This window comes from Paenibacillus sp. MER 180 (assembly GCF_023713665.1).
Lineage (GTDB): Bacteria > Bacillota > Bacilli > Paenibacillales > Paenibacillaceae > Paenibacillus_B > Paenibacillus_B suaedae.
Genome location: NZ_JAMAVT010000004.1, coordinates 1 through 115,343, shown reverse-complemented (window position 1 = coordinate 115,343; position 115,343 = coordinate 1). Strand labels below are relative to the sequence as shown.

The window sequence follows — 115,343 nt, the reverse complement described above, 5'->3', positions numbered from 1 at the left end:
CGTGAAATTGATACGCAATCTGATAAATATTATGATATCGTGCACGATTCGCTGCATATCAAAATTGACGAGCTTGTTCGCACCAATTCTATGCCGGCTAAGGAAAAAGTACATGAACAAATTGATCTGCAAGCTAACAAGTATGGTGAGCAAATTCGGGAGAATATGCATAAAGAAATTGATCGTGCATATGAGGCAAACTTGAACAATGTACTGGCGAAGATCAGCAAGGAGCTTGATGATTCGATAACGAAGATGGAGCCTGCAGCTCGAGCCAAGATGCATACCATCATCGATAATGAGTACAGCAAGCTCGACAGCACGATTCGTTCTTCCATTCATCGCTATATTGATGAGAAGGTCGATGCCATCTTTGACGGCGCAATTCAGCGTGGCAAGGATGAGATGAACAAGATCCACGAGGATTTGAAAATACTTGAGGAGAAGCTTAAGCCCTTTGAAGAACAGATTCCGCCTGCTATGAAACCGCAGTGGGATGAGTTGAAGAAGAAGCTAGGGGATGTTCGTGCGAAGGTTGAGGATCGGCTGAACGGCGAGAATCTGTTGGCGCTCAAGAGTAAGGTGAAGCAGGATCTAACGGAGCTTGCGGATAGAGAGCTGAGCAAGGTGGGAAGTTCGCTTGTGAAGAAGCTGCACGAGGCAGCGGATCAGAAGTTCGATGAAGTCTTCCCACAGATACGCTCCATGGCGAACCGCATGGTAATTGCGAAGGCGAATGAATTGGCTCCTCAACTGCGAGACAAGGCGCATGAGCTTGCAGAAAATATGTATCAGCAGAAGTCGAAGCAGCTAGTCGATACGCTGCATACGCTTGTTGATGAGAAATGGAAGGAATACGAGCCGAAAGTCGTGAACGGCATTCATCATAAAGTAAATGATGAGTTGAACCGATTGGCGCCAGAGATTACGAAGAAGCTGCATAAGGCTGCAGACGACAAAGTAAATGCGATGGAGCCTATGGCGCGTGATATGCTGCATAATTTGGCGGATATGAAGCTGAATGAAGCAGCCAGTCATGTTCAGAAGGTTATGTTCCAGAAGATGAGTGATGTGCTGAATCAGGTAGAGAAGGCCAAGGCCTCGATTAACGACGGATTTGCGATGCTTTTAGATGGTCAGAAGCGACTGCAAGATGGAGGCGCAGAGCTGCGCGACAAGCTGAGAGAAGGTGCAGAGAAGGCGATGCAGCACCCGACCGATAAAACGTATGAGATGATCTCATCTCCGGTAGGCAGTGACAAGCTGGATAATCATGACGTCACAACGTATGGCGTTGGTATGGCCCCGTATTTCTTGTCGCTTGGATTCTTCGTGGGTGCACTTATGTTCTCCATGGTCTATCCGTTGAAACAAACAAGCGGGAGGCCTCCATCTGGTATGGCTTGGATGGTAAGTAAATTTGGCTTTATGACAGTCGAGAGCATTCTGCAAGTGATCATCTGCGGTACAGTTGTACTGACGGTCATTAATCTGCCTGTAACCAATATACCGATGTTCTTCCTTGTATGCTTGACTACGAGCTTAACCTTCTTTGCCTTGATCCAATTTTTCATTACGACGTTTGGCAATGTAGGCCGGTTTATCATTATTATTTTGCTCGTGCTGCAGTTGTCTTCAACGGCAGGAACGTTCCCAATTGAGCTGACACCGCCATTTTTCCAAATGCTTCATCCATGGCTTCCGATGACGTACACAATACGGGCTTTCCGCGGCGTTATCTCACTAGGTGATATGGGCTATGTATGGATGAACCTCGGATTTCTGTCGGTGTACATTGGACTCGCACTGGCAGCAAGCGGCTTGTCGTTCCAGATGTTCTATCGCAAGCTAGTGAAAAAGGAGAGAGCAGATTCATCCGCAGTGATTGCGGGATAAGGCTGTGTATTCCCTCGTATGCTTAGCTAACAAGCTGGTATCTGAATCGTCAGATGCCAGCTTGTTTATTTTGCAGTTACCTATAAATATATGGTAAACTAAGCACAGAATACAACAGTTCGGGATATAGGGGTGTAACAGATGGATGGCCATGATGCGACGCTAACGAAGCACGAACAATTGCTGCAGCATATTGAAAGTTTGAAGCCGGGGACGAAAATATCGGTTCGTAAGCTGGCGAAGGAAATGGGCGTTAGTGAGGGAACCGCCTATCGTGCCGTGAAGGAAGCAGAGAGCATCGGGATCGTAGTCACGAAGGAACGTATTGGCACGGTTCGGGTAGAGAAGAAGCCACGCAATATGTCCGAACAGCTGACATTCGGTGAAGTTGTTGATATTTTAGGCGGTCATGTTCTTGGCGGAAGCCGCGGTCTGATGAAGACACTGAACAAATACGTCATCGGCGCGATGAAGCTGGATGCCATGGCTCGTTATATTGATGCAGGGAGCTTGCTCATTGTCGGGAACCGCGAGGATGCTCATCGTCTTGCGCTTCAGCATGGAGCAGGTGTACTTATAACGGGTGGATTCGGAACAAGCCGAGAGGTGAAGCTGCTGGCCGATGCGCTGGACTTGCCAATTATCTCTTCGAAGTACGATACATTTACGGTCGGCTCTATGATCAACCGCGCGCTGTTCGACCGGTTAATTAAGAAGAAGATTATGATCGTTGAAGACATCGTTACAGCGAAAGACAAAATGATTGTGCTGCGTCCATCCAGCACAGTAGGCGACTTCCAACGACTGCGTGATGAGACAAGTCATACTCGCTTCCCCGTCGTAGACGAGTGGTATAGGGTTATTGGTATGATTACATACAAGGATGTACTGGGGGCTGAACCAGACACGAGCATTGATAAGCTCTATACGCGGAGTCCGATCACGGCTACGCTGCAGACGACGCTCGCTTCGGCAGCGCATACGATGGTGTGGGAGGGCGTTGAACTGCTCCCGATCGTCGATCGCAACCGCAAGCTCATTGCTGTAGTGACCAGACGGCAGGTGCTGCAGGCGATGCGTGATGCCCGCAAGGAGCCGCATCTCGGGGAGACGTTCGATGACCTGATATGGAATGGGTTCGAGGAAGAGCGGGACGATAAGGGGCAGCTCTATTTCCGTGGTGTCATCACACCGCAGATGGTGAATGGATTCGGTTCTGTATCGGAGGGCATCTTATCCACCGTTATGACGCAGGCCGCTTTGCGGGCGGTGAAGGACGTTCGCAGCTACGATCACGTTATGGAGAATATGACAACTTATTACGTCCGCCCGCTTCAAATCGAGGATATCGTTACGCTGCATCCGGAATTTATCGAGATGAGCCGCAAATTTTGCAAGCTGGAACTGTCCATCCGCCACGGAGAGCATCTCGTCGCCAAAGCAATGATGACCGCACAGTCGATCGATCACGACTAGCGCACAGCTATGCACCGCAGTAGGGACTTAATGTTTCGGAGAGAGAATGTATGTCTAGTTGTCTAATCCAAATGAATACGCAAAGAGCAACTGGGACTTAGATATATGGATAGGGATACTTCACGAAGAGCAAATAAATGGGATTGCCTCTGCTGCTGTAACGCGGCATATGAGAGGCAATCCCATTTTGTTGATGAGGCGATTATTTTTTACCTGCGGAATAAATGGCTTGATAATGGCTGTGATTGCGCAGCCCAGCGAACAAATTGAATAATCCGATTACGAGCAGTACAGCTCCTACAATGACTCTAACTGTCGATGCTGTGAACATGAAAATTTGGATCGTTGCGATGAGCAGCAGCATAATTCCCATACACATATTCATTCTAGCCGCATACAAGCCACGAAGCGCTGTGGCCTGCTCACGTCTTGAACGAAAACTGTAATACACAGACATTCCTGAAGTCACACAAATCAGGATAATGAGCACCCATTGGATAGTTTCCATCGATTAAGCAACTCTCCTTCTTTGACAATATGGAAACGACTACAATCTAAACTCCTTTATATTACCATATTCCAGGGGGCTGTCCTACAAGATTTAGTGGCTGCCTAAGCGAGCGATGATTCCCTTAAGGGGATGTTGGTACATAAGTATGTACATCAATCCACACATGAAGCACTCCTTCGGTGACGAGCATTGTTCGGAGCTGAACCGTGTAGTCCTTGTCATTCACGTCGGGATATATTTTACGGGACAATAGCCCTTCCACAAGCTTACTGTATTCATCAATTTTGAACACGTTGCGTCCCTTCAATACGGCTAAGTCCTTGAGCAAACGCCGTCGCAGCTCCATTTCATCTGCTTGCGGGATGCTAGTGTCGTTCTGCTGTTTGTAGATGTGCAGGTCGATGCTTTTAATAATGGTTTTCCGATTTTTGTAGCGAAGCAAGTCTTCCGTTTCAGCCTTGTAATGGGCAAGGCGATCGCGCAGATCAATATTGATCATCATGACCTCATTAAATTGACGCAAATAGACCGCATGGTAGATTCCCGCACCGATGACGCTGCCGACAATGATGAGTGCGAGATTGCTGAGCCATAATGGGGTTTTACGCTGGCGCATCGTGCAAGCTCCTTCCTTCCCTTGACTAATTACGCGATGTTATGCGCGACTCCGGCGTAAGAAGTGGTTGATGGGAATGAGAATGAAATTGGTGGCGTATTGCGTTATACGCGATCCCGGCAAATCCAGTGAATGAGCTCTGTGCTGAGGTGAGCTCCCAAGAATGATACGAAAATGAAGATAAGCTGCTTAAATACTGGATTCAAGTTGCCCATCCAGAAGTTGCTCTCGATGACTCGGATCGGGTCGATCGTTCCACCTACAGCAGCTACGACTGCCCATATTTTAAGATGCTCCGCAATATGGCGCATCGTATCAGAAGGGGGTTGAAGAGCGATGACGGACCCTATGCCCGCCAGTATGGCACCTCCGAGCACAATGCCGAAGGCGATGAAGAAATCGAGAAGTGCTTTCGAGAGAAATGAACCCATCGTAACGCCCCTTTTCACATAGAATTACCCTTTGTACATGTATAGGACTTGCTGGCGGAATTATGATACAATAAGAGACGAAAATATGTTCGTATAACATGGCAGGTTGAAGGAGTGAATGGTATGGATCAGTTCGTGCATTTGCACGTGCATAGTGAATACAGCTTGCTCGACGGAGCAGCGCGTATTGAAGCGCTTGCTGCACGAGCAGCCGCATGCGGAATGAAGGCGCTAGCCCTCACGGATCATGGGGTGATGTACGGAATCATTCCTTTCTATAAAGCATGTATGTCGCATGGCATTAAGCCCATTATTGGCGTGGAAGCGTATGTAACGACAGGAGCGCTCCAGGAGAAGGTATCGCGCAAGGAACAGCCTATTTATCATTTCATATTGCTGGCGAAGAATGAGCAGGGATATCGCAACTTGATGAAGATTTGCTCCGTAGGGCACTTGGAGGGATTTCATTATAAGCCTCGTGTAGATATGGATACGCTCCGCAAATACGCAGATGGGATAATCGCGCTAAGCGCCTGTCTTGGCGGCGAGGTGTCGCAGCATGTGCTTCACGGCAATGAAGAGGCAGCGCGCAGCGCGGTTGAACGATATAAGGATATTTTCCGTGATGGATTTTATATTGAGCTTCAGGACCATGGCCTTCCAGAACAGAAGAAGGTTAACATTGGCCTTATAGCTTTAAGTGAGCAGACGGGCGTTCCGCTCGTTGCAACGAATGATGTGCACTATTTGCAGCAGGAAGATGCAGCGATGCAGGATGTCCTTATTTGCATAGGTACGGGGAAGTCGGTTGAGGATGAGGGGCGGATGCGCATGCATACCGACCAGATGTACTTTAAGTCGCAGGAAGAGATGACGGCATTGTTCCGTCATGTCCCGGAAGCGGTTGCGAATACGGCTCGTATTGCGGAGCAGTGCAATGTGACGCTGGACTTCGGAGGGCATGTCCTTCCCGCCTATCATCCGCTCCCTGAAGGCATGAATGCAGGACAGTATGTGCGACAATTGTGCGAAGAGGGGCTGGCGAGCCGCTATCAAGGACTGCCGGAATGGCAGGATGAAGCCTTCCAGCGAGAGGCGAGAGAGAGGCTTGTCTATGAGCTGAATACGATTGAGAATATGGGATTCTCTGATTACTTCCTCATCGTGTGGGATTTCATTCGCTTCTCGCATGAACAAGGCATTATGACTGGTCCCGGACGGGGCTCGTCAGCGGGTAGTCTTGTGGCGTACTGCTTGCGGATTACGAATGTCGATCCGCTCAAGTATCATTTATTGTTCGAGCGATTTTTGAATCCGGAACGGGTGACGATGCCTGATATCGATATTGACTTCAACGATGAGCGGCGTGATGAGGTTATTGCTTATGTTGCGAATAAGTATGGCCATGACCGCGTGGCGCAGATTATTACGTTCGGTACGATGGCTGCGCGGGCAGCGGTGCGGGATGTCGGCAGGGCATTGAATGTGCCTTATAACGATACGGATCGGGTAGCGAAGCTGATTCCGAATCAACTCGGAGTCACGCTTGAGAAGGCATTGCGGGCAAGCAGCGAGCTAAGCAGTTGGAGAGAACGTGATTCGCGCATACGCGAGCTTATTGATATGGCATCTAAGGTAGAAGGCATGCCGCGCCACGCATCAACCCATGCAGCAGGTGTTGTCATCAGTGAGGAGCCGTTAACGCATTATGTCCCCCTGCAGGCAGGAACCGAGAATATTGCTCTCACCCAATACTCGATGGAAAATTTAGAATCGATCGGCTTGCTGAAGATGGATTTCCTCGGCTTGCGAACATTGTCGATTATTGAACGAACCTTAGAATGGGTCAATCTTCGCGGCGATGAACCGCTTGATCTAGGCATGATTGATGATGCGGATGAGGCGACCTATGAACTGTTGTGCCGAGGGGATACGACAGGGTTGTTTCAGCTTGAATCAGCCGGCGTACGGCGTGTTCTGCGAGAACTGAAGCCATCTGTATTTGAAGATATCGTATCCGTGCTTGCGTTGTATCGTCCGGGTCCAATGGAGTTCATCCCGAACTATATTCATAGCAAGCATGGGTTGAAAGCTGTCGAATATCCCCATCCCGATCTGAAGCCGATCCTGCAGGATACGTACGGGATTATTGTGTATCAAGAGCAGATTATGCATATCGCCTCCAGAATGGCAGGCTTCTCTCTTGGAGAAGCGGATCTGCTGCGGCGCGCGGTCTCGAAGAAGAAGCGGGAAGTGCTTGATCAAGAGCGGCGTCATTTCGTAGAAGGCAGTCTGAATCAAGGGTATACGGAAGTGGAAGCAAATCGGGTGTACGATATGATCGTTCGCTTCGCTGATTATGGATTCCCACGGGCTCACGCAGCTGCATACGGCGTGCTAGCCTTCCAAACTGCCTATTTGAAGGCTCACTATCCGACAGAATTTATGGCGTCCATGCTGACAGCGAATATGGGAAGCCATCGGAAGATTGCAGAGTACATTGAGGATTGTCGAAGAATAGGCATAACGGTATCGCCTCCGGATGTTAATGAAAGCTATGTTCGCTTTACGCCCGTTGATGGCGCAATTCGCTTCGGCCTTGGCGCGATTAAGAATGTGGGTACGCTTGCGATAGAAAGCATATTGAAACAGCGGAAGGAAAAGCCATTTGCAGATTTGCTCGATTTCTGTCAGCGAGTTGATCTTCGGGTGTGCAATCGCAGAGTCATTGAATCGCTTATTCAAGCGGGGGCATTCGATTCACTTCCAGGTCATCGGGCACAGCTATTGGCCATGCTGGATGAGGCCTTGGATGCGGCTGCGAAATGGCGTAAGGAAAGAGAGGATCTTCAAATTCAATTGTTCGGCTTCGTCGAAGTAAACAATTGGACGATCGATTATCCGAATATACCGCCGTTCGCTATGGCAGAGCAGCTGGAGCTGGAGCGCGAGCTGCTTGGATTATACTTATCCGGTCATCCGCTGGATGACCATGCGCAGCTGCTGGAGTCCTCCGAGACGGATCGGCTTGTTGATTTGCATGAGGTACCGGACGAGAGTGAGTGTACCGTTGCTGGGATGGTCGTGTCGCTTCGAACGATAATGACGAAGAAGGGCAAGCCGATGGCATTCATTGAAATTGAGGATCGGATCGAGCGGGCTGAAGTGGTGCTGTTCCCCGAAGTGTGGCGCCGATCAGAACCGTTGATTGGGAAGGGAGCATTGATTGCGCTGCGGGCGAAGGTGCAGCGTCAGGATGAAGGCTATAAGCTGCTTGCTGACGAGGTTGTACCGCTTGAGCCCCATGCGATTGCTGCGTTGACGAAGCGTGCTGCCCATCGCAGACGCTCCTCTGAGACGCGTGGTGGGCAAGCTTCTCAGTCGCGCATGGCCGGCGAACAACCGTCTGGACGAAGCCCGAATCAACGAGAGGCGGCGCTCAACCTACAACGTGGTGCCGAAGCGGCCGCCGGCATGAACCGAGATGCGGGCAGCATGTCTGCGGATAGGACGGATAGGAGTTCATCTGCAGCTCGTATGCGGAACACAGCACAGGGTGGGGGAACCGAAGCTCCTGCCTCCAGAACGAGTGGGCGCCCACCACAGCGACAGCGAGTATATATTAAGATTACAGCCGATCATGAGCGGCCAGACCTGCTTCAACAGCTGAAGGAACTCTTGAAGTCGCAGCCAGGGCCGCTGCCGACTGTATTGTTCTATGAGCGCGAACAGCAATTGCGGGCGCTTAGCGAGGCATATTCGCTGAAGCCGTCACCGGATCTGTTCAAGCGGATCGAATCAATGTTCGGTGCTGGAACCGTACGCGTCAAATAACAAATGTCAGGGATCGAATCTCCTCCCGCAAGTAGCACAATTCCTTATCATCCCGCATAGAGTGGTCATACGCCCTATTCACGGGTAGGTGAAGTTGAAGGGGCGAAGGGAGGGGACGCCATGACATTCAATATGGCGGAACAATGGCTTGTTAAGCGCGGCGTATCACTTGAATCCATCGCGGAGATTGTGCTCCATCTTCAGCAGCCATACAATGCAGCGTTGACGCTGGAGGATTGTCTGGACAGCGTACGAGCCGTAACACGCAAGCGCGAAGTTCAATACACGCTCATTACAGGCATTGCATTGGATTTGCTTGCCGAGCAGAAGCTGCTGCCGGAGCCGCTTCAAGCGATTATGGAGACGGATGAATCCTTGTATGGTGTTGATGAGACACTTGCACTTGGCATTACGAGTGTATATGGAATGATTGGCCTCACGAGCTTCGGATACTTGGATAAGGCCAAGCTTGGCATCATTCATCAGCTCAATTCGGATCGTACGCGAATTCATGTTTTTCTAGATGATATTGTAGCTGGATTAGCTGCTGCTGCGTCAGCTAGAATTGCCCATCACGACAAGCGTGCTCAGCAGTATGGCGAGGGTGGAGCCTGCAAGCTTGACGATATGAATGCAAATTCTTAAAGAATACGAATAGCCGAGATAGGATAAGGCTTGGCGCTGGTTCATCATTGCTTATTGGGCAGTGCATTGCAGCAAGTCTGTTGGAATTTGTTGCGATGAAATTGACAATTATGATATCATAATGGCATTATATGAGCCGTTTCTGGAACGTTAGGGGGGTCAATCGCGCGTGTGGACTGTTATCTACATCGCACCGACTGCCAATTTAGCAGATAAGATTCAGCGCAAGCTGACCGAGGAAGGATTCCTTATTCAGATCCGTCCAATCCATCTGTCTAAACAACAGTTTGAAATTCTAGTGCCTTCCGGAGAAGTTGAAGAGGTTCAGGAAGTGCTTAATTCGATCTTGCATGCATGATGCGGCTGATGAATGACGATGTTATCGTTCAAACAGCCGATTTTTGTTGTCTATGGTTAGGACAATCTCTAGTTTGAAGAAATAGGATGATGTCCTGTATTTCAACTGGAGAAATCACGCCTAAAGAGGTGTATCGGGTGTTTAAAGACTTATTTCAAAAGAAAAAGTACGCAACGGTGCCGTCCGGATCTGTACACGATGACCGTCCCAAACGCGAAATACCCGAAGGTTTGATGAATAAATGTCCAAAATGTGGCTCGATTCAATATCATAAAGAGCTGGAGAAAAACCTGAAGGTATGTACGCAATGCGGGCATCATATGCGCTTGAATGCAAGGGAGCGCATTGAGATGACTTTGGATGAAGGCCGATTTTTTGAATATGATGCGGATATCGTATCCGCAGATCCGCTTGCTTTTCCAGAATATAAGGACAAGCTGGAACAGCAAAGAGCGAAATCCGGCATGGATGAAGCTGTTATTACGGGCGAGGGGACAATTGGAGGATTTCCGGTTGTCGTAGCTGTGATGAGCTTCGATTTCTTCACTGGCAGCATGGGTTCGGCAACAGGAGAAAAAATTACACGAGCTATTGAAACTGCTATGCAGAAACAATATCCGTTAGTCATCTTCTCTACATCTGGCGGCGCAAGAATGCAGGAGAGCATCTTGAGTCTGATGCAGATGGCCAAGACAAGTGCAGCGCTTGGGAAATTCCATGAAGCAGGCGGGTTCTATATTTCGGTATTCACGGATCCGACTATGGGTGGAGTGTCTGCAAGCTTCGCTATGCTTGGCGACATCATTATAGCTGAGCCTGGGGCAAGAGTAGGCTTTGCTGGCCGTCTCGTAATCGAGCAGACGATTCGTCAGAAGCTTCCGGAAGAATTCCAAACGGCTGAATTCAATCAGAAGCATGGACAAATCGATCTGGTCGTGCAGCGCAAGGACATGAAGTCCACGTTGGCGAAACTTATCGATCTGCATACGGTGAAAGGGGATGTAGCTCATGGCGAATGAACTGCCGTTCGAGCAACCTTTGGTGGAGTTGAAGCAGAAGATTGCTGAATTAAAACGGTTCGGCGACGAGAAGCAAATTGACTTTACTGAAGAAATCGCCCGGTTGGAGGAGCGTTACGCCAAGCTAGCGGCAGAGATCTATGCTAGCATCTCCCCATCGCAGAAAATGCACTTGGCGAGACACCAACAGCGACCAACCACACTGGATTTTGTCCAGCATATATTCACTGATTTCATTGAGCTTCATGGTGACCGACTGTTCGGCAACGATCTTGCTATTGTGGGCGGATTGGCGCGACTGAACGGGGTGCCGGTAACGGTAATCGGACATCAGCGGGGCAAGGATACTAAGGACAACATTGCAAGATTCTTCGGCAGCCCGCATCCAGAAGGCTTCCGTAAGGCGCTTAGGCTCATGCATCAAGCGGACAAGTTCGGTCGTCCGATCATTACATTCATCGATACGAAGGGTGCATACCCAGGCAATACAGCTGAGGAACGAGGACAATCGGAAGCTATTGCACGCAATTTGCGGGATATGGCCATGTTCGGCGTGCCAATAATTTGCGTCGTCATCGGTGAAGGTGGAAGCGGCGGCGCGCTCGCGCTCGGCGTAGGCAACCGAGTTCTTATGTTGGAGAATGCAATCTATTCATGCATTTCCCCGAACGGTGCTGCATCTATCCTCTGGAAGGATGCGTCCAAAGCCGACCAAGCAGCAGAAGCGATGAAGATTACAGCTTCTGACCTGAAGGAACTCAATGTTATCGAGGAGATCATTCCAGAGCCTCAAGGCGGTGCGCATAAGGATGTTGAAGCGGCCTCTGCTAACATGAAAGATGCGCTCTGGCGTCATCTGACCGAGCTGATGGGGATGTCCCCAGAGCAGCTTCGCGAAGATAGATATGACAAATTTCGCAATATTGGCGAGTTCGGCATTCTGCAGCACGGATAAGTTCAGTGGCGTCTGTGTCCTGAATCCCGCGTCCTGACTGGGATGACACGGTTTTCATGAGTCAATTGACTTAAAACATCGTTCACTGGTAAAACTTATAAATATGATTATCTTCATATACAAATTTTATTGAGTATAGTAAATTAGATAGTTGAGAGCCTTGTTTTTAGCAATACAATATAGAGATACAGAGAGACACACATAATTGGAGGAAGCCCATATGCGTAAAACAAAAATCGTCTGTACTATCGGTCCTTCCAGCGAATCTTTAGAGAACACTAAAAAATTGATCATGGCTGGCATGAACGTTGCTCGTCTCAATTTTTCACATGGTGATTTTGAAGAGCATGGCAACCGAATCAAAAACATTCGTCAAGCATCCCAAGAGTTGAACAAAACGGTTGCAATTCTCCTTGATACGAAAGGCCCTGAAATTCGTACAGGTAAGCTTGCTGTTGACTCCGTTGACCTCGTTGAAGACGAGTTCATCACATTGACAACAGAAGAAATCCTTGGCGATAAAGACCGCATCTCCGTAACTTACGAGAACTTGCCTCGTGACGTTGAAGTCGGTTCCACTATCTTGATCGATGACGGCCTCGTTGGTTTGACGGTTGTTGAGATTCAAGGTACAGAAATCAAATGTAAAATCGTTAACGGCGGCACAATCAAGAGCAAAAAAGGCGTTAACGTTCCTGGTGTGAAAATTTCCTTGCCAGGTATTACAGAAAAAGACGCGAACGACATCCGCTTCGGTATCGAGCAAGGCGTTGATTTCATCGCTGCTTCATTCGTTCGTAAAGAGCAAGACGTTTTGGAAATTCGTGAATTGCTTGAGAAGCACAATGCAACTCATATCCAAATCATTTCCAAAATCGAAAACCAAGAAGGCGTAGACAACCTGGATGCAATCCTGGAAGCGTCTGACGGCTTGATGGTTGCTCGTGGTGACCTTGGCGTTGAGATTCCAGCTGAAGAAGTTCCACTCGTTCAGAAGCGTATGATCGAGAAGTGCAACTTGGCTGGCAAGCCAGTTATCACAGCTACACAAATGCTTGATTCCATGCAACGCAACCCACGTCCTACACGTGCGGAAGCAAGTGACGTAGCAAACGCAATCTTCGACGGTACGGATGCAATCATGTTGTCCGGTGAAACAGCTGCTGGTAAATACCCAGTTGAATCCGTATTGACAATGTCCCGTATCGCTGAAAAAGCTGAATCTGCGCTTGAATACCGTGAAATCTTGGTAAAACAAAGCTCGAGACAGCAAGCTACAGTTACTGATGCAATCAGCCAAGCAGTTGCTAACACAGCTCTTGATCTGGATGCAAAAGCAATCATCAGCTCTACACAAACAGGCTACACAGCGCGTATGGTTTCCAAATACCGTCCGAAAGCTCCAATCATCGCTGTGACTCCTTCTGAGCAAGTGATGCGTGGTTTGTCCTTGACTTGGGGTGTTACTCCAGTTAAAGTCGATCAAGCTACTTCTACAGACGAAATGTTTGACGTTGCTGTTGCAGGCGGCGTGAAGACAGGCATCGTTGCAGAAGGCGACTTGGTTGTAATCACAGCTGGTGTTCCTACAAGCTGTGCAGGTTCTACAAACCTTGTTAAAGTAAGCCAAATCGGACAAGGCCGTTGCTAATAAGAATAGGCCTATCCAATTGAATATAGAAGCAATACCAGACAAGAGCAATGGTTGAACCATTGCTCTTGCTGTATTTGTGAACGTACCCTCGAATGCGCTACAATGGAGGAGGAAAGAAGATGTATCATGACGCTAGGGAAGAAGATCAATCGGTATGGTTTGGTTATCCGCTGCGCGTTCGCTATCAAGAGACAGATCGAATGAATGTCGTATTCCACGGCAACTATGTGACGTGGTTCGAAGTCGGAAGAACGGAATGGATTCGAGCTCTCGGTATGAACTATCGGGATCTTGAAGCAAGAGGGCTGCTGCTCCCTGTGGTCGATTTGCAGGTGAAGTTCAAGCGTCCCGCATACTATGATGATCGAGTGATGGTATATACGCGCTTGATGCAGCTGTCGCCTCTCCGGTTGACATTTGAGTCACAAGTATGCAGGATAGAGGGCGGTACAGACACAGGCCTGCCTGAAGCAGGCTGGGTCTCTAAGCCATCCGGCAAGCTGCTCGTGGAAGGAACAACTACTCTTGCTTGGCTGAATGCGGATTGGCGGCCTATTCGTCTTGAGCGGGAAGCGGAAGATGTATGGTCATTGCTGGAGCGAATGCGCCCGACCTCTTAATTCATCTTCATATGAAGGATGTTGATTTCTCCATTTCAAGAGATGGATGGGAATGATTCTACTTAGAATGTCATCCATGAGAGTTGCATGATTGTAATGCAAGATGCAATGCATAAGTCATTATGCAAGGGAGGGAATGGTTCTTGAATCCGATGGTATGGGTACTCATTACTCTGACATTAATTCCTGCACTGGAAGTGTACGGTTTCGTACTGATGAGCAACTGGGTAGGGGGCTGGAATACGTTCCTGTTGATATTGCTTACCGGGGTTATCGGAGCAGTAATTGCGCGCTACGAAGGGAATCAAGTGTTGGCAGAAGCTCAGAAGCAGATGCAGGCAGGGCAAATTCCAGGACGTTCTGCGGTAGAAGGCCTATGTATTCTTGCAGGAGGAATCTTACTGCTTACACCGGGATTCTTTACGGATATTATTGGCTTCGCACTTGTATTTCCGCTGACTAGACCGATCTATAGGCACTATCTGCTTAAGTGGTTGGAGAAAAAGATGAAGGACGGAAATTTTATTTATTTCCGCCGTTTCTAATCTTGAAATATACACGCCCGCTGTATGGTGAAGAACCATGTGGCGGGCGTTTTTGTGTACATTTGAACAGTGCGTTTTTTATTTTCTGCCGCTGATAATATACGTCTGTAAATCCAGAAAGACATTTGCTCGCTTCATGGCAGACAGCAGAACGAGGGAGACGGGACCGACAATAAGTCCGAGGAAGCCGAACAACTGCATGCCGACGAACATGGCAATTAACATGAGGAGCGGATCAAGACCGACTGTTGACGCCAGTACCTTCGGCTCCATAATCTGCCTCGTGAGCAGGACGATGGCATATACGATAAGTAAGCCAATGCCAAGCGAACCTTGGTCAACGGCAAAGCAGTATACAATCCATGGAATCATGACAGCACCGACACCAAGGTACGGCAGCAAATCGATAATGCCGACGAGAAGGCCTAAGGTGATTGCATAATCCACGCGCAGAACAATGAGTCCTGTTGTAATGATGAACATCGTAATGGAAATCAGAAATAACTGGGCTCGCAAGTAACCGAATAGGGCCTGCTTCAGATCGCCCCAGATCGTTCGCATGGATTGATTAATGGAGGCAGGCATGGCACGTGCAGGGATGCCCATCCAACGCGACCAGTCCTTGCTTATGAAGAAGGCGGATAAGAGAATGATGATTGAAATGGACGCCACATTTGGAAGGCTGGACAAGAGACGGACGATCGCATCCAGAAAAGAGGTGATGAAGTTGGTGATCACTGTCGTTATCTTTTCTGCAGTGCTCGATAAGTTACTGTTGATCGAGCCTTGAAGATTTGGATTATCTTTGTATAAGGAGCCAAGCGTTTCAAGAAATGTGCGAACCTTATCATTTTCGAACAGCTGAATAAAGAATTCCCTCCATAGACGGAGAAAATGATCCATAGAATTGGACAGATTATAAACCTCTCTCACCACACGCGTAACTACCGCTGCCGCAACCGTTAGCATCGACGTAATGAACAGGGTCAAGCATATCGTAACACTTAGCCAGCGCGGCATACGGAACTGTTCTGACATCCACTCAACAACGGGATTGAGCATTAGAGCGATCAGCCAGGCAATGAGAAACGGATAGAGCAGGGGGACTAATAGATAGCAGGATAAGAGTATAAGTATACCAACGGTCAATACCCACCCTCCGCGAAGAATACGCTTGATGATGTGCTGCTCCATGATCTCAATCACCTCCATGAATCCTACTGTAAATCCTCGGTTTCCCAGCACGTCCGATCTGGGAGGACGACCCTCTCTATATGCTATGCGCCATACCCAATTTCCTTGATTTTTTCTTTTTATCCTCAATGATTTCAAGGAGTTTAAAAAACGTTTATACCTCTGATAAAGCATTTCTATCCATATTTTTCAACTGAAACCGTTCACATTTCCGACATTATCCATTATCATCTTAATAGGAAAACTTGCCTTTTTTTCCGGGGCGGAATACTTCGAAACACATCGAGATAACACAGGGAAAAGAAAGATGGGATGGTATTAGGTTACATATGCAAAGGAGAGAGGGCAGATGACAGCAACGAAAGGTTTGGAAGGCATAGTTGCAACGACTTCTTCTATTAGCTCAATCATCGATGGTGTGCTAACATACCGCGGTTATAATATCGACGATTTGGCCGATCATTCGACATTCGAAGAAGTTGTTCATTTATTGTGGTTCGGCAAGCTGCCAAATCAAGAGGAACTTTCGGAGTTACGCACTCGTCTGGAGAAGAGCGCTGCAATTCCTTCAGCCGTTGTTGAACAAATGAAATTGTATCCGTCAGACGCGAATACGATGGCTGTTCTCCGTACTGCGATTTCTGCATTGGCTTTATATGATGAACAAGCGAATGACACGGGGCATGACGCTAATGTACATAAAGCCATTGCGCTGCAAGCACAGCTACCAACTGTGGTCGCGGCTTTTGCACGCGTTCGTGCAGGGAAGGAGCCGATTTCTCCGAAACCGGGTCATTCCATCGCTTATAATTTCCTATATATGTTAACTGGCGAAGAGCCTTCCGATAGCGCTGTATCGGCTATGGACAAGGCGCTTGTCCTTCATGCGGATCATGAACTGAACGCCTCTACATTCGCTGCCCGGGTTACGGTTGCCACCTTGTCGGATATGTATTCCGGTGTTGTATCGGCAATCGGCGCACTGAAGGGGCCGCTGCATGGCGGAGCCAATGAAGCGGTTATGGTGATGCTGGAGGAGATTGCTGACCTTGATCGTGTTGATGATTATATTCAGTCCAAGCTTGACAACAAGGAGAAGATTATGGGCTTCGGGCACCGTGTATATAAGAACGGGGATCCTCGGGCGAAGCATCTGCAGAAGATGTCCCATGAGCTTGGAGAAGCGTGTCAAGATATGAAGCTGTATGATATGTCTACACGCATTGAGTCTCTTGTTACTGGACAGAAGGGACTGAAGCCGAACGTTGACTTCTATTCAGCATCTGTCTATACCATGCTGGGCATTCCGAGAGACTTGTTCACGCCTATCTTTGCAATCAGCCGCGTATCCGGCTGGACAGCGCATATTTTGGAGCAGTTGGACAATAACCGTATCATTCGCCCGCGTGCAGAGTATACAGGCCCATCCAGTCAGTTATTTATCCCGATTCAAGAACGGTAATTATCAACTCAATTGAGATAAATGTAGAAGTTTTTGAAAACATAGGTTGTCTTACAAATTGACGGGTTGCTACAATAGAAGAGTAGCTCCCGTTAGCTGTTTGTGTGACAATGAAATTGAAGGAGGAACATCTGTGATTCAATTGGACAAATTTGCACCACCAACCGAAGGCGAGAAAATTAAGATTGAGGATGGCAAGCTTCAAGTTCCTGTTCATCCAATTATCCCGTTCATTGAAGGGGATGGCACAGGTCGTGATATTTGGCGCGCATCCAAGCGTGTATTGGATGCAGCTGTTGAGAAGGCATACAACGGCGAACGCAAACTTGCATGGTATGAAGTATTCGCTGGCGAGAAGGCATTCAATGAATACGGTGAATGGCTGCCGAATGATACGCTGGAAGCCATTCGCGAGTACATTGTAGCGATTAAAGGTCCATTGACGACGCCAATCGGCGGCGGCATTCGCTCCCTGAACGTTGCACTTCGCCAAGAGCTTGATCTGTACGTGTGCTTGCGTCCAGTACGTTATTTTGATGGTGTTCCTTCTCCTGTTAAGCATCCTGAGCTGGTTGATATGGTTATTTTCCGTGAGAATACGGAGGACATCTACGCTGGCATCGAGTATGCTTCCGGATCGGAAGACGTGAAGAAAGTGATTCAATTCCTCCAAGAAGAAATGGGAGTGAAGAAGATCCGCTTCCCTGAGACATCAGGTATCGGTATTAAGCCTGTATCCTCCGATGGCTCCAAGCGTCTTGTCCGTGCTGCGATCGAATATGCGATCAAGCATAACCGCAAGAGCGTGACGATCGTACACAAGGGGAACATTATGAAGTTCACCGAGGGTGCGTTCAAGAACTGGGGCTATGAAGTGGCGGAGCAAGAATTCGCAGAGCACACATTCACTTGGGGACAATATGACCGCATCAAAGAGGCTGAAGGCACGGAAGCGGCTAACAAGGCGCAAGCAGAAGCTGAAGCGGCTGGCAAGGTCATCATTAAGGATGCAATTGCAGATATCGCATTGCAGCAAGTATTGACTCGTCCGAAGGAATTCGATGTCATCGCGACATTGAACTTGAACGGCGACTATTTGTCTGATGCATTGGCTGCTCAAGTTGGCGGCATCGGCATCGCACCTGGAGCGAACATCAACTATGTGACAGGACATGCGATCTTCGAAGCAACGCACGGAACTGCTCCGAAATATGCAGATAAAGACGTAGTAAACCCAGGTTCTGTTATTCTGTCTGGTGTTATGATGCTTGAGCATCTTGGCTGGCAGGAAGCTGCAGACCTCATCTATAAAGGCATGGCAAACGCCATCAACAGCAAGACTGTCACTTATGATTTCGCGCGTCTGATGGAAAACGCGACAGAAGTAAAATGCTCGGAGTTTGCTGACCACATCATCAATCATTTGAACTAGGAGGTCGAATCCGAATGGCTATTCGACGCAACAAGATCACAGTCGTTGGTGCTGGTTTCACTGGAGCGACAACTGCTCTTATGTTGGCTCAGAAAGAACTTGGAGATGTTGTATTAGTAGATATTCCTCAGTTGGAGAATCCGACGAAGGGCAAGGCGCTTGATATGTTGGAGGCTGGCCCGGTTCAAGGCTTTGACAGCCGAATTACAGGAACATCGAACTATGAAGACACGCAAGATTCCGATATCGTCATCATTACAGCAGGGATAGCTCGCAAGCCTGGTATGAGCCGTGATGATTTGGTGACTACGAACGCGAGCATTGTGAAGTCGGTATGTGAGAATGTGAAGGCTTATTGCCCGAATGCCTACGTGATTATTTTGAGTAATCCGGTAGATGCAATGACATTTGCTGCTTTTGAAGCACTTGGATTCCCTAAAAATCGCGTAATCGGCCAATCCGGCGTTCTGGATTCCGCTCGCTACTGTACATTCATTGCAGAAGAGTTGAACGTATCCGTAGAAGATGTGCGCGGCGTCGTGCTTGGAGGTCATGGGGATGATATGGTACCGCTCGTTCGTTATACGAGCGCAGGCGGAGTACCGATTGAGAGCCTCATTCCACAAGAACGCATTGCAGAAATTGTACAGCGTACACGTGTAGGCGGCGGTGAAATTGTCAATTTGCTTGGCAACGGAAGTGCTTACTACGCACCAGCTGCTTCCATCGTGCAAATGGCGGAAGCCATTTTGAAAGACAAAAAACGGATTCTCCCGGTCATCGCATACCTCGAAGGGGAATACGGTTATGACGCTTTATTTATGGGCGTACTGGCTGTACTCGGTGGAGATGGTATAGAGAAAGTGATCGAGATCGAACTGACGCCAGAAGAGAAGGCTGCACTGGATAAGTCGGCCGAATCCGTCCGCAACGTTATTCAAGTGGTCGCTGGAGAACGTGTATAATGCAATGATTCCATTATTTATGAACATTGTGACAAATCTCATAGAAATATCAAGAAAGGCATCGAAAATTTCGGTGTCTTTCTTTGTGTTAGTAAGTAAATTTTAGTATAATGGAACGAAGATTGAACCATATCATGTCTATGGAGGGAATGTATTTCATGTACAGTGCCTTTAGTCTTTTGCACATTTTAGGTGCAGTAGCAATGGGGTTCTATGCCATTGTTCCATTTATCGTAGGGAAATTAAACAAGCTGTCTACAGCAGGACAAGAGGGGCTGCTCGTGGGCGTGGGAACGGCGAATCGTCTGGGACAGTATTTCTTAATCGTTCAGTTCATTACAGGCGGTTATCTCATGAGCCAAGCGAAGTACAGTGTACTCTGGATGGTATTGACAACGGTTGTCTTTCTAGCGATTGCTGCATTTAGCGGCATCATGGGCAAGCAAATTAAGCTTGCGGCGCAGTCCGCAAAAAGCGGTAAAGCGGATGAAGCAGCTACAGGCAAGGTTCGCACTTTCAGTACGCTTATCTTCGTATTATTCATCGTCATTGTGCTTCTGATGGTTTATAGCTATAAGTTCATTACGGTAACGACAGGATAATAGATTCGCCCGGTCAGACTTACGTCTAGCCGGGCGATTTTTTTGTTTTTTTGTTTGAATCACCTGATGAATGGTCTAAGATCGTTTACGCGTACTTATCCAACCTTAGTCAATGAGCGATACAGTCTGATCGTCTTCTTTACTGAAAAAGGAGCCGGTCATAATATAGCGCCATACATCCCGGAACACATGAGCTTTCTGCAACGCAGTAAGCACGACGAGGGCGAGGATCCCAATAATGATGCCGGGTACGCCAAACAGCTTCAAACCACCATAAAGAAAAATGAGAAGCAGAAGCGGATTCAGTCCAATGCTGTCCCCGTATACTTTCGGTTCAAAGGCGTGCCGAGTAACGAGAATGATAGGCCACATAATGAGCAGTCCTGTTCCTAAAAATACATTTCCTTCAACATAGGCGAATACAGCCCATGGCACAACGATAGCAGGGATGCCGACTAATGGGATCAGGTCTACAATGCCGCCAATAAGGGCGATGGTGAATGCATATTCTACTCCTAGTACAAGCAAGCCAAGAAAGAAGACAAATGCGGTAATACTGGAGAGAATAATATGGCCTTTAATATAGCCGAACACGGCGTTCTGCAAATCACTTGTCACGACGCCAAGAGAGCGGCGTACCCGTTCAGGAATGAGTGCGTTGCCTTTGGATGAAATCGTGTTCCACTGTTTGCTGATTAAGAATGTAGCTACCAAGACAATGACTGTGATAACCGCAAGCTTAGGCAGGAATAAGACGGTAGCTTTCAAGAAATGAAACAAGTAGGCGACAATTAACGTGCCTCCGCTAGCAATCGTTCCTGTGTATTTTGACAGCGATGATTTCAAATCTGCAAAATTGAATGTATCATTCATGTCGGTGAGAAAATGCTGGAACTCCGCAGAATAGAAATAGGCTTCAGCCTGTATTCTCCAGTCCACAATCTGATTCTGTACGATCCCCATAATATGCCATGATTCGGAAATGATCTTCGTCGTGAATAGGTACAGAATTCCTGCGATGATGGCTGCGAAAAGCAGTAGGGCCGTCATCACGGCAAATCCACGGCGGAACTTCCAACGCTTCTCCAAAAAACGAACGATTGGATTCATCATGTATGCAAGCAGCCAGGCAATCAGAAACGGGCAAATGATCGAAAAACCGAAATAGAATACCGCTGTAAACGCAGCAATGATCAGTAGCACCCATGTTGCTCGGAAGATGCGGTGAACGAGAGTAGGATTAAAAATAGGCATTCATGACTTCCTTTCTATGAAATCAATCTGTGGTGTTGGTATTTCCATTATTGTAACAAACACATGAATTCATACTCGACTTCACATATGTGTCTATGACATCAGCTCTTAGGTATGCTCTTCTTCATCCGATAGAGATATTTCATCCAAAGTCATGTTGAAGCTCGGAGCGAGCGTAGTCAGGAAATATTGTACCTCGGGCATATTCAGCTGCTTCAGCTTCTGTTCCGTCTGGCGCTTGGCGACTTCGAACTCGCGATTGCCTGCAGCTAGCTCACTGATGCATTTAACGTAGGCATCCAGTAGATCGGCTGCCTTCACATAACTCCGCAACTCATGATCTCCTTGCGGATCTATGAGGGGCGTGTAGATGCTTTGCAGTTCGGGAGGAATCATGCCGACTAAGCGTTCGGCGGCCAACTGTTCAATTTCACGGAAATTGTTCAGCAGTCGGCTGTTGTGGTGCTTGACAGGAGTAGGAATGTCGCCTGTAAATACTTCGGTAGCATCATGAAATAAGGCCAATGCTACAGCTTGCCCGGTGTCTATTTGCTTATGGAACACCTCATTAGCAATCGTGCACAGCATATGGGTAGTCATAGCAACATGGAAGGTATGCTCCGCAACATTCTCTTTGTCTGTATTTCGCATGAGACTCCAGCGTTCGATATGCTTGAGCCGGTACATATAGGCGAGAAAATGATGGGGTTTGGTTGTTGAATTCTCAGTTGTACTCATAGGTTCCTTCCTTTCAGGGGATATCTAGACGCTCTACAATTGCAGCAATCAGTTGACTGCGGATTGTCGCAGGATATAGGCGTGGAAAATGCTTCGATTAGGTGCACGCCTTGTGATATTATAATAGCATTGGAACTCATTTGACGAAATTGTAACAAAGACTACTTCCCGTTGCTTCCGAGATCTGCATCAAGAACACTCATTTCCCGGGATGATTAGAGATGAGAGGAGCAAGTTCATGATGACATCATTTTTGCAGAGTGTGTACGATTTAATTGTAGAAACGTCTACAAATTTGCCAGGGGATGTAAGACGCGCGATTCAAGAGGCACAGGCACAAGAGGATGCTGCAACGCGTTCCGGCTTGTCCTTGAGCACAATCGCTCGGAACATCACCATGGCTGAGAAAAATGTGTCGCCGATATGTCAGGACACAGGCATGCCAACCTTTATTGTACATACACCCATTGGAGCGAATCAAATCCAAATGAAGAAAGACATTCGCGAAGCGATTAGCCGCGCAACGAAAGAGGGCAAGCTTCGTACGAATTCTGTTGATTCCTTAACAGGAGCGAACAGCGGAGATAACTTAGGACCGGGCACGCCGGTCATCCACTTCGAGCAATGGGAACGTGAAGATATTGAAGTGAAGCTGATTCTCAAGGGTGGCGGATGTGAGAATAAGAACATTCAATACAGCCTCCCTGCGGAATTGGAAGGGCTCGGCAAGGCAGGCCGTGATCTGGACGGCATTCGCAAGTGTATCCTGCATGCTGTCTATCAGGCTCAAGGGCAGGGCTGCAGTGCAGGCTTCATCGGTGTTGGTATCGGTGGCGACCGAACGACTGGATACGAGCTTGCGAAGCATCAACTGTTCCGCAAGGCAGATGATGTCAATCCCCATTCTGATTTGGCACAGCTGGAGCAATATATTATGGAGAAAGCTAACGAACTCGGGATTGGAACGATGGGCTTCGGCGGTGAGGTCACCCTGCTCGGATGTAAAATTGGCGTGATGAACCGTCTTCCAGCAAGCTTCTTCGTATCTGTTGCGTACAACTGCTGGGCATTCCGTCGTCAGGGCGTGATTATCGACAGCAATTCGGGAGCTATCCGCGAATGGATATATGAGCGCGGAACAGAGGTTGCTATGGCAGCTTCACAGGAATCAGAGAACTCAGGACAAGTCGCAGCTGCCTCTGAGCAAGGAGGGAGTCGTCAAGTTGTGCTGACAACTCCAATTACGGAAGAAGCGATTCGTTCCTTGCGTGTGGGCGATGTTGTCATTATAAATGGGGAGATGCATACTGGCCGTGACGCCCTTCATAAGTACTTGATGGATCATGATGCTCCGGTTGATTTGAATGGGGCTGTTATCTACCACTGCGGTCCTGTCATGCTGAAGGATGAGGAAGGCTGGCATGTCAAGGCTGCTGGTCCGACGACGAGTATTCGCGAAGAGCCTTACCAAGGTGATATTATGAAGAAATTCGGCATCCGTGCTGTTATCGGCAAAGGCGGGATGGGAGCGAAGACTCTGGCTGCCTTGCAGGAGCATGGCGGGGTGTACTTGAATGCAATTGGCGGTGCTGCGCAATATTATGCAGAGTGCATCAAGCGTGTAAATGGCGTTGACTATATGGAATTTGGTATTCCAGAAGCGATGTGGCATTTGGACGTAGAAGGATTTGCAGCAATTGTTACGATGGATTCCCATGGGAACAGCTTGCATGCAGATGTGGATCGGAGTTCGCTTGAGAAGCTGTCTCAGTTCAAGGATCCGGTATTCTAATGAATCGAAAAATAAAGTTCGATCGTAATATCGGTCTGATCGTGAACGATTGGTTCGAACGGTATATGTACTTGCTTATCCCCAGCTGCTTGGTGCTGGGGGTTCTTTGTAGTGAGCCGTTGCTTCCGTTCGTGCCCTACGTTCCGTGGATGTTCGGACTTGTTACTTTCGTTATGGGGCTAGGATGTGGACGCCGTGATGTGATGGGAGCCTTTCGGCAGCCGGTTCTATTCGCGGCCGTATTCATTCTGACGCATATCATCTCACCGATCGCAGCCTATGGGATAGGCACGCTTCTGTTCGGTGGAGGATCATCTTATACGGCTGGACTCGTTCTGTTCACGATTATCCCGTTAGGGATATCTTCTGTGCTGTGGGTGGAGATGGCGAGAGAATCTGTCCCTCTGATGTTGGCTCTAGTGGTCATGGACTCACTGCTTAGCCCCATCGTTGTTCCCGCATCGCTGTCTGCGATGTTCGGGGCTACCATTGCATTCGATGTATGGGCGATGCTGCTTGATTTGCTGTGGATTATTGTGGTTCCAACCGCAGCAGGCATTTGCATATATGAATGGTCAGGAGGCAAGGCTAAGGCATCTGCTGCGCCCGTGCTTCTGCCTGCATCGAAGGCTGCATTTGTTAGTGTTGTACTCTTGAATGCAGCAGCGATTGGCCCCTATGTGCGGGCATGGGGGAGTGAGGCAATAGGGCTGTTCTTCGTCGTGCTGCTGCTCGTTGCCGTCTGTTATGCACTAGGCTGGGGATTGAGCTTTATGTTCAAGCGCAGCGGCACTGCGATGCAGGGGACATTAGGCTTCGCTTCAGGGATGCGCAATATCTCTCTTGGTCTAGTGCTAGCGATGAGGTACTTCGGACCGGAAACAGCCGTTGCTGTTGTACTCGCCATATTAATTCAGCAGCCAGCTGCCACCGTGTATCACGCAATTTTACAAAAGATTAATAAACTTTCTGCTGGTCAAACGGAAAAGGGATAAGTAGGATTAATACGTAGACAGTAACAACAATGAATTGAAGCAGAGAGAAGGAGTAGAACCATGTCACGTTTTCGCACAAGGTTGACCTTTGTGTTTGTCTTGCTTATCGGTATTTCAGTGCTAACAGCGGGCATTTATATGGCATCTACATTCAAGACGAGTCATATTCGGCAGCTTGAGCAAAATATGTCCCGGGAAATTATGCTCATCGAACAGACCTTGGTCTGGAAGCAGGGCAACCGCTTCGAAGAGCTTGCCAGCTACTACACAGACTGGGCTCGCAAGCTTCATGATAGTGCTGATGCAAGGGTTACGTTCATACTGAAAGATGGAACCGTTGTCGGAGATTCTGACCGTCCAGTAGCTGAGTTGGATAATCACTTGGACAGAGAGGAGATCGCTGCTGCGAAGAAGGATGGACTAGGCTCCAAAATTCGCTATAGCGATACCCTTCGGCAAAATATGCTGTATGTTGCTAGTCCTGTTCATACTCCAGACTTCGATGGCTACGTACGCTTAGCGATGAGTCTGGCAGATGTAGAGAGCAGTGTACGAGAGTTGTGGGCTTATCTGTCGATTGGGCTCGCTTTATTGTTCCTTGTCGCAGCTATTGTCAGCTATCGAATAGCGTATAACATGACACGGCCAATTGAGAATATGACCCGCGTCGCGATGCGTATCGCGCAGATGGACTATCGGGCACGAACTCAATCTGTCGGGAAAGATGAGATCGGGCAGCTGGGCTCTGCGATTAATGCGATGGCTGATAGTCTGCAGGTTCAAATGTCGGAAATTCGCGAGAAGGAAAGCCGCCTTCAGGCAGTGCTTGAACATATGATTAATGGCATTGTTATGGTTGATGCTCAGGGCCAAGTTGGTCTGTTGAATCGCAAGGCGGAGCATATATTGGGCATTAAGAGCAGCGAGTGGATCGGACGTACCTTCGAGGATGTTCGAGCGCCACATGAGATGCAGCAAATGACTGCAGAGGTGCTGGAACGCAAAGTAGCGAGTCATGATGAAATTACACTGTACTATCCAGAAGAGCGTCTGCTTGATGTGAGTGTAGTACCCGTTTACTTCACAGACAATGAATGGGCAGGTGTACTGCTTGTCATGCAGGATGTATCTACAATTCGGCGTCTTGAACGAATGAGAAGTGAATTCGTGGCCAATGTGTCCCATGAATTGAAGACACCGATTGCTGCGGTGAAGGGATTCGCGGAGACCTTAATGAATGGCGCGATGAATGACCCAGAGATAGCAACGTCGTTCCTGCAGATCATCCATGATGAGAGTGAGCGATTGAATCGCCTAATCGGCGATATATTGGAGCTGTCTAAGATAGAGTCGAAGCGGGTGCCGCTGCAATATTCCCCGGTTCAGGTCGATCTGTTCTTGGAGAAGACGGTGGAGATGCTCCAGAAGGAAGCTGACAAGAAGCGAATAGATGTTCTTCTGAGTACAGAACAAGATATGTATGTAGAGGCTGACGAGGATCGCTTCCGTCAAATTGTACTGAATCTCTTGTCGAATGCGATTAATTACACGCCAGAAGGCGGTCATGTAAAAATTGTAGCAATGCCGATTGAACATAGCGAGAACGGGGAAGCAGAGTGGATTCGTCTGACTATATCCGATACTGGCATCGGCATTCCGAAGAAGGATTTGCCGCGCATATTTGAACGGTTCTATCGTGTTGATAAGGCACGGTCTCGCAGTTCCGGAGGAACTGGCCTAGGCTTGTCCATCGTGAAGCATCTTGTTGATGCTCATCATGGATTAATTCGCGTAGACAGTGAACTTGGGGTGGGTACGACGTTCACGATCGAGTTGCCAGTCGTGCAAGATATTCAGATGCTATCGAATAGTGTAAAGTAGGCCACGCGATGAGATCGTCTGCCTTTCATTAATTTTCAACATTTTCAAAAAATGCTTGGTCAACATCACATGATATATGTTACGATAATGTTGAGAAACGATGAAGAAAGACGATTACGTATAATCGATTCGACTTTCGGAGGAAGATTATGTCAGAGATTAAAGTATTGGTAGTTGAAGATGAACCGACACTGGCGCGACTGCTGTCCTACAACCTGACTTTGGAAGGGTATGAGACAACGGTTGTCGATCATGGGACTCAGGGCTTGCAGATGGCGCTCCATCGCAAATTTGATCTTATCGTTTTAGATATTATGCTTCCGGGAATGAACGGTTTCGAAATATTGTCGCGAGTAAGACAGGCAGGGATTCGTACCCCAGTGATTGTTCTAACTGCTCGAAATGCGGAGGAAGAGGTCGTACAAGGTCTGAAGTGTGGTGCTGATGACTATATTACGAAGCCTTTCGGTGTTGCAGAGCTGTTGGCAAGAGTGGGAGCGGTGCTAAGACGGACATCGAGTGACGGAACCGGATTGACATTGTCCGAAGAGTCTGATGACAAGATGATTGCACTTGGCGATCTGCGGATTTATCCAGAGAAGTATGAGGTTACGCTTCATAATGATCTCATTCCACTGCGGCCTAAGGAATTTGAAGTATTGTTATATTTAGTACAGCGCCCTGGAACCGTAGTAACAAGAGATGACCTGATGAACGCCGTATGGGGGTTTGACTATATTGGCGGACAGCGGACAGTAGATGTGCATGTCAGCTCTCTTCGCAAGAAGCTGGAGATGAATCAACAATCTGTGCAGATTGATTCGATTCGTGGCGTGGGCTACAAGCTTGTCGTTCATAAGAAGCAGGGTGTGCTTCCATCTTAGGTTGCATGAAAATTAGAATATGGAATTTTTAATATAGTAGGGCTGTCCCGTCACATCCGATGTGATTATGGGGCAGCCCTATTTTTCTTTTGTTGATCTAATCAACCATCCAGTATTTACATTATCAATAATATAGATTATTATTAACCTATGTTATAAGTAACCTAATGAGGTGTTTTTCGATGTCGATCAAATATGCCATTCTGGGGCTTCTGAGCTGGAAGCCGGCTTCCGGATATGAATTGAAGAAGATTTTTGAGGACTCATCAGCGATGTATTGGTCCGGCAATAACAATCAAATCTATAAGTCGCTTGTTCAGCTATTGGATGATGGCCTAGTCACTAACGAAATCAAGCATCAGGAAAGTTCTCCATCCAAAAAAATTTACAGCATTACAGATGAGGGAATGCTCCGATTAAAAGAATGGGTGCTTGAGGAACCTGAACTTCCCGAGCTTAAGAATACATTCCTTATCCAATTGGCATGGGCAGACCAACTAGACGACGAGGAATTAGATGATCTGCTGGATCGGTATGAGGACAGGATCAACATGCAGCTAGTCTATCAGCAAGAAAAAATGAATCGTGGACTCCAAGAGCCGAATCGAAATGAGCGGGAAGCCTTTTTGTGGAATAAAATTTCTGAGAATCTACTGTCCAGCTACCTCAATGAACTGAAATGGGTGCAGGGAATTCGCATGGAGCTTAAGGGAAGAAAACAAATGAAGGAGAGAATGACTATGAACTATAAACTCGTCGAAAGCGAAACGAAGCCATATATCGAATTGCTTACAAACGACACGCCGCTAAGTACGGAGCAGGATGCTGTGGATTTGATTGCATTGTGCAAGGAACATGATGTTGAGCTGCTTCTGGTACACGGGGAAGCTCTTGCGGGGGAGTTCTTCAGTCTTAGAACGGGCGTAGCGGGAAGAATGATTCAAAAGTTTACGAACTACCATGTGAAGACAGCTGTCATCATTCCCGATCCATCGTTAAATAGAGGCCGCTTTAAGGAAATGGTGGGGGAATCCAATCGCAGCAATCATTTCGGGGTTTTTGAAACGCGAGCAGATGCAGAGAGCTGGCTTATTCAGTAACGGTTAATCGACGGTAAGAGAAAGTAAGAGAAACGAATATGTAATTTCCAGAATGGCGGGGATGTAAGTCGCGATTTTGACGAGGCCTCGCTGTATACGATACCTTGTATCGTACGGCATGATGAAGCAACGCCTAAAGAGCAGGATGTTCGAAGGCTGTTTTCTTGTAGTGGATCACTACATAGGAGACAGCTTTTTATATTGAACGAAGTCTAAGTGCAGATGAGAAGAGATTCCTTTAGGGGAAATTTAGGTTGAAATTGGTGAGCCATGCAGCAAATATTTTACTTCAACATGCGAAGAGACGCTGATTCCGATTGTCTTCCTCATAATTTTGCATGACATCAAACATTGTATGAAACTCAATTTCATTAATAAACAGGCTGTTGAGAAGGTCTCAACAGCTATTTTTTTTATTTATTGAACCTGCAGTGATTGAGGGGGATTTCTCCAAAAAACTTCTTCGTTTCAAGTGAAATTTGTCACTTAAAGAGTTGACGGCCAATCACAATTATGTTTCCTAAAATTCATAAAATAGTACATTCAGGAAAATTAGGATATTATTATATAAAATCCTATAAAGAACAGGGGGAGATTGTTTGATTAATAGGGACGTGTTAGTAAATTCAAAAAGGAGAGGTGAAGTATGAAATATGCAATTTCATTTATTTTAATAGTTTTTTTGACGATTTCCTTTTCTAGTGTTAATACTTTTGCATCGGTTTACAATTATGATGCGAATGGAAACATAACAAAAATTATGAACGATGAAACGGAAATCTCGTATGAGTCAGATCAGAACGGAAATATGACGGGGAGAAGTGTCTCCAAGAAAGTGTACAATAGTGTAATTGCAAACGGGAATTTTAAAGAAGTAGATACCGCGGGGAATGCAAAGGGCTGGGAGCTTATGACCGTCAGTAATGCACCTTCCACTTTTAGTATTAAAAAAATCGACTCGAGAAATCATCAGCAAATCCAAGCTTCTAATATGACTGCTGGTAGCATAATTGGCATAAAACAAACGTTTTCTATTCCATATATTTATGATAAATACGTTGGGATGAAAAGTTCCATGAAGATCGATCAATTGCAAAATGCCGAGGTAGTGATGGCTTTAGATTTTATAGATGATACGGGCAAGATTATTAAAAGGGTTACGAAAAAGAGCACGTTAACGGGCGATTTTTTTTACACAATGAGTGAGGGAATAGGTGGTGTTCCTTTTAATACAAAAAAGGCAGTCATTCAATTATTCATTCAAGCAACGGGAAATAATGCTGCTGGATCAATAACGATTAAAGGTGTTGATGTTACTTATGATTTCAATTACTACTTCAACATGCTGATGAATCATGATTTTCAAGGAGAAATCAACTTAACAGAAGTTGGGAGGATATTTGATTACTGGCAATATGCTGGTGATGCAAATCGTTATAGTTTCTCAGAAAGTAGGTTTGAAAGAGGAAAAAGGAGACAAATTATATTTTTTAGCGGAATTGGTAGCAAAGAAATATACCTAACGCAAAATATATTGCTAGACGATTCAATGAACTTTCAATTAAGGGGGATATTGAAACGAACTTTATCTACAGTATCACATTTACGCATTTCGTTTTTTAATCAAGACGGTATTTTGTTGGGGACAAGTACTTCTTCATCTGATAGTCCTACGGATATTACCTTATCAAGCAGGGGGAGCATTCCGAAGGGTGCGGTTTATGCAACTATTTATGCAGGAGCGCGCTTTGAAAGTAGCAGTAATGGAAGTAACGGAATGGTTGAGATTGATGATGTAGCGTTTGAGTATAGTACAGAACCGCAGGCATTATGGAATTCATTGCTTGCCTTATTTGGTCATAATAGCGAAGTAGCATTAGGATGGAAAAAAGTAAATGACGGCGATCAGAAAGCAAGAGTCTTTGAAAAACATTATAGTGGCAGAGGGCAAAAAATAAACGCACAGACAGGGAGATGGGGAAGGTATGGAATCTCGCAAAATGTACAGATAGGCGATGTTACTAAAAAAAGCAAATTCTTATTAACCGGCGAGATTTCGGTTTTCCATAGTTCTAATGCTAGATTAGAAATTGTGGTCTCCCTTCCTTATAGTTCTGGTAAGAGGGTGTTTAGCGAAGCTTATATACTAACTTCAGGTGAAAAGAAATCTATTCGCATTGAAGGGGAAAAAATGCTGGGTGTAGCAGAAGCGGAAATCTCAGCTAGCTTAGTCCCAATGAATTCTAACGAAACATGGAATTCAAGTATTTTGGTTCATTATTTACGGTTTAATCCTGATTATAAGCCTTCATGATCCAGAAAAACGAGACTTCCTTATCGCATAAGCACGGAATGATAATTGAATGGAGGGATTGCCTTGAGAAGATGGTTATTACAAATTCTCGTATGTATATTATTCATTACTAGTGTGCCCCTTGCGTCTGCGAAAGAAACTTTTTCATCTGAAATCTCGATTAATAAGACTGAACCAACGGTAACCTCCAGCGTGTATGCCCCTCAAGTGACCTTCACAGATATTGACTCAGATGAACTAATCACGATTACTTCTGTTACCGAAACCTTTAACGTAACCAGAGATTGGGTGATGAAGGAGTTATTCAAAGGCTACGAGCTTCATCAAATCTACCAAGGATTGAAGGCGAAGCAGCTAGGAAATGACTATGAACAATACATGAATCATACCTATCCGAAGCCTGCTCCAGATCCGCTTATCACTCATCAGGAACAAGTGCAGAGCGTATCAGAGACTGTATATAAGGTAAGTGTGACAGAGCAAGTATATGCCAAGAAGGAATATTCGGTAGTGGATTCGGTGTATGGAGTGCAGATGCTCTCTGACCGAGAGCCTTATGATAAAATCGCTTTGCGCAATAAACCGCTTCGATTGGATCAAGCCCCTTACTCCGTCGGAGCCGTTAGTGACCATATCTCGCCTGTGGACGGCTCCTTGCGCGTGGAAGTAACGGATTTGGTTATGCCGGGACCGAACGGCTTGGACTTTGCACTGCGGAGAATTTATGACAGTTCCTTGGCAAAAGACGATATTTATGTGAATGAGTATGGGAGAAATAGAACGCAGGAAACCAAGGAAGAAGAGAGATTCCGTCTTGGCAAGGGGTGGGTCTGGGATGTTTCATACATTAAAACGATAAATGATCATGATTACATCTATATTTCAGGTGCTGGTACCTATGCATTGGAAAATGACCGATTAATCGGGTATCCCCTAGGGGATTTAGACTTTCAAAAATCGAACAGATTATTGCAATCCGACGAGAGGGCTTCTTATGAGCTTCTTAATAAAACGACGGGAATCAAACAATATTTTAATCATATTGGCGAACTCATCTTGATCGAGGACAAGGACAGCAACTGGATTCAATTCTCGTATAAATATCAATCCGATCTGGGAAGAGTTCTGTATAGCATCCAAAGCCGGACCAGTGATCACCGTAATATGAACGAAATGAATATTTCCTATAACGCAGACAATACGATTACCATTCAAACTGGAGATCGAAGAGTGATTTATAAGAAGGAAAGAGTTAGTAAAATAAAGAACGATTATCTGCATAGGGAGCAAGATATCTTAACGGAAGTAATTGATCCACTTGGTCGCTCGACGAAGTATGACTATGGCGTATGGAACATCCTGCAATTTAATTTGGTCAGATCTTATGAAAATCTCCCTAAATATTCGAATGAACGTAGAATATACTGGGGAGAGAACGAGATGATTGCGCTTGGTGTCATTGAACATCCGACCAAGGCTATCACGGAATTTGGATTCGAAGGCACGATTGAGCGAAAGATCGGTGACTTTGCAGTAGAGAATGCGGTTCGCTATAAATCCCGCAGGAATTATTATAGCTCGCCGAGATACACCAGGAAAAATGAGTTGACTCTAAGATACACAAGGGATATGAATAACGAGCAAGATAGAGATGGGATTGGGGATGGCGGAAAGTACATCGAGCAGAATTTCGAATTTTCTGTAGACGTGTACGATAAATTCAAAACGACGACCTATACGTACGAAAAGCAATTTGTAGCGTACGATGCGCCTTCGGCAATTTATAACACAAAAACGGAAGTTCGAGATGAAAAGACAAATAACCGTCAGGTGTTCCGTTATGAATTTGATAGAGAACGAAAAAATCCGAATCCAACCCGTATCGAGGAGACACATTATCGAGGGGGTTACGCATCTGCCCCTCGCGTTACGACGCGGGAGTATGATTACTGGGGGCAATTGACCTCGGAAACGAATCCGCTCGGTTTCACAAGCCGTTATGAGTACACCGACGTATTGCCTAACAAGCTCTTCGTCATGACGAAGAGCAGCGTACCGATAGACAGGTATATGACCTTACTCTCTGAATACGAGTACGAGACAGTTCGTGGAAAGTTAAAGCAGGCCGTCTCCAAAGACGGCAGTGGAAATATCGTTCAGCAGTTGAATTATGAGTATGATGATGTGGGAAACCCGGTCAAGATTCGGATTAAGGGAGATACGGATGACACTGTCATCTACCAAGAATTCAGCCCTAAGTTCAAAGGTATGTATCTAAGTGGACAGATTGTTGGAGTAAAGAACGTAGAGGGCAGAAGTGAACTCGTGGAAAGCCGCATGGAATATATTCCGGAAAGCGGGCTTCCGACAAAATATACAGACGGAAATGGCAACACTACTTCTTATACTTATGACAAACTGGGAAGAATTACGGCTGAAATCAATCCAGATGGAACAAAGACGACAGTCGTTTACGATGATCAGGCTAATAAGATGTTCATTACCGATCCGAACGGACTGCAAATCGAGAAGCATTTCGATCCGCTCGGCAATCTGATTGCCGAAACCAATGGACGAGGCATTGCCCAGCACACATATGACGAGAACGGCCGGCTTGTCCGTAAAGGGAATTTTAACGGTACGGAGATACAATACGAATATGATGCCTGGAATAGGGTCATAAAGGAAAATTTCCTTCATGGCGCGAATCGCATTGTATATGACGATGCAGTCAACACAAAAACGACCTATGATGGGGCGAATAATGGTATTCGGGAAACGTACGACAAAATGAATCGGCTCATCATGAAAGAAGAAATTAAGCCATCAGGCCAACAGCTTCTATTGAATCGCTACGAATATGACTATGCAGGAAACGTTAGGTTTGTATACGATGGCAACGGTAAGATGACAGTTTATATATATGACGTATTGGGGCGTGTAATCGCTGTTCAGGATGCTGGAGGGATGACGACTAGCTATCGGTATAATTTGTCGGGGGATTTAGTCGAAATCAGGTTTCCAGACGGAAATACAGTACAGAAGCGGTATGATAACATCGGGCGCTTGCTAGAGCAAACTGATCCGAACAAGCAAAGTAAACGCTTCTATTACGACGGAAACGGCAATGTAATCAAAAGCATCGATCGGAAAGGACAAGTTCAACAACATGAATATAACAACCGAAATCTCCTAACGGCTAATGTTGCTCCGAACGAGAGAATATCGTACAGCTATGACGCATCGGGTAAACGGATAGCGATGACAGATCAAACGGGAACAACGAGCTATTCGTACTATCCATCGGGCGAACTGGCAACCATTTCGTATCCGGATAAGACGGTGCTTTCATTCGATTACGATAAGCGAGGAATGCGCAAGGAGCAGGCTTTTGCTTCAGGTACCTACCGCTTGGCAAGTCAGACAGAGCGAGATTTCTTGCTTCCTGCTCCCAGGAACATAAAAATAGTGGACGGAACTGGAGGAGAACTGGCCCGATTCGATTATTCGTATGATAATTCCTATAATCGGATTATGGAATTGAAGTCATCGCATGGATTGAATATAAGCTATTCCTATGACGGATTGAACATGGTTGGCATTCAGCAGAAGCAAGGTGAGGCACTTTTTTGGAAATATGCGTACACCTACGACAATAATCGTAATATCATCGGAATTAATGACTATGGAGCACTTTCTCAATTCACTTATGACTCGTTGAACCGAATTGAGACATCGAGTGGCTATAATGAAGTATATACGTATGATCAACGGAACAATCGCAGCACCTTATTTAGCAATCGGGTACCGAACGTCAAGGGCGTCAGTTATGCCTACGATAGCCGCAACCGCTTGACCCAAGTAACGACGGAAGACGGCAAAGTCGTCAATTACCGCTATAATGGGGACAACTTGATGGTAGAACGTACTGAAGGAGGCATAACGACCCGTTACTACTATGATGATCGGGCGAAGATTGTTGCTGAAGGCAAGGTCGAAGCGAACGGCAGCGTCACGATTACGGCATCGTACATTCATGATGATTTCGGCAAACTGCTGGCTAGTCATGTTTCGGGACAAAGCGGTTTGCTATACTATGTATCCAACGGACACGGTGACATTACCGAAATACGCGATGCTCAAGGAAATGTGCTGAACCAATACACATATGACATTTGGGGAAACTCACTGTATCAAATGGAGCGAGTACCGAACATTTTCCGTTACTCGGGCGAATACTGGGATGAGACAACGAATCTGCAATATTTGCGCGCAAGATGGTATGATCCAAGTATCGGGCGGTTTATTAATGAGGATACGTATGAAGGGGATATCAAGGATCCGCTAAGTTTGAACTTGTATACGTATGTGGAGAATAATCCGTTGACGAAGGTCGATCCGAGCGGAAACAGTGCTACTAATTTATGTATGTACTCGCTCGAGTTCAACTGCTTCTCAGCTGGAACGAAAGTGCAGACGGATGAAGGACTGAAGCCGATTGAAGAAATCCAGGTGGGAGATAAAGTCCAGACACGGGATGAAGAAACCGGGGAGACTGCATACAATCTGGTCGAAGAGTTGTTCCAAAGAGAAACAGATGAAACGTATCATGTAAGCGTCAACGGAACCACGATCGTAACAACGGCGGAGCATCCATTCTGGGTATCGGGCGAAGGCTGGGTGGCAGCGCGAGATTTGAAGAAAGGAGATATGCTGGTAGACCTCGACGAAAATGAAGTGCCGATCGAGGAGATCGAAATCAAAAAAGAGCGAACGACGGTATATAATTTTAGAGTACAGAGCGTACACAATTATTTCGTCACGGATTTAAAAATCTGGACGCATAATTGCGGAGGATCATATGGTGGAATGTCCGGAGCGCGGTTATCTTCTTCCTCAAATGGCGCTAGAGTTGGAGGCGTAGGGGGAGGCTATTCGCGTCCAGCGAATGTGAGCCGTGGCACGACCGGCATCCGAATAGAAGTATCGAAAAAAGGCGCAGACCAATTCTATAAGTCCGTCATGGATAAGGGCATTAAGGGGACGGGTAATGTATCGAAAATAATTAATTCAAATAGCCCGAATGATTACCTTAACGCAGCATTAAAAAGACAAAACTTAAATAAAGCTCCAAATAGTTTTAAAGAAAAGTGGTCTGAAGCGGGTTATGATTTTGAAGTTCGGGCACATCCTGCGGACCCTCGTTATGATAAGACAGGGAGTATTTATAGGGTAGCCAGAAGGCAACAGGGAACAATCCCAGGTACTAATCAAGGTTACGGATGGGAGTATCTTGGTAGTGATGGAAAATGGTATCATACAAGCATTTTGAAAGCTGGTAATGATGCTGCAGCAAAGGCTACTCATATACAATTAAAGTAGGTGCATAAAGATGGATCTAGCAGAGGTAGGACGAGTTGTCCGAGAAATTAATGATTATATAAAAAGAGGCCTGTGGTTTGATTTTGAAATAAAGCAATATCAAGATGGAGAGATTTCATTATATGGCGGTTTAAGCCTTAGCTATCCAGATGTTGAAATCAAGTTTAAGGAGGTATTTTTCGTATCTCTTCCAATGATGTGGAAGACGGACACAAAAGATACAATCTTAACAGTGCTTGAAGGTGAGGCTGAAAGAGAGATTAGTGAAAAGTTTCAAGTTGAGTATTTACATTATATTTTTAAATTTACGCCTGAAGATTATCCAAGTAATTTTGGATGTTTAATTGCGGCGAAGGAAATATCATATAGTATCCTAACAGAATAACAAAATCATTCAAAGTTAACTGTCTCACTTGGGCACTACTTTATGATAGTAGTAGATACAATTGTACAATAACTACCCCCAATGAAATTTAGAAGTGTTGTGTAAAAATATAGACAGTTTACTTCTTAATAGTGCCTGTTCAAAATGTACCCTCTATGGGTATAAAAAATAAAAATGCACCTATGCGAAAAATGGTAAAATGGAAGTACTCCTACAACCATTAACCTACGCGAGGTGCATTTTTATGGACTTGCAGCTTGAACTGATGCCCTGCCACTACTATAACACACTCGGATTTGATGCGGAACTTATTGATTATATCGATCATGGCGATGATTCGATTGTGCTGGAGACATTGGCTCCTCTACAAGGATGGCGGGCGTCCTCCGATAGATCCAAGAGTCTGCTTTCGGATGCATTATTTGTACTTTACCCGCCCGGAGATCTCCTCGTTTCGTGAACTGGAAAGTCAACTGAAAGAACCGAAAAATCAGGCATGGCGGAATTTCATCGGTGTTCCGAACATCGAAAAGGTGCCGACTCACAGTTCGCTGAGCAACTTTCGGGCGAAGGTCAGCTCTGAATTGTTCTATGCAATTCTGTTTGACCTCATCGCTCAGGCCTTACAGTTGAAGAATTCCAAGCGAGGGGTCTGTCCTAAATGAGGTGCAGGAAGCACGACAGTTGTCATCTGTGATCTTTTCGCACAATTCTCCCATTCACTTCCAATCCTGGGCTTCTGATCAGCCCGTTCCCTTGTTCTCTTCAAGCAGATTTAACACTTTGGACAGGCTCTAAAGGGGATATAAAAAATGCAGTTGGTCCCAGAAATATTCTTCAATGGCAGAAGGAAATTAGCCGAATGGCGAAAAATCAGGGATTTGAGACCCTTAACATTCAGGGTATGCGAGTTTCAGGCTCTACTTCTGCTAATCCTGGGAAGATTGTAGACTATACCATTGATTTAAAGAAACTGAAATGAGGCAAGAGTAATGAATAATTTAGTTGAATATTTCTCCAATGAAGAAATTGATGAAATTGAAGTTTTATTTGATGGAACTGAGGCAATGATTGTTGATGGAAGTGAAATAATATGTTTCAGGGTTTTGCTCGATATAATCCAAGAGAAAAATACAATTGCAGATGTAACTAGAACTGAACTACTAACATCATACGCTCAATTAAAGGGGCTTAAAGAGACGTTTGCTTCTTTTGGTTTCGTAGATACAACTGTTTTAGAGAGCATCGTCAATAAATCTAAGGACTTATTTAGATATGAATTAAAGAAACGTCAGACGTAAGTAATATCGGATTAACCCCATAAATTTGGACACATAGACACTAATTCTAGCTTATTCATTCATTTTCGTTTAGACTCGAACCATTTTAATTGGAATCGCTTCCACCTGATTCTGGCTGTAAAATTTCTCTGGCGCCATATCCCTAATACTGGAATGAATCCTGCGTTCATTATAGAACCGTATGAATTCGGACACCACTTGATAGGCTTCACCATAAGTTTGAAATTCGTATTTATTCAAACAATCATCTTGCAAGATTCGATGAAAAGACTCAATAGGGGCATTCATATTCGGTGTTCTAGGCGGTATTCTTTCATGCTCCTCCATACCAAAGTCGATACATGCTTCCTCAAAAGTGCTTGATACGAACTGTGGGCCGTTGTCTGAGCGAATTACTGGCACCGTCTGAGAGCCAAATAATTGGCGTTTAAACAAAGCGGCTTGTATGGTACGCACTACGTCTTTGGCTTCACATCGAAGGCCAATATGATAGGCTACAATTGCACGATCATAGACGTCAATAATGGATTGTATGAAGAAAAATCGCTGTTCACCTGCTATATAACCGTACTTTATATCGGTTTCAAACAGTTGATTAGAATTCGTTATTGTTCGATTTGAAGCAATCTTTTTCGGAAATCGAACTCGTTTCTGCCGTTGTGGCTTTAGGATCCCCAGTTCCTTACACAGTCGATATACTTTCTTCTTGTTTATACATAGCCTGTGCTGTTCTCGCAATGCTACCGTCAATTTACGGTAACCATAATTGGCTCCATCGCTAGCGATAAGATTCATCAGCCATTCTTTAATCTGTTCATCGGATATCGTGCTTCCATTTGTAAGCTGCGAAAATCCAGGTGCTGGGCGTCCCTCACTCACTAATTTACTGCGTAATTGTGCTTTCTTATGATAGTAATAACTTGAGCGTGGAATGTTAGCTAGTCGCAGAATGAGCTGGACGCTATACCCTTGTTCAATATAGAAATCGGCTACTTCAATTTTTTCAGCAAGTGAGGGTTTTTCTTTTTTATAAGATCACGGAGAATCGCGATCTCCAACGCTTGTTCTCCAAGCAATTTTTTCAACTGATCATTTTCTTCAGCTATTGCTTTGGAGTCGAACTCCGGGATTTGTTCCATTTGAACATCACCGAATTTGCCATCGCGATATTCATTAATCCAACGATGGAGCATATTCGTTGCTATTTCATAGCGGCGAGCAACCGCCGCTTTATTTCCAGTCTCCAGTGCTTCTTTCACCAATTGTAATTTGAAGTTTGTTGAATGTTTCGTTCGTTTCATTTCATCATCCCCTGTCAACTATTAGTGTAATTCATATACACTCTTAGTGTCCAAGATCATTAAGGGGCTTATGAGATATGATTGTTTTAATTGGCCTTTAGTCTATCGTTCATTTTGTTAGTGGAGTCACTAAAAATTTTTATAAGCTATTGTACAATTCTAGGTTAAGAATCGTACAATACAAACACTAAACATCTTGACAAACACTTGATAAACTTTCAAAAGCTCTTTCCAACTTGAATTAGGGACTGACCCCAAAACGTGAGACAAATCAAAACACCTTCAAGAGAAACACCCTTTACCGTAAGATAAGGGAGACAAACTTGGAGGTGTTTTTGCGTTGACAACTAGAGTGAGCTACCCGGTGGAAGTAAAATTGAAAGCAATCGAAATGAGATTAGCTGTTATTCCTGTGAAAGAAGTAATGAACGAACTAAACATCAAAAATGTGACTCAGTTAAAAGTCTGGATGAAATGGTTATCGGGAAGGTGAACTCCATCCCTGGAGCAGCCAGTAGGTAAGCAATACAGCTACGGCAAAGGCCCAAAATGTCTATCAGTGAAAGGAGAGAATCGTTTTCTTAAGCAGCAGTTAGAGGTTCTAAAAAGTACAAGGAGTTGGAAAGGAGGTGTCACCTGAAGTAGTCATCGCTTGGGTTGAGTCCATTCGAGGAGAAATAAGTATTACACAGGCCTGTGCGTGGTTAGGGATCTCCCGAGCTAATTAATATCGTTGGAAATTGTCTGGCAGAGCTGAACGCGTAGATAATGTCGTCGAGAAAATTCGTGAGCTCTGTACGGAAAATAAATTCCGTTATGGGTACCGAAAGATCACGCCACTGCTTCGAATGGAACAGCAGATTATTCACAAACGTGTACAGCGAATAATGCAACATGAAGGGTTACAATGCCGAGTTAAAGTGAAGAAACGCAAACCTACTGGACAGCCAGTGTCGCGGAACACTTGTTAAAGCGACAATTTCAAGCAATTGCTCCGATGCAAAAACTGGTGACTAATATTACGTATTTGCCTTACGGCGGAAAAACACTATACTTATCAAGCATTTTAGACTTGTATAACGGAGAGGTCGTGGCATACAGTATAGCAGACAAGCAAGACACTTCTTTTGTTCTTGATACGCTGAATCAGCTTCCGGTACGTTCAGTATGATGCTTCACAGCGATCAAGGAAGTGTATACACGTCTCAGGTTTATCAAGAAGCAATAAAAGCAAAAGGCATTACCATGAGCATGTCCCGTAAGAATCCAACCCTCATCAACGTCGTAGCTAAGCTTGAGTATATGTATGTATCGAATAATCCGTTAATGTACGTGGATCCAAGTGGTAATTTCCAAGCTCTAGCAGGATGTTCCATGCTGTGCTTCTCAGCGAGTACAAAGATAAAAACAACTGAAGGGTACGAAGCCATCGAGGATATTCAAGTTGGGGATATCGTACAAACCAAGGATGAAGAAACTGGGGAAGTAGGATATCCTCCCGAAGAGGAATTGATTCAACGCGTCACAGACGAAATCTATCCGGTAACAATGTGAATGGAACAACGATTACAACGACGGCGGAACATCCTTTCTAGGTAACGGAAAAGGAGGATAGGTAAAGGCCAGAGACTTAAAAGAAGGGGACAAGCTACTCTCGTCCAGCGAATGTGAGCCGTGGAACGACCGGCATCCGAATAGAAGTATCGAAAAAAAGCGCAGACCAATTCTATAAGTCCGTCATGGATAAGGCATTTAAGCCTAAGGGGACGGGAAATCTTATTGATTCAAGTCCAATAAAGATCCCTGGTAATGCTGTTAAGGTAGAACAGGCTAAGAATGGGTATGATCAAATAAAATATAATTGGTCTGATGGAACTTATAAGTATGAAGCACGTTGGCATACAAGAACTCCTGGTGCACCTGCAGATCAAGGGAATACTTGGGTTGTTACAAGAACAACTCCAGGAAGCCAAACAACAAGAAAGCAACAACATATTTTGACGAGCGATAATCAATGGACAGCTATGAAACAGTGGCAGGATGCGGTAAGTGTGAGACAAAATGGAGTAGCGACGCATGAACAACAAGCGCTCTTAGGTTCAGGTCATTGGTCAGCTCCATAAGTATCGGAGGTGTCAAATGGAAATAATTAAAGACTTTTATACTGGATTTGAGGGTGAACCGGAGATCATCTTCTATTTCGAGAATTCCGAGAATCAAAAAGTTCAGCTTAAGGCTTGGATTGGTTATTTTGATTCAATTATGGCAGCTATACAACCTAATGAAAACGGGTGGAGTGGGCTCTCATATTACTATCATACGGATACCGCTTGGTTTGAAGAGTCGCCATGGAGAATACCTGATTTAGGCGATGCGTTGAACAATCTTCAAAGTGCCAATAAAACAGAATTAGATCAAGAGACACTAACTGTCTATCAAAGCATATTTGAACTATTTCATGAAGCGCAATCCATAGATGGAGAAGTATGGATTGCGTATGACTAAGCCTTGTTGATTACGAAAGACCTTGATTGGTTTCGTGCCTTTCAAGGTTTTTTTCTTTGGTGGGGCTACCTAATGTCGATTTAGCCCATCATTCAACCGATAACACATATAGCCCATGTAATACCCGTATGAAGAATTCGTCACTTCGTTTGTTAAAAGCACCTATCTCAGCAGACTAAGACGGATGTAATAATTGCGGTTTACTTTCTGTTAGCAGGATCGTACAATACACTCAACAAACCAAACACTAAACTACTTTCAACCACTTAATAAACTTTCAAATGCTCTTTCCAACTTGAACTATGAGTAGGAATGGGCTTTTTTGCATGCCCAAATTCAAAAGGGGAAAGGAAAATGGCAAAACAGGCACAGGAAGTAGAGGAGACATTGGGTTTAATTGCTCAGGCACAAGCAGAGTATGAGAGGATAATGGAGGAAGTAAGAGGATACTGTCAGAAAGCACGAGAGTTACGGCAACAGACGGACGAGTTGAGATGCTCTGGCAGTACCAATCCACAAGAACCAACAGAGATAAGCAAGCTAATGGAACAGGCTGACTATTTTAAGCATCTAGCAGTTCAGAAGGACGGACACCCAAGACTGGAAATTCTTCGCCACATAGATAGCTTGGCATGAGAAGCTTCCAGATTGCGAGAGACTGTCCAGCACAACGAAAAGTGTTAGCCCGTCAACATATAGAACTGGAAGAAACAGAACGTGAAGCTGTGCTAATGGTACAACGAGCAAAGGAACAAATACAGGAAACGGAACAGCTATTGGAATCCCAACGAGCAAAACTGGAAAAATTGGAGGGGAACGGAGTTGAGTAGGAAGTTGATAAAAGGATTTGAACCACAAGAAGAGATTATTGAGTTGGCAAACGAGTATGGATTTATTGAGACACGACCTCAAGCTAGTTTGTTTTTGTTGAGACCCATATGATACGTACAATCTACGGCAGCAGAACCCTACAAAGCGATCAGGTACCGAACATCAAGGGAGCCAGCTATGCATACGATAGCCGCAACCGCCTGACCCAAGTGACGACGGAAGACGGAAAAGCCGTCAGTTACCGCTACAACGGCGACAACCTGTTGGTGGAACGCACCGAGGGCGGCGTAACGACTCGTTACTACTATGACGATAGAGCGAAGATAGTAGCAGAAGGAAAAGTAGAATTTTATAGAACTATCAAAATTCGTGAAGTTCTTATCAAAAAGTCGGTTCTCAGAGCGTTTTAAATCGATTTTTATTTTATGAGATGAGAGACACCACATAAAAATTAAAGTTTCGAAAAGTCCAAGGGACTTTCTCGACACTCTGACTTAACTTTGTTAAGCAACAAATGTTTATGAAAGCCTCCCCAAGTAATGGAGAAGAGTATTACAATTATTATCAATTAGGATTAGGAATACTATCATTAGGAATGACTGCGAAAAGCCTTGCAACACAAAGTGGAACAGTAATTAATAATGCTAATGGTTCTTATAAATTATCAAAAAACGGAGTTAATGTCGGATATACTGTAGTGGAAGGAAATATCAGTAAAATGAACATTTCTTACTACACTAGTAATGGGCATGTATACAAAACAGTTCAAGTTAATACTGCATTGTTAGCTAGTGGGGTAGCAGATATTTCTCAATCCATAACTAACATGTACTTCACTACGAAAGGCATGCTTCCATACTAAATTAAAGGTGGGATTTCGATTAGTAAAAGGTTAAAATATTTCTTGCCATTCTATTTAATAGGATATCTAATATCTATTGCTGGAACGGGCATTCCAACTTGGAGTTACTTAATTCCAATAAAATTAGTTGCTGTTTGTTTGATGCTAGTTGGAGGAAATGGCGTATATTATATTGCGGAAGAGAAGCAGCTTATGCTCGTAGCTTTTTTTCGTACGCTTAAATACATTTTGATTTCATTTGTTTTGTTGTTTATTTTTGCTATTATACAAAATGTATTAAAACAGTATTCAGTGGATCTAACACCCTTCATAGGAATGTAGCAAAGCAAAACGTAAGCGTTTTTTTGTCTAGAATGTTGATGAAAAAGGGAGGAAGTAAATCAACTGGATCAAAAGGTGATGAAATTTTTTATGCGTCATAGTGGGGAAATTGCCCCTGCTTCATTGGTTCAGTATTCGGTGCTTTATGTTAAACTGATATACTTTCCAAGTAGTTCACTCCGATATGATGTATGGAGGAGATGGTAGCGTCAAGAATTTTGTGTAAATGAAAATATCCATCTCTTGTAGAAGACTGTATTAGTCTCTAATGCTGAACATAGCTTGGAGTTCAGCACGTGCTCGGTCAAAGCCAGTATGGCATCGAGTAGCAAACCGCTGGTTGTAGCTCTCGAACTGCGATACCAGAAACTTCTCTAGTGACTCTTCATGTGGAAATTGCTCTTTTCGCTTTGTATACTTCTTAATTTGTTTGTTAAACGACTCAATGAGATTGGTTGAATAGATGCTTTTCCAAATTGGCTTTGGAAAGCTATAGAACGTAAAGATGTATGGGTTCTCTCGCAGAGATTTAATTACCTTGGGATAAACAGCTTTCCACTTATCACAAAAAGTCTCTAGAGCAGCTTTCCCAGACTGCTCGTCTTCTGCTCGATATACTGCTTTGAAGTCGTCACAGATGCTTGCTCGATCAGACACACGTACCTTATGAGCAATATTACGTGCTACATGTACGCAGCATGATTGGTATTTTGCCTTTGGATATACTTGCTCAATTGCTGTCACGATGCCCTTTAATCCGTCGGAGATGAACAACAAGACTTCTTCTACACCACGCTCCTTCACGTCCACTAACAGCTCATTCCATACATAGGCCGATTCGGTTGGAGCAATGGTATACGATAATACTTCCTTAGAACCATCTTCACGAATACCGACTGCAATATACACGGCCTCTTTGGAGACCGTTTCACGTCTAACTGCAATATAGGTAGCGTCGATGTAGACGCAAACATACCGCTTGGCTAGTGCACGTTTTGCAAAGAATTCGACTTGCTGGGCCATTGCCTTTGTCATATTCGATACCGTCTGTGGGGTGTAGTGATGACCATACATTTTCTCGATAAGATCAGCGATTTCCGTCATCGTTACGCCCTTTTGGAACATGTAGATGACAAACGATTCGAGCGTGTCGTTGGAACGTTTATAGGGAGCCACGGTCTGCTGCTTAAACTCTCCATTACGGTCTCGTGGGATCTGAAGCCGCAGGTCTCCATATTCGGTATGAAGTGTACGTATGTATCCGCCGTTACGAGAGTTTCCAGAATTCACTCCAATACGGTCATATTTTTCATAGTCCAAGAAGGCGGTTAATTCCGTTTCTAACAAGCGATTCATAGCTGCCTCAAGATGACTGCGAAAAACTTCAGTCACATCCTGTTTTGTGACTAGAGCTTGAACCAAATCTGATGTAAAATGATTCATAAGGAAGACCTCTTTTCTATGGATTGTAGTGTGGTAGCTCAATTCTACAAGAAAAGGTCTTCCTTTTTGCTATTTATCTATTTACACAAGATATTTTACGCTCTCATGGAGATGTACGAAATGTAAAGAGTTTATGGTTTAAGGGAATAAAGTTATATATATTAAGATATGCTATTGAAGATGATTATTATTAATCATGATGGTTTTTCACTAGACCACATGCGAGTGTAACAACTCCATGTGGTTTTCTTTTTTCTTGAATGCAAACCCCACCCAGTGCGGCGGAGCATCCATTCTGGGTAACGGAAAAAGGAGGATAGGTAGAGGCCAGAGAATTAAATGAAGGGGACAAGCAGCTACTCTCGTCCAGCTATTGTGAGCTAAGGAATGACCGGTATCCGAATAGAAGTTTCGAAAAAAGCGTAGATCAATTCTATATTTCTGCCATGGAAAAGGTATTTAAGCTTAAGGGGACAGGTAAAACTGGTGCAGATAATATTACTACTGCACCGAAGCTAAATAATCAACTTCTGAATGAAGTGGCTGGTTCTACCTTCACAAAAAATGGTACTCTAAAACCAGAAGTCCAAGTGGGAATTCCCAAGTTCATTACTATCAAAACTGATAACAATATAAGAGCAGAGCATGGATTACGCCTGAGAGGAGCTTATTAGGGTTTTATTTTTTAAGTAATAATTCAAAAGAAGATACTGATGATGTAATAACGAAAATTGCTATATACCCTACTTCAGTACTTGATGAAACATATTTGTTTGTATTAAAACGAAGTGAAATAATCGAAGTTTCATTAGGTGTACGGAAATATCAAACTATTGATTCGGATTTTTTCATGAATGAAGTAATAGATACGAAGAAAAAGAAACTAACTTTTGAAGAATCTGAAGCTCTGCTCGATGTATTAGATAGAATTGCAGAAAAGAGAGATACTTCCAAAAAGAAAATCGTTATGGATGGGTGGGATGTTTCTATCTACTACAAAGATAAAATGATAGATTTGAATTATACTGGTAATGAATATGTGGATTTAGATACATTAATTAACCAACTTATTAAATTGTCTCCGATTTCCGTAGATCTGCATGGTTGGTCTTAACACGTTTATTTTTTAGTTAACTATCGAGATAGAGTTGATGAAAAAATATTTCAACCGGCGTTAGTGAAGCTACGATGAAAAATGTTATACATCAGATTTCAACTGGAAAACTGAAAGATATTTGACATTGCAGGAGTTCTCAGGGGGGGTAAAAGTGGATTTTGAAAAGCATAAACAAGAAATAATTCAGTTAAGTGAATCGCTAGGCTTAAAACTGGATTATTTAAAGGGCGTTGATTGTTTTTTTCCGTTCTTTACAAAGATTGAGGAAGATTCTTCAGTAATAATAATAAAATTAGATGGCGAAAGAGAGGAAAATAAATACACCCTACTGATTTTAGGTAAAATGCTTGGACAAGGTGAATATATAAGGGCAGAGACATCTGACCTTGAAGGGGGATTAAGTTTTATTATCGTTGAATATGCTAAAAGGACGTGGAATTGGTCACCATAAATCAGAAACAATTAAAACAAAGTGCAATAAAACAAAGCGTCTCAATTATTAAATAAAATTGATGGTTTGACCTTGAGGATGGAGATTCTCAAGGTCTTTACTTTTACCCCACTCAGTACCGAATGAATCGGGTGGCTTATCCCAAAAGAGGCTAACCCTGATTAACCCCCTATGATATTTTTTTATATGGTGGACTGTCAACACTAAACTAGACAACTTTCTTAAGGGTCAATTTTTTGTAACCAACTGGGCTCATATAGCCTAGTGTTCCATGAATTCGGTGTTTATGGTACCCGTTCACATAATCATTAACTCCAGTTTCTGCTGAAGGCTATTTGTATTTCTCTTTGATCAAATTAACAAAAATGGAAAGTGGATGGGGAAAAATGTGGAAAGTGGATGGTTACAATTGAATTCTTAAGTGTTAATTTGTAATTAAATAATTATTTGCACTTAAATAATTATAAATAATTACAAAAGGAGAGTTTTATTATGGGAAATTATCCTAAATACCGCGCAGCGGCTGTCCAGGCTGCACCTATTTACTTGGATTTAGATGCAACAGTTGAAAAATCTTGCAAATTGATTGCTGAAGCAGCATCTAATGATGCAAAATTAGTTGCTTTTCCCGAAGCTTTTCTTCCCGGTTATCCTTGGTTTGCATTTATTGGTCATCCAGAATATACAAGAAAATTCTATCATGATCTCTACAAAAATGCAGTTGAGATTCCTAGCTTAGCTATTCAAAAAATAAGTGAAGCAGCTAGAAAACACGAAACTTACGTATGTATTTCTTGTAGTGAAAAAGATGGTGGATCTTTATATTTAACTCAACTATGGTTTAATCCCAAGGGGGACTTGATTGGAAAACATCGAAAGATGAGAGCGTCTGTTGCTGAAAGACTTATATGGGGAGACGGAAGTGGAAGCTTGATGCCCGTATTTAAAACGGAGCTTGGTAATTTGGGTGGACTGATGTGTTGGGAACACCAGGTTCCTTTAAATCTGCTTGCAATGAATTCACAAAATGAACAAGTACATGTAGCCTCCTGGCCAGGATACTTTGATGATGAAATCTCAAGCCGATACTATGCTATTTCAACTCAAACCTTTGTTTTAATGACATCATCTATCTATTCGGAAGAAATGAAAAGTATGATTTGTTTAACACCTGAACAAAAAGAATACTTCGATACATTCAAGAGCGGACATACTTGTATTTATGGACCTGATGGAGAACCAATTAGCGATATGATTCCTGCAGAAACAGAAGGAATCGCTTATGCTGATATAGATATAGAAAAAATAATTGATTATAAATATTACATCGATCCTGCTGGTCACTATTCTAACCAAAGCTTAAGTATGAATTTTAATCAAAATCCGACACCTGTTGTTCGTAAGTTTGGAGATAACGAGACTAAGAAAATGACTTATGAGGAAATCAATCTACAGATTGGCAGTCGAAACTTTTCAGGTGAAAATGCTTCCTTTTAATTTTGTCACACTCCCAAAGCAAAGAAGAGCACTAATCTAATAAAGTGAGATGACATGAAAGCGTCTTGAACATCCGTCAGATAATGTTCAAGACGCTTCTATTTTCATGCACGTGGCATGGGCAAAAGGGCATGTGGTTATAAATCTCATAACTTTCTGATCGGCCCATTCATCAGCTGTGGCAGACCAGACAAAAAGTATTATGAAAATACGTAAAACCCGGCATCTGAACGACGCCGGGTTGGCATTATGCTATTTTTCGAAATTACTTTGTGATTTTTTCAAAGACAGGCATGATCGCAATTGGCGGAAGCGCAGAAACACCGCTTGGTAATACACATTTTATTTGTCGCCACTGGAACTGACAAATTCGGTGAATATTGATTGATCCTGTTTGTCCATAGCCGAGACTGAAATGTTGTTCGAAGCGGATTCATCCGCATGAGCAAGAGCAAGTATTGCTCCGGTCGCAAATCTTAAACCTAATGAGAGAGTGAGTACTGCAATTACCAAATTATTTTTCGTGATTATGTTTTGCAATCCTCCTTTTATATTTTTATAGAGGATTTTTTCATGCATTTCTTTTGATGCTCCAGTATGTAAATGTCTAGAAGCTGGCTGATTTGGACGAAGCAGCTAATAGCCTACGCCGGACTGAATCCGAGTGTATATAGCTCACGGAAATTTACAGCTAGTAGCAACCGGATAACGAAGAGGGGCTCAAAGAGTCTACGTAGACCGTTGTTTCTTGCTGTACAATGTGGACTTCGCAAGGAAGTAATGAACGGTTAGTAACGTACTATGAACGAAAAAAGAAAGAATGCAAGCCTTACAAGGTAACGGTGATCGCTTGCTGGGTGCAAATATGTTTTCTAAACACGAAACGGGCTTTAGAAGCAATTCTAGAGCTCGTTTTCTCTGACAGCTTAGTTTTTCATGAAGAAAGTGAACTTTTGCAGGGATCTCTATAAGTGTCTTTTTGACGATAAGATTTATCGAATTTTCCTAAATAAAGAAAAAGGAGATTAAAGGAAAATCGTGATAAGGTTGTAACAGGAAGCGGCCATTAAGTGAGAGCGTTCAACGTGAAACGGAATGGGGATAAACTTTTTATTGCTGTTTTTCTAGCTTCATATGGGCTCCAGAATGAGATAGGTGTATAAACTCAAATTCCAATCTGTTGAGTTTTGAAAATTGATTTGGAATGAGAGTTATTATACAGACATTTAAAAAGAGGGAGGTGAAAACAATGGAAGTCGTTTATGGAAAAGATGAGAAAGAACATAAGCCATATATTATTAATGTAGAAGATCAGGAAGGAAATAACTTATTTGGTGTTGGCGTTCTCACTGGTGTGCAAGAACTAAGGATGGAGGGTGACACATACTGCTGTACAACCTGCTGTGGACAAGGAGGGGGAGCTGCACAGGCTAAAAAAATCAAGTTGTAAGGAAAGTTAGAGGCTGTAATCTTATACAGCCTCTAAGAAATAAGTTAAGGATAGTATAAAGGTAAGAAACTTTGAATAAGGGGTGAATAGTAATAAAATGTATACAGTTGGAAACTTCATTTATCATGAATTGCCAAGCGGGGATGTCGTTGTGCAAAATCAAGCTGGTATAGTGATGATTAATAATGAGGAAATGAAGGATTGGATTAAAATTCTTGACACAAAGACAAACACTGATCTTTCTGAGGAGGAAATCAGACAACACTTTAGCGAATACTGTGATCAATCAATAGAATTTTTGCTAAGATATAAAATTATTCAACACAAGATACAATATAGCTTTAATGTATCTACTGTTCATTTTTTTACAAATAATAGAGCTGTTGCACATAATATGAAGCAGCATATGAGCAACTATTTATCGGATTTTGATATCGATTTTTCTATAGTCGATTCTCCATTAGGAGCTAAAAATTCGAATCTTCTTAATATTATATTTTTAAATCCCTATGATAAAAAACTGGCAACAGAAATTGTATCCGAAACGAAAAAGAACGGGAACTTGTTGTTGATGACATATACATATAATAATAGCTTTTACATTGATTCGCTATATTATTGTAAATGGAAGAAGCCCTGTCACCTATGTCACATGGGTCACATTGAATCTCAATTACGGACCAGCCAGTTCGGGGAACTTACTTATCAAAATTTGATAGATCTGCTTTATAATCAAGAACCCAACTTTAAAGTAGAAACTTCACTCAATGTGATTGATATCTATTCTATTGTAACGATGATTTTTAACTATTTAGACAGGTTGATATTCCGTTCAAAAGGAAATGTCTTATTTTCTAATGAAGCACTGGAAGATATCAATTATTCGGTCATGTATGACTTGCAAACCAAAAAGATGGCTAAAGATATTAGTATCCACTGGGAGTTGTGTGATTGTTATGAATAAGTACGTTATCACCAATCAAAGTGACTATTGGGATTTAATGCTTTATAAAATTATGGACAATCATTCGTTCAATGATGTAATGAAATTTCATCAGAGTTCAACAATAGTTAAAAACGGTAGTAGCATTTCTCCATATAATCAGGAGATACTTCTATGGCTCAATCAGGTCGAGAATACAGACATTACACCTAACTTTTTTGAATTAGAAGTGAATCTACCTCCCGTGACAAAGATTAATCATCAAGGAAGCATCAGGAGTTTTAAGCTTAATGAACCGCTTGGTTTATCCCTTCTGAGTCAAATTCTTCATTTATCATTTGGTCGAAGTGCTGAATCTACATCCAAACGTTATCCCTCTGGCGGAGGCCTTTACTCTGTTTTCCCAGTTTTGGTTATTTTAGAGGTCGATAATTTGGATTATCCGCGAGGGTCATATATTTATGACAATAAGAATAATTCTATAAAATTAATAAAACAATGGAGCGATGAGGATTTTGAAACCTTAATAGGAACAATAAACTCGTGGGAAAGAAGGATGTATTCAAATTATTTTATTGCATATGCCATCGATATTCCAAGAGCAATAGCCAAATACAAAAGAAGAGGGTACAGACATGCATTAATAGAGGTCGGAACAATGGCTCAATCTTTACGTGAGTCAATATTGGATTTAAATCAATCTTTAGGGGACTTTTGTTGGTCCGGATTTGATGATAATGCATTAACGTACCTGTTAGGCTTAAATCCAAGGATATGCCCTGTAGCTTTAATACAGTGGTTTGGAAGGATGAGTTAATCATACTGTACATACTGAGAAATCAGTTGAAGTTTAATATACCGGAGAACAGATTTATCAACGGTAAAGATTATAAATCCTTTTTGTATCTCGGTAGTATCATCAGAAATCAATATATCAGTCCAACAGGCTGTAATGCTATAAGTGAAACGAAACGATTATCTTTATATAAAACATTTTCGGAATCTTTGGAAAGAAAATCATTAATGGCAGGGGGGAATCCACTTATAGGTAATATGGTGCCTACCTTTGAACTGATTAGTAGGCAACCCTCATGTTTACCCTTTGAACGAACCATCTATAGATCAGATAAAATGCAAGCTATCGATACTACTGGGACGGCTGCTCATTACGATTCATCTATTGCAGTTACAAAAGCTATTTTAGAATTACTCGAAAAAAATGCGTTATTTACTTTTTGGTATGGAAAAATAGGAAGCATAATTCCTAATACCTTGTTTCAGGATAACCTATATTATAAGAAATTATATTTGGAAGATTGTAAAGTAATGATCTTCAAAAATGACGTTTTCGCTCCAATTATAGTAATTATAAGTATTGTGGTAAAGAATAATATTATCATTTCTAGTGGTGTGGCGGCATCATGTAACTTTGAAGAGTCTTTAAATCACTCGATTAGAGAGGCGTACCTGTTGAAATGGCAGTTGCGGAGAACTGATATTTATGAAGATGGAATCAATAGTAAAAGCATGAATGAAAGAGCCCTTGAGCATCTGTCTTCGTTTTCAATTACTGATTGTACAATTTCTCCTTCTTCGGATACAATATATACAAAAATTGCCGAATATTTACCAGAGTGGATTGATAATTTACATGTGATTTTTTTGAAAAACACTACGTTTCCTTTCTTGAATTGTGTGAAAGTTTATTCATCAAATTTGTATAATCATATTCCTATTAAGCGACTTATTAATTTGGATTGTGATATTAATAAACATGTTACTAAATTGACAATTAGTAATTTAGAGTCTTATCCAGAATGTTTGGTCATATAAGGAGGTGTACTGTGCTAGTAAAAAACTATAAAAAAGGAAATCCTTTTATTGGCGATTTGTGGGTTGTAGATCAGTCAATATTTTTAAATAATACGAAGCAAGTATTTGTTCGTTCAAGTAATAATTCGGAAGCCAATGGTCATAACGCGCACTTTCGATTTAAGCAAGTATTGAAATCTGCAATCGGAGAATGGATTGAACGTCAATCAGTATCTCACGATCCTTACAAAAAAACAAATTATTTATCAGCCTTTCATTTGATTACAGGACAAGAATATAAGATACAAAAAAACAAAGTCATTTTTAAAAGTGAAGAGAATTTCACTGACTCTTGCGGGTTAGCATCACACATCAATTCTATTGACGCAGTAAACTCGGCATTTTTAGAATTCTTTGAGAGGCAAAGCCTGATTTACAATTGGATTACGAAGTCGGCGGGACAGTGGGTTTGTACGGAGACAATAACGAATAAAGAAGTGCATTTTTTGATTGGTAAGTTAAAAGGTTTTGTTGATGAGCTGTTTATTTTCGATATATCTCTTCATAAGGAGATACCGGTTATATTAGTTCTTGGCATTGGCGGGTATTATAAAACAATAGGTTTGAAGGCTGGATTTCGATTTGATGATGCTGTCAAGGGGGCACTTGAAGAGGCGATCCAAACTTTTGGGCGTAAGTGGACAAAAGCGAATGTAAATATGTATGAAGAGTACGTCGTAAACGGAAATGATGGACTTTATAAGGGTAATTATAATCGAATATCTCCTAAAAAGATGAAAGAGGAGTACTCTTATTTATGGGGGAGGCAAAGCCTAAACATAAAATTAATAGAGGAACCCAGACAGACAAAAAAGGTTTCCGAGATTATAAAAACCGTTTCAGAAGACTTATCGCTCTCACCTTATGGAGTATATATCCCTACATTTTATAATGGTTTTTCTTCAAAAATTATTAAGGTTTTCTCTCCAACAGGTTATCCACACATGTATCCAGAAAAATTTACGGAAGAAGAATCAAGGCTAAGATTTAATAAAGATCAATCACAATTTCCAAATCGAAATCGAATGATTCCATTTCCGTAAAGGAATCGTTGGGAGGTAATTATGGAAACATTCAGATTCGGCAATGGTGTTCGTCTTATTATAGATAACATGCCCAGCTCAACCAGCGTTTCTATAGGTTTTTTTCTGAAAATGGGTTCTAAGTATGAGAATAAATCAAATAGCGGTATTTCTCATATTATTGAGCATTTGTTGATAAAACAAGAAAAAGATGGTATCACGGTTGTGGAATTGTTAGAAGACACTGGCGTATCCATAAATGCATTTACCACAAAAGAGTATCTATGTGTTTACTCTAAGTGCTTACCTGAATATTGCACTCGGGTAACAAACATTTTATTGGATATTTTACTTAATCCACAATTTATAGATGTACAACTTGAAACGGAGAAAAAAGTTATACAAAGTGAAATAGCCAGATATCAAGATAATTTCTACGAAACGGTTCAGTCAAATTTAATACGAACTATGTTCAATGACCATCCACTTTCGATGGATATTTTAGGTAGTGAAGACAATATAAAAGGGATTACAACAGCTGATTTGGAACAATACTATGATGGTCATTTTTCTACCGAAGAAATGGTAATCTCAATCTCAGGCAAAGTAATTGGCGGTATGCAAGACGAGAAAATAAAAAATATTATAAGTAATATTAGAAAAAAAACAAAAAATAATAAACGTTCGATTCCAGAACTTATCATCACGTCAGCTGAGGAAATCACTTACAGGCGGACATATCAAAACTTTTTTTGCTTCGGTTACCCGACAATTTCTTATTTACATAAGGACATTGTGAAATTATTGACTCTTGTCCAAATACTCGGGGTAGGCTCTAGGTCCGTATTAGCAAAAAAAATGCGTGGCGAAGAGGGATTAGTATATTCATTACATGCGAGCGCTGTTTTATATAAAGAAGGGGGTGTATTACTGTTTAAACTTTCAAGTCCATTCAAGAATGGCATGGATAGAATCCTTAGCGTTTTTAAAAGTACAATATACCATGTGGTTCAGAAAGGTATACCTGACGGTGATTTCTTGAGAGCAATCAATACAATAAAGAGTCATATGATATTCAGTTCGGAAAATAATCAGTACCGAATGCTAGAATCGGGTAAGCGCTTACTACTAGGCATAGAAACAGAAAAACACTTGGATGTATTTGATTTTGATAAATCCTTCGCATTATTTGAAGAATTAACAGTCGAAAACCTGAATGCTTTTGCAAATAACCAACTCCACGATGAGCCTTCTTACTCTATACTCCTATCGAATTGAAGAGAAGGAAGTGAAATCATGTTCAAAAAAATTTATGGATTTACGGTCTTGAATTTAAAAATCCTCTTGTCAGAGAAGGTTGTTTTCCTGTGGGCGGTGGCACTTCCTGTAGTTGTTACGCTTTTTTTTCAAAAAAGTACCACGGACAGCCTATCTATTCATGATAGCAAGATTTGGTATATGAAGTGGTTCTGGTGCTATATTATCATTGCATCGTTTGTAAATGGAATCGGATTACAGCTTGCCCGAATGCGCGAATATGGGCTGTTAAAGACGTACATCTTAATCTCCGGGAGTAAATCTCCATTTGTTATCGCTACTTTTTTGACTCAGATCATATTTAGTCTGCTTAGTCTTTCGCTTTATAATTTAATTGTTGGACTTTATTTCAATGTATTTTCTTTTGATCTCGTTGCTCAATCTTTTTTATTAATATGCATAAGCATCCCTTTCGGACTTTTTACTCTTTTTCTAACTGTACTTCCGCTCAAAATAGGCAATCTTGGTACCGTAATTAATATCATTTTATACCCATTATTTATTTTGGCCTTTAAAGATGAGCATGTATCCTCGATTTGGAACCTAATAAATCCGTTTAGCTTTGTATATCAAATGAATAAGGCTATTAGCTTTGGTACGATTCATTTTTCGCTAATAGCAGTTGGTTTCCTCTATTTACTCGTTGGTGCGCTATCGTTCAAAAAAATGAACCTTATCTCGTATGTACAAAGATAAGGACGGCAGGAGGAATGGTATGAAGGCAGAACATATTACCTTTACATACAAGAAAGCAAAAAGGGTTTTGTTTGAGGATGTCAGTTTTCGATTGCATCCGGATAAAATTAATGTATTAGTCGGTCCGAATGGGGCGGGAAAAACAACATTGTTTGACTGTATCTCCGGCATTTTGCGTCCGCAATCAGGCAATATGGATTTTCCCGGGATGGACGATATTTTATACGTTACACAATCGGTTTTTTTCTCTCCAGAATTGAAAGGGAAGGATTTCCTGAAGTTTATTAAGCGGATCGGTTATCAACGGGCAAACTCCAACCCCTTGGATTACTTTATGTCTGATGATGAGAGGGAAAGAGATTTATTACTAAAGCTGTGGGATCTGAAAATCGGGAAAATGTCGGTTGGCGAGCGGAAATGGTTGTTTATTATGATGCTTACACAAATCGAGCGGGAATTATATTTGTTGGATGAACCGACGAGCGGAGTCGATCCGACGTCAAGGAAAAGGATTTTCAATCTAGTTAATAACTTGGTAGCACAGAAAAAGGCAGTGGTGATTTCCACTCACCAATTGAACGAACTGTTGCATCTTGATTGCCACATGATCCTTCTTCATAAAGGGAAAATTTGCTATGAAGGGGATATTGACAAATGGTTGGAAATGCATGATACCGACGACCCGGATCAAGCATTCGATTTAGCTACATCTTTGTAAAGCATTAATAGCATAGAATTTGAGAAGCCCAAGAGGATCCTTATGGTAGGGATCCTTTTTTTATTGTTGGAAAAGTTTTATTTTGTAAATTTTCCTAAAATTAAGATCAAGTGATTGGAGGAAATTCGTGATAAATTTGCACCAGAAGCAATTATTCTAATGAAGTTATCAAATGATTAGGGAGGGGCGATTATTGTGTCTCTACTCTTTTGGGACGAATCCGAATATTTGATATGCAAAATAGAAACCATTCGGCAGCAAATGGTGCAAGCAGCAGAAAAAAAGAGCCTCGTTGATGAAACGGTTGTGAAGTTAAGCCAAGAATTGGACATTTACCTTGTGAAGTATCAGAAATCTAAACTATCAAAAAACAAAAAATCTATATAAAGGAATGTTGAGTGGTGCAAAAAATTCGGATATATTCAATTCCACTTACAAGTAGTGTCGACATTTATAACCTGTAATTTTAGCATGTTTGCGCTCATCATATCTCTTAGTAATGGTTAATTTCTAATTAGAACCGGATTGTGAGAAAGGCGAAGCCGTGCTTCGCCCTTTTTTATTGCAAGCAAGGTAAGGCTCACATGCAGCTACCAATAACGCGATCCGTCCCAGCGAAAATGACTGAGCATTTCCTCATCGATAACCAGTCCGATGCCGGATCCATCTGGAATGTCAACGACTCCTTGGTGAACACGATTTAGTACCAATTCTGTAAACGGATTGTCCATCATATCCCATTCGATTGGTTCAATCGCTTCGTTAGCGTTCATTTTGCTCCAGGAAGGTAAGCATGCGTGGGCCAATAAAACGTATCACCGGGCTATTGTCCATCGAAGCGCGAATGGTCGCGGTGCACGCAAGCTTCAGTATATAGCGATACGAATCGATTCCGCCAAGATGAAGCGGGTCAGGCTGTTGTTTGAAGAGGATTGTCTACCTGTCAAAGGCTGTGTGAAATAGGGGAGATGAAATATGAATCGGCTAGACGAAATCTCCTGCCTACGGTTGGCGTTGAAGATCCTCTGTATGCGGATTTTCAATTTAATGCTATCTTTTCGGATAGGAAGGATGGATTGCAAATCTATCATATTGAACCGATTCTCTTTTTAGCTCTTTTCATGTTTTCCATTTGAAATTCCAGTATATAAATATCCAGTTGTTGGCTTATCCGAACTACATTTTCATCAGTGAGATTTTCGTTTTTATTTGCAAGATTAATTAATTCTTGCCTAAGCCTATTAATTTTATTTTGATTGATGCATTCGTTTTCAATATCATTAACTCTTGTATATTGTAATGCGCTTTCCAGAAATTCAGATATTCCTTTATGGAGATCACCAACTGAAATGAAATATTCGGCTCGGTGATAATAATATTCGGCTAACTGTGAAATTACATTGGGGTTATCTGTGATAATGGTTTGTGGATTAATTGGATATGTAAGCAGTTTTTTTGCTTCATCGAACCGGTTGCCGCGCAAATATAATTTCATTAACTGATTGATTGCTAGAAGTGAATCCTCCTGGCTGCATGTTTTCAGAAAGTTCTTAAGCAGTTCGATAGCTACTTCGGAGTCTCCTCTTCTGGCGTTTAATGATGCTTTCATAAGCAATGAATATGCTTTGATGTGTGGGTAGTCATATTTTTCATACTTCTGTGAGTAATATTCGGACTTGTCGAAATCCTCAAGATAGAAATAAGAATCGCGTAATATGCCAAGCGCATTGATGTAGTACCAATTGTCTGCATCTGCTTCTTGGAGTACATGAAGGCAGAAATCAATGCTCTCTCGATATAAAAATAAATTAAATGCATGAACACCAAATTTGTAATACAGAACGATTCTTTCTTCACAACTTAGAAAGTGGGCATATTCCACAATATATTTGCGGCTAGTATACACTGAACGGAGCTGGGAGAAGTCATCCCTTTCGATGAGGTACACCTGAAAAAGCCCTTTTGCCAGAAACGGTATAATACCGTGGTCACGCGAATAATCAATGATCAATTGATACAAGGCTAACCGAATTTCCTTGCGTTCTACGGTGGCTGTGAATTCATATAGACGTTCGACTAAGGAGTGACTTTCGTCGCTGGGCGATGCCAAGAATTTGGCACCTACTTTTCGCGTCAGCTCGGCAGAGCCTAAATGCTCAATCACCTCCTGCATTACATGTAGCAGGGTATCTGCTCTTTTATCAATGCTTATGTACAGTTCGATAACCGCATCCAACGGTATGTGTAAGGCTTTGGCAAGGGGACGAATCGTCGTATATTCCGGCCTTTTGACGTTTTCGTTTTCGATTTTGGATATTGTTCCTATATGGATGCCCGAAGATTCCGCTAATTGCGCTAAAGTCATTCCTCTATTGCGCCTATAACTATGTATTAATTCACCGATGGACGATACCTGTGTCATCCAGTATGCACCTACTCTCATTTTCAATCGTATTTACCTATATATTACCATTATCTTTGTCGAATGGAGATAAGCGGAAATTTTTCATGATTTAGTGAAATGCAATGTTTTTCTAGACGCACAAGGTTCAATTATGAAAGAAAACGAGCCTCCGAGCAACTCGGACACGCCCCTCTCAAATTAACCAACAGCGAGAAGTATTCCGCTCGATGGTGATAATATTCAGCTAGTTGTGAAATTGTGTTGGGATTATTGTCAATGATGTGTTGTGGGTCGATGGGGTAGGAAAGTAAATCTTTGGCTTCTTGTAATCGATGCTCCTGCAAATAAATAATCATTAATTGATTCAAAGCTAACAGAGCTGTGTTCTGATCACACGTTTCTAACAAAGAAGTGAGTTGGGCTATCGCCAAATCTGTATTTCCTCTCTTGGCATGAAGCTGTGCTTTGATCAGTAACGTATTTTCTTTGATGTAAGGGCCATCATACTGTGAGTAGAGGTGAGTGTAATATTCAGAATTGTCGTAATCCCCGATTTGAAAGTACGCCCCCCGCAATATACCAAGAGCATGAACGTAGTATTGATTGTCAGGCTCAGCTTCCTGAATCACATGATGGGCAAGCTCGATGCTCTGTGGATACAGATATAAATTATATGCATGAATCCCTAGCTTGTAGTAGAACATGATGCGATCTTCTGCACTCAAAAAATGCGCGTACATCTCGATATGTTTGTAACAGTCGTATACATCTCGAAGCCGAGCAAAATCGTCCCGTTCTATTAAGTACACCTGTAAAAGTCCTCTTGCCAGAAACGGCATAATACCGTGGTCGCGTGAGTAGTCAGCGATCAATTGATACAAGGCCAAGCGAATTTCCTTGTGTTCCACGGTAGCTGTGAAACCATATAGACGTTCGACTAAGGAGTGGCTGTCATCGCTGGGTGATGCCAGGAATTTGGCGCCTACTTTTCGCGTCATCTCTGCGGAGCCTAAATGCTGAATCACATCCTGCATTACATGCAGGAGGGTATCTGCCCTTTTGTCAGAGCTTATGTACAGTTCGATAATCGTATCCAACGGTATGTGTAAGGCTTCGGCAAGCGGACGGAGCGTCGTATATTCCGGCCTTTTGACGTATTCGTTTTCAATTTTGGATATTGTGCCTATATGGATGCCCGAAGATTCCGCTAATTGCGTTAAAGTCAAGCCGCTATTGCGCCTATAACTATGTATTAACTCACCGATGGACAATATCTTTGCCAACTTGTATGCACCTACTCTCATTTTCAATCATATCTCCCTATATTTTACCATGCATTTTGTTGAATGGGGATGTTTGGTTTTCTTGGGTAAGATCAAAAGTTAATATAATGTCGATTGTAGGGTAACTAATCAATTCCATTAACAAAAAAGAACCTTGCCAGTACGGTGGCAAGGTTCTCCATGGATGATGCGAGAGACAGCAATCTAAATATCATCCTCATTCATGTCTCGTGAGCCCCAATAAAATAGGGCAATGACGAAAGCAATAACAATAATGAATGGGGCATAAAAGATTAAAAATTGATTCATCTGCTCTGTGCTCCTTTATATTTAACATAGCACTGCACGACATACATATCTGCCGCTTCATCCGCTGCATGCATTGCATGAATTGCCTTCTGATTCTCTTAGATGTGCTTCTTGCCCGACCGTCCACCTATGCCATTCTTGATCCCCTTCACATAGTTCGCGTCGAACAGGAACAAGCGAAGGAGCAGGAAGAGGGAAGGCAGCAGAATGAGCAGTCCAAGGACGAATACAACGATCAGCGCATAGGCCATAGCCGGATTCGTGACATGCTCATAGACATTGATGTATGGGTAGAGCACATAAGGCAAATGTGCCGATCCGTATCCGAACCAAGCGAACCCGAATTGTAAGATGACACATAGAAACGCTAAGCCATAACGGCGTCTTCTCCATACATAATAGACGGCGATGACGAAGAACAGGAAGGACAGAACGAACATCCATGCCCGATCCACCATATTGTTGAAGTGCTCCGCATTATGACCCTGAATGGCGTAGAATACGAACAAGCTGGCTAGAATGGTGGGCGCGGACCACATCAGGGCGTATTTGCGCACAATGTTGAGTGCCCCTTCATCCTCAGCTTTGGATGCATAGTACGTCAGGAACATGGCGGAAATGTACAACACGCTGACCAGGGCGAGCACGATAACTGAATAGGGATAGATGTTAGTGAACAGGCTCAGGAACTGGAATGAAATGCTGCCGTCAGCCCCCTCCGAGATATACCCTCCTTCAGAAATCGCGAGCACGGTGGACAGCGCAGCGGGAATAAGCCATCCACTGACTCCATATAGAAACAGGTAGATCCGATTACTCTTAATCCCATATGTGCTAAAGGCATAGTACGATCCTCGTATGGCAAGCAGAATGAGCGCTAGACTGCCTGGGACGAGCAGTGCTGTTCCATAGTAGTACGCGGAATCTGGGAAGAACCCAACCAAGCCGATATAGAAGAAGACTAAGAACACATTCGTTACTTCCCAGACAGGGGACAAGTAGCGCTCAATCACCTTATGGATAATATGGCGCTTGCCCGTTACCGAGCTGACATAACTGAAGAATCCTGCCCCGAAGTCGATGGACGCAACAAGCAAATAGCCGAACAGGAAGATCCATAGAACGGTGATGCCGACTAATTCGTAACTCATTTCTTCCCTCCTCCTTCCCAGCCAAGTGCCTTAATTTCGTCTTCAGCAGGGTTGTGCTTGAACATGCGAATGAGCACCCGAATGGCTGTCACTGTAATGACAAGATAGAGCAGCGTGAACAGCCACAGCATTGTATCCACGTGATTGGATGTTGTTGCGCCCTCGGCTACGGTCATGACTTTCCATAGAATCCAAGGCTGCCGTCCAATCTCAGCGAACATCCATCCGAATTCGATAGCCAACACAGAGAGCGGAGCGCCAAGCACAACGGCTCTAAGCAGTAGTCGATTATGCGGCTTTTTCAGACTTTGCCGGCGATTGCGCATGAACCAGATGACATACCATAGGGACACGACTGTTAGATACATGCCGATAAACACCATGGAGTCGAAGAAGTAGTGGGATGCCTTAAGCGGAGGTCTCTCCTCCACGGGCACTTCGTTCAATCCCTTCACGACAGTATCGGGGGTGCCGCCTGCTAATATGCTCAAGGCAAATGGGATACGAAATCCGTATTTCACCTCATTATTTTCGGTAAGAATGCCGCCGAAGACGAGCTCAGCATGGGACTTCGTCTCGAAGTGCCATTCTGCTGCCGCCAGCTTCTCGGGCTGATATTCATGCAAATACTTGCCTGAGAAGTCGCCGATGACGGCTGTTGCGACAGAGAAGAGCAGGGCGGTCACCATCGACATGCGGAGCGCTTTTTTGTAATACGCGTGAGTGCGGCCGCGCAGCAGAGACATCGCTGAGATGGCTGCCATAATGAAGGCACAAGTCACATAGGCGGTTGCGAGCACATGTCCAACTTTCGTCGGCATGGCTGGATTAAACATCGCTACGATGGGTTCAATATTCGTCATTTTCCCGTTCACCAGATCAAATCCGCGTGGAGCATTCATAAAGCCGTTAACGGCCGTAATGAAGAAGGCAGAGGCTGAGGAGCCTATAGCGACCGGAACAAGCAGAAGAAAATGATAGATGCGATTCGGGAAGCGATCCCAGGTGTATAAATAGATGCCAAGAAAGATGGCTTCCACAAAGAACGCGAATGTCTCCATGAATAAAGGCAAAGCGATAGCCTGTCCTGCAACCCTCATAAAGTTCGGCCACAACAAGCTCAATTGTAGACCGATGCATGTCCCTGTTACGACGCCTACAGCTACAGTAACCGTGAACCCGCGAGCCCAGCGGCGTGCCATAAGCAGATAATAAGAGTCGCCTCGCTTAATGCCGATCCATTCCGCAAGTGCAATCATTAACGGCATGCCGACACCAATAGTGGCGTATACGATATGTACGAACAGTGTTAGCCCGGTAAGTATGCGGCTGAAAATAACCGGATCATAGGTGAGCATGTGAGGTCAACACTCCTTCAAATATAAGTTCCGATCGTTCAGAATAGCCTTCGCAAGAAGGACAGCAGCATGATCGCGCCAACAACAAAGCAGACGACGATAAGCATTTTTTCTTGCTTTCTTATTTTTTCAATATGGTTGTTATCAGATCCCATTCATAGTCCCTCCCTTTTATCCCGAGAGAACGATCCCCGAAAAATAGGTTTGCCCTTGAAAAAGCTCCTAGTGAAATGATGCCCGTTTTTTCGATGTCTATGATGAAATCGTGAAAGTTAGTCTTATCAAGATATGAAAATGAGGAAAAGTCGATTTACAAAATCTTAAAACACGCAATATGGCAGCATTAACATTACCGTGCTACATTGGGACTAAAGACTGATAACAGGACTAGAGTAGGAGTGGGAGCTTATGACGATGTTGCTAACGAAGATGGAAGCAAGACGAGAGGAAGCGAATCGACAATCCATAATGAAGAGAGAGTATGAGGATCTCATTCATTTCGCACCGATTATTCTTGCCAGCACCACCATTGAAGAAGCGGATCATCGATTTCGAGAGGATGGCTCGCTGCGCTGCCTTGTCATAGGAAATGAACATTCTGAACCGATTGGCATTGTGATGCGGGAGAGATTCCATGAAAAAATGAGCAAGCGGTTCTCTCCTGCACTTTATTACGAAAAACCAATTTTACGCGTAATGGATAATGAGGCACTCATTGTCGAATGCGGTATTGAAACTGAACAACTATTGGATATGTCAGCGTCCCGTTCTGAGGAACGAATGTACGACAGTATTGTGGTCACACGTAGGGGCAAATATGTCGGAATACTCACCTCCAAGCAGCTGTCATCCTTATCCAATCAAATACGACTCGAAGCGAAGCAGAAGGAATCGGAGGTTATTACGTCCACGCGGGGAGCATTGCACAGCATATTAACAGAAACAGAGCATGTCCGCCAAGCTTCAGCAGATGGCAAATCGCACGCAGATCGGATGATCGACGAAACATTGACGGGAAAGACTGTGCTTGATCAGGTATCTTCAGCATTTCAACAGGTGTCAATACGTGTGGAGAGCCAGGCAAGACAAACAAAGAAATTGACAGAGCATACAACAGCGGTGGCGGATGCCGTCAGCGTTATTCGCTCATGGTCAGATTCTTGTCATATGCTGGCGCTCAATGCATCCATTGAAGCTGCGCGTGCAGGGGAACATGGGCGCGGGTTCGAGGTGGTTGCGTCCGAGGTGCGCAAGTTGGCTTCGTTAACCAAGGCAGCCACGGAGCAAATCGATGAGACGCTCCATCAGATGATGGAAGCCTTAACGCTGACGATTACAACTGGCGATCAAGCTCATTCCGAAGTGAATACGACGCTTGAAGGGTTGAACGCTGCCTTGTCCAAGTTCGAGCAACTGTTCCGTGCCATAGCAGAAAATCGCAATCGATTGGATCAAGTAGATGCTTACGCAGCACGCATGGCTGTGACAGCGAATGAGGCAAATCGACAGTTACAGACAATGTCAGCGCAAGATTGATTTTTTTTACATTCCGTTAACAAATAAACCAAACAGTCTTAACAAACAGCCATTAACATACTAGATGTGAGACAAACAACGAATACATTACAACACAACACATGGGAATCAATCAAAAGGAGTGGATTGTCTTGAAAAAATGGGGAAAACAAATCATGATGCTCACGCTCGTAGCAGCGTTGACAGTAGTATTGGCTGCTTGTGGAGGCAAGAAGGATGATGCTTCTGCAAATCAAGGAAACAACGCGGCAACAACGGAAACGAACAATTCGGCGAAGGAAACGACTAGCCCTGAGAAGTTGACAGGCACGATCGAAATAGATGGATCCAGCACAGTATATCCAATCGCAGAAGCGATTGCAGAAGAGTTCGGCAAAGAGAACGGCGAAGTACGCGTATCGGTTGGTACAGCAGGTACAGGCGGCGGTTTCAAACGGTTCATTAATAGTGAGACAGCAATCAGCAACGCTTCTCGTCCAATCAAAGAAAAAGAAGCAGCTGCTGCAAAAGAAAAAGGGATCGACTACTTGGAATTGTCTGTGGCCTATGATGGCTTGTCCATCGTAGTGAATAAGGACAACACTTGGGTGGATCACATTACAACAGATGAACTGAAGAAAATCTATGAGCCTAACTCGAAAGTAAAAACATGGGCTGACGTTCGTGCAGGATGGCCAGCAGAAGATATTAAAATCTACTCGCCGGATACAAACCACGGCACATTCGACTACTTCACTGAAGAAATCAACGGCAAAGCACAAGAGAGCCGCAATGACAAGCAAATCACATTCAGTGCCGATACGAATGCTATCGTGCAAGGGGTATCTGGTGATAAGAACGCTATGGGCTACTTCGGATTCTCTTACTACGAAGAGAACCAAGACAAGCTGAAGCTAATACCAGTTGACGGCGGCAAAGGCGCAATCGCTCCTTCTGAAGAGACAATTAAAGATGGAAGTTATGCACCACTGTCCCGCCCGCTCTTCATCTATGTGAACAAGAAGAAGCTGGAGCAGCCAGAAGTGAAAGCATTCGTTGATTACTATATGAAAAATGTAGGCAACATCGCGAAGGAAGTCGGATACGTAGCACTTCCACAAGAAAAATATGATGAGCAAATGAACTTGTTGAAATAAGAGAAGTACTGACTTCGATTTCGGTTATAGTCAGCATCATACTAGCAGTGAAATGTGATGTCTCTCCAAAAACAGATGTTTGAGGCATCACATTTTCACGAAGTCAATGTTAACGAATTGTAAAAGAACGCAAAGAGAGGTTAGGGCTATGCAGGGTAATCTCCCGCAGCGAGAGACGACGATATCATTCAAAAATGGCAAAGTACATGTAACCGATAAAATTGTTCCGATTTTATTATTTCTATGTGCCGCTTTGTCTGTAGCGACAACCATCGGGATTGTTTACACGCTCTTTTCTGAAACGTTCTCTTTCTTGAAGCAAGTCAAGATTACAGAATTCTTGTTCGGTACAACGTGGAGCCCGCTCATATCACCGAAGTCCTTCGGCATCCTGCCGCTGCTAGGTGGTACGTTAATGATTACGGTTATTGCTTGTCTGGTTGCGATACCGATTGGACTTGCAAGTGCAATCTACTTGAGCGAATATGCACCTACTCGTGTTCGCAAAATTGTGAAGCCGATTCTTGAAGTTTTGGCTGGTATCCCAACGATTGTTTACGGTTATTTTGCTCTAACCTTCGTTACGCCGTTGTTGAAGTTTATTTTCCCATCGACGGGAATGTTCAATGCGTTAAGCGCAGGTCTTGTTGTCGGGATTATGATTATTCCGATGGTCTCTTCCTTGTCTGAGGATGCGATGTCGGCAGTACCGCGCAGCTTGCGAAATGGGGCATATGCACTCGGGGCAACAAGATTTGAGGTTGCGTTGAAAATTGTGGTTCCAGCAGCTTTCTCGGGTATCGTATCATCCGCTGTACTTGCCTTCTCGCGCGCAATTGGCGAGACGATGATTGTAACGATTGCTGCAGGTGCAACACCGCATTTGACCTGGAATCCGCTAGAGAGCATCCAGACGATGACGGCTTATATTGTACAGGTCAGCATGGGAGATACACCGCATGGCTCCATTGAGTATGGAACGATCTTTGCTGTTGGTATGACCTTGTTCGTGATTACGTTCCTGCTTAATATTTTGGCGCTGTGGGTAGCAAGACGCTTCAGGGAGGAGTACTAAGCTAATGAGTATGTTTCAAGATGCAAACCGCAAACAGATTGGTACCCGCCGGAAAGTAGACCTTGTGCTTCATATCCTGTTCCTGGTGGCAACTTCTATCGGTATTATTGCGCTAATGGCCTTGCTGATTCAGATAATGATGGATGGATTGTCTCGTTTGAACCTTGATCTATTTACGAATTACCCTTCGCGAATGGCTGCGAAGGCTGGGATGAAATCAGCAATTGTCGGTTCCATTTACATGGTGCTTATTATGGCTCCTATCTCGTTCGTCCTCGGCGTAGGAGCGGCGATCTATCTTGAGGAATACGCGAAGAAGAATAGGCTAACACGGTTAATTCAACTGAATATTAGTACGTTGGCCGGGGTTCCATCCATTGTGTACGGGATATTGGGATTAACAATTTTCGTACGCGGATTGGCTCTGGAACGCAGCTTGCTCTCCGGAGCGCTTACGATGACGCTGCTCGTGCTGCCGATTATTATCGTGTCTGCACAGGAAGCCATCCGTGCAGTACCTAGGGCGCGCCGGGATGCTTCATTCGCTCTCGGTGCAACGAAATGGCAGACGGTATCCCGTTCTGTGCTTCCGTCTTCGATTTCCAGTATTATGACAGGCGTTATCTTGGCATTGTCCCGGGCAATCGGGGAGACAGCACCGCTCGTTATGATTGGGGCATTGACTTTCGTTGCGTTTCTGCCAGAGAGCATTATGGATCAGTTTACCGTTATGCCGATTCAAATCTTCAACTGGGTATCTAGACCACAACTTGCATTCCATGAGCTGGCTGCAGCAGGCATCATCGTGCTTCTGGCGCTGCTTATCATTATGAATATCTCAGCGGTTATTCTACGCAATAAATATCAGAAACATATTTAAGGAGACGATAGCATGAGCACAGCGACTGCCTTACAGACGTTAATCGACATTAAGAACTTAAACTTGTACTACGGTACGTATCATGCCTTGAAAAATGTCACTATGACGATTCCGGAGAAGGCGGTCACTGCGTTCATCGGACCGTCCGGCTGCGGGAAATCTACGTTGCTTCGTACATTGAACCGCATGAACGACATGATCATAGGCACGCGTATTGAAGGAACAGTTGCGATTGGCGGGACAGATATCTACAGCAACGAAGTTGATGTGGAAACACTTCGCAAAAAAGTAGGTATGGTATTCCAGCAGCCGAACCCATTTCCCAAGTCGATTTATGACAACATTGCTTACGGCCCGCGTCTTCATGGCATTCGCAGCAAAGCGAAGCTGGATGAGATTGTTGAGCAGAGCTTGAAGCAGGCTGTACTGTGGGATGAGGTGAAGGATTACTTGAAGCGCTCTGCCTTCGGTTTGTCTGGCGGTCAGCAGCAGCGTCTCTGTATCGCGCGCGCATTGGCAGTCAACCCTGACATTCTGCTGATGGATGAGGCGACTTCGGCCTTGGATCCAATCTCTACGCTGAAGATTGAAGAGCTTGTTCAAGAGCTGAAGCATAAGTACACGATTGTTATGGTTACGCACAATATGCATCAAGCTGCTCGTGTATCGGATCAGACGGTGTTCTTCTTGAACGGGGAAGTCGTTGAATTCGATCATACGGAGACGTTGTTCTCGAATCCAACTGATAAGCGGACAGAGGATTACATTACAGGCCGCTTCGGCTAAATTTGATAAGAAGGATAAGGAGTGTAGCTGCAAATGATCAAGCGGAGAGAGTTCGACTTGGCCTTAGAAGAACTAAGTACATTGCTTGAAGAGATGGGAACGCGGGTAGAGCGTGCCTTGTCGGAATCAATTGAGTCATTGAAGAATATGGATGTCGAGCGTGCCAAGCGGATCATTTCCGAGGATGCTGAGCTGAATCGCATTGAGGAGAAAATTATCGATCTGGGATCGAAGTTGATTTTGACACAGCAGCCTGTTGCGAAGGATTTGCGCCGCATTCTCGTTTCCTTCCGCATCTCCAATGATCTGGAGCGGATGGGAGATCTGTCGATTGACGTAGCGAAGGTTGTGCTGCGCATGGAAGGCCAGACGCTCATGAAGCCGTTGATCGACTTGCCTCGCATGGCGGAGACGGTACAGCTCATGATCAGGGAGTCGATTCAAGCTTACATTAAGGAAGACGTGAATCTTGCTTACAAAATGGCGAAGGACGATGACCTCGTCGACCAGTTGTACAGCCAGATCTTCCGAGAGCTGTTGACGTACGTTGTGGAGAATCCGCAAAATGCATCTCAGGCGATGCTGCTTACCTTCGTCGGACGCTACATCGAACGGATTGCCGACCATGCGACTAACATCGGTGAGGCGGTCGTCTATCTTGTGACGAACCAACGCCCTGATCTGAATAATTAATCATACGGGATTATTGAAGAATATGTCATCTTATTTTCCATCCTCCAACCGACCGCGGATCACCCGGTCGGTTATTTTTTTCCCATAATATCATCATTTTCTTTTCTAGTACTGGCTATGCTATCATGAAGGTAGAGAATGGATTGAGGTGCATGAAACAATGGATAAATGGATCATTATTGACGGCAACAATATTATTTACCGCGCTTTCTTTGCAATGCCTCCTCTGACGAATGCTCAAGGATTACATACAAATGCTGTATACGGATTCACGACGATGCTTCTTCGCGTTATTGAAGAAGAGAAGCCGACCCACTTGCTGGTTGCATTTGATGCTGGCAAGGAGACATTCAGACATGGAGATTACAAGGACTATAAGGGCGGCCGGGAGAAGACGCCTTCTGAGTTGTCAGAGCAGTTCCCTGTCTTGAAGCAGCTGCTTGATGCGCTTGGCGTGCCTCATTTCGAGATGAGCGGGTACGAGGCGGATGATATTATCGGTACCTTGACTCGTGAAGCGAATGAGCAAGGAATTGAGATGGCGGTTGTGAGCGGGGATAAAGACATGCTCCAGCTTACTTCTGATCAGGTTACGATTCTGCTCACGCGCAAGGGTGTGACGGAGATTGAGAAATATACACCAGCAGCCTTGCAGGAGAAGTATGGCATTGAGCCATTACAAATTATTGATATGAAGGGCCTAATGGGCGATTCCTCGGACAATATTCCGGGTGTGCCCGGTATTGGAGAGAAGACGGCTCTTAAGCTGCTGCATCAATTCGGCAGCGTAGAGAGTGTGCTTGAGCATGTGGACGAGCTGAAGGGCAAGATGAAGGAGAACCTCATTAATCATGCTGAAGACGCACGCATGAGCAAGAAGCTTGCAACGATCTTCCGTGAGGTGCCGCTGGAGAAGAGCCATGAGGAGATGGTGTATCATGGCATTAAGGCGGACACGGCCATTCCGATGCTGCAGAAGCTTGAGTTCAAGTCGATTATTGAGCGTATGGAGAAGATCGGGCTGATCGAGGGCGGCACGGTTGCAGCAGCACCTGCTGATGAAGAGCTGTCTGAGGATAAATTGAACGTGCAGCTCGTGAATGGCGATTTCAGTGGATTGAAGCAGATAATTGCTTCCGCGGATACAATCATCGTGGAAGCGCATGGAGACAATCCACATCAAGCAGAGCTTATTGGTGTCCTTATCGCGGAAGAGGAGTCCAACTGGTTCATGACCCGTGAGGAGCTTCTATCTGACGAGGCACAGTTCGTGCGGGAATGGATTGTGGATCAAGGGAAGCCGAAGAGCGGCTACGATATGCATTATGCGGAATTGGTGCTGCATTGGACAGGCGTTCCCTATGATGGCTCCGCATTCGATGCTCAGCTTGCTTCCTATGTGCTCAACCCGGATGATGCGGCACTGTCCCTTCAAGCGATTGCGGAGAAGTACGGCTTGTCGTCTAGCCCGACGGATGAAGAAGTGTACGGGAAGGGCGCCAAGTTCAAGGTTCCTGAACTTGAGACTGTTGCGCTGCACGCTGCTCGCAAGGGCAAGCTTGTACGCCAGCTGAAGCCTGTGATGGAGCAATTGCTCCAGGAGCAGGAAATGAACCGGCTTTATTTTGACCTGGAGCTTCCATTGTCTCGCGTACTGGCGCAGATGGAGAAGACCGGCATTCAAGTCGATACAGATGCGCTGAATCAATTAGGTACGCAGTTTACAGAACAAATTGAGACGACAATGAAGCGTATTTACGAGCTCGCGGGTACGGAGTTTAATGTTGGATCGCCGAAGCAGCTTGGTGAGATTCTATTCGATAAGCTCGGACTTCCTGTCATCAAGAAGACGAAGACCGGATATTCCACAGATGCGGAAGTATTGGAGAAGCTGGAGCCTTACCACGAGATCATTCCACTGATTCTGCATTACCGTCAAATGACGAAGCTCCAATCGACGTATATTGAAGGATTACTGAAGGAAGTGCGCAAGGAAACGGGCAATGTCCACACTTACTTCCGTCAGACCATTACAGCGACCGGACGTTTAAGCAGCCAATACCCGAACCTGCAGAATATTCCCGTTCGGCTTGAGGAAGGACGCAAGATTCGTCAGGCGTTTGTTCCTTCGGAGAAGGGATGGCATATCGTTGCTGCCGATTACTCTCAGATTGAGCTTCGTGTATTGGCTCATATCTCGGGAGACGAGAAGCTGAAGGAAGCTTTCCTGCATGACATGGACATTCATACGAAGACCGCGATGGACGTATTCGGTGTATCTCCTGAGCAGGTTGACGCCAACATGCGCCGTTCGGCGAAGGCGGTTAACTTCGGGATTGTATACGGGATTAGTGATTACGGACTGTCTCAGAACTTGAATATTACGCGCAAGGAAGCAGCGCAGTTTATCGAGCAGTATTTTGCTGTATTCCAAGGCGTTAAGCAGTATATGGAAGATATCGTGAAGCTCGCTCGCCAAGACGGCTATGTGAAGACAATGCTGGAGCGCAGACGGTACCTGAAGGATATTCATGCTTCCAACTTCAATCTGCGTTCATTCGCAGAGCGGACGGCGATGAATACTCCGATTCAAGGAACGGCCGCAGATATTATTAAGCTCGCTATGGTTCAGATGGATGCTCGTATGCGCGAAGCGGGGCTGAAGAGCCGCATGCTGCTGCAAGTACACGATGAATTGGTATTCGAGGTTCCAGATGAAGAGATGGAGACGATGTTGAAGCTTGTTCCTGAAGTAATGGAATCGGCTATTGAGCTCTGTGTTCCGCTACGAGCAGATGTAAACAGCGGCGAGAATTGGTATGAAGCGAAGTAGAACGTAAGCCAAGGCGGTGAGCGAGAACGATGTAATAACCGCCAAGCCTACATGAGAGCGGCTTTTTCGGTATAATGAATATATCAAGAGGTGATTGGACATGCCGGAATTGCCGGAAGTAGAAACAGTCAAACAAACATTAAATACATTGGTCGCTGGAAAGCGGATTGAGCGGGTAACGGTTACGCTGCCTCGTATTATCCAGCGGCCGTCAGAAATAGAGCAATTTTGTGATGCATTGAAGGGTCACACGATTGAACGGGTTGAACGCAGGGGCAAGTTCTTGCGGATCCTGCTGGATGGGCTTGTTCTTGTATCCCATCTGCGTATGGAAGGACGCTACGGCGTATATGCTGCTAATGAGCCAGTTGAGAAGCATACGCATGTTATTTTCCATTTCGATGACGGTACTGAGCTGCGTTATAAGGATGTCCGCCAATTCGGTACGATGCATCTATTCGCAGCAGGTGAGGAATGGGAGCAGCCTCCTCTTCATAAGCTGGGAGTAGAACCCTTGTCTCCGGAATTTACCGTCGAACGCTTCGCAGAAGCGATGAGAAGACGACGCAGCTTTATTAAGCCAGTCCTGCTGAATCAGAACATCGTAGTAGGAATCGGAAATATTTATGTGGATGAAGCTCTGTTCAGAGCAGGCATTCACCCGAATCGTGCGGCAGATGAGCTTACGGACGAAGAGTACGCGCTTCTGCATCGCGCGATTATTGATACCCTTAAGGAAGCGGTTGAAGCTGGCGGCTCTTCTATCAAGTCATATGTGAATGGCCAAGGGGAAATGGGGATGTTCCAGCATCAGCTGCAAATGTATGGACGTCAAGGGCAACCTTGTGTTCAATGCGGCAGTATCATTGAGAAGACAGTAGTCGGCGGTCGGGGTACCCATTACTGCCCGGTATGCCAGCATCGTTCTAAGTAATGGAAACCTAGGTAAACTGAAAAGTTGAATAAGCACTCTTATCCACTCTTGCCCATATGATATGGTAAATCGGGATTCCTAAGCTGTGAGTTGTACGCTAGTTTGCACTAGCTTGGGAACTGCCTAGCGGGAGGGAACGGTAGTTGCTTATTCATACAGTATCTTTGTTCATCCTGGCTTTTGCATTGAGTCTGGATAGCTTCGGAGTAGGAATGACCTACGGATTGCGCCGGCTCCGCATCCCTTGGACTTCAATTGCTGTCATTGCATGCTGCTCTGGCCTGGTCATTCTACTGTCGATGCAAGTGGGCAACTTGCTTATTCAGTATGTATCTCCTGCTGTAGCTCAATGGATCGGATCACTTATTCTTGTCGGGATTGGCTGTTGGGCTATCCTGCAGCTGCTTCGCTCATCGCACGATGAGGATGCTCCGTTGGATCAGATAGCAAGCAGTGAAGATGCGGCAGCAGATCAGATGCATATATCAGCAGTTGTTCAATCCTCTTCAGTTTCATCTATTCCGATGGGGGATGAGCCGAAGCAAGTGGTGCGCATTCAATTGAAGAGCCTGGGCGTTGTCATTCAAATATTGAAGACTCCAAGCGCAGCGGACATGGATCGTTCGGGCACCATTAGTGCAATAGAGGCTGCGTGGCTTGGAGTAGCGTTGTCGTTGGATGCATTTGGAGCGGGTATAGGAGCCGCGCTGTTAGGCTATCCTGCACTCATGACCGCGATTGTTATTGCCTTATTCAGCGGCATATTTCTGCGATTCGGCATTCATGTTGGGATTGCATTCGCAGGCGCGCGCTGGATTGGGAAGCTGTCATTTGTGCCAGGACTGATGTTAATTATAATGGGGATTATTAAGCTGCTGACGTAAGCGGCATTATTATAGAATGAGGTGAAGGCATGAACATCGGGTTAACCGGAGGCATTGCTTCCGGCAAGAGCACCGTCTCCCGATTACTAGTGGAGCGAGGCGCTCTGCTGGTTGATGCTGATAAGATTGCCAGGGAAGTCGTTCTCCCTGGCAGTCCCGTGTTGGAACAAATTGCGGTGCATTTCGGATCGGACATGCTGCTTGCGGACGGAACGCTCAATCGGAAGCGATTAGGGGAGGTTGTCTTTGCAGACGAGACAAGTCGCAAAGCGTTAGAAAGCATCACCCACCCGGCTATCCGGAAGGAAATCCAGCGTCAAATGCATCAATATGAGACGGACTATCCAGAACGTCTTGTTGTCGTTGATATTCCGCTCCTGTATGAGTCAGGTCTAAGCGAGATGTTCGATTCGATATTGGTAGTGTATGTTCCAAAAAGTGTTCAATTACAGCGTCTAATGGAACGGGACGGTTGGAGCGAGCGCGAAGCTGAACAGAGGCTGAATGCTCAGTGGAGTATGGAGAAAAAGCGAGAGCTGGCGGACATTATTATCGACAATAGCAGTTCGCTGGAAGATACGATCAAGCAGCTCGACCATTTCTGGTCGGAGAAAGGCTTGCCATGAATCGTATGATGAAAATGCTCCGCAAAAAGAGAGTGCTATTGCTGTTGTTTGTGGGCATGCTGTTCTTGCTGTTCGTTCAGTCGCAATGGCTGGGGAGATGGATGTACCCGATTGCATATGAAGACGAGATCCGCAAATATGCAGCTCAATATGATGTAGATCCTCTGCTTGTGGCTGCTATCATTCGAGTGGAGACGAACTTCCAAGCGGGGCGCGAATCTCGCAAGGGAGCGATTGGAGTCATGCAGCTGATGCCGGAAACGGCCACATGGGCGATGGAGCAGCTGAAGATGAATAATCGTTGGTCTTTGGACGAGTTGAAAAATACGGCCGACCCCAATATTCTTATTGGAACATGGTATCTAAAATCGCTGCATAAGCAATTCAATGAGAATTGGATCGCGGCGATCGCTGCTTACAACGCGGGTCCCGGCAATGTGAACAAATGGATTCGCAACAAAGTATGGGACGGCAGCTATGACACAGCCAAGCAGCAAATTCCATATGGGGAAACAAAGTTGTACGTACAGCGTGTTATCCATTATTATGATAAGTATAAAAACATCTATCCGAAAATAAAGTAGAATGAAGAAGAAGCATCGGACAAGCCGATACCGTTATCGCGCATGATGTCCGACGCTTCTTCCGTCATTATTTGTATTGACCTGCAAGAGATTGTTCAGCGATTTGGACAAGGCGCTTCGTGATGTAACCCCCGATAGAACCCGTGTCACGAGTTGCCATGTTGCCATAGTATCCGTCAGATGGGATGGCAATGCCCAACTCTTGTGCGATCTCGAACTTCATTTGTTCAAGAGCTGCTGTCGCTTGAGGTACGACCAAGTTGTTGCTGGAACGATTGTTTTGGCTCATTTGATTCACCTCCTTGCGGTTGGTAATTGTATTGTGTGCATTCTTTCAAAGATCATTACAGGTAACCACTGGTAACTTTTTAAAAAGTGAATTGTGATAAACATCAAGAGTAGAACGGAGGAACGAAAATGAAGTGTCCTTATTGTGACCACTTAGGAACAAAGGTACTTGATTCTCGTCCAGCGAACGACAATAAGTCTATTCGCCGCAGGCGGGAGTGCGAGCTGTGCAGCAGACGCTTTACTACATTTGAGATGGTGGAGGAGACTCCGCTCATCGTTATTAAGAAGGATGGAAGCAGGGAAGAGTTCAGTAGGGATAAGATGCTGCGCGGACTTATTCGTGCCTGTGAGAAGCGTCCCGTATCTGTGGAACGGCTGGAGATGATTGCTTCGGAGGTCGAGAAGCAGCTGCGCGATACCGCCCATGCGGAGGTAGACAGCCGTGTCATCGGTGATTTCGTCATGGAGCAGCTCTATCCAGTAGATGAAGTTGCTTATGTGCGGTTCGCATCGGTCTATCGTCAGTTCAAGGATATCAGCATGTTTATGAAGGAACTGAATCATCTTCTGTCGAAGAACGCCCTTGGCGAACATCCAGATAAATAATTCATACCAGAACCCCTTAAGCAACATATGCTTGAGGGGTTTGTTATATTTTATAGAGCAATCTATTACTGTGCGGATTGCCAAATAAAAACTCCCTCAACAATTTGAGGGAGAATAGACCGTTAAAAAATAATTCGTCTACGGGTGTCAAGCAGCACGATAGCAAGGAGATCGAAGAGCACCAACGGCAAGATGAAAGGGAAAAATGAAGTGTGTACTTTTCCCGCATGCTTTACGGAGTTGACCTTTAAGTACACTCTCTTTTTATCTACTTTCACGATGGTGCCTGTATATATGTTACCGTTTTTGGCCTTTATCTTTACGAATTTTTTCAAGAACTTTACACTTTTGGAGTAATGGGGGGATAACGTCTTAGAAGTAATCTTCTTAGGTGTGATTTTTTTAGGCATAGAAAGACCTCCTTTTCGCATAATAGCGGAACACACAATGTGCTTAGATATGTTATGCAGGATGTACGAAAAGGGTGTCATAATGTGTCACAATTGTCCTTGATACCATTGTACGAACCCAAGTTTCCAGGATACGTAGTAGCATAACGCGATTCCGCCTAGCAGAAGGAAGAGCAAGGCCCAATCCTTCCATGTAACTCGAAGCTTCACATAATAAGCTCTTCCACGTCGGCCTGTGAATCCCTTCGATATCATGGCGGCAGCTACACGCTCCGACTTGCGGATAGCTGAAGCGAGCAGTGGAATTGCATAACGCTTCCATGCCCGCAGCTTGCTCTTCCAGCCACGCTCCCGTTCTATGCCTCGCATGCGGTGGGCATCCTGTATGATGCGCAGTTCTTCCTTGAAGAAGGGGAGGAAGCGATAGCCTGCCAGAATACCGTATGCCCACTTGGGCGACAGCTTGCACTGCTGCATCAGGCTCAGCATGAAGCGAACAGGATCTGTCGTCAAGATGAAGATGAGCGACAAGGCGGAGAAGATAAGCACTCTGAGTCCGAGTGATATCGCCTGCTGGAACGTGGCCTCTGTAATGATGAACGACCCCCACTGCCATAGAATGGCACTTGAAGCGGGATCGGCAGAACGCGGGAAGACGAGAGCCGTCCACACGTAGCCGATGCCCATAATGAGGAAGGGGCAGAAGCTAAGCAGCCATTTACGCCATGATATGTTCCCTAATAGGAATGTAAATAGAACGATGTAGACAAGTGCTGCAAGCGGTGTAACCGGATCGAACGTCAACGACAGCATAATAACCGCTATAATGATCGCAAGCCCCTTAATGCTTGGATTCCAATCATGGAGTATCAGGATGATCTCCTCCTTCGATACCTGGCGTCTGTGCAAGTAAGCGAGATGCCACTGCGAAGTTCATCGGCATACGCAGATGACACTTCTCCACGAGCTCAGGGTGCTCCCTCCACAGCTTGGTAGGGCTGCCGTCATACCGTATGGAACCTTCATCTAGCACGATAATTCGGTCGGCATAGGTCTGAACCCACTCCATATCATGCGTGATCATCAGGACAGTTGCGCCTGCTTGGGTTCGTGCTTGCAGGGTGTCCATCAGCTGCTTGGATGTATAAGCGTCTTGTCCATATGTCGGCTCATCGCATATCAATAGCTGTTGGCTGTCGGTAAGAACGGAAGCGACACTAAGTCTTCGCTTCTGCCCTTGGCTGATGGAGAAGGGATTGGCATTGGCAACCTTGTTCAAGCGGAAGCGTGTCAAGGCTTCTCCGACATGCTGCTGTACTTCTTCTTCGCTCAGAAGCTGCAAGCGCATCCCGAATGCAAGTTCATCGAACACGGTATCGGTAATGAACTGATGCTCTGGATTCTGGAATACATATCCGATGAAGGCTCTCAGCTCCCGCTCTGCATATCGATGAAGAGGCATGCCATTCAGAATGATTTGACCTTCATCCGGCTGTGTCAATCCAGATAAGAGGGAGGCGAGGGTAGATTTCCCAGCTCCGTTCGGACCGACTAGTGCCACCCATTCCCCTGCGCGCAGAGTAAGGGACACGTGATCGAGGATTACTCTCCCTTTGCGCCGATAGACAAGGTTGTTCGCTTGCAAGACTTCCTCAGGCTTCCGTGGGGAACCGTTAGATTGAGCTGATGTTAGGATGCGCATCACATCCTGCTGTGCGCATTCAGGCAGCGACAGCAGCAGCTTCAAGAGATCTTCGTCTGTGAGTGCAGGGGCTGCGGCGGTGAGACGCTGACGAACAAACTGATCATCATAATTGCTGAAATCGCTAATGTTACTACTATCGTCATCGATGCTGCTATCGCTACTGTTGCTACGATTAAACCACTCACGGATGGATTGCTGCAGTTCCAGCGCTTGCGGAAGCCAGATACCACGTGACTTGGCTTCAGATGCATGATGCTTGAAGTAGGAGACAGGAAGACCGTCAAAGACGAGGGCTCCATCTTCATCCATCACGAGCAGGCGATCCGTCATGCCGATCCAATCGTCCAATTGATGCTCAATGATGAGCAGAGCCATCCCTTCCTTGCATGCCAGTTCTGAAATGAGTACAGCAAATTGGTATCTTGTATACGGATCGAGATTCGATGTGGGCTCATCCAATACAAGCATGTGCACGCGAAGGGCTAGAGCGCAGGCGAGAGCCAGCTTCTGCTTCATGCCTCCCGATAGCTCGTGGATATACGCATGTCGCCATGCGAGTAATCCTACCTTTTCTAATACCTCTTGAATCAAGGATTCCATCTCAGTTCGAGGACAATCCCGATTTTCTAGGCAAAAGGCTATTTCCTCTTCTACACGCAGCATACAGAACTGACTTTCGAAATCTTGAAATACAATTCCGATATGCTGGGCCGCTTCACCGGAATCGTATTGTTCGATTGGCTTGCCATACACGAGGACACTGCCATCGACGAGACTAATTATTGCATGTGGATACAGGCCGGTAAGGCAGAAGGCTAGCGAGCTCTTGCCGCAGCCGCTTGGGCCTAGCAGCAGAACGGTTTCCCCCTCATGCAGGGTGACATTGATGTTGGATAAGACAGGCTCGCCTTCGGTCTCGAAGGCGAGTGTCAGATCAGTGGCTTCCAGTGCAATAAGAGTTCCATGCTCGACGTCACGTTGTATATTCAATTGTGCTGGGTACTTGGAATTGAGAAGCGCTGGGCTTGCCATGTTATCGCTGCCCCTTTGCAATTGGGAAGCTTCTAAGAACTCCTGTATTGGCCAGTGCGTCCGCAATCCATTTGCCAAGCAGACCCGAGAGGAGTGCGCCACTTATACAGCGAACGACGAACATCGCGATGATGAGACCAACAGAGTAGGCCGCATAACCGCTGCGGAAATACCCCCATGCGAAGCTGAATACAGCGGATCCCACCCCAGCCAGCATGAGCACTTTGGTTGAATAATTCCGATATCTTGTAGCGGCAAATACGGCTTCGGCACCCAAACCTTGAATTAGGGCGGATACAATCAAAATAGGCCCTACGGCGTTGCCGATTAATACCTCAATCAGTCCAGCGACTGTCTCTGAGATGACCGCAGCCCCCGGTTTGCGGATAATATAGGTGGCGATGATCGATACGATAAACCAAATGCCGAAGATGACTTCATATCCCATTGGCCCCATAAAGCCAACAAGCACATTGCCTATTTGCAAGAAGAGCAGATAAATGACGGCAAACACAACAGATAATGAACTGAGAACGACGATATCTCGTAATTTCCATTGGCTGTTTCGCGAATTCATGAACATTCCTCTTTTCTTAGAACGATGATCGGATGAGTCCGTTGGGTTTGTAGCTTGCATTTTGGAAATTCTTTATCTTCAGCTGCTACCTTGTGGAAGGGCTGTTGGCTGACATCGTAGTTGTCATCACCACATGGGACTTGTCTGATTTTCTCGCCCGATTAAAGGCATGCTCAAGTGTAGCAAATACTCGCTGTGCATCTCCTTCTAAGCGGCTTGCATAATGAGCGCTCTCATCGAAAGTGCCTTCTTCCTTAGCAAGGCCAATGATCTCATAGATCGTATCCATGTAATCTGCCGTTCCGAGCGGATAGAGCGCAAAATGAGCTGCGACCTTGAGAGGAATCGCTTGATATCGTTCCGCATTCATTCGAATTTCGTCCGTACTCATGAAGGCATCTCCTTGTGTGTCGCCCGGACAGCCAACAGAGAACGTAGCATTCAGCACAACATGTTCTCCACTTGCCGCGCTATGTAAAAAAATTGACTGAACGACATCGAATACATGTTCACTGCGCCCACGAACCCAGGTGCTGACATCATCGGTATGGCACCATACCTTAGACATGTCTGTGTCTCGCAACGCTCCTAAAATAAGTTCAACAAAGCGATCGCTCATCGGATAGATGGAAAAGCGACAACCAACGATGCGGCTCGTACCGCAAGATAACTGACTCATAACTTATATCCTCCCTGACGAATCAAATTGTGGTCAGCAGACAACAAAAAAACTGCACCGTGAGTCGGTGCAGTTACGCTTGAGGATACAAGGGTATGACATGGCTTCATGCAATGACGAACATGATGAAGCCGCAGCTTATATCAATCAGTCGACTACACTTCCCCACGCTAGTATTATCTAGTTCGGGTTATAAGGGTTAACAGCGTTGCCGCTGTCTCTCAGCTTGTTACAGCACCCCTAGTGTTCGAAATTCACTATGCAGTTGTTCCATCGTTCATATGCTTGACAGCTTTCATTATACACGGGATGATCCGTTTGTAAAGGGTGTAACACCAAAAGGAATACTTCAAACTGGAGCTTAATATTGCAATGGGCTAGATCCGGGCATGCAAACGATCCGTGGTATCGAAGCCTGAAGGTGATGCCCGACATCGTGAAGGAACTCTAGTCCTCCGTAATAGTCAACGTGATTTGAAACAAGGTATGGTAACACTGATCCTGCGTTAGTTCAATCGTGCCATCATGGAGCGTTATGATTTTTTTGCAAATGGCGAGACCTAAGCCTGTACTGTCTTTAATCGGGCCATCGCCGCGGATGAATTCTTCGAAAATATGTTCCTTGATCGGCTCCTGAACGCCGATACCGTCGTCTCCGATCCACAGTATAACGTTTCCTTCTTGTCGTGCACATGAGACATAGAGCACCGTTCCCGCTGGATTATATCGCAGTGCATTGCTAATTAAGTTGGTGATGACGCGACTCATATGAATCTTGTCCATCTTGACATAGAGCGGTTCTTCCGGGATATGTGCTTCAAGCTCAAATCCCTTCTCTTCTATTTCCGGATAAAATTCCACCACGAGCTGCTGGAACCATTTCGTAACGTTCACTTTCTCTTTGCTCAATTCCGTATGCTTGTCATCCAGCTTCGCCAGTTCAAATAAATCTTTGATCAGATTGGCCATATAAGCTGACTTATCGTAAATGTATTGAATATATTTGCGGGTATCTTTGTCTTCCAGTGCCTGATTGTCCAACAGAAGCTGCGAATAACCGTAAATTGAAGTAATCGGCGTCTTCAAATCATGCGATAGATGCAGCAGCATGTTTCGCTTATTGTTCTCGGCGGCTTCCTTCTCAGCAGAAGTGCGCTGCAATCGTTCAGCCATGCCGTTAAACGCATCTTGTATTTCCGCGAATTCCTGTTCGGCTGAATAATGAAGCCGCTTCGTGTAATTGAAGTGCTCCATCTCTTTGATGCCTTCTAAGATTTGCCGCAACGGCTTTTTCACTTGTCTAACCGAATAGCGGGCGTAAAAGTAAAGCAGGATAAATAATAAAATTGCTAATAACGCAGCAAAGATCGTTGTCGCAGTTGATAATTTCAACAAGCGCTCAGGAATTTTCCACAGCAATACATAAGATTCGCCGTTCGGCCCTTTGGCTTGGTATGCATGGTAGGAGATTGCATCATCGTTGCGCTCTACATCCATCTTGGCATACATTTGACCGTCTTCGTAATGCTTGATGTCGTCCTCTTTGTTTCCTTTGACAAAAATGATTTCGCCTGACTCATTCACGATTTCGAACCAACCGCCGTACTTGTCCAGCAAATGCTCGCTAATGTTATGGAAAGGGTATCGATAAATATCCGTTCCATTAATTTTAGCAACGACCAGTTCATCTATATACCGCCTCATAAATAGGTTCGTGCTAAGGAGAGATACAATAATCGCTGCTATCATCAGGACGCAGATCACTGCATAATTTCGAAAAAATACCCGTTTCAAGGGACGTCGACCGGAGAGATTATTTGCTTTTTTCAAAACGGTAGCCTAACCCCCTAATCGTAATGAGGTGGATAGGCTTTCTCGGATTATCCTCAATTTTCTCACGGATTTTGCTTATGTACACCATAATTAAATTTTCGTCTCCGATGTATTCCTCGCCCCACACCTGCTCGTAAATATGCGCTTTGGTCAATACTCTGCCAGCCTCTCTCATAAGAAGCTCCACAATCTTGAATTCGTATGATGTCAATTCTCTTGGGATGCCGGACTTGAACAGTTGGCAGCTCCTTGTATTCAGCCTCACATCTCCGATTTCGATAACTTCCTGCTCCTGCCTATCCACCTTGGCAAAAGAGTCGATTCGCCTGAACAGCGCTTGAACGCGGCTGACGACTTCCAGTGGGTTGAAGGGCTTGCCCACGTAATCGTCCGCCCCTAGCTGCAAGCCGTAGATTTTATCCATATCGTCAGACTTGGCAGAAATAAAGAGAAACGGAATTTGCGAATTCTGCCGTGTTTTTTTGAGTAATTCCAAGCCATCCATTTGCGGCATCATAATATCGGCTATGACCAAATCGATGGACTGCTCCTGCAAGATGGTCATCGCTTCGGCACCGTTCCCGGCTGTAATCGTGGCATAGCCGTGGTTGGTTAAATAGATGGTCAGCAGTTCCCGAATTTCGGCTTCATCATCAATAATAAGTATGGTTTTCATTTGTTGTTCCACCTCTATGTATGCAACAATAACTCCCGATTCACTTGCGGCTAAGCGCAGATGGATCGGGAGTTGTGTTGAATTAGAATAAATTGTCAGCGAACGTAGACAGCATCGCTGCAGCTTCTTGCTTCAGCATCGGCTGCTTGGATCGATAATTGTACGTGCCGTTTTTCCCTTGGACAACTTCAGGCCCAAATAATTGCTTGGCAATGACGAACTGAACGCCTTCGCGCGCCCAGGTATCGGTGGAGCCGCTGAGCTGGGCTTCTTTCGGTCCTGTACCCACATGGTTGAATGCCATACGCCATATAATAGTCGCTGCTTCCTGACGCGTCAACAATTCCTGCGGATGGAATTTGCCGCTCTCAGGCTTCTGAATGACACCAAGCTCATAAGCAGATTGTATTTCTTTAGCAAATGAACTGTCGGATATATCTATGAAAGCAGGCTTGCTCTTGGATGGAGACACCCCGGCCCATCGAATAAACCAACCGATAAACTGTTCCCGGGTAATTGCTTGTGCAGGCTGAAAGCGGTTGTCGCCGCTTCTGTCATCAATGACTTTCAATTGGCGCAAGTGATAGATATACGGAGCATACGGATGGTCGTCATTAACATCCTGATATTGCTGCGGCGCCGCTAATTTTTCGGTCCAACTATCTGATTTCAGGTCGTAATAAAATGCCTTTACCTCGCCGCTGTCATTTAACTTGAATGCAGCTTTTACGCCTTGTTCATCTTGGAAGAGCAGTGGCTCGATTTCATGCAGTATGTGCTCTCCAAACGGATCCTTCACGATAAGCTTGCCATCTTCGGCACGAATCCGAGAGGTCCACATCCGATTTCGCAAATCGCTGTACATTCCCTCAAATTTTTCCAATGATCGTGTTGCTCGCTCATGAGGAGCCTGGGCGCCTTCTTTCTTCGGGTAATAATGATCCATGAATGCTTCCAACAAATCCTTGCGGAACTCAACATCTTTATTTACAGTAACGAAAATGCCGACCTTCTCATCAGGAATCAACCACATATTGCTGTGATACCCGGCCATGTCCCCGGATTTCTCAATGAGATAACGTCCGTTGTATTGCTGCTGATTGGCGTATTCGAATCCGTAGGCCATGTTCGGCAGCTTCTCATGCACGGCGAGCTGAGGCTTATGCATTTCTGCTGCTGTTTCTGTCTTAAGAATCGTTGCATCACCCAGCTTGCCGCCGTTTAGATGGGCGAGCATAAAGTTGGCCATATCAGCACCAGTAGAGAACATGCCGCCCCCTGGAAGCTCTGTCGGTACCGTTGCGTAAGTGGGAATTGCTTCTCCCATCACGTTATATGGAACGGCCAAGTGTTTCGTAATGTTCGAGGTTACGCGGAAATCGCTGTTTGTCATACCTAGCGGTTTAAAAACATGCTCCTGCACGTATGTGCCAAATGGCTGTTTGCTCACTTGCTCTACGATGTAACCTTGAATCGTAAAGCCTAGATTGTCATAGCGGTAGTACTGGCCAGGCTTGCGGATCACTGTAGGCGTATTGTCCGATACATATTGCTTGATAGATGCTTCTCTAGTTAAATCGTCGGTAGATAATTCGGAGCCGTCCCCGAATTCGAATCCGGTCGAATTCGTCATTAAATGCTTCGTGGTTAGGGGAGTGCCAGTCTTATTTGGAATTTTAATATCTCCCAGGTATGCAGACACATCTTTGTTCAAATCGATTTTACCCTGCTCTGCCAATTGCATCACGGCCGTAGCGGTGATCACCTTGGAAATCGAAGCGACGCGGAATACGGTTCGATCCGGATCGACTGGCAGCTTTTTATCCACATCTGCATAGCCGTAACCTTTCTTCAACAGCACCTTGTCACCCTTGACGACGACAAACGCAGCTCCTGCCATACTGTCCTTAATTTCAGGACGGCTAAAAAATTCATCAGCAAATTGCTCAACTTCTTTTGGGTCTTGGGGTCCTATGTTTACGGGCGCAGCTGCCGATACTTTCGATAATGTACCCGTACCGCTGAGCAAGCCGGTTACCACGGTGAAGGTCAGTGCAATGGCCGTCACGCGCTTGGAAAATATATTCATTGTTTTGCTCTCTCCTCTGTATCATTTTCGTGCATCATCAGAATATAGGAGCAAACTTAATCCAGATTCTATGTAACCTTAATGTAAAGTGAAATTTTCGATGAACAACAGAATCTTAGGGGAGGGGACATGGGATGCAAGATTCTATTGGGAGGATCAATGTTTGGTAAGCGGGAAAATGCAACAAAAAAACGGCATTCTCTGCCGTTTTGATCACATAATTGGTGGGTTCTGAGGGGTTCGAACCCTCGACCTGATGATTAAGAGTCAACTGCTCTACCAACTGAGCTAAGAACCCGTATGATAACTGGGTTCAAGGGGGATTGAAGCATCCCGATTGAACGAAGCTATTTAAGAAGTGCCTTGTTCCTTAATACCCCTTAAGTATAGACCTCTACAGGCGATTCGTAAAATAGAATTAAGGGGGTTATCCGTGGATATTCAAGGATATTCCCTTCTCTGCTACGGGTGTAGTATGACTCTGTTAGGAATACTTCCATTTCCCGTATCATGCGATAAGGAGCAGGGATTTAATTCTCTACTCCTTACCGTACATGTTTACATTTGGGTGTTAAGATGTTTTTTCAGTTACCGAAATTGTTGAGGGCTGCTTATTTGAAATTTAGGTGCGGCGCATATAAGCCCGAACGGTGAGTGGAGCGAAGATGGCTACAATGACCATAGCGCACAGGAGAGTGAGGCCAAATTCAATGCCGATCGTACCTTGATTGGCGAGCTCACGTACAGCACTTACTAAATGAGTGATTGGGTTTATATTAGCAAACCATTGAAGCCAATCTGGCATCGTATTGACCGGTACGTACGCATTAGAGAGGAAGGTGAGCGGGAACAGCACCATCATGGCAATCCCTTGTACGCTTGCGGCTGTACGAGCAATGACGCCGAAAAAGGCAAAAATCCAGCTGACTGCCCAAGAGCACGCAATGACAAGCAAGCCGGCGATTGCGACATAACCTAGGCCTCCGGCTGGGTGATAGCCCATCAAGTAGCCCATCACAAAGGTGAGTACGGTCGCAATGGCAAAACGGATCGTATCTGCCAGAAGGGCTCCCGCCAAAGGCGCAATACGCGCGATCGGAAGTGACTTGAAGCGGTCGAATACGCCCTTATCCATATCTTCACGCAATTGGACACCAGTGGCGACGGCACTCGTGATGACCGTCTGAACAAGAATGCCGGGGATAATGATCGGTAAGTAATCATGTACATTTCCTGAGATTGCCCCGCCAAATATATAGGTGAACATGAGGGTAAACAAAATGGGCTGAATGGTTACATCGAACAATTGCTCGGGGGTACGCTTTATTTTGAGCAGCCCACGATAGGCCATTGTCATTGAATTACGCAGTGACTGACCGAAGCTGGCATAGTTTTTTAACTGCTGGTTTGGGTTCTTATTTACGGTTGCATTACTCATACTCGTGCCTCCTCTCTAACGTTCATGCGTTCGGTATTGTGGATCGCGTTCGTGTTCTCTATCGCACTCGCAGAGCTGTTCCCGGTGATGGTTAGAAATACTTCGTCAAGGGTAGGTTTCTGTACGCTGATTTCGGCAAGTCGAATTTCTTTGTTGCGCAGAGCGATCAACAGGTCGGTTACTTGGTCGGCGTCGGCCATCGGTGCAGTGATGGTTCCAGCTTCGGCGGTTACATTGGAGCGGACTTGAAGTACTTGATCTACGATTGCACGCGCATCGGCGATATCTTTTTCATGTTGGAGTCTTACATGCAGCGACGACGTTCCAACGGAAGCCTTCAGTTCATCCACTGTGCCTTCTGCGACAACTTGGCCGCGGTCGATAACCGCGATACGATCTGCCAACTGATCGGCTTCATCGAGGTACTGTGTGGTGAGGAGCACGGTTGAGCCTGTATCGACTAAACGGCGAATCGTATCCCACATCTGTGAGCGCGTACGCGGATCCAGCCCTGTTGTCGGTTCATCCAAAAAGATGAGCGGAGGCTGAGCAATGAGACTCGCAGCCAAATCCAGCCTGCGGCGCATGCCTCCTGAGAAGCTCTTGAGCGGTCGCTTGGCTGCCTCTGACAAGCCAAACTCCTCTAACAAGTCAGCAGCCTTGCGCCGCGCTTCCGCACGACCTAGACCGAGCAGCCGCGAGAAGATAATGAGGTTCTCGGTCGCGCTTAGGGACTCGTCAACCGATGCGTATTGTCCTGTGACCCCAATTAATTGACGGACGATATGGGATTCCTTCACGACATCGTGTCCGAAGATCCGTGCCTCGCCAGCATCCTGACGCAATAAAGTAGCTAACATTCGAATCGTCGTCGTTTTCCCTGCTCCATTTGGACCCAGCACGCCGTATATCGAACCAGCGCGAACGTTCAAGTCTACGCCATCGACAGCGCGATTGTCTCCGAATGTTTTGACGAGCCCACGGGCTTGAACAGCCCATTCACTGCTGCTCGAACCTGCTATGTTGAAATTATTGTTCATTTCCATTTCTCCTTACTTCAAGATGGAATGTATGCACTCGTTTTTTAGTCTATTTGCATTGTAAAAGTAATTTACAGCCTGATAAACCTTCTGTGGAATGGTTTTCCAGTCAGTCTGTAGACCGATAAACAACGGCGTAAGATGAAGCCTTGTTATGAGCACAAAGAAACACGCCTAACCAACAGCGTGTTATCTAGGATAAATGTTATTCAATAAGGATGTAGATAATGAATGGTTTAGTGTGCTTGTGTTCGGTATATGCTTGATACGAGCGTATGTCCTAGAATGATGTTCGCAATGATGATGATATGATCATTTTGGAGGAGGTATGTATAGACTTCGGGAAGATTGTCATTTGAGAGACTTAATCCAAGAAGTGCTCCTATACCTCCAAAACAACCAATTGGGATGCCAATGATGTAGACGAAGTTATACTCAAGGGTGTGCTTCGAGGGGGAAGAAAAGGGGATATCTTCGTTAGAGAATACAATGATATCCATTTCGGGTCAATTGAAAATGAAATCGATCAAAGAAAAAACACGACCTAACGAATCATGGGATTTGTACGGTTTAATGAAAAAGAAAGATAAATAGAGAAATAAGAAGGAATGATGTCTAAGTGCTTCCTATTGCTATGAAATTGTTAAAAAGAAGTAGAAAATAATCTACCAAGGCCGATAATAGGAATTTGCAGGAAATTGTGTTGAGGTAGTATAATGGTTTGGCATACAAAAATATGGGGCCATAGCTCAGCTGGGAGAGCGCATCGCTGGCAGCGATGAGGTCAGGGGTTCGATCCCCCTTGGCTCCACCAAATAAATAATAAATGCAGCCGATTGGCTGCTTTTTTATTTTGGTGGATTGCAAAAGGGGGCGAACCCCGGGTTCGTCCGCGCGCAAGGAGCCGAAGGCGATAGAGCACGGCGTCCCATTCCACCCCTAAGGTAGTCTTCGTTGAGTAAGCTTCGACAGAAAGAACAATCAGGAATGGGACATCCCATAAAGGATGGAGTGAGCATTGCGAGCGTAATCACCTTGGCTCCACCAAATAAATAATAAATGCAGCCGATTGGCTTTGATAGGAGGATGTGTTATCAAAAAGCTTTTACTTAAGAGATTGCCATTGATCTCACTGGGAGTTATGGCTTATATACTGACAAAATACGCGCAGAACCATCAGGATTGGGCAGAAAAATACAGTAAGTCTGTATATCCGATATTGTCAAAAACAGTAGGATTTGTACCTTCTTGGGTCAAATTTTCTGTCAGTGAATGGCTCGTAGTGTTGGTTGTGTTACTTTTTCTATTTTATATAGGTTATTATGTGCGCAAGGTTATCATGAGTAAAGGTGCACGTAGGATGGTAGTTTATCGTGGTACTCTAGGAATAGTTGCAATCTGTAGCGTGATATATTTTTGCTATACTGTTTTGGGTGGAATAAACTATCACAGATATTCTTTTTTGTCCTATACCGAATATCAAGAGGGAAACTACAGCGAGGACGAACTAGTGAAATTGTGTAAGTCACTTGCTGTTGAAATGGAATTGGCAAGGGAAAAGTTAGAGGATACTGCTCTTTTGGCTCAAGTACCAGATAATTTTAATTATTATGCACAACACGCAGTGCTGTCGATGCAAATGTTATCAAAGAAATATCCTGTTTTGGAGCATTCTTTATATTCAACACCAAAACCAGTGGTGATGTCAAAACTAATGTCGCGTGCAGGGATACACGGTATTTTTGTCCCTTTTACTTTTGAATCCAATATTAATGTTAATGTGCCAGTTTTCTTAGTGCCTGCTACTATGGCACATGAATTGGCACATCAGAGTGGTTTTATGCATGAGGATGAGGCAAATTTTATAGCTTATCTGGCATGTAAGCAGCAGGATGATCCAATGATACTCTACAGTGGTTTTTTTCTAGCGTTTGATTATTCTATATCAGCACTAAAGAAAGTTGATTCAGATCAGGCGTCTGATATAATGTCCAGTCTGTCCAAGGCGGTGCAGCATGACATAGTACAAAATGAGCAGTATCGGGATAAGTATGAGGGTGTTATTTCGAGTATTTCAAGAATTGTAAATGACTTATATCTGAAGGCGAATAATCAGACAGACGGTTTGAATAGCTATAGTGGTATGGTAAATTTGTTGCTGGCAGAGCAGCGAGGAATAGAGAAGTATCATTAAATAAAGTATAGATATTATTAGGAGTGAGTGAAATAAACAAAATAAAAGTATTTCCCATTCCATATGCTGGAGCGTCGGTAAATGTATATTGTGAATGGAAAAAACTACTGCCGGATAGATATGAAGATCGATAAAGATGTAATTTATCAATAAGTGTGATAAGATCATTCTGGGAATTCCGTCCAATAATATATTTTAGGAGGTTTAAAATGAAGAAAAAGCAGGTCATTGTTGTATCACTTGTTTTTGCTCTTACCTCTTTGTTAATTGGGGGAGCATTTGCTAGTGGGAAAATTTCAATTGTTGTAAACGGTCGAACAGTACCTACTGACGTTTCGCCTCGCAATGTTGATGGAAGAGTCATGGTTCCTATTAGTACGATTTCTAAGGCATTAGGTGCTGATGTGACTTGGGATTCTAAAAAACAAACAGTAATTATTAATCAGAAAAGCGGAACTTCGGTTTCTACTCCTGATCTATGGAATGAAAAATTAAATCTGACTGGGGGACAATGGGCAGACATCGTATCTTTGATTAATAAGTATTTCGTTACATATGATTCAAGGGATGAAGAAGCTTGGAAAAAAACAATAGCCTCTAGTTACTTGAATAACGGTTCAATCGAACTACCAGGAGGAGGAGTATATCCTTCCATTCTAGAGTTGAAAATAGTAGATGCTAAAAAAATAGTAGATGCTAAAAGAAAAGGGGAAGGTAGGAGCGATGGAGACCAATACAAAGTACGTGTAAAAATAGTTCATTACATGAACTTATCCACACCATTTGTGGCTGAATGGGACTTTGATGTAGCTCCATATATGAGCAAGGGATACCTAATAGATTATGCAAACATAATCAGTGATACCCAATTAAAGAATTATACCGTTTTCCCTGGTTTAACATTCCAAGATGTTTCTGAATAAATATTATATTTATGATATGTAATGAACCCCATAGCTTATCGGGAAATTTCCTATAAGCTATGGGGTTTCCTTTATTTCAGCGTAGTTTCGCTAGTTATTTCTGATAGATTTGGAGCATTTCGTCGCATTGTACAAACTAAAGGATGTGAATCACTTATAGTTCCGCAGGAAAAGATATCGCCAAAAGTCAGACGATCCCTCCGAAGTGATGGATCAATGGATGAACAGTCCGGGACGGCGTGCCACCATTCATATACAAAACAGCTACCATGTATCAATATCTAGTTAAGTTAATTTCAGGATGTTTCTGCTGAATTTCGTTCATTTTATTATCGGTGATTCCTTTTAAATTTTTATCAAAGAAGCTCAGTGACAATTCGTTAATCAATTGAAAAATCGCGGGTACATCAGCTCCTGGTTCATTAATGATCGACGAAACGGCTGCTAAGTCAGTGAAACTGCCATGATTCGTTTTAGGAATTATCGCAGTATACACGCCAGGTTTTTCAATGGTTTGATTTCTCAGGTAGGCCTCCACAAACAATTCATCCCGATTTCCTGGTTCCCGGCCAATTGCCTCTTTCATGAACCTAATCGAAGCCTCGGCATTCATCAGCATAAACGGCTTTCCAGGGCCATCTTTCGGCATAGGGTCACCATACAATCCGCCATCCATATCAATGGCAGCTTTGATTCTAGCATCCTTTACCAACATTTGAGCTTAAGTGGCACCACCAAAAGAATGACCTAACATACCAATACGGTCATAGTCTATTAACTTAGCGATCGGCTTAAATTTATCGTCAAAATCTGCTTTGATTACTTCATCTAGCACAAATGCGGCATCCTGCTCCCAAAGTTTAATCCGATTGTTTAAAAAAGTGATTGTATTTTCAATAGGTGTAAAATCAACCCGATCTCCATCCGGGAAAACTGTTGTTGCCGCATCGCCTGTAAAGTTAAGAGCAACGATTACATAACCATGACTCGCCAGCTCTTCCAACTGAAAGGTGTTTTGTTGACTGTATAGGCTCATACCATGTGCAAACAATAACAGTGGGAATTTCTTTGTTGCTTGTAAGGGTGTGGCGTCTGTAAACGAATGGGTTTCAGTCAATCCCAAATGAGTGGTTGCGATATAAGGGAATCCCTGTGTAGCTGATATTTGTTTAGTTAATGCATCAATATTCTTATTATAAGGAGCAGGAGAGCCTGCTCCTTTTTCGGCTGGATAATAAACCTGTACCATCAATTCACGATATACTTGACTATTTGGAACAACAAATTCTTTTCGATTCTGATCAACAAGATGAAAGGCTTGCGTACCTACCGCATATTCTCCCGTAGGCTTTGGAAATGTGAGCAGGGGAAAAATCGTCGGTAAAGAAATCATGGCAGCCGCCGCGGCAACAATACCTGCCCCTTTTAAAATTCTCACTCCTCTTTTTTTTGATACATTCGTGTTGCGTGGTTTGATAAAAACCTGCAGGGTCAAAAGCACTGTTACGATATAAGCTGGTATCAAGCGCCAGTTGACCCCGACTGCAAGGTTAGTTGCAAATAAGGCTATATAAGTTACCGATAAAATGATGACATTATACTTGGTAACACCACGCTGCTTAAAAAGCAACAAGATGCTTGATACGATCAGTAGAGCTACAAAAATAAACTCTAAGTTTCTCATCATAGAACCTCCATTTCATATACATACATTTGAATGTATGTGGGTAAATTTTTTTACATTCATTTGAATGTAAAATGAAAAAATAATAAACTACATTGAGTAGTTTATTGTTCCTGTACGTTATCAAACAACTCCAGAAAAACATTTTTCAATTCTTCATTGACTATTGGCATGCCAATTCTTTCAAACATTAGGGCGATATGCTCAATTTTCTGAACAAATTCCTCGCGGCTGACATGAAAGATTCCTGGATTCATCCAGATATCAAAAAGCATTGTAAAAATTTCTGCTGTTTGCTTTGGATACGCAACTTGGATCGAACCGTCTTTATTACCTTCTTCAATGACTTTGTGAATGCCTGGCGCAACAACTCTCATACCTTCTGTAATCCGACTAAAAACAAACTCAGCTGAAATCATTTCGCGAGAAATGGTCGATTGGTCACCGTTTTTTATACTTTGTAGAATCGAATATTTGATTCCTTGTCTTAAACGATCTAAGGCATTTAAGTTTTCTAAATCATCAATATTATTAAAAACATCTTGCTGGATCATCATCTCTTTGGTAACGGACTGAATGATGTCTGAGATTGATTTGAAATGATGATAGAAAGCACCTCGAGTAATGTCTCCTACATCATCTACAATATCCTGAATCGTTACATTGTTCCAACCTTTAAGCGTAAATAGTCTAACTGCAGATTCCATAATTCTTTTTCGTGTAATTTCCGGAAATTTATTTCTGGCCATTTTATTTCTCCTACACATACATTTAAATGTATCTAAATGATAAGCGAAGCCATCAGCTATGTCAACTTGGGCCCTATAGAGAACCAAACACGCCAATATGGCATGTACAACAGGCACATAGTGGGAGCTCATCTCCTCAGACGCGATAATCATTTGTGACCTAAGGCGAATCACGCGGATACCGTTATGTCCAAGATTTCCCGACAGATGGCGGGACATACGCCGAAATAGATTCGCTCCTTCGCGAGTGAAAGCGCGAGCAATCAATCTTTGGATTTTGCTGTCAAAGGGTATCGGCATCAATTTGCCCAAACGGATAAACCCCTGAATGAATAAGATATTACAGGGAGATGACTCTTTTCTTAATATCTAAACTTATTAAAGGGAGAATATGTATGATTCGTAAATATTCGACTGGACCGCTAAATAATCTAACGGAGAAAGACAAGATTGTATCTAAAGATATTGCTGTGAACTCGATAAACCAGCATCAACATAAAAATGCTAGAGTAAGAATCAAAGTGTTTGCATTAAACGGAAAGAAGAAATTGATTCATAACGTTGTATTTACTGTGAAACCGAATGCATCCACATTCAATAGCTTTTTTGTGGGAAATACGAAACAGTATGAAGTTCAATTTATTACAAATCAATCGAAAGTTCAATTTGCATCGTTTGGGATTAGTCCGAAAGATCGTTATGTTGCCGCACATCGAGTAATTAACAGTGAATTAACAAGAATCTTATGAGGATGACTTCTCATAATTTCTATTGATCTAGGTGCTATCTTGAAAAGATTCGTTCGCTAAGCCAGTCATTGTTCTTCGCTCAATTTAAACGCCTAAGTGGGGTTTCCAATCTTAGGCGTTGTTCTTTATGTCGGACACATTTCTCCACTTCCTTCAGATAAATTTCAATTTCAACAGTTTACTGCTAATGTCGCTATTGATTCGAAGCAGTATATTCGGGCCCGAAACTGAGCCAATCCACCTGACAAGGTGGTTTTTTTGGTTTTCATCAGAGCACGTTTGTCATCCCAAACATATTATTTATAGATGAACGTCATCAGATGAGGCTTTAAGCAGTACAATTCTGCATGAAATCGGAGTTGAAAAAATGGATAGAAAAAAACAAAATGGGGTTTTCCAGTTCGAATGAGGAATTCAGGGATTTATCGAGGCAAAGGGGTACCTGAAAAAAACAATAAAATTTTTTTCAATAATGAGAAGAATCCCGTAAAGAAAGTATATCAAGATGATCACAGCATACTTAATCATCCGATTGGACCGAGTGCCAACCGATTAATTGGTCAGGGGACAAAAGTTTATGCCAAAGGGAGTATTACTGATGTTCCGGGTATCCTAGTGGGGCACGCAGAGGATAGAAGCGGTCGTACCGGTTGCACGGTTATTTTGTACCCTGAAGGTGCAGTTCCCGGCGTGGATGTTAGAGGCGGCTATCCGGGTACGGAACAGACAGATGCGATTAAACCCGGAACTTCAACGGATCTTATACAGGGGGTTCTTCTTACAGGCGGCAGCAACTTCTTCCCCAGTGCATATTCAAGGTGACGGAGACACTGTATTCTGCATAGCTACTGGAACCGATACCAGCGGGCTTATTGGCAATGCGGCCGTAACCGCAGTCGGCACCGTAGCAGCGGTGGTGCTTGAGCAGGCCATCGTCAGAGGAGTAGAGGCAGCCCAAGCAGAAATTAAACATCAACAAAGTAAGAAGTGAAATGAGGTTTCGATCACTTCCAAACTGTTCGTTCAAACAGCAAAAATGGGCTGAGGACAAGATCCTCAACCCATTTTGTCAAGGTTAACTACTTATTCTGATTAAGTTGAGCTCGCAACACGTCTTGACCTGTTGCAATGGCACCGTCCCTAAGGGCAGTTACGATTCTCCCAAAAACAATATCAACGGGTTGGTTTTCGTCATTTACTGCATCTAGAAGATGTTTGCCGAAGTTGTTAGCGCCGCTTTTTAAAGCAGAGTCAAGGAAACCCTTGAAAAATTCTTTGTGTTTATCAGACATGTATCTCACCCCCTTCCGATAATACGGGTATCCCCCTGAAGTATAGTCTGATGGAAATTCGACTTACTGCTAGCGTCGACCAACTAACATCAGGAGTGGTTTAGAAGGAGAGATGTTTCTCTTCTTTTTCTAAGGCCATTTCTTGCACCAACTATTTGGCTTTTTCTTTTGCACGTCTTTTTGCACGATCCTTTGCACGATCCTTCGCACGATCCTTCGCACGTTCTTTCGCACGTTCTTTCGCACGTTCTTTCGCACGTTCTTTCGCACGTTTTTTCACACGTTTTTTCACGCGTTCTTTCACACGTTTTTTCACACGTTCTTTCGCACGATCCTTCGCACGTTCTTTTGCACGTTCTTTTGCACGTTCTTCCGCACGTTCTTCCACATGCTCATTCGCACGTTCTTCCACATGCTCATTCGTACGTTCTTCCACATGCTCATTCGTACGTTCTTCCACATGCTCATTCGTACGTTCTTCCACATGCTCATTCGTACGTTCTTCCACATGCTCATTCGTACGTTCTTCCACATGTTCCTTCTCATGTTCCTTTGCACGTTCTTTCGCACGTTCTTCTGCGCGTTCTTTCGCACGTTCTTCCGCACGTTCTCTCGCACGTTTTTCCGCGCGTTCTTTCGCACGTTCTCTCGCACGTTCTTCTGCACGTTCTTTTGCACGTCTCTTCTCGCGATCTTCCGCCTTTTCTTTCGCTTTTTCATACTCCTTTTCATTACCAAACAAAGTAAGGAGGGCGTTGCCTACAGTTCGAGTAGCTTCAATCAAGATGGAAGAGGGGCCTTTGTTTGGTATTTTTTCAACTGCTGGTTTTCCTTCTAGCTCTTGCAGCTTTTGCTTGGAAAGCTGCTTCCATGCCGAATTTTGTGTTTGACTCTCCAATTTTCTAAAGTGCGTAGCCGCGTCTTGGTTCTGGCCTATCTTAGAGTAAGCCTCACCGAGTTCATAGATGAGTTCTTCGGTGTCAAGCGTGTCAGGTGGTGTATTGAGGACGTGGGTAAAATCTTCAATCACCGTCTTCGTCCGATGGAAGTACTGCTCTGGGAGATTGTAAGAGGACTTGCCGCGAAGCAGTCGGATCGTACTGTTGTGTGGGTCGGCGGCTACCGCATTGTCGAGCATTTTTAATCCTTGCTTTGACCATTTCAATTTATCAGATGCCTCTGTTTTATCTCTTGCAATCAATATCATGGTGCTGCCATAGTAAGCACCAACAAGAGGATGATCTGGATCATCGGCGTGCAGCTGTTCTAAAATTTGATGTGCTTCTTGAACAGCAGCCGCACTCCCAGCTACGCCATCCAGATAAAGTTGGATAGCTAGGGTGAGTCTTTCATTGAACGGGTCAGACGGAGTAGACATCTGATCTGACACGGAATTTAGAACAGATTCGGTCAATGAAGCATAATCATCGCTTGATGTTGAAGTCTCATTCAAGGCTGAGCCTTCCATATCGCTGGGATTAAGGTTTGTCACTCAATTTCATCCTCTCTGTACTCATGCATGAACACATTGCTCGCTTGCATGATTCTAATCATCTTTTTTCTTTGGATACATGGAGGCAAGACGCTGTGAGACTTCATTCGCCTTGGCGGGATTGCCGCTATTTTGGTAGGCTTTGCTCAGCTTTCGAAGTACTCTTCTGACTTGTTTGTGGGTAAGGTAATCTGAATCTTGTTGATAACGGTCAAGGAGGAATGTGAAGTCCTCGATCGCTATTCTCGAAGAATAGAAATAAGACTCCGGCAGATGCAGGCAGACACTTCCGCGTAAGAGGCGAATTTCTTTTTCGTTGGGATCCATTTCTACTGCTTGATTCAATACCTCCAAACTCTCGAGTGCTTTTTCTTCTTTCTCAACAAGTTTGACGGCATCACGTGATAAGAGGGCTAATGAACTACCGTAATAGGCTTCAATAAGCGCATGATGAGGCTGGGTCTCACGGAGCCTTAAAAGCTTCTCATGCGCTCTTTTCGCTGCCTGTTTGTCTCCATCAACTCCATCTTGAAGAAGCTTTTTTGCGATCTTGAATTGTTTTTCAGGAGTGCTGTCAGATGACATGTATGCCTAACCTCCAATTTGCTTCGCCATTCATTTGAAAGTCGAGTCCCTCTACGCCAACAACTCATGATTTCGAAGGTTATATAATTGCTACGATATGCGAGTCCCTACTGCATTGATTGGATGAAAAAATCAGTTTTCAGAAGATATACAGTTGTCCGAGTCAAGGGTGACATTGCCTGCATTTCATATAAGGATGACTTGGAGGGATGGGGAGTACAAACAACATTGAGAGAATGCTAGACGAATAACATGCCGCAGGTGTGGACTGAAAATGGTTAGGAGGATTTTTATGAAAGCACAAACCCATAAAATGAAGGTAACCGTGGACGAACATACATCCCATCTAGAACAATTCAAAGCATTTTTCACGAAATTGGATGAGGATGGAAGCACTATTGAGAAGCTGCCTCGGCAAAAAATCGAAGAGTATCAGTTACAAGCAATTAACGCCACGCTTGCTCATGTTTGGGACCGCAATGAATATTATCGTTCAAAGCTGGAAGAAGCAGGCTTTACAGTGCCGGAGATTGAAAGCCTGGAGCAATTAACAAATGTACCGCTATTGAATAAAGACGTCATTCGAGGCGATAAGCAGAAGATCTTATGTGTAGACCCGAAAGAAATCGGGCAGGTTCACCTTACGAGCGGTACTTCGGGAAAGCCTATTTATACCTCGTACTCGTTAGCTGATCAGTATGTCTATGATTTGCTGCCGAAATATTTGGAATTGTTTAAGGAAACGGATGTTGATGTGGTAGCCGTCGCCTTGCCTTATGAATTTGCTCTGCCTGGTCTTGGGTTTCAGCGGTTGTTTCAGTTTGCATTTGGAACGGCAGTACTGTCACTTGGCAAAGGCGGTTACATGGCTCCCGTCGATAAGTCATTAGAATTGATGAAGGAGTTCCAAGCTACCGTTCTGACTACGACGCCCTCTTATGCGGCGCTTTTGGCTGAAGAAAGCGAGCGGTTCGGCATCAAAATAGGTGAAGACATACGATTGAAAAAAATAGTGCTTACAGGTGAAGGCTGCTCCTATAAATTCCGTGAGCGTTTGGAAAAATGGTGGGGATGCGAAGTATCCTTCTTCTACGGTTCGACCGAATGCGGCGTCGTTGCGGTCGAATGCAGTGAGCACAAAGGTTATCACGTGATGGAGGGACATGTAAAAGTCGAAATTATTAATCCAGTTACGCAGGAAAAGCTTCCTTACGGCAAGACGGGAGAAATCGTTGTAACGACGCTGTTGCGCGAGGCCATGCCAATGGTGCGTTATCGCAGTGGGGACATCGGATATTTACAGAAATCCAAATGTGATTGTGGTCTCACGATGGACGTCCTGCATTTGAGAGGAAGAATGGAGAGTATGATTCGATTGGGGGATGAGGACTACTCACCGTTCCTATTAGAACAATTTTTGATGGAAATTCCAGATGTGGGTATGTGGTATCACTTCAAATTGAATCAGGGATCATTCAAGATTGAAGCCGAACCGTTTCGGACGGAATTAACAGATGAGCAATTGGCAACGAAAATCCGGAAGCATATGACGGATCGAATCGGCATTGATTGCGAAGTGGAAATCAGACATGATATTCCTCGGACTTTTGGCAAAGCAACGCGAATATTCACGTAAGACAGCTAGGAGCATGGGGCCAAGGATTCGCATTAACCATCCTAAAGCGCCGTGTTACGCCGAGAGGAGGTGCCCTTATGACCGATATTCAGAGGGAGCGGGAGGAGAAGTTCAAGAATTTATTAGTACGCCTAATGAAATCTCCTCTATATCAGGATCGATTAGCGAACTATAACATCGATGATATCGGGATGGAGCACATTCAAACACTGCCCTTGACAACGAAAGAAGATCTCCGGAATGCCGGTACTTTCGGACACCTAGCTGTCGAAATGAGCAAGATTGCCCAATACCACGAATCCACGGGTACAACCGGAGAACCTTCCGCTTCTTGGTTCACGCATGAAGATATGCGAGTAGGCGGAAGACAGCTTCAGGAATGCGGAGTCCGATTAACAGCGGATGATCTTGTGCTGATTCGATTCCCGTATGCCATGGCGCTGCCCGCCTTCTTAATGCAGCAAGCTGCTTGGCAGACAGGAGCAGGGGTTGTACCTGCAAGCGGACGTACGGTAGTTACACCATATCCGAGAGTATTAAGTCTTATGAAGCGCCTACAAGTTACTGTATTAGCGGGGCTTCCGCGCGAGATGGAGCTTCTGGCTGAGACAGCGCGTCTCATTGGTTTGGATGTGAACAAAGAATTACCAGCGCTACGGGCTATATGCGTTGCTGGTGAGTTAATGAGCGAGAAACGCAAAGAGCATATCGAGAGGCTGTGGGGTGTACCCGTTTTTAATATGTATGGTTCGACTGAAACCGCGAATATTGCAACCATGTGTGAGTATGGCTCGATGCATATCGTGGAGCAGGATTTTTACGTGGAAGTGCTGCATGAAGATGGTTCAGGCCCTGTTGCTCAAGGAGAAAGAGGGTTTGCGGCGATAACAACGCTCACACATCAAGCTTCTCCTCTGTTGCGATACTTTAATGAAGATATTATCTCCGTTGAACCTTCCAGGTGTGCTTGTGGGCGAGCAATGGGCAAGTTGGTGCATTACGGTAGAAGTAAGGATCGGATCGTAATCGGTGATACGATTCTAGATGCTTATGACATCCAAGAAGCTATCTACTCGTTGATACCTGCCCCAGATGCATGGAAGGTATTGGAGCAAGAAGAGGGATTGTACGTTCTTCTTGATTCGCACGATGCTGGACAATGGAGCAGGGAGGACATCCAAACTCGATTAGCTGAAAAGCTTCATTTACCAATCACCCTTCAAATCATTACCGACGCAACGCTTCTCGATCGAGTTGGGCTCGTGAATAACGCGCCATCGACCAAACCGGTATATATCCAGAAGCGAAATAAAATCTAAGCTGATGAGGGAAAGGCTGCAGTCAATTGTGAAAAAGAGGGGTGTACTCGTATTGAGCGACAAATGGAAACAATTAATTACGCAATGGGATGGAATTAACCAACAATTGCTTGATCTGATGAACGAACGTGCACGAATGGCTGCGGAAATCATTCAAGAAAAGAATAAGCAGGGCATTTCACAAGCGGAGCCAGTTGGCAACCAACAACTACTGAAAGAGCTTGCTGCCCATTCTTTGGCGAATCCCGAAATAAAAAAAGAGGCTCCTGCTGAGCGCAAGCTTCTCGTTAGCCGCCAGCATAAGAGTGAGGATACCGTTATTCAAGTAAATCATACTAAAATCGGCGGCTCTTCGCCTATTATCGTCGCTGGCCCCTGCTCTATTGAAAGCAGAGATCAGCTGCTTACCGTTGCTTCCGCAATGAGGAATGCCGGCATTACCGTCTTACGAGGAGGCGCGTATAAACCAAGAACATCACCGTATGATTTCCAAGGCCTTGGCGAAGAAGGATTGAAAATCATGAAGGAAGTGGCTGATGAAACGGGGATGGTGACGATCAGTGAGATCATGAGCCCTATGCATATTGACACGGCAGCTCGTTACATTGACATCTTTCAGATTGGTGCCCGCAATATGCATAACTTTGATTTGCTGAAAGCCGTTGGCCAAACTCAAAAGCCTGTCTTGTTGAAACGCGGTCTCTCCGCCACACTCGAGGAATTCGTATTTGCGGCTGAATATTTGCTATCCAGCGGGAATAACCAAGTTATGTTAATTGAGCGCGGAATTCGCACCTACGAGAAATGGACGCGTAATACACTCGATATTTCTGCTGTTCCGATATTGAAACAAGAGACCCATCTCCCTGTTCTCGTGGATGTTACCCATGCGACTGGTCGTAAGGATATTATGCTTCCATGCGCGAAAGCAGCGTTAGCAGCTGGCGCGGACGGTATTATGGTCGAAGTGCATCCGAATCCGCAGGTTGCACTTTCTGATGCGAAGCAGCAGTTGAATCTTGACGAATTTCACACCTTCTTGCAGGGTCTCCGCGATTCCGGTCTCTATCGTTAGCAGCAAGTTATCATACCAGAAGTTGCTGTACACAGGTTATATATCAACACGAGCTGACATACGGCTAATGGAGGTAACTGTATGACAGATACCGATGGCAAGGACTCGCAGTATGCGGGGAAAGAATTGGACTTTTTGCAGAAACTGATTTTCGATTTGCTATTAGTGACAGATGGAAGGACAACAGATTTGCTGGAAACCTTGTTGGATGAAAAGATGCGCGTAACGGTCATTCGACAAGAGCAATTGAATGAAGTACCTGCTGATTATCAAGTGGACTCCTCTGCCGCTCCTTTATATCTGAGAGAATCATTATTGATAAGCGACAAAAGTGACTTTATCGTTTCTCACAATATTGCAATCGTGAATTCAAAGTACGTACCCGCTTCTTTGTTTGAGAGTATTGCTCATAGACAAGAGGGGATTGGCAAAGCAATCAGCTCGATGGGATTACAATCCTACAGGAAAGTGGTTGATTCTGGGCTCAAGGGCGAAGAAGAGGCTGTTGATTTGTTCCAAAAGCCTCTCAATCTTTGTATCCCTGATCTGCACACTACTAAAATCCCTTATAAGAGATATGACATTTATTTTCAGGTATTTCCAGGGGTTCATATGCTTGAATATTTTAATCCAGAAGTCATTAGATACCGTTTGAACAAGGTTCTCAATTCCAAAATGGAGGGATAAAACATGAGTGAGGAAATGAAAGAACAGAAATCGACGGACAAAGAGGAAAAAGAAAAGGCGAAAGAGCAGGCTAAACTTGAGAAGAAAGCAAAGAAAAAAGAAGAAAAGAAAGAAAAGGAGAGACTGAAAGAACAGAAGGAGATTGAGAAAAAAGCTAAGAAAAAAGAAGAAGAGCAGGCAAAAGAGCAAGCAAAGAAGCAAGAAAAAGCACAAAAGGAGCAAGAAAAGGCACAAAAGGAGCAAGAAAAAGCACAAAAAGAGATTGAGAAAGAGCAGCGTGAAAAAGAAAAAAAGGAAAAAGAAAAAGAAAAAAAAGCAAAAGATAAGGAAAATAAAGAGTAATAAATACATGAAAATGTAATAGGGACTGCTTTCTTATTATCGTTGAAGGAAGTGGTCCTATGTTTTCTCAATAATTCAAACCATGCTCTCGTAGCAGATGCGTGTCCAACTCAAAAAAACCTCTGGTCAATAACGTACGTTCATCAACCAAGAGGAGAAAACACGAAACAGAGAGTCAACCCTTTTATTTAATTGTAGCGATGGCAAAATTCACTTTCTCTCCATATTGCTTTTCTGACTGTTTTTCATTTGTTCTGCGAATTCCATACCTGAATTCACCAAATGCTCACTGGCATGTTGTACGCCAATTTTAACGGCTGCGAACAGCTTTCCAGCAGGAATATCGGATGGTTGATCCGCATCCTCCATCGCATCAATAATTTGCTTCTCTGCCACATTCGCGCCGCTTTTCACCGCTACGGAATAGGTATTGGCGAAATGTAAAAATCCGTTTTTCACATCACTAAAGAACTTCGACATCCCTTGATTATTCGTTGCCAATTGTGTCATCTCCATTCTAAAATCATCTAATTCGGTGGTCTCTCTTGCTCATCATTGACTTGCAATTCTTTTTCTTCAGATAATTGCTCACTTGTCGAAACACTTTCCAAAGGTGCTTTTGGATCATCCTTTAGCATTGGAGCTGGCTGAACTTGGATGGTTCGTTCCTTTCTATCCATGAAAAATTTTAATATTGCAACAATGACTCCGACCAGAAGGACAAATGTCAGTACACCGGCTAGGGTTAGTCCGAGAATAAAGATTACACGATCAGCAAAGCCCATTTCCTTCCTATCCATGTCAATACTCACATCCTCTCACAATAGTCCAGTATATGTATGGAGTGCCTCGATAATATGGACACATGAGCACCCTCCAGCGTAATTCCACGATTGTCTATTCCATAAGGAGGATAAAGAATGAATTTCACTTTATTTCGAAATGTAGCTTGTCTGTTCTTGGTTGGATCACTTATGATCTCCCTGCAAACGCAAAACTACATATTGATGAGTTTGTGGGTATGCTGCACTGGCTTGCTTTTCATTTACAAGCCAATGCGATCATTTCTCCTGACAACGATAGGCTTGGGTGCAGGATTTGCTCTCTATTTATTCATAAACTCAAGTTGGATTCACGATTTGGAGCCCAAAGAATGGCATATCCTTCTCAACAGATTGTCACTGATTTGTATCCTCATTCCCTTGCTTGTCTTAGCGCTTATTCAAAAATTACCTTTTATGCTGTATGCGAAAAAACCGCTTTGGAACGAGCGGATAGATATACCATTTATTTGGTCGGGCTTCCGTCAATCCAAAGTTAAGGTTTTCTTGCCCGTCGCAATTGCAGCGACTTCTGTAGCTTTTATGCCGTTTGTGATTCGAAACGGATGGGGTCACGTGCAAGAGATTTGGTTATTCGCGCTCGCTTTTTCATTCATAAATGTGTTGGAGGAGATCATCTGGCGAGGGGTGCTTCTTAGCCGGTTCTCTGAACAATTAGGTGATAGGTGGGCAGTAATTGTGACTAGCGCAGGGTTTGGTTTACAGCATTATTCCCTTGGATTCCCTTGGGGCGTTTGCATCGCTTTTGCGCTGGGTGGGCTGTATTTCGGAGGAATTACGATCAAATCCAACAGCCTCATTCCTGTCGTGGTCTGGCATACGTGGATGAATGTTCTTATGATTTTCAGTGGTCTGCTCTTATAGCCGCGAGCGGTACTAACATGCGTTCACAGCTAGGAAAGGGAAGATAAAAAAAATTTTAGAAAATGGAGGGTTATTCAAATTTACAATGAATAAATGGTATAATTAGGTTGCTTTGTTGAGAGGAGAAAAAGGGCAGGAAGTTTATGCTGCAAGGCATAACAAAAACTCCCTTCCCGCACGAGGCAGTAAGAGAGTTTGTATTTCTGCTTATATTCAGTGAACGAATCCGAACGGATGAATCGTTGTGCGATTTACTTAGCCAGCAGTTCAGGCAAGTTGATCTGCTCGTCAAGTTGGTCTGCGAAGCGACTCATGCATTTGCAAATGAAGTCCTTGCGGCAAATCGGGCATGGAATAGTAAGCAGTCTGCTAACATGTTTGGCACCGTGATTATAAAAGACGCGGCATAGCGTACCATCTTGCAATTTTACTTTTACTTGATAAAGGTTATCGGCATCGTTGCGTTCGATTAACGTTTTTTCCTTTACAATCGGTTCATAGGTCACGTTGGCTTCACCTGCATCCTTAAATTTTTTGCAAGTAACATATTATGTTGTTTGGGCTCGTTTGTCAATTTATTTCTTCACGAAGGGTGGAAAATCCATATTCCAAAAATTAAGTATTTTCATTTGTCTTGCAGATGGTGATACATATAGTGAGCGAATGATTCTCAGACAAAATTGGAGGAGAGCCCACCATGCACGAAGACGACACAGAATTCAAGCATCTTAGTGAACTAATTGAAAAGAGAAACGAACTTCAAAATGAAATTAACGCCATACTTGCGCGAATGACGATGAAGCAGGAGGAGCGGGTGTCCAAACTTGCTGAGAGTATTTCCGCTTTACACAAACGCAAATAAGCCTTTCTCATAATCTTAACCAATGTTCACCTCTATATTCATAGCAGAATGCCAGGAGGTTGATAATTATATGATAAGGTACTCTGACTTAGAATCATCGGGCCACGCTTCAGTTGAAATGGGAGGCGAGCAGCAGAACGTGATGATGCCGAAAATCGAGCAAATGGTGCATGGCAATCATCCAAGGGTGACCCTCGCGCATTGGCACTCGCATTGGGAAATCAATCGTGTCGCTGGGGGCAACGGCCTATATATCATTAACGGAACACAGTATACGATCCAGCAGGGCGACATTGTGCTTATCCCACCTCAGCAATTGCATCGGGTATGCGGGACAGATCAGCTGCTGCTGGAAGCGTTTCATCTTGAGACGCCTCACCAGATGAATGGTTGGTGGGCCGAAGATATGAGTTCCGTAATACATCGTATCGGACAAACTGTGCCACATGTCCTGTATCGGTCTATGCCGCAATGCGGATTGCTATCCGAAGTGTTGATGGATGTGAAGCAAGAGCTGGCTCAGAGGGAGTTTGGCTATGTATCTATCGTTCAAGCACAATACATGCGGCTGCTGACGCTGCTTAGCAGATATGCTAGCAAACCCCTCTCTAGCTATACTCCTGCGCCATCTAGAGGTGTGCAGACGGTGAAAGAGGTCATACGCGTAATGGAAGGTCAACTAGCCTTTCCATGGACGTTGAAGAAGCTCTCTGATTTGGCACATTTAAGCCCATCCCGATTCAGTGCGTTGTTCCAACAGACGGTAGGCACATCACCACTGGATTATCTCATCAGGCTTCGATTGACATATGCAGCTCAGTTATTAACCTCTTCGAATGAAAAAATCATCGAGATTGCCGCAGAAAGTGGCTTCCGCAACCTGTCCAACTTCAATCGACTATTCAAGGATCACTTCCAAATGTCACCTAGTGAACTGCGAGATACGAATGAACAGCTAGAAGCGTAATATTATTTTTTACATGGATATCTTCTCCTCAAGACACAAGAGATGTCATTTTACACCTATTTGATGTTCATTGAATTGTCACATTTACAAAATTTGCTTCCGAAATTTACAAGAATGTATTGAGTGAAATAGGAAAGATTTTGTAATATGAGAAGTGATGAATGTAACTGACGAAGGGGCGTAGAACTGTTATGCAGAAATGGGCTATGTTCATTTTGTTCAGCATTGCGTGCCTGCTTGCCGCTGGCTTGATGCTGTTCAATATGCCGAAGCCGGAGGTCGAGGAGGCAGCTCCTGAGGGAGTCACTCTAGTTAAGCTTGTGGCAACGAGTGATTTTAAGTTCGACCAACCGGAGTATAAAGTGAAGGCTGGGGAGAAGGTTCGCATGAAGCTTGTGAACAAATCCGGCTTGCATGGTGCTGAAATTAAAGATTTAGGCATTGATCTGAAGGATGGCCAAATGGAAAAGGACGTTGTATTTGAGAAACCAGGCAAATACGAAATCCAATGTTCGGTTATGTGTGGTACAGGCCATGATGATATGAAATCGGTTCTTATTGTAGAATAATACGTTTCAGTTGAGAGAAGGGGCTGGCAAGCTCCTTTTTTTCATGCCGCAGGCAGGAACAGGAGATTGATCACCTACGCCGAATGTAGTAATGGGACGGAAGACAGAGGCTTTGAAGGATGAAGTAGAAGTCGACATTCCTCGTTCTACGCTATACCATCTCAGGGGAGGGCTAACGAATGTATTATGTAAACATGGAGCAGATCGAGCAGCGTCTTGATTTTATACCGAATCTCATACAGACAGTAGAGCAGATTATAGCGAAATGGGACGGAAGTCTACATAGCTCGTTCGCGCAGGAACGTGCGCTGCACATCGCGATCGAGATCATAACCGATGTCGGCAGCTTGCTTATTGACGGATTCTTGATGCGTGATGCGAGCAGCTATGAGGATATCGTCGAGATTATTGCACAGGAACAAGCGGTATCACCTGAGCTTCATGCGTCGCTGCTTCAGCTTGTCGTCCTGCGCAGGGCGCTGGTTCAAGACTATATCGCCTGGGAGAGAGGGACGATACATCCTCAGCTGTCCAGCCTCCCTGTATGGCTGCCAGAATTCGCTCAATCTGTTCGTCAATTCATAACGAAGGAACTGGCACTGAAATAATTCATGTATGGTATCTTAGGCAAGGTTGTTGTCTGTATGGGAGTGATGCGATACAATGACGATACGATGACAACCAAAGTTAAGGTGGTTACATGAAACAACCAGTACGCAAATCATCCACACGTGAAGAGATTATGGGCTTACTCAAGACAAATGGGGCTATGTCTGTTGCTCAGCTTGCCAAGCAGCTGGAGATGACAGAGATGGGGGTAAGACGGCACTTATATGCCATGCAGCAGGATCATTTGCTGGACACCGAAATGGTTCGTCAGCAGATGGGTCGTCCCTTGCAAATGTATCGCTTGTCCGATACGGGCGATGAACGATTTCCGAAGCAATATCATCAGCTTATATTAGATCTGCTTCAAGAAATGGAATCTTGGCAGGATGAGAATAGTGTCCAACGTCTGTTCGAAGGCAGAAAACAGTCGATGCTGGAAAAATACACACCCCTTGTCCAAGGCAAGAATTTTGAAGCACGAATAGAAGCGCTTGGTCACATCCAAGACTCAAATGGATATATGGTAGAGACGGAGCAAGCAGACGATGGAAGCTGGCTCCTGCATGAGTACAATTGTCCGATCGCACAAGTCGCTCAGCAATATAAAGAACCGTGTGCTTGTGAACTAGCATTGTTCCGGGATTTACTGGATAGTGATGTAGAACGGACAGAATGTCTTGCTGAGCGGGGTCAGCGCTGTACGTACAAGATTCGTCCTCGAACAGACAAGCAGGAATAAATGGAATGAGTTCAGCGCACACCGTTGCACAGCCGTATTCCTGCATATGTTAGGTAGATGTAGGCAGACCCCTCAGGGGTCTGTCTTTTTGTGCTGCACAGGACAGGCATACCCAAAAAGTACAGGCATGGTTGTGTCAATACGAGCCCAACTTCCTTATACTGTCAATACGACATGGGCATGCGCCCGGTTGATTTCACAGCTAAGGAGGGGAGACGATGACGGAATGGAGCATCTTGTTGGCTGCTATTGCTTGGAGTGCTGTATGTATAGCTGCTATCGTTCTGATTATCCGTGGGATGCGCACATTGGGGAAGGCAGAAGCTAGTTTGGATGAAGGGAAGCAATTAGCTCACCAGCTCCAAGTGTTGACGCGTCGTGCTGAGGATGTGCTGAAGGAAACAGAACAGACAGTAGGAACGGTCAAGGAGTGGACACATGAATTGCAGCGTGCCCGGGATATCATTCAACGAGGAAATGATGCATTGGAGCGAATTATATCTCATGCTAGCCAGCAAGGTACGGAATCTGCAGGGAAGCAGCGATTGACGGATATCCTCCAGCTATTCGAGCTAGGATGCTCTATATGGGCCTCCATTCAAGGGAAGCTATCTGGGCGCTCTCCTAGCTCGTCTACATCTCCTAGCTCGGAGAAATAGACCGGGAACTGAGTGATGAGGAGGAAGGAAAGATGAGCAATAAGAAGTTTTGGATAGGGGCATTAATCGGAAGTGTGATTGGATCGGTATCGGCATTGCTGTTCGCACCGAAGAGCGGTCGCGAGCTGCGCAAAGATATTGCAGAGGGTGCACAGCAGGTCAGTGAACGGACACAGGAGTGGGCAAGACAGGTTGGAGAGCAGACAGACGAATTGATTTCATCCGCCAAGGGCAAGGTTGCATCCTTCAAGCAAGGCTTCAGCTCATGGAAACAGCGGAATTCAGAAGAGGCGCAAATCGCGGCCATTTCAAGTTTATCCGCTGAACATACAGCAGAACCGACTGAGAAATGGAATGAGGAAGCAGAGGCGGAAGTGAACGTGCAGGATGGAGAGAATAAGGAAGAAGTACAATAGCTGTAAGGAGACGTTAGCAGCGTTTATTGTTAAAAATCCCTACCACTTTATGCGTAAGCAATGAGATGGTAGGGATCATTGTGTTTTCAAATACGTCTAATTAGGTTGATTACCACTTGGATGGATCGATATCACCCGGATTCAACCCTTCCCAAATGTTGGGGATGTTCGCTTCTTCAGGATGTTCAAAAATTAAAAATGCAGTAGGCAAGTAACGTTCGCCATATTGGCTTGATGGTGAATTTTTGATGACGCCGTCCTTCTCGACAAGTACGGTAGACGAGCCTCCGTCCAAGTTAGCAGCGATGATTGCGCCATTCTCTAGCATAATTTTTTGGCAGTCGTATAAGTCTGCCCCGATACTATGAGGCTGGCGGCCATCAATAACAAGGAATAAAATTGCTCCATCCTCACGCTGCCCCATTACCGTCCGGGGTGCAATTCCCCAGCCGTCAGCATGATTGCGGATTTGCCCCTTGCCGTTCACGATCATGCGAGGCTGGAAGGTAACTGCTTCTTTTACCCCCATGTCGAGCAGCTCGCTCACCGAGAAGTTGCCGGCGACCATTTTCCCATCCTTATCTATTCCTACAATTTGTGTATTTTTCTTGCCTACTCCGTTGTAATATAACTTGCCGTCGTTGATGACGACTCCGATTGGTTTGAAGCCATTGCCTTCCCAGTTCGGATCTGCGAATCCACCGCCATTGACTCCTGCAAGGGCACCAGTACGTTTTACCATGCTGGAGACCTTCTCGCCTCTTCCGGCCTTGCCGGGAACGCCAATTCGAATTTTGGATGGATCGTTCACTATCATCAGATACCCACTGAACGAAGCACCGGTAGCGCCTGTACCACTTACTTCCTTATATTCGATGAGTGGTTTTTTGGTTTGTTCAGCAATGGAAGGCTTCTTGATATCAATCGTGGCTTTCTCATCTCCCATTCGCTCGAAGTTCTTCCAATACTCTTGGACACGCTTGTCTAATTCGTCCTGACCAATAATATACTTGGCCCAGTGTCGATGCTGCGTCGTGATTAGTGTATCGGCAATCAAGAACCGCATATCTGTACCGGAAGGGGTCAGGAATAACCATCCGGCGCCAAGGGAGCAAATTAGGATGAAGATAGCCGCAACCATGCGCAGAATGCGCCATACAGATCGTTTCTTCCTCGGCTTCCCTTGCTTGGGATTGCTAGTCCGCTGTTTTGCTCGAATTGCGTGGCGCGGAGGCAACGCTCGATTTTTATTGTGTTTGGAGATAGAACGCTCCGTTTGCATCTTTTTCAACCCTTTCTGATTTGTCTCCACCTATTAATGACGTTTTTTGGAAGCAAAAAGTTTCGCACCGTGTTTTGCCAGTACGGGATGGCTTGAACCTTGTCCTTCTTACTGATAAGATCGAGGTACGTTTTATTTAAAGAGTACATATGGTAAGTAAGGTCAGTCAATCAAGAGACGAAGGAAGCGGTGTATTCGTGCAGCAAGCTATAGCCATGCTCGATTCGGGTGTCGGAGGGTTGACAGTTGTCAAAGAAGTGATGCGTCAACTGCCGCGGGAGAAAGTCATCTATTTCGGTGATACAGCCCGTTCGCCTTATGGTCCTCGTACTGCCGAGGAAGTAAGGCTGTTCACCCGTCAAATCGTAGATTATCTTATTCAATTTCAGCCTAAAATGATCGTAATTGCATGCAATACAGCGACAGCCGTAGCATTGGAATATATTCGAGCTTACGTGTCCATTCCTGTAATCGGAGTCATTCATCCAGGTGCCCGTGCGGCGCTGTCCGCTACCAATAGCGGCTATGTCGGTGTTATCGGTACAGAGGGCACAATCCGCAGTGGCGCATATGAACAAGCATTGAAGCGGCTGTCCCCTCATGTTGAAGTAGTCAGCCAAGCTTGTCCTCGTCTAGCACCTCTTGTCGAGAGGGGGATGTTTAGAAACAGTGAATCAACTTCTGATGTTGTACGCGAGTCACTCGAACAGTTGCAGAATGTACCTATTGATACTCTCATTTTAGGTTGCACCCATTATCCATTCCTGTCCGATTCTATCCAAGATGCGATTGGGCCTAAGGTACAACTAATTAACTCAGCGGAAGAGACAGCGCGCGAGATCAGTACGATTTTGCAGGACAAAAGCCAGTTGGCGAATACGGAAGCGGTACCGGTTCATCAGTTTTTCTGCAGCGGCGATCCGGAAATATTCCAGAATATCGCCCGCCAGTGGCTCGGCGAGCAGATTCAGGCTACTCCAGTCATTTGGCAAATTCCTAAAATCATGTAATCCAAACTTATCATTCAATGAGATTCATGAACTTATATATGATCATGATATTTGAGGGCGTTCCTTTGAGCAGATAGTCTGCCAGATAGGAACGCCTTCTCTGTGTTACGACCTAGGGATGATCATCCTTGAAGTTATGAACCTCTATCCCGCCGCATATGCTCAACCAATAACGAATTGGGAGAGGAGCGACAATCGTGGCTGTTCCTTATCTAGTGCAAAAAGGGGATACCTATCTTCGTATTTGTGCACGTTACGGCATACAACTGCATGCGTTGATGAACGCCAACCCTCAGCTGCGCTTAGAGGGATACGCAATTCCCGGACAAGTAATTGATATTCCGGAGCTGCCGATTAATAAGTATGTAGTGCAGGCAAAAGACACGTTCTATCATATCGCTCAGCGATTCCAAGTATCGACACAGCGACTCGCCGAAGCGAATCCAACCATTGATCCGAGGAGAATCATACAAGGGCAATTGATGCTAATCCCTTACGAGTGGAGTAGGGAATGGGAGAGGAAGACCACCGAATACGGTTATGGTCAGTTAGTACGAGACATTCATCATTTGCAGAACAGTTATCCCTTCGTCCGCGTTGAACAGATCGGAATGAGTGTGCTGGGTAAGCCGATTCCCGCAATTGTAATCGGCAACGGTACTGTGCCCGTACATGCGAATGGTTCCGTACATGCAAATGAATGGATCACATCGGCGCTATTGATGCAATTTGCCGAAGATTATGCAAGAGCCTACGACAGTGGCGGAGCATGGAACGGATGGGATCCCCTTGCTGCGTATGAGCGAACGACATTGTGGATCGTACCGATGACGAATCCTGATGGGGTAGAGCTTGTGCAAGAAGGAATCTCCCCGAATCACCCGTTCTACAATTCGATTATGGAATGGAATCAAGGCTCCCGCAGATTCCATCGTTGGAAAGCCAATATTCGCGGGATTGATCTCAATGATCAGTTCCCTGCCTTTTGGGAGGAAGAACAAGCCCGAAGGGGTGTGTATTCGCCAGCACCTCTCAACTATGGTGGGACGAGACCGCTGTCTGAGCCGGAAGCAGCTGCGCTGGCGGGATTATCAGAGCGGATTCCATTTGAGCTTGCTCTGTCCTTCCATACGCAAGGACAGGAAATATATTGGAACTATCGTGATTTCGAACCAGATGAATCCTTAGCCTGGGCAGAACGATTCCAGAGGGCAAGTGGATATCGGGCAGTGAAGTTGTCAGGCAGCGATGCAGGCTATAAGGATTGGTTCATACAGCGCTATAGGAAGCCTGGTTTCACGATTGAAGTTGGCAACGGAATAAGTCCACTGCCGCTCGATGACTTCGATGGGATGTATCGGGAAGTCGCCGCTATCATGAAGGAAGCGCTGCTTCCATAGCGAAGGCAACGATAATGGTGGGCACGCAAGGGCATTGCCGCATGCTGTTGTATGATCTCTGATTCGCTACGCACACTAACAGCAGGAGGTGTGTAACCATTGGCGAATCCAACTCCACGCAGCCCACAACGGCGACCACGTCCTAAGCGGTCTTGGCAGAGGTTGTGGCTGCTTCTCAGCTCGGTGCCAAGACTATTGACATCGAAGCGTGTTCCTTATTGGGAGAAGGCAGTATTTGTAGGTGCAATTGTTATCTACTGGTTGATTCCGGTGGATTTGATTCCATTTATGCCGATTGATGACATTATTCTCACCTTAATTCTGCTGCCTTGGTTTTCCAAACGTGCCCTAAAATATGAAAATCCGAACCTAAAATGACGGAATGTGACGCAAAAGGTTGCTTCTCGCCCCAGGTTCCCGTACAATGACATAGAGGTTGGCGAACGCAACAATTTCATTGCGAAAGTACAACAAGACAATGGGGTAAAGCGGAGTGAAGAACAATGGCGAACGATATTCGTATTTGTGATAAATGTCGGCATATCAAAATGAAGACTTTTTTGCCGAAAGTCAAAGGTCTAGATCCGGAAGCGGATATCAAGATCGGCTGTAAGTCATACTGTGGGCATTGTGCCAAGCGAGTGTTCATCTTTATCAACGGACGATACGTAATCGCTCCGACGGAGGATGAAGCTATCGAGAAGGCGAAGCCTTTTGTGAAATAGTAAGTTTTTAACCGCATAGAAACAGCTGCGAAGCGATATCCTAATCGTTGGAGACAACTACTCTCTGTTGGAAACAGTCCATACTCTGGCGCAGGAGGCACGCAGCATGTCCAAATATGACTCAAGCTTGCAATCGCAAAACCCGATTTCGCAAGCGCAGAACGCAGTCAAGACAGCGCACAACGCTGTATCTCAAGCAATGTCACATCCTTCGGACCAATCCGTCTATCAGGCGGAGCAATCTCTTCAACACGCTGAACGTGCCGTACAACAGGCCGCAGACAGCGATAATCCACATCCGGTCCAATTAGCTGAAGAAATGCTTGCAGCGGAGCAATCCCGGTTGAATTCCATTGGTGCAGACCAACTGGATTCCTTTGAGGGATAGGTGCACGCAATTTATTGTCTTTTATCGTCATGATGTTTGTTCTTGTCCCGGACTATGTCTGGGATTTTTTTGCCCTTCCATCGCCGACATCAAGTCTTAGCATCTGGGAGTGAGGTTATGGTATTTGGAATATCAGTAGTAGTTATTTTAGCGTTTGTAATTTGGGGGTTCCTGTCCCCGGAGAGCTTATCCACGCAATCTAGCGCAGCCTTGTCATTTACGACAGAGCGGTTTGGATGGTTCTACCTGATTACGGCGCTAATCATTTTAGTATTCTGTCTTTATCTTGCATTTGGCAAGTTTGGACATATTACACTAGGCAATGATGATGATGATCCGGAATACTCTAATATTTCTTGGTTCGCCATGCTGTTCAGTGCAGGTATGGGGATCGGGCTCGTATTCTGGGGGGTGGCCGAACCCATCAGCCATTACATAAATCCGCCAACGCTGAAAGGGATGACGCCTGGTGCTGCGAATGAAGCGCTGCGCTATTCCTTCTTCCATTGGGGATTGCATCCTTGGGGCATTTATACGCTTGTCTCGCTGGGAATCGCTTATTTTACGTTCCGAAAAGGCCATAATGGCTTGATCAGTTGGACTTTTGAGCCATTGCTTGGCGATCGGGTAAAGGGGCCGATCGGTAAGACGATCGACATATTGGCGATTATTGCAACGGCCTTCGGGGTAGCAACATCGCTAGGTCTCGGTGCGATGCAAATTAATGGTGGACTTGCCCACACATTTGGTATTCCGAGCAATGCAACGGTGCAGGTCATCATTATTGCAATTGTAACGGTGTTGTTCCTTGCTTCTGCAGTGTCGGGACTGGACAAGGGAATTCGTATTCTCAGCAATACGAATTTACTGATCGCGTTAGGCTTGCTCTTGTTCACTTTGCTGCTGGGTCCAACATCCTTTATTTTTGATTCCTTTACTACGACGCTTGGCGGTTACTTGCAAAATATTATTCAGATGAGTCTGCGGCTGACGCCGTTCACAGAAGATTCCTGGGTAGCAAGCTGGACCTTGTTCTATTGGTCGTGGTGGATAGCGTGGGCGCCATTTGTCGGTTCCTTTATTGCGCGTGTCTCCAGGGGGAGAACGATTAAGGAATTCGTACTAGGAACGATGCTGTTGCCAAGTGGATTCAGCTTTATTTGGTTCTCGGTATTCGGTGCTACGGGTCTGAAGTTGGAAATGTTCGATGGACTCCCAATCGTAGAGTCGGTCAAAGCGGACATTACGTCAGCATTGTTTGTAACACTGGATGCTCTGCCGTTTGGAAGTTATATTGCCATTCTGGCGACGCTGCTGATTATTACCTTCTTCGTTACATCAGCAGATTCCGCAACCTTCGTGCTCGGCATGATGTCGACGAATGGGAATCCGAATCCAAGTGCGCTGATTAAAATTGCATGGGGTTTATTCCAGTCCCTTATCGCAGTTGTCCTGCTGCTCGGAGGCGGCTTGGAGGCATTGCAGACCGCATCCATTCTTACAGCCCTGCCATTTGCCGTCATTCTGCTCGGGATGTGTCTGTCCATAACGAAGGCGCTTCGCAAAGAGGAGCGGGACTACCGCTTGAAGGAGAAGCGCAGACGGCGCAAGGTTGATAAGCTGTTGGAGCAGGAGGATTTACTGTAAACATTGCACTACATGATGTCTGTGCACCTTGGTTCACGGTCAGCAAGAAGATATAAGAAGAGCCGCTTGCGATGATGAAGTGCTCCCTGTCAAGTGGACAGTTTAAAAAACAAAAATGGTTAGTTTAGATACCTCAGCTCATATGAATAGAGCTGAGGTATCTTTATTATGAAGCTCGTCGGTACTCGTTAGGTGAAAAGCC

At 44.6% G+C, this 115,343-nt stretch carries 119 protein-coding genes, 2 tRNA genes, 2 pseudogenes and 1 riboswitch (1 of these 124 running past the window's edge); of the genes and pseudogenes, 84 read left to right on the top strand and 39 right to left on the bottom strand.

Annotation, left to right across the window (positions count from 1 at the left end):
- Window positions 1–1,896: the 3' portion of a YhgE/Pip family protein gene (locus M3661_RS07855; protein WP_251483436.1), read on the top strand. It extends 780 nt beyond the left edge of the window; 1,896 of the gene's 2,676 nt are visible here — the last part of the coding sequence; the start codon falls outside the window, past its left edge; it ends in the stop codon at window positions 1,894–1,896.
- A gap of 141 nt (window positions 1,897–2,037) precedes the next feature.
- Window positions 2,038–3,372, top strand: coding sequence for a DRTGG domain-containing protein (locus M3661_RS07850; RefSeq protein ID WP_251483434.1), 1,335 nt, complete (start codon window positions 2,038–2,040; stop codon window positions 3,370–3,372).
- Window positions 3,373–3,574: 202 nt separating this feature from the next.
- On the opposite strand, the gene M3661_RS07845 is transcribed toward M3661_RS07850, so the two are convergent.
- The 3 genes from M3661_RS07845 to M3661_RS07835 all read right to left on the bottom strand — a co-directional run bounded on the left by M3661_RS07845 (window position 3,575) and on the right by M3661_RS07835 (window position 4,930).
- Window positions 3,575–3,880, bottom strand: coding sequence for a YtpI family protein (locus tag M3661_RS07845; RefSeq protein WP_021252171.1), 306 nt, complete (start codon window positions 3,878–3,880; stop codon window positions 3,575–3,577).
- Window positions 3,881–4,004: 124 nt separating this feature from the next.
- Window positions 4,005–4,499: a sporulation membrane protein YtrI gene (locus M3661_RS07840; protein WP_021259007.1), complete on the bottom strand. Its 495-nt coding sequence runs from the start codon at window positions 4,497–4,499 to the stop codon at window positions 4,005–4,007.
- A gap of 104 nt (window positions 4,500–4,603) precedes the next feature.
- A complete protein-coding gene (locus tag M3661_RS07835) occupies window positions 4,604–4,930 on the bottom strand; it encodes a YtrH family sporulation protein (RefSeq protein ID WP_028532392.1) in 327 nt (108 codons plus the stop codon).
- A gap of 123 nt (window positions 4,931–5,053) precedes the next feature.
- Here M3661_RS07835 and M3661_RS07830 point away from each other — a divergent pair, with 123 nt between their 5' ends.
- The 8 genes from M3661_RS07830 to M3661_RS07795 all read left to right on the top strand — a co-directional run bounded on the left by M3661_RS07830 (window position 5,054) and on the right by M3661_RS07795 (window position 14,560).
- Window positions 5,054–8,764, top strand: coding sequence for a DNA polymerase III subunit alpha (locus tag M3661_RS07830; protein ID WP_251483433.1), 3,711 nt, complete (start codon window positions 5,054–5,056; stop codon window positions 8,762–8,764).
- A 120-nt stretch (window positions 8,765–8,884) separates the two neighbouring features.
- Window positions 8,885–9,409 (top strand): phosphatidylglycerophosphatase A family protein, encoded by a 525-nt coding sequence (locus M3661_RS07825; protein WP_044356245.1) that lies wholly within the window; start codon window positions 8,885–8,887, stop codon window positions 9,407–9,409.
- Between the two features lie 169 nt (window positions 9,410–9,578).
- On the top strand, window positions 9,579–9,767 hold the full coding sequence (locus M3661_RS07820; protein WP_021252166.1) for a hypothetical protein: 189 nt from the start codon (window positions 9,579–9,581) through the stop codon (window positions 9,765–9,767).
- A 137-nt stretch (window positions 9,768–9,904) separates the two neighbouring features.
- Window positions 9,905–10,786 carry an acetyl-CoA carboxylase, carboxyltransferase subunit beta gene (gene accD, locus M3661_RS07815; RefSeq protein WP_021259003.1) on the top strand — a complete coding sequence of 294 codons (882 nt, stop codon included), beginning with the start codon at window positions 9,905–9,907 and terminating at the stop codon, window positions 10,784–10,786.
- On the top strand, window positions 10,776–11,741 hold the full coding sequence (locus M3661_RS07810) for an acetyl-CoA carboxylase carboxyltransferase subunit alpha (protein ID WP_021252164.1): 966 nt from the start codon (window positions 10,776–10,778) through the stop codon (window positions 11,739–11,741). Before accD ends, M3661_RS07810 begins: the two co-directional genes overlap by 11 nt.
- 220 nt (window positions 11,742–11,961) lie before the next feature.
- Window positions 11,962–13,392, top strand: coding sequence for a pyruvate kinase (gene pyk / locus M3661_RS07805; RefSeq protein WP_021252163.1), 1,431 nt, complete (start codon window positions 11,962–11,964; stop codon window positions 13,390–13,392).
- Window positions 13,393–13,514: 122 nt separating this feature from the next.
- Window positions 13,515–14,015 carry an acyl-CoA thioesterase gene (locus M3661_RS07800; RefSeq protein WP_028532394.1) on the top strand — a complete coding sequence of 167 codons (501 nt, stop codon included), beginning with the start codon at window positions 13,515–13,517 and terminating at the stop codon, window positions 14,013–14,015.
- A gap of 143 nt (window positions 14,016–14,158) precedes the next feature.
- On the top strand, window positions 14,159–14,560 hold the full coding sequence (locus tag M3661_RS07795) for an FxsA family protein (RefSeq protein ID WP_397376501.1): 402 nt from the start codon (window positions 14,159–14,161) through the stop codon (window positions 14,558–14,560).
- 78 nt (window positions 14,561–14,638) lie between these two features.
- Here M3661_RS07795 and ytvI (M3661_RS07790) read toward each other — a convergent pair whose 3' ends face one another.
- Window positions 14,639–15,754, bottom strand: coding sequence for a sporulation integral membrane protein YtvI (gene ytvI / locus M3661_RS07790; RefSeq protein WP_251483431.1), 1,116 nt, complete (start codon window positions 15,752–15,754; stop codon window positions 14,639–14,641).
- A gap of 349 nt (window positions 15,755–16,103) precedes the next feature.
- Between ytvI (M3661_RS07790) and citZ the strand changes: the two genes are divergently transcribed.
- The 4 genes from citZ (at window position 16,104) to M3661_RS07770 (ending at window position 20,215) form a co-directional block, all read left to right on the top strand.
- Window positions 16,104–17,216, top strand: coding sequence for a citrate synthase (gene citZ / locus M3661_RS07785; RefSeq protein ID WP_142544151.1), 1,113 nt, complete (start codon window positions 16,104–16,106; stop codon window positions 17,214–17,216).
- A gap of 133 nt (window positions 17,217–17,349) precedes the next feature.
- Window positions 17,350–18,648, top strand: a complete 1,299-nt coding sequence (gene icd / locus M3661_RS07780; RefSeq protein WP_021252158.1) for an NADP-dependent isocitrate dehydrogenase — start codon at window positions 17,350–17,352, stop codon at window positions 18,646–18,648.
- Window positions 18,649–18,662: 14 nt separating this feature from the next.
- Window positions 18,663–19,613, top strand: coding sequence for a malate dehydrogenase (gene mdh, locus M3661_RS07775; RefSeq protein WP_251483427.1), 951 nt, complete (start codon window positions 18,663–18,665; stop codon window positions 19,611–19,613).
- A gap of 158 nt (window positions 19,614–19,771) precedes the next feature.
- Entirely contained in the window at window positions 19,772–20,215 is a 444-nt protein-coding gene (locus M3661_RS07770) for a hypothetical protein (protein WP_251483424.1), read from the top strand.
- Window positions 20,216–20,320: 105 nt separating this feature from the next.
- On the opposite strand, the gene ytvI (M3661_RS07765) is transcribed toward M3661_RS07770, so the two are convergent.
- On the bottom strand, window positions 20,321–21,469 hold the full coding sequence (gene ytvI / locus M3661_RS07765) for a sporulation integral membrane protein YtvI (protein WP_251483422.1): 1,149 nt from the start codon (window positions 21,467–21,469) through the stop codon (window positions 20,321–20,323).
- 108 nt (window positions 21,470–21,577) lie between these two features.
- Window positions 21,578–22,207 carry a 5'-deoxynucleotidase gene (gene yfbR, locus M3661_RS07760; RefSeq protein ID WP_065292126.1) on the bottom strand — a complete coding sequence of 210 codons (630 nt, stop codon included), beginning with the start codon at window positions 22,205–22,207 and terminating at the stop codon, window positions 21,578–21,580.
- Between the two features lie 241 nt (window positions 22,208–22,448).
- Here yfbR and M3661_RS07755 point away from each other — a divergent pair, with 241 nt between their 5' ends.
- From M3661_RS07755 to M3661_RS07710, 11 genes are all read left to right on the top strand, one after another.
- Window positions 22,449–23,999: a fumarate hydratase gene (locus M3661_RS07755; protein WP_251484002.1), complete on the top strand. Its 1,551-nt coding sequence runs from the start codon at window positions 22,449–22,451 to the stop codon at window positions 23,997–23,999.
- Complete coding sequence (locus M3661_RS07750; RefSeq protein ID WP_251483420.1) at window positions 23,999–24,994, top strand: bile acid:sodium symporter family protein; 996 nt, start codon at window positions 23,999–24,001, stop codon at window positions 24,992–24,994. The genes M3661_RS07755 and M3661_RS07750 overlap by 1 nt, the downstream gene beginning before the upstream one ends.
- A gap of 60 nt (window positions 24,995–25,054) precedes the next feature.
- Window positions 25,055–26,875, top strand: coding sequence for a two-component system histidine kinase PnpS (pnpS, locus tag M3661_RS07745; RefSeq protein ID WP_251483418.1), 1,821 nt, complete (start codon window positions 25,055–25,057; stop codon window positions 26,873–26,875).
- Window positions 26,876–27,024: 149 nt separating this feature from the next.
- Window positions 27,025–27,759 carry a response regulator transcription factor gene (locus M3661_RS07740; protein ID WP_021252150.1) on the top strand — a complete coding sequence of 245 codons (735 nt, stop codon included), beginning with the start codon at window positions 27,025–27,027 and terminating at the stop codon, window positions 27,757–27,759.
- A 182-nt stretch (window positions 27,760–27,941) separates the two neighbouring features.
- Window positions 27,942–28,859, top strand: coding sequence for a PadR family transcriptional regulator (locus M3661_RS07735; RefSeq protein WP_251483415.1), 918 nt, complete (start codon window positions 27,942–27,944; stop codon window positions 28,857–28,859).
- Window positions 28,860–29,505: 646 nt separating this feature from the next.
- Window positions 29,506–31,173, top strand: coding sequence for a hypothetical protein (locus M3661_RS07730; protein WP_251483413.1), 1,668 nt, complete (start codon window positions 29,506–29,508; stop codon window positions 31,171–31,173).
- Window positions 31,174–31,236: 63 nt separating this feature from the next.
- Window positions 31,237–36,555, top strand: coding sequence for a polymorphic toxin-type HINT domain-containing protein (locus M3661_RS07725; protein ID WP_251483411.1), 5,319 nt, complete (start codon window positions 31,237–31,239; stop codon window positions 36,553–36,555).
- Window positions 36,556–36,565: 10 nt separating this feature from the next.
- Window positions 36,566–36,940 (top strand): hypothetical protein, encoded by a 375-nt coding sequence (locus M3661_RS07720; protein WP_251483408.1) that lies wholly within the window; start codon window positions 36,566–36,568, stop codon window positions 36,938–36,940.
- Between the two features lie 244 nt (window positions 36,941–37,184).
- Complete coding sequence (locus M3661_RS07715; RefSeq protein WP_251483406.1) at window positions 37,185–37,400, top strand: hypothetical protein; 216 nt, start codon at window positions 37,185–37,187, stop codon at window positions 37,398–37,400.
- Entirely contained in the window at window positions 37,354–37,605 is a 252-nt protein-coding gene (locus M3661_RS30695) for a transposase (protein WP_397376500.1), read from the top strand. The genes M3661_RS07715 and M3661_RS30695 overlap by 47 nt, the downstream gene beginning before the upstream one ends.
- A 327-nt stretch (window positions 37,606–37,932) precedes the next feature.
- Window positions 37,933–38,241, top strand: a complete 309-nt coding sequence (locus M3661_RS07710; protein WP_251483403.1) for a hypothetical protein — start codon at window positions 37,933–37,935, stop codon at window positions 38,239–38,241.
- A gap of 69 nt (window positions 38,242–38,310) precedes the next feature.
- Here the strand turns inward: M3661_RS07710 and M3661_RS07705 are convergent, their stop codons facing one another.
- Together M3661_RS07705 and M3661_RS07700 are read right to left on the bottom strand one after the other, a co-directional pair.
- Window positions 38,311–39,189, bottom strand: coding sequence for an IS3 family transposase (locus M3661_RS07705; RefSeq protein WP_251483999.1), 879 nt, complete (start codon window positions 39,187–39,189; stop codon window positions 38,311–38,313).
- A 41-nt stretch (window positions 39,190–39,230) separates the two neighbouring features.
- Entirely contained in the window at window positions 39,231–39,542 is a 312-nt protein-coding gene (locus tag M3661_RS07700; protein WP_251483401.1) for a transposase, read from the bottom strand.
- Window positions 39,543–39,882: 340 nt separating this feature from the next.
- On the opposite strand from M3661_RS07700, the gene M3661_RS07695 reads away from it, so the two are divergent.
- From M3661_RS07695 to M3661_RS07665, 9 genes are all read left to right on the top strand, one after another.
- Window positions 39,883–40,035, top strand: coding sequence for a hypothetical protein (locus M3661_RS07695; protein ID WP_251483398.1), 153 nt, complete (start codon window positions 39,883–39,885; stop codon window positions 40,033–40,035).
- A 247-nt stretch (window positions 40,036–40,282) separates the two neighbouring features.
- A complete protein-coding gene (locus tag M3661_RS30690; RefSeq protein WP_397376499.1) occupies window positions 40,283–40,513 on the top strand; it encodes an IS3 family transposase in 231 nt (76 codons plus the stop codon).
- A 26-nt stretch (window positions 40,514–40,539) separates the two neighbouring features.
- Window positions 40,540–40,713: a hypothetical protein gene (locus M3661_RS31025; protein WP_483874657.1), complete on the top strand. Its 174-nt coding sequence runs from the start codon at window positions 40,540–40,542 to the stop codon at window positions 40,711–40,713.
- A gap of 74 nt (window positions 40,714–40,787) precedes the next feature.
- A complete protein-coding gene (locus tag M3661_RS07690) occupies window positions 40,788–41,096 on the top strand; it encodes a Hint domain-containing protein (RefSeq protein WP_251483395.1) in 309 nt (102 codons plus the stop codon).
- Between the two features lie 185 nt (window positions 41,097–41,281).
- A complete protein-coding gene (locus M3661_RS07685) occupies window positions 41,282–41,665 on the top strand; it encodes a hypothetical protein (protein ID WP_251483393.1) in 384 nt (127 codons plus the stop codon).
- 16 nt (window positions 41,666–41,681) lie between these two features.
- A complete protein-coding gene (locus M3661_RS07680; protein ID WP_174808206.1) occupies window positions 41,682–42,047 on the top strand; it encodes a dihydroorotate dehydrogenase (quinone) in 366 nt (121 codons plus the stop codon).
- Between the two features lie 354 nt (window positions 42,048–42,401).
- Window positions 42,402–42,683 (top strand): hypothetical protein, encoded by a 282-nt coding sequence (locus M3661_RS07675; RefSeq protein WP_251483390.1) that lies wholly within the window; start codon window positions 42,402–42,404, stop codon window positions 42,681–42,683.
- Window positions 42,684–42,985: 302 nt separating this feature from the next.
- Window positions 42,986–43,288 carry an RHS repeat domain-containing protein gene (locus M3661_RS07670; RefSeq protein ID WP_251483387.1) on the top strand — a complete coding sequence of 101 codons (303 nt, stop codon included), beginning with the start codon at window positions 42,986–42,988 and terminating at the stop codon, window positions 43,286–43,288.
- A 110-nt stretch (window positions 43,289–43,398) separates the two neighbouring features.
- Entirely contained in the window at window positions 43,399–43,740 is a 342-nt protein-coding gene (locus M3661_RS07665; protein WP_251483384.1) for a hypothetical protein, read from the top strand.
- Window positions 43,741–44,319: 579 nt separating this feature from the next.
- Here the strand turns inward: M3661_RS07665 and M3661_RS07660 are convergent.
- Window positions 44,320–45,504, bottom strand: a complete 1,185-nt coding sequence (locus M3661_RS07660) for an IS256 family transposase (protein WP_251483381.1) — start codon at window positions 45,502–45,504, stop codon at window positions 44,320–44,322.
- 850 nt (window positions 45,505–46,354) lie between these two features.
- On the opposite strand from M3661_RS07660, the gene M3661_RS07655 reads away from it, so the two are divergent.
- Complete coding sequence (locus tag M3661_RS07655; protein ID WP_251483378.1) at window positions 46,355–46,618, top strand: hypothetical protein; 264 nt, start codon at window positions 46,355–46,357, stop codon at window positions 46,616–46,618.
- Window positions 46,619–46,772: 154 nt separating this feature from the next.
- Window positions 46,773–47,072 (top strand): hypothetical protein, encoded by a 300-nt coding sequence (locus M3661_RS07650; protein ID WP_251483372.1) that lies wholly within the window; start codon window positions 46,773–46,775, stop codon window positions 47,070–47,072.
- A 208-nt stretch (window positions 47,073–47,280) separates the two neighbouring features.
- On the opposite strand, the pseudogene M3661_RS30685 reads toward M3661_RS07650, so the two are convergent.
- Window positions 47,281–47,382, bottom strand: a pseudogene (locus M3661_RS30685) (hypothetical protein); the annotation flags it as partial.
- A 182-nt stretch (window positions 47,383–47,564) separates the two neighbouring features.
- Here M3661_RS30685 and M3661_RS07645 point away from each other — a divergent pair.
- Window positions 47,565–48,569 carry a carbon-nitrogen hydrolase family protein gene (locus M3661_RS07645; RefSeq protein WP_251483368.1) on the top strand — a complete coding sequence of 335 codons (1,005 nt, stop codon included), beginning with the start codon at window positions 47,565–47,567 and terminating at the stop codon, window positions 48,567–48,569.
- A gap of 342 nt (window positions 48,570–48,911) precedes the next feature.
- Here M3661_RS07645 and M3661_RS07640 read toward each other — a convergent pair whose 3' ends face one another.
- A complete protein-coding gene (locus tag M3661_RS07640; protein WP_251483365.1) occupies window positions 48,912–49,148 on the bottom strand; it encodes a hypothetical protein in 237 nt (78 codons plus the stop codon).
- A gap of 51 nt (window positions 49,149–49,199) precedes the next feature.
- Between M3661_RS07640 and M3661_RS07635 the strand changes: the two are divergent.
- The 10 genes and pseudogenes from M3661_RS07635 to M3661_RS30680 form a co-directional block, all read left to right on the top strand.
- Window positions 49,200–49,540 (top strand): annotated as a pseudogene (locus tag M3661_RS07635) (transposase); the annotation flags it as partial.
- 278 nt (window positions 49,541–49,818) lie between these two features.
- A complete protein-coding gene (locus tag M3661_RS07630; protein ID WP_251483363.1) occupies window positions 49,819–50,019 on the top strand; it encodes a hypothetical protein in 201 nt (66 codons plus the stop codon).
- Between the two features lie 97 nt (window positions 50,020–50,116).
- Window positions 50,117–50,983, top strand: a complete 867-nt coding sequence (locus M3661_RS07625; RefSeq protein WP_251483361.1) for an McbB family protein — start codon at window positions 50,117–50,119, stop codon at window positions 50,981–50,983.
- Entirely contained in the window at window positions 50,976–51,779 is an 804-nt protein-coding gene (locus M3661_RS07620) for a nitroreductase family protein (RefSeq protein WP_251483350.1), read from the top strand. The genes M3661_RS07625 and M3661_RS07620 overlap by 8 nt, the downstream gene beginning before the upstream one ends.
- 26 nt (window positions 51,780–51,805) lie before the next feature.
- Window positions 51,806–52,795 carry a YcaO-like family protein gene (locus M3661_RS07615; RefSeq protein ID WP_251483335.1) on the top strand — a complete coding sequence of 330 codons (990 nt, stop codon included), beginning with the start codon at window positions 51,806–51,808 and terminating at the stop codon, window positions 52,793–52,795.
- 11 nt (window positions 52,796–52,806) lie between these two features.
- Window positions 52,807–53,877: a YcaO-like family protein gene (locus M3661_RS07610; RefSeq protein ID WP_251483333.1), complete on the top strand. Its 1,071-nt coding sequence runs from the start codon at window positions 52,807–52,809 to the stop codon at window positions 53,875–53,877.
- Window positions 53,878–53,898: 21 nt separating this feature from the next.
- Window positions 53,899–55,134 carry a M16 family metallopeptidase gene (locus tag M3661_RS07605; protein WP_251483332.1) on the top strand — a complete coding sequence of 412 codons (1,236 nt, stop codon included), beginning with the start codon at window positions 53,899–53,901 and terminating at the stop codon, window positions 55,132–55,134.
- A gap of 18 nt (window positions 55,135–55,152) precedes the next feature.
- Window positions 55,153–55,869, top strand: a complete 717-nt coding sequence (locus M3661_RS07600; protein WP_251483331.1) for a hypothetical protein — start codon at window positions 55,153–55,155, stop codon at window positions 55,867–55,869.
- A 19-nt stretch (window positions 55,870–55,888) separates the two neighbouring features.
- Window positions 55,889–56,587 carry an ATP-binding cassette domain-containing protein gene (locus tag M3661_RS07595; RefSeq protein WP_251483330.1) on the top strand — a complete coding sequence of 233 codons (699 nt, stop codon included), beginning with the start codon at window positions 55,889–55,891 and terminating at the stop codon, window positions 56,585–56,587.
- A 261-nt stretch (window positions 56,588–56,848) separates the two neighbouring features.
- On the top strand, window positions 56,849–56,974 hold the full coding sequence (locus M3661_RS30680) for an aspartyl-phosphate phosphatase Spo0E family protein (RefSeq protein WP_397376504.1): 126 nt from the start codon (window positions 56,849–56,851) through the stop codon (window positions 56,972–56,974).
- Between the two features lie 203 nt (window positions 56,975–57,177).
- Here the strand turns inward: M3661_RS30680 and M3661_RS07590 are convergent, their stop codons facing one another.
- The 6 genes from M3661_RS07590 to M3661_RS07570 form a co-directional block, all read right to left on the bottom strand.
- Window positions 57,178–57,360: a hypothetical protein gene (locus M3661_RS07590; protein ID WP_251483329.1), complete on the bottom strand. Its 183-nt coding sequence runs from the start codon at window positions 57,358–57,360 to the stop codon at window positions 57,178–57,180.
- 314 nt (window positions 57,361–57,674) lie between these two features.
- Complete coding sequence (locus M3661_RS07585; RefSeq protein ID WP_251483328.1) at window positions 57,675–59,009, bottom strand: XRE family transcriptional regulator; 1,335 nt, start codon at window positions 59,007–59,009, stop codon at window positions 57,675–57,677.
- A 131-nt stretch (window positions 59,010–59,140) separates the two neighbouring features.
- Window positions 59,141–60,274: a helix-turn-helix domain-containing protein gene (locus M3661_RS07580; protein ID WP_251483325.1), complete on the bottom strand. Its 1,134-nt coding sequence runs from the start codon at window positions 60,272–60,274 to the stop codon at window positions 59,141–59,143.
- Between the two features lie 204 nt (window positions 60,275–60,478).
- On the bottom strand, window positions 60,479–60,583 hold the full coding sequence (cydS, locus tag M3661_RS30675; RefSeq protein WP_394358340.1) for a cytochrome bd oxidase small subunit CydS family protein: 105 nt from the start codon (window positions 60,581–60,583) through the stop codon (window positions 60,479–60,481).
- Between the two features lie 98 nt (window positions 60,584–60,681).
- Window positions 60,682–61,734 carry a cytochrome d ubiquinol oxidase subunit II gene (locus M3661_RS07575; RefSeq protein ID WP_251483323.1) on the bottom strand — a complete coding sequence of 351 codons (1,053 nt, stop codon included), beginning with the start codon at window positions 61,732–61,734 and terminating at the stop codon, window positions 60,682–60,684.
- Entirely contained in the window at window positions 61,731–63,092 is a 1,362-nt protein-coding gene (locus M3661_RS07570) for a cytochrome ubiquinol oxidase subunit I (protein WP_251483316.1), read from the bottom strand. The genes M3661_RS07575 and M3661_RS07570 overlap by 4 nt, the downstream gene beginning before the upstream one ends.
- Window positions 63,093–63,500: 408 nt before the next feature.
- On the opposite strand from M3661_RS07570, the gene M3661_RS07565 reads away from it, so the two are divergent.
- From M3661_RS07565 to M3661_RS07515, 11 genes are all read left to right on the top strand, one after another.
- Window positions 63,501–64,628 carry a methyl-accepting chemotaxis protein gene (locus tag M3661_RS07565; protein ID WP_251483308.1) on the top strand — a complete coding sequence of 376 codons (1,128 nt, stop codon included), beginning with the start codon at window positions 63,501–63,503 and terminating at the stop codon, window positions 64,626–64,628.
- 131 nt (window positions 64,629–64,759) lie between these two features.
- Window positions 64,760–65,764: a PstS family phosphate ABC transporter substrate-binding protein gene (locus M3661_RS07560; protein ID WP_028533816.1), complete on the top strand. Its 1,005-nt coding sequence runs from the start codon at window positions 64,760–64,762 to the stop codon at window positions 65,762–65,764.
- 148 nt (window positions 65,765–65,912) lie between these two features.
- Complete coding sequence (gene pstC / locus M3661_RS07555; protein WP_021252120.1) at window positions 65,913–66,839, top strand: phosphate ABC transporter permease subunit PstC; 927 nt, start codon at window positions 65,913–65,915, stop codon at window positions 66,837–66,839.
- A 4-nt stretch (window positions 66,840–66,843) separates the two neighbouring features.
- Window positions 66,844–67,719: a phosphate ABC transporter permease PstA gene (pstA, locus tag M3661_RS07550; RefSeq protein ID WP_028533817.1), complete on the top strand. Its 876-nt coding sequence runs from the start codon at window positions 66,844–66,846 to the stop codon at window positions 67,717–67,719.
- Between the two features lie 12 nt (window positions 67,720–67,731).
- Window positions 67,732–68,505, top strand: a complete 774-nt coding sequence (gene pstB, locus M3661_RS07545; RefSeq protein ID WP_021259694.1) for a phosphate ABC transporter ATP-binding protein PstB — start codon at window positions 67,732–67,734, stop codon at window positions 68,503–68,505.
- Window positions 68,506–68,538: 33 nt separating this feature from the next.
- Window positions 68,539–69,198: a phosphate signaling complex protein PhoU gene (gene phoU, locus M3661_RS07540; RefSeq protein WP_021252117.1), complete on the top strand. Its 660-nt coding sequence runs from the start codon at window positions 68,539–68,541 to the stop codon at window positions 69,196–69,198.
- Window positions 69,199–69,358: 160 nt separating this feature from the next.
- Window positions 69,359–72,031, top strand: coding sequence for a DNA polymerase I (polA, locus tag M3661_RS07535; RefSeq protein WP_251483306.1), 2,673 nt, complete (start codon window positions 69,359–69,361; stop codon window positions 72,029–72,031).
- 100 nt (window positions 72,032–72,131) lie between these two features.
- On the top strand, window positions 72,132–72,965 hold the full coding sequence (mutM, locus tag M3661_RS07530; RefSeq protein ID WP_251483304.1) for a DNA-formamidopyrimidine glycosylase: 834 nt from the start codon (window positions 72,132–72,134) through the stop codon (window positions 72,963–72,965).
- 143 nt (window positions 72,966–73,108) lie between these two features.
- Window positions 73,109–73,849 (top strand): MntP/YtaF family protein, encoded by a 741-nt coding sequence (locus M3661_RS07525; RefSeq protein WP_065293583.1) that lies wholly within the window; start codon window positions 73,109–73,111, stop codon window positions 73,847–73,849.
- Window positions 73,850–73,878: 29 nt separating this feature from the next.
- Window positions 73,879–74,475: a dephospho-CoA kinase gene (gene coaE, locus M3661_RS07520; RefSeq protein WP_251483302.1), complete on the top strand. Its 597-nt coding sequence runs from the start codon at window positions 73,879–73,881 to the stop codon at window positions 74,473–74,475.
- Entirely contained in the window at window positions 74,472–75,059 is a 588-nt protein-coding gene (locus M3661_RS07515) for a lytic transglycosylase domain-containing protein (protein ID WP_251483300.1), read from the top strand. The genes coaE and M3661_RS07515 overlap by 4 nt, the downstream gene beginning before the upstream one ends.
- Window positions 75,060–75,126: 67 nt before the next feature.
- Here M3661_RS07515 and M3661_RS07510 read toward each other — a convergent pair whose 3' ends face one another.
- Complete coding sequence (locus M3661_RS07510) at window positions 75,127–75,348, bottom strand: alpha/beta-type small acid-soluble spore protein (RefSeq protein ID WP_021252111.1); 222 nt, start codon at window positions 75,346–75,348, stop codon at window positions 75,127–75,129.
- A 128-nt stretch (window positions 75,349–75,476) separates the two neighbouring features.
- On the opposite strand from M3661_RS07510, the gene nrdR reads away from it, so the two are divergent.
- On the top strand, window positions 75,477–75,956 hold the full coding sequence (nrdR, locus tag M3661_RS07505; RefSeq protein WP_005551582.1) for a transcriptional regulator NrdR: 480 nt from the start codon (window positions 75,477–75,479) through the stop codon (window positions 75,954–75,956).
- Window positions 75,957–76,078: 122 nt separating this feature from the next.
- Here the strand turns inward: nrdR and M3661_RS07500 are convergent, their stop codons facing one another.
- The 11 genes from M3661_RS07500 to M3661_RS07450 form a co-directional block, all read right to left on the bottom strand.
- Window positions 76,079–76,366: a hypothetical protein gene (locus tag M3661_RS07500; protein ID WP_021252109.1), complete on the bottom strand. Its 288-nt coding sequence runs from the start codon at window positions 76,364–76,366 to the stop codon at window positions 76,079–76,081.
- Between the two features lie 87 nt (window positions 76,367–76,453).
- Window positions 76,454–77,239 (bottom strand): energy-coupling factor transporter transmembrane component T family protein, encoded by a 786-nt coding sequence (locus tag M3661_RS07495; protein WP_285852913.1) that lies wholly within the window; start codon window positions 77,237–77,239, stop codon window positions 76,454–76,456.
- Window positions 77,226–79,103 carry an ABC transporter ATP-binding protein gene (locus M3661_RS07490; protein WP_251483299.1) on the bottom strand — a complete coding sequence of 626 codons (1,878 nt, stop codon included), beginning with the start codon at window positions 79,101–79,103 and terminating at the stop codon, window positions 77,226–77,228. The genes M3661_RS07495 and M3661_RS07490 overlap by 14 nt, the downstream gene beginning before the upstream one ends.
- A gap of 1 nt (window position 79,104) precedes the next feature.
- Entirely contained in the window at window positions 79,105–79,680 is a 576-nt protein-coding gene (locus M3661_RS07485; RefSeq protein WP_251483298.1) for an ECF transporter S component, read from the bottom strand.
- An 85-nt stretch (window positions 79,681–79,765) separates the two neighbouring features.
- Window positions 79,766–80,359 carry a Ykof family thiamine-binding protein gene (locus M3661_RS07480; protein WP_251483297.1) on the bottom strand — a complete coding sequence of 198 codons (594 nt, stop codon included), beginning with the start codon at window positions 80,357–80,359 and terminating at the stop codon, window positions 79,766–79,768.
- A 145-nt stretch (window positions 80,360–80,504) separates the two neighbouring features.
- A riboswitch (TPP riboswitch) is annotated at window positions 80,505–80,611 on the bottom strand.
- 195 nt (window positions 80,612–80,806) lie between these two features.
- Complete coding sequence (locus tag M3661_RS07475; RefSeq protein ID WP_251483296.1) at window positions 80,807–82,189, bottom strand: HAMP domain-containing sensor histidine kinase; 1,383 nt, start codon at window positions 82,187–82,189, stop codon at window positions 80,807–80,809.
- On the bottom strand, window positions 82,173–82,868 hold the full coding sequence (locus M3661_RS07470; RefSeq protein ID WP_251483295.1) for a response regulator transcription factor: 696 nt from the start codon (window positions 82,866–82,868) through the stop codon (window positions 82,173–82,175). The genes M3661_RS07475 and M3661_RS07470 overlap by 17 nt, the downstream gene beginning before the upstream one ends.
- A gap of 82 nt (window positions 82,869–82,950) precedes the next feature.
- Window positions 82,951–84,957 (bottom strand): serine hydrolase domain-containing protein, encoded by a 2,007-nt coding sequence (locus tag M3661_RS07465; protein ID WP_251483294.1) that lies wholly within the window; start codon window positions 84,955–84,957, stop codon window positions 82,951–82,953.
- Window positions 84,958–85,179: 222 nt separating this feature from the next.
- Window positions 85,180–85,255: transfer RNA gene (locus M3661_RS07460), tRNA-Lys, on the bottom strand.
- Between the two features lie 324 nt (window positions 85,256–85,579).
- Window positions 85,580–86,395 carry an ABC transporter permease gene (locus tag M3661_RS07455; RefSeq protein WP_251483293.1) on the bottom strand — a complete coding sequence of 272 codons (816 nt, stop codon included), beginning with the start codon at window positions 86,393–86,395 and terminating at the stop codon, window positions 85,580–85,582.
- The gene (locus tag M3661_RS07450) at window positions 86,392–87,435 is read right to left on the bottom strand and encodes an ATP-binding cassette domain-containing protein (protein ID WP_251483291.1); all 1,044 of its coding nucleotides are present in this window, start codon (window positions 87,433–87,435) and stop codon (window positions 86,392–86,394) included. Before M3661_RS07450 ends, M3661_RS07455 begins: the two co-directional genes overlap by 4 nt.
- 738 nt (window positions 87,436–88,173) lie before the next feature.
- Here M3661_RS07450 and M3661_RS07445 point away from each other — a divergent pair.
- The 3 genes from M3661_RS07445 to M3661_RS07435 all read left to right on the top strand — a co-directional run bounded on the left by M3661_RS07445 (window position 88,174) and on the right by M3661_RS07435 (window position 90,552).
- Window positions 88,174–88,249, top strand: a tRNA-Ala gene (locus M3661_RS07445).
- Between the two features lie 309 nt (window positions 88,250–88,558).
- Window positions 88,559–89,629 (top strand): DUF3810 domain-containing protein, encoded by a 1,071-nt coding sequence (locus M3661_RS07440; protein ID WP_311279541.1) that lies wholly within the window; start codon window positions 88,559–88,561, stop codon window positions 89,627–89,629.
- A gap of 209 nt (window positions 89,630–89,838) precedes the next feature.
- On the top strand, window positions 89,839–90,552 hold the full coding sequence (locus M3661_RS07435) for a copper amine oxidase N-terminal domain-containing protein (protein WP_251483287.1): 714 nt from the start codon (window positions 89,839–89,841) through the stop codon (window positions 90,550–90,552).
- A gap of 274 nt (window positions 90,553–90,826) precedes the next feature.
- Here the strand turns inward: M3661_RS07435 and M3661_RS31020 are convergent, their stop codons facing one another.
- The 3 genes from M3661_RS31020 to M3661_RS07425 all read right to left on the bottom strand — a co-directional run bounded on the left by M3661_RS31020 (window position 90,827) and on the right by M3661_RS07425 (window position 93,297).
- Entirely contained in the window at window positions 90,827–91,267 is a 441-nt protein-coding gene (locus tag M3661_RS31020; RefSeq protein ID WP_483874656.1) for a carboxylic ester hydrolase, read from the bottom strand.
- Between the two features lie 6 nt (window positions 91,268–91,273).
- Entirely contained in the window at window positions 91,274–92,236 is a 963-nt protein-coding gene (locus M3661_RS07430) for an alpha/beta hydrolase family protein (protein WP_483874655.1), read from the bottom strand.
- A 104-nt stretch (window positions 92,237–92,340) separates the two neighbouring features.
- Window positions 92,341–93,297, bottom strand: coding sequence for a TetR/AcrR family transcriptional regulator (locus M3661_RS07425; protein ID WP_251483285.1), 957 nt, complete (start codon window positions 93,295–93,297; stop codon window positions 92,341–92,343).
- Between the two features lie 83 nt (window positions 93,298–93,380).
- On the opposite strand from M3661_RS07425, the gene M3661_RS07420 reads away from it, so the two are divergent.
- The 3 genes from M3661_RS07420 to M3661_RS07410 all read left to right on the top strand — a co-directional run bounded on the left by M3661_RS07420 (window position 93,381) and on the right by M3661_RS07410 (window position 94,725).
- The gene (locus tag M3661_RS07420) at window positions 93,381–93,734 is read left to right on the top strand and encodes a hypothetical protein (protein ID WP_251483283.1); all 354 of its coding nucleotides are present in this window, start codon (window positions 93,381–93,383) and stop codon (window positions 93,732–93,734) included.
- 405 nt (window positions 93,735–94,139) lie between these two features.
- Entirely contained in the window at window positions 94,140–94,556 is a 417-nt protein-coding gene (locus M3661_RS07415; protein WP_251483281.1) for a P1 family peptidase, read from the top strand.
- Window positions 94,540–94,725 carry a hypothetical protein gene (locus tag M3661_RS07410; protein ID WP_251483280.1) on the top strand — a complete coding sequence of 62 codons (186 nt, stop codon included), beginning with the start codon at window positions 94,540–94,542 and terminating at the stop codon, window positions 94,723–94,725. The genes M3661_RS07415 and M3661_RS07410 overlap by 17 nt, the downstream gene beginning before the upstream one ends.
- Before the next feature lie 88 nt (window positions 94,726–94,813).
- Here M3661_RS07410 and M3661_RS07405 read toward each other — a convergent pair whose 3' ends face one another.
- From M3661_RS07405 to M3661_RS07395, 3 genes are all read right to left on the bottom strand, one after another.
- Entirely contained in the window at window positions 94,814–95,026 is a 213-nt protein-coding gene (locus M3661_RS07405; RefSeq protein WP_142544191.1) for a hypothetical protein, read from the bottom strand.
- Between the two features lie 151 nt (window positions 95,027–95,177).
- A complete protein-coding gene (locus M3661_RS07400; RefSeq protein WP_251483279.1) occupies window positions 95,178–96,518 on the bottom strand; it encodes a tetratricopeptide repeat protein in 1,341 nt (446 codons plus the stop codon).
- 54 nt (window positions 96,519–96,572) lie between these two features.
- Complete coding sequence (locus M3661_RS07395; RefSeq protein WP_251483278.1) at window positions 96,573–97,103, bottom strand: tetratricopeptide repeat protein; 531 nt, start codon at window positions 97,101–97,103, stop codon at window positions 96,573–96,575.
- 292 nt (window positions 97,104–97,395) lie between these two features.
- On the opposite strand from M3661_RS07395, the gene M3661_RS07390 reads away from it, so the two are divergent.
- The 5 genes from M3661_RS07390 to M3661_RS07370 all read left to right on the top strand — a co-directional run bounded on the left by M3661_RS07390 (window position 97,396) and on the right by M3661_RS07370 (window position 102,162).
- The gene (locus M3661_RS07390; protein WP_072729800.1) at window positions 97,396–98,739 is read left to right on the top strand and encodes a phenylacetate--CoA ligase family protein; all 1,344 of its coding nucleotides are present in this window, start codon (window positions 97,396–97,398) and stop codon (window positions 98,737–98,739) included.
- Between the two features lie 77 nt (window positions 98,740–98,816).
- Window positions 98,817–100,058 (top strand): phenylacetate--CoA ligase family protein, encoded by a 1,242-nt coding sequence (locus M3661_RS07385; protein ID WP_251483277.1) that lies wholly within the window; start codon window positions 98,817–98,819, stop codon window positions 100,056–100,058.
- Window positions 100,059–100,110: 52 nt separating this feature from the next.
- On the top strand, window positions 100,111–101,133 hold the full coding sequence (locus M3661_RS07380; protein WP_251483276.1) for a bifunctional 3-deoxy-7-phosphoheptulonate synthase/chorismate mutase: 1,023 nt from the start codon (window positions 100,111–100,113) through the stop codon (window positions 101,131–101,133).
- 81 nt (window positions 101,134–101,214) lie between these two features.
- Complete coding sequence (locus M3661_RS07375) at window positions 101,215–101,820, top strand: 4-hydroxybenzoate synthetase (RefSeq protein ID WP_251483274.1); 606 nt, start codon at window positions 101,215–101,217, stop codon at window positions 101,818–101,820.
- A gap of 3 nt (window positions 101,821–101,823) precedes the next feature.
- On the top strand, window positions 101,824–102,162 hold the full coding sequence (locus tag M3661_RS07370; protein WP_251483272.1) for a hypothetical protein: 339 nt from the start codon (window positions 101,824–101,826) through the stop codon (window positions 102,160–102,162).
- Between the two features lie 210 nt (window positions 102,163–102,372).
- Here M3661_RS07370 and M3661_RS07365 read toward each other — a convergent pair whose 3' ends face one another.
- Together M3661_RS07365 and M3661_RS07360 are read right to left on the bottom strand one after the other, a co-directional pair.
- Window positions 102,373–102,663, bottom strand: coding sequence for a hypothetical protein (locus M3661_RS07365; protein WP_028533835.1), 291 nt, complete (start codon window positions 102,661–102,663; stop codon window positions 102,373–102,375).
- A 26-nt stretch (window positions 102,664–102,689) separates the two neighbouring features.
- Window positions 102,690–102,962 carry a hypothetical protein gene (locus M3661_RS07360; RefSeq protein ID WP_065293616.1) on the bottom strand — a complete coding sequence of 91 codons (273 nt, stop codon included), beginning with the start codon at window positions 102,960–102,962 and terminating at the stop codon, window positions 102,690–102,692.
- Window positions 102,963–103,082: 120 nt separating this feature from the next.
- Between M3661_RS07360 and M3661_RS07355 the strand changes: the two genes are divergently transcribed.
- Window positions 103,083–103,868 (top strand): CPBP family intramembrane glutamic endopeptidase, encoded by a 786-nt coding sequence (locus M3661_RS07355; protein ID WP_251483269.1) that lies wholly within the window; start codon window positions 103,083–103,085, stop codon window positions 103,866–103,868.
- A 251-nt stretch (window positions 103,869–104,119) separates the two neighbouring features.
- Here M3661_RS07355 and M3661_RS07350 read toward each other — a convergent pair whose 3' ends face one another.
- Window positions 104,120–104,374, bottom strand: a complete 255-nt coding sequence (locus M3661_RS07350; protein ID WP_021253290.1) for a hypothetical protein — start codon at window positions 104,372–104,374, stop codon at window positions 104,120–104,122.
- A 191-nt stretch (window positions 104,375–104,565) separates the two neighbouring features.
- On the opposite strand from M3661_RS07350, the gene M3661_RS07345 reads away from it, so the two are divergent.
- From M3661_RS07345 to M3661_RS07315, 7 genes are all read left to right on the top strand, one after another.
- Entirely contained in the window at window positions 104,566–104,730 is a 165-nt protein-coding gene (locus M3661_RS07345) for a hypothetical protein (RefSeq protein WP_251483267.1), read from the top strand.
- Between the two features lie 70 nt (window positions 104,731–104,800).
- Window positions 104,801–105,697 (top strand): AraC family transcriptional regulator, encoded by an 897-nt coding sequence (locus M3661_RS07340; protein WP_251483265.1) that lies wholly within the window; start codon window positions 104,801–104,803, stop codon window positions 105,695–105,697.
- 191 nt (window positions 105,698–105,888) lie between these two features.
- The gene (locus tag M3661_RS07335) at window positions 105,889–106,266 is read left to right on the top strand and encodes a cupredoxin domain-containing protein (RefSeq protein WP_021253288.1); all 378 of its coding nucleotides are present in this window, start codon (window positions 105,889–105,891) and stop codon (window positions 106,264–106,266) included.
- A 179-nt stretch (window positions 106,267–106,445) separates the two neighbouring features.
- Complete coding sequence (locus M3661_RS07330) at window positions 106,446–106,874, top strand: DUF86 domain-containing protein (protein WP_251483264.1); 429 nt, start codon at window positions 106,446–106,448, stop codon at window positions 106,872–106,874.
- 92 nt (window positions 106,875–106,966) lie between these two features.
- Entirely contained in the window at window positions 106,967–107,614 is a 648-nt protein-coding gene (locus M3661_RS07325) for a helix-turn-helix transcriptional regulator (RefSeq protein WP_065293620.1), read from the top strand.
- Window positions 107,615–107,832: 218 nt separating this feature from the next.
- Window positions 107,833–108,273, top strand: coding sequence for a DUF948 domain-containing protein (locus M3661_RS07320; protein WP_065293621.1), 441 nt, complete (start codon window positions 107,833–107,835; stop codon window positions 108,271–108,273).
- A 32-nt stretch (window positions 108,274–108,305) separates the two neighbouring features.
- Complete coding sequence (locus tag M3661_RS07315; RefSeq protein ID WP_065293622.1) at window positions 108,306–108,689, top strand: YtxH domain-containing protein; 384 nt, start codon at window positions 108,306–108,308, stop codon at window positions 108,687–108,689.
- A 109-nt stretch (window positions 108,690–108,798) separates the two neighbouring features.
- On the opposite strand, the gene M3661_RS07310 is transcribed toward M3661_RS07315, so the two are convergent.
- The gene (locus M3661_RS07310) at window positions 108,799–109,971 is read right to left on the bottom strand and encodes a phosphodiester glycosidase family protein (protein WP_094183206.1); all 1,173 of its coding nucleotides are present in this window, start codon (window positions 109,969–109,971) and stop codon (window positions 108,799–108,801) included.
- Between the two features lie 197 nt (window positions 109,972–110,168).
- Between M3661_RS07310 and racE the strand changes: the two genes are divergently transcribed.
- The 6 genes from racE to M3661_RS07280 all read left to right on the top strand — a co-directional run bounded on the left by racE (window position 110,169) and on the right by M3661_RS07280 (window position 115,141).
- On the top strand, window positions 110,169–110,981 hold the full coding sequence (racE, locus tag M3661_RS07305) for a glutamate racemase (protein ID WP_021253282.1): 813 nt from the start codon (window positions 110,169–110,171) through the stop codon (window positions 110,979–110,981).
- Between the two features lie 197 nt (window positions 110,982–111,178).
- Window positions 111,179–112,381 carry a M14 family zinc carboxypeptidase gene (locus M3661_RS07300; protein ID WP_065293623.1) on the top strand — a complete coding sequence of 401 codons (1,203 nt, stop codon included), beginning with the start codon at window positions 111,179–111,181 and terminating at the stop codon, window positions 112,379–112,381.
- Window positions 112,382–112,480: 99 nt separating this feature from the next.
- Entirely contained in the window at window positions 112,481–112,759 is a 279-nt protein-coding gene (locus M3661_RS07295; protein ID WP_251483262.1) for a YkvA family protein, read from the top strand.
- 125 nt (window positions 112,760–112,884) lie between these two features.
- A complete protein-coding gene (locus tag M3661_RS07290; protein WP_021253279.1) occupies window positions 112,885–113,106 on the top strand; it encodes a YuzB family protein in 222 nt (73 codons plus the stop codon).
- A gap of 106 nt (window positions 113,107–113,212) precedes the next feature.
- Window positions 113,213–113,494 (top strand): hypothetical protein, encoded by a 282-nt coding sequence (locus M3661_RS07285; RefSeq protein ID WP_005545996.1) that lies wholly within the window; start codon window positions 113,213–113,215, stop codon window positions 113,492–113,494.
- Window positions 113,495–113,611: 117 nt separating this feature from the next.
- Window positions 113,612–115,141: a glycine betaine uptake BCCT transporter gene (locus tag M3661_RS07280; protein ID WP_021253277.1), complete on the top strand. Its 1,530-nt coding sequence runs from the start codon at window positions 113,612–113,614 to the stop codon at window positions 115,139–115,141.
- Window positions 115,142–115,343: the final 202 nt, after the last annotated feature.

Excerpts from the sequence above, each read along its gene's own strand:
- M3661_RS07850 (WP_251483434.1), top strand. The coding sequence starts at position 2,038 with ATGGATGGCCATGATGCGACGCTAACGAAGCACGAACAATTGCTGCAG.
- M3661_RS07845 (WP_021252171.1), bottom strand. The coding sequence starts at position 3,880 with ATGGAAACTATCCAATGGGTGCTCATTATCCTGATTTGTGTGACTTCA.
- M3661_RS07840 (WP_021259007.1), bottom strand. The coding sequence starts at position 4,499 with ATGCGCCAGCGTAAAACCCCATTATGGCTCAGCAATCTCGCACTCATC.
- M3661_RS07835 (WP_028532392.1), bottom strand. The coding sequence starts at position 4,930 with ATGGGTTCATTTCTCTCGAAAGCACTTCTCGATTTCTTCATCGCCTTC.
- M3661_RS07830 (WP_251483433.1), top strand. The coding sequence starts at position 5,054 with ATGGATCAGTTCGTGCATTTGCACGTGCATAGTGAATACAGCTTGCTC.
- M3661_RS07825 (WP_044356245.1), top strand. The coding sequence starts at position 8,885 with ATGACATTCAATATGGCGGAACAATGGCTTGTTAAGCGCGGCGTATCA.
- M3661_RS07810 (WP_021252164.1), top strand. The coding sequence starts at position 10,776 with ATGGCGAATGAACTGCCGTTCGAGCAACCTTTGGTGGAGTTGAAGCAG.
- pyk (WP_021252163.1), top strand. The coding sequence starts at position 11,962 with ATGCGTAAAACAAAAATCGTCTGTACTATCGGTCCTTCCAGCGAATCT.
- M3661_RS07800 (WP_028532394.1), top strand. The coding sequence starts at position 13,515 with ATGTATCATGACGCTAGGGAAGAAGATCAATCGGTATGGTTTGGTTAT.
- ytvI (WP_251483431.1), bottom strand. The coding sequence starts at position 15,754 with ATGGAGCAGCACATCATCAAGCGTATTCTTCGCGGAGGGTGGGTATTG.
- citZ (WP_142544151.1), top strand. The coding sequence starts at position 16,104 with ATGACAGCAACGAAAGGTTTGGAAGGCATAGTTGCAACGACTTCTTCT.
- mdh (WP_251483427.1), top strand. The coding sequence starts at position 18,663 with ATGGCTATTCGACGCAACAAGATCACAGTCGTTGGTGCTGGTTTCACT.
- M3661_RS07770 (WP_251483424.1), top strand. The coding sequence starts at position 19,772 with ATGTACAGTGCCTTTAGTCTTTTGCACATTTTAGGTGCAGTAGCAATG.
- ytvI (WP_251483422.1), bottom strand. The coding sequence starts at position 21,469 with ATGCCTATTTTTAATCCTACTCTCGTTCACCGCATCTTCCGAGCAACA.
- yfbR (WP_065292126.1), bottom strand. The coding sequence starts at position 22,207 with ATGAGTACAACTGAGAATTCAACAACCAAACCCCATCATTTTCTCGCC.
- M3661_RS07755 (WP_251484002.1), top strand. The coding sequence starts at position 22,449 with ATGACATCATTTTTGCAGAGTGTGTACGATTTAATTGTAGAAACGTCT.
- M3661_RS07750 (WP_251483420.1), top strand. The coding sequence starts at position 23,999 with ATGAATCGAAAAATAAAGTTCGATCGTAATATCGGTCTGATCGTGAAC.
- pnpS (WP_251483418.1), top strand. The coding sequence starts at position 25,055 with ATGTCACGTTTTCGCACAAGGTTGACCTTTGTGTTTGTCTTGCTTATC.
- M3661_RS07740 (WP_021252150.1), top strand. The coding sequence starts at position 27,025 with ATGTCAGAGATTAAAGTATTGGTAGTTGAAGATGAACCGACACTGGCG.
- M3661_RS07735 (WP_251483415.1), top strand. The coding sequence starts at position 27,942 with ATGTCGATCAAATATGCCATTCTGGGGCTTCTGAGCTGGAAGCCGGCT.
- M3661_RS07730 (WP_251483413.1), top strand. The coding sequence starts at position 29,506 with ATGAAATATGCAATTTCATTTATTTTAATAGTTTTTTTGACGATTTCC.
- M3661_RS07720 (WP_251483408.1), top strand. The coding sequence starts at position 36,566 with ATGGATCTAGCAGAGGTAGGACGAGTTGTCCGAGAAATTAATGATTAT.
- M3661_RS07715 (WP_251483406.1), top strand. The coding sequence starts at position 37,185 with ATGGACTTGCAGCTTGAACTGATGCCCTGCCACTACTATAACACACTC.
- M3661_RS30695 (WP_397376500.1), top strand. The coding sequence starts at position 37,354 with ATGCATTATTTGTACTTTACCCGCCCGGAGATCTCCTCGTTTCGTGAA.
- M3661_RS07710 (WP_251483403.1), top strand. The coding sequence starts at position 37,933 with ATGAATAATTTAGTTGAATATTTCTCCAATGAAGAAATTGATGAAATT.
- M3661_RS07700 (WP_251483401.1), bottom strand. The coding sequence starts at position 39,542 with ATGAAACGAACGAAACATTCAACAAACTTCAAATTACAATTGGTGAAA.
- M3661_RS31025 (WP_483874657.1), top strand. The coding sequence starts at position 40,540 with ATGCAAAAACTGGTGACTAATATTACGTATTTGCCTTACGGCGGAAAA.
- M3661_RS07690 (WP_251483395.1), top strand. The coding sequence starts at position 40,788 with ATGAGCATGTCCCGTAAGAATCCAACCCTCATCAACGTCGTAGCTAAG.
- M3661_RS07685 (WP_251483393.1), top strand. The coding sequence starts at position 41,282 with ATGGATAAGGCATTTAAGCCTAAGGGGACGGGAAATCTTATTGATTCA.
- M3661_RS07680 (WP_174808206.1), top strand. The coding sequence starts at position 41,682 with ATGGAAATAATTAAAGACTTTTATACTGGATTTGAGGGTGAACCGGAG.
- M3661_RS07675 (WP_251483390.1), top strand. The coding sequence starts at position 42,402 with ATGGCAAAACAGGCACAGGAAGTAGAGGAGACATTGGGTTTAATTGCT.
- M3661_RS07670 (WP_251483387.1), top strand. The coding sequence starts at position 42,986 with ATGATACGTACAATCTACGGCAGCAGAACCCTACAAAGCGATCAGGTA.
- M3661_RS07665 (WP_251483384.1), top strand. The coding sequence starts at position 43,399 with ATGAAAGCCTCCCCAAGTAATGGAGAAGAGTATTACAATTATTATCAA.
- M3661_RS07660 (WP_251483381.1), bottom strand. The coding sequence starts at position 45,504 with ATGAATCATTTTACATCAGATTTGGTTCAAGCTCTAGTCACAAAACAG.
- M3661_RS07655 (WP_251483378.1), top strand. The coding sequence starts at position 46,355 with ATGAATGAAGTAATAGATACGAAGAAAAAGAAACTAACTTTTGAAGAA.
- M3661_RS07645 (WP_251483368.1), top strand. The coding sequence starts at position 47,565 with ATGGGAAATTATCCTAAATACCGCGCAGCGGCTGTCCAGGCTGCACCT.
- M3661_RS07640 (WP_251483365.1), bottom strand. The coding sequence starts at position 49,148 with ATGCATGAAAAAATCCTCTATAAAAATATAAAAGGAGGATTGCAAAAC.
- M3661_RS07630 (WP_251483363.1), top strand. The coding sequence starts at position 49,819 with ATGGAAGTCGTTTATGGAAAAGATGAGAAAGAACATAAGCCATATATT.
- M3661_RS07625 (WP_251483361.1), top strand. The coding sequence starts at position 50,117 with ATGTATACAGTTGGAAACTTCATTTATCATGAATTGCCAAGCGGGGAT.
- M3661_RS07620 (WP_251483350.1), top strand. The coding sequence starts at position 50,976 with ATGAATAAGTACGTTATCACCAATCAAAGTGACTATTGGGATTTAATG.
- M3661_RS07605 (WP_251483332.1), top strand. The coding sequence starts at position 53,899 with ATGGAAACATTCAGATTCGGCAATGGTGTTCGTCTTATTATAGATAAC.
- M3661_RS07600 (WP_251483331.1), top strand. The coding sequence starts at position 55,153 with ATGTTCAAAAAAATTTATGGATTTACGGTCTTGAATTTAAAAATCCTC.
- M3661_RS07595 (WP_251483330.1), top strand. The coding sequence starts at position 55,889 with ATGAAGGCAGAACATATTACCTTTACATACAAGAAAGCAAAAAGGGTT.
- M3661_RS30680 (WP_397376504.1), top strand. The coding sequence starts at position 56,849 with ATGGTGCAAGCAGCAGAAAAAAAGAGCCTCGTTGATGAAACGGTTGTG.
- M3661_RS07590 (WP_251483329.1), bottom strand. The coding sequence starts at position 57,360 with ATGAACGCTAACGAAGCGATTGAACCAATCGAATGGGATATGATGGAC.
- M3661_RS07585 (WP_251483328.1), bottom strand. The coding sequence starts at position 59,009 with ATGACACAGGTATCGTCCATCGGTGAATTAATACATAGTTATAGGCGC.
- cydS (WP_394358340.1), bottom strand. The coding sequence starts at position 60,583 with ATGAATCAATTTTTAATCTTTTATGCCCCATTCATTATTGTTATTGCT.
- M3661_RS07575 (WP_251483323.1), bottom strand. The coding sequence starts at position 61,734 with ATGAGTTACGAATTAGTCGGCATCACCGTTCTATGGATCTTCCTGTTC.
- M3661_RS07570 (WP_251483316.1), bottom strand. The coding sequence starts at position 63,092 with ATGCTCACCTATGATCCGGTTATTTTCAGCCGCATACTTACCGGGCTA.
- M3661_RS07565 (WP_251483308.1), top strand. The coding sequence starts at position 63,501 with ATGACGATGTTGCTAACGAAGATGGAAGCAAGACGAGAGGAAGCGAAT.
- pstC (WP_021252120.1), top strand. The coding sequence starts at position 65,913 with ATGCAGGGTAATCTCCCGCAGCGAGAGACGACGATATCATTCAAAAAT.
- pstA (WP_028533817.1), top strand. The coding sequence starts at position 66,844 with ATGAGTATGTTTCAAGATGCAAACCGCAAACAGATTGGTACCCGCCGG.
- pstB (WP_021259694.1), top strand. The coding sequence starts at position 67,732 with ATGAGCACAGCGACTGCCTTACAGACGTTAATCGACATTAAGAACTTA.
- phoU (WP_021252117.1), top strand. The coding sequence starts at position 68,539 with ATGATCAAGCGGAGAGAGTTCGACTTGGCCTTAGAAGAACTAAGTACA.
- polA (WP_251483306.1), top strand. The coding sequence starts at position 69,359 with ATGGATAAATGGATCATTATTGACGGCAACAATATTATTTACCGCGCT.
- mutM (WP_251483304.1), top strand. The coding sequence starts at position 72,132 with ATGCCGGAATTGCCGGAAGTAGAAACAGTCAAACAAACATTAAATACA.
- coaE (WP_251483302.1), top strand. The coding sequence starts at position 73,879 with ATGAACATCGGGTTAACCGGAGGCATTGCTTCCGGCAAGAGCACCGTC.
- M3661_RS07515 (WP_251483300.1), top strand. The coding sequence starts at position 74,472 with ATGAATCGTATGATGAAAATGCTCCGCAAAAAGAGAGTGCTATTGCTG.
- M3661_RS07510 (WP_021252111.1), bottom strand. The coding sequence starts at position 75,348 with ATGAGCCAAAACAATCGTTCCAGCAACAACTTGGTCGTACCTCAAGCG.
- nrdR (WP_005551582.1), top strand. The coding sequence starts at position 75,477 with ATGAAGTGTCCTTATTGTGACCACTTAGGAACAAAGGTACTTGATTCT.
- M3661_RS07500 (WP_021252109.1), bottom strand. The coding sequence starts at position 76,366 with ATGCCTAAAAAAATCACACCTAAGAAGATTACTTCTAAGACGTTATCC.
- M3661_RS07490 (WP_251483299.1), bottom strand. The coding sequence starts at position 79,103 with ATGGCAAGCCCAGCGCTTCTCAATTCCAAGTACCCAGCACAATTGAAT.
- M3661_RS07485 (WP_251483298.1), bottom strand. The coding sequence starts at position 79,680 with ATGAATTCGCGAAACAGCCAATGGAAATTACGAGATATCGTCGTTCTC.
- M3661_RS07480 (WP_251483297.1), bottom strand. The coding sequence starts at position 80,359 with ATGAGTCAGTTATCTTGCGGTACGAGCCGCATCGTTGGTTGTCGCTTT.
- M3661_RS07470 (WP_251483295.1), bottom strand. The coding sequence starts at position 82,868 with ATGAAAACCATACTTATTATTGATGATGAAGCCGAAATTCGGGAACTG.
- M3661_RS07465 (WP_251483294.1), bottom strand. The coding sequence starts at position 84,957 with ATGAATATATTTTCCAAGCGCGTGACGGCCATTGCACTGACCTTCACC.
- M3661_RS07455 (WP_251483293.1), bottom strand. The coding sequence starts at position 86,395 with ATGAGTAATGCAACCGTAAATAAGAACCCAAACCAGCAGTTAAAAAAC.
- M3661_RS07450 (WP_251483291.1), bottom strand. The coding sequence starts at position 87,435 with ATGAACAATAATTTCAACATAGCAGGTTCGAGCAGCAGTGAATGGGCT.
- M3661_RS07435 (WP_251483287.1), top strand. The coding sequence starts at position 89,839 with ATGAAGAAAAAGCAGGTCATTGTTGTATCACTTGTTTTTGCTCTTACC.
- M3661_RS31020 (WP_483874656.1), bottom strand. The coding sequence starts at position 91,267 with ATGTTGGTAAAGGATGCTAGAATCAAAGCTGCCATTGATATGGATGGC.
- M3661_RS07430 (WP_483874655.1), bottom strand. The coding sequence starts at position 92,236 with ATGAGAAACTTAGAGTTTATTTTTGTAGCTCTACTGATCGTATCAAGC.
- M3661_RS07420 (WP_251483283.1), top strand. The coding sequence starts at position 93,381 with ATGATTCGTAAATATTCGACTGGACCGCTAAATAATCTAACGGAGAAA.
- M3661_RS07415 (WP_251483281.1), top strand. The coding sequence starts at position 94,140 with ATGAGGAATTCAGGGATTTATCGAGGCAAAGGGGTACCTGAAAAAAAC.
- M3661_RS07405 (WP_142544191.1), bottom strand. The coding sequence starts at position 95,026 with ATGTCTGATAAACACAAAGAATTTTTCAAGGGTTTCCTTGACTCTGCT.
- M3661_RS07395 (WP_251483278.1), bottom strand. The coding sequence starts at position 97,103 with ATGTCATCTGACAGCACTCCTGAAAAACAATTCAAGATCGCAAAAAAG.
- M3661_RS07390 (WP_072729800.1), top strand. The coding sequence starts at position 97,396 with ATGAAAGCACAAACCCATAAAATGAAGGTAACCGTGGACGAACATACA.
- M3661_RS07385 (WP_251483277.1), top strand. The coding sequence starts at position 98,817 with ATGACCGATATTCAGAGGGAGCGGGAGGAGAAGTTCAAGAATTTATTA.
- M3661_RS07375 (WP_251483274.1), top strand. The coding sequence starts at position 101,215 with ATGACAGATACCGATGGCAAGGACTCGCAGTATGCGGGGAAAGAATTG.
- M3661_RS07370 (WP_251483272.1), top strand. The coding sequence starts at position 101,824 with ATGAGTGAGGAAATGAAAGAACAGAAATCGACGGACAAAGAGGAAAAA.
- M3661_RS07360 (WP_065293616.1), bottom strand. The coding sequence starts at position 102,962 with ATGGATAGGAAGGAAATGGGCTTTGCTGATCGTGTAATCTTTATTCTC.
- M3661_RS07355 (WP_251483269.1), top strand. The coding sequence starts at position 103,083 with ATGAATTTCACTTTATTTCGAAATGTAGCTTGTCTGTTCTTGGTTGGA.
- M3661_RS07345 (WP_251483267.1), top strand. The coding sequence starts at position 104,566 with ATGCACGAAGACGACACAGAATTCAAGCATCTTAGTGAACTAATTGAA.
- M3661_RS07340 (WP_251483265.1), top strand. The coding sequence starts at position 104,801 with ATGATAAGGTACTCTGACTTAGAATCATCGGGCCACGCTTCAGTTGAA.
- M3661_RS07335 (WP_021253288.1), top strand. The coding sequence starts at position 105,889 with ATGCAGAAATGGGCTATGTTCATTTTGTTCAGCATTGCGTGCCTGCTT.
- M3661_RS07330 (WP_251483264.1), top strand. The coding sequence starts at position 106,446 with ATGTATTATGTAAACATGGAGCAGATCGAGCAGCGTCTTGATTTTATA.
- M3661_RS07325 (WP_065293620.1), top strand. The coding sequence starts at position 106,967 with ATGAAACAACCAGTACGCAAATCATCCACACGTGAAGAGATTATGGGC.
- M3661_RS07320 (WP_065293621.1), top strand. The coding sequence starts at position 107,833 with ATGACGGAATGGAGCATCTTGTTGGCTGCTATTGCTTGGAGTGCTGTA.
- M3661_RS07315 (WP_065293622.1), top strand. The coding sequence starts at position 108,306 with ATGAGCAATAAGAAGTTTTGGATAGGGGCATTAATCGGAAGTGTGATT.
- M3661_RS07310 (WP_094183206.1), bottom strand. The coding sequence starts at position 109,971 with ATGCAAACGGAGCGTTCTATCTCCAAACACAATAAAAATCGAGCGTTG.
- M3661_RS07290 (WP_021253279.1), top strand. The coding sequence starts at position 112,885 with ATGGCGAACGATATTCGTATTTGTGATAAATGTCGGCATATCAAAATG.
- M3661_RS07285 (WP_005545996.1), top strand. The coding sequence starts at position 113,213 with ATGTCCAAATATGACTCAAGCTTGCAATCGCAAAACCCGATTTCGCAA.
- M3661_RS07280 (WP_021253277.1), top strand. The coding sequence starts at position 113,612 with ATGGTATTTGGAATATCAGTAGTAGTTATTTTAGCGTTTGTAATTTGG.